The following is a 115,343-nucleotide window of genomic DNA, read 5'->3' on the forward strand; positions in this document are numbered from 1 at the left end:
GCCCGGTTACATTCCGAACCCGGAAGCTAAGCCTTACAGCGCCGATGGTACTGCAGGGGGGACCCTGTGGGAGAGTAGGACGCCGCCGAACAATCATTGAAAGGGTTGGACCTGGAACTTCGGTTCCGGGTCCAACCCTTTTTTGTTGCGCGTCACTTGAAGTTCACGTTGCGCAACGAGCATCCACAGCATGGGTACTGCTGCAATGCTCAGGGCCGCCGGGGTCGGACTCGGTGACGAGGTCGTCGTGCCGGCCTTCGGGAACATCGAGATCGCCGAGGCCGTGACCATGGCCGGGGCTCTGCCCGTGTTCGCGGACATAGACCCCGCCACCTACTGCCTCGACGCCGCTGCTGTGGAAGCAGCGGTCACCTCGCGGACCGCGGCCGTGGTCGTAGTCCACCGCTTCGGCCGGCTCGCCGACATCGCTCGGCTGCACGCCCTCGGGCAGCGGCACGGGCTGCTGGTGCTGGAGCACGGGGAATCTGAGGCGCCGTACGACGAGATAGCCCAGCGCAGGGAGCGTGCGGCCTATCTCGACGCCAAGTTGAGGGGTGTGCGGACGCCGGACGACGGTGACGGGCACACCTATCAGCAGTACGTCGTGCGGGTTCCGGGCAATGGGCGGCCCGATCGGGACGCCTTCGCGCGGGCCGTGCGGGCCAGGGGAGTCGAGTGCCGCGTGCCGGTGAAGACGCCCGTGCACCGACTGCCGGAATTCCGCCGGTGTATTGCGCTGCCGGAGACCGAGCGGGCTTCCGACGAGACTCTCGCGCTGCCCGTCGACGCGTCGCTGACCAAGCGGGACATGCATCGGATCGTGTCGGCCTGCAACGCCCTCGGGGGGCTTCTTCAGCCAGCCTTCTGACGTGGTTGGGAGCACGGGTCTGTTCGGGGTATGATCTATTCCGTTGCCGCGGGGGAGACCTCGCAAAGCAACAGGCCCCTATAGCTCAGTCGGTAGAGCGTCTCCATGGTAAGGAGAAGGTCAGCGGTTCGATTCCGCTTGGGGGCTCCAGCAAGAAAGGCCCCACCCTCACGGGTGGGGCCTTTTGCGTTTCCCTAGTCCTTGTGGAGGCCGGGGACGCGCATGGCGAGGATCGCCATGTCGTCCGAAGGGGCGTCCGACGCGAAGCGTTCCACCGCGCGCATGATGCGGGCCGCCACCGCGCCGGCCGTGAGGCCCGTGCAGGTCGTCAGGACGTCGGCGAGGCCGTCGTCGCCTAGCATGCGGGCGCCCTCTCGGCGTTCGGTGACGCCGTCCGTGACGCACAGGAGGACATCGCCCGGGTCGAGGGTGACGGTCTGCTCGTAGAGCTCCAGGTCCTCGATGACGCCCAGCAGCGGCTGAGGTTCCGCGGCCGGTTCGACCGTGCCGTCCTGGCGCAGGCGCAGCGGGAGCGGGTGGCCGGCGCAGACGACCTTCAGTTCCGCGCTGCCGTCCTCCTGCGGGCGCATCTCGCCGTAGAGGAGCGTGAGGAAGCGGCTGCGGGCGCCTTCGTCGAGGATCGCGGAGTTCAGGCGCTCCAGGACCGTGGGCCCGGTGAGGCCCTCGCGGGCCAGGAGGCGCAGGGCGTGGCGGGCCAGGCCGGTGACCGCTGCCGCGTTCGGGCCCGTGCCGCAGACGTCGCCGATGGCGAAGCCGTAGGCGCCGTCGCGGATGGGGAAGACGTCGTAGAAGTCGCCGCCGACCTCGTTGCCCTCGCCGGCGGCGCGGTAGATGACCTCGACCTCGACGCCCTCGATCTCGGGGAGCTCCGGGGGCAGGAGACTGCGCTGGAGGGACTGGCTGATCGCCGTGCGCTCCGAGTAGAGGCGGGCGTTGTCCAGGGCCAGGGCGGCCCGGCGGGAGAGGTCCTCGGCCAGTTCCAGGATCTCCTGGCGGAAGTGTTCGTCGGTGGGCTTGCCGAGGGTCAGCATGCCGATGACGCGGTTGCGGGCGACCAGCGGCAGGACCACGGTCTCGCCGCCTACGGCGGAGGCGGTCGCGAGGGTGGGGCCGATGCCGGGGGTGACCTGGCGGGTCGGGCTGCCGCTGAGGCCGAGGCTGCGCATGGAGCTGCGCAGGGCCGCCTGGTGGGCCACCTCGGCGGGGGCCGTCCACACGCGGGCGCCGGGGGTGGGGACCGGGTCGGGCGCGGGGACCTTCGACAGCAGGTACTTGATGCCGTCGATGAGTTCCTCGTCCTCGTGCAGGACGTAGGAGAGGTAGGGCTCGGAGGCCTGGTCGGCGATCGTGTAGACGGCGCACCAGGTGGCGAGGGTCGGGACGGTCATCTGGGCCATCAGGGCCAGGGTCTGGTCGCGGTCCAGGGTGCCGGCGAGCAGGTCGGAGGCCTCGACGAGGAAGCTGAGGGAGCCGCGGCGCAGGCGTTCCAGTTCCCCCAGGCGGGCCGATTCGACGGCGAGGGCGATGCGGTCGGCGGCGAACTGGAGGCGCAGGGCCTCCTCGTTGGAGTATCTGGCGGGGGCTTCGGCGGCGACGCCGAGGGAGCCGGTGAGGCGGCCCTCCACCTTCAGCGGGACGGTGACGACCGAGCGCATGCCCGTGCCGTTCAGCAGCGGTACCGCGCCGGGGACCGCGGTCAGGTCGTCGTGGACGGCGGGCATGCGGGCCGAGCCGTAGCGGCCGGGGCCGGCTTCGACGGGGACGCGGGCGAAGCGCTGGCGGGCGGAGGGGAGGCCGGTGGAGGCGCGGACCTCCAGTTCCGTTTCGTCGTCGGTGGCCAGCAGGAGGAATGCCGAGTCGCCGTCGAGCATGTCGCGGGCGCGCTCGACCGTGCGCTGGAGGAGTCCGTCGAGGTCGTCCGGGGCGGGGGAGCCGATGAAGACCTCGAACGGGTCGGTGTTCTGGCCCTCGGAGCCGGAGGAGGAGTCGGAGGCGGGGCCGCGCAGGGGGGTCTGCAGAACTGCCCGTTCGTGGTCCCGTACCAGGAGGCACACGGTTGACGGTTCGCCGCCGGTGTCGCGGACACGCAGGTGGGAGGCGTAGACGGGGGTGACGCGGCCGGTGGCGGCGCGGATGCCGTAGCTGCCTTCCCAGCGGGAGAGACGGAGGGCCTCCGCGATACCGGTGCTGGTGCCGGGGGTGTGCGGCCAGGCCGCGAGGTCCGTCAGGGGCTTGCCGGTGACCTGCTCGGCCGGGTAGCCGAAGAGTTCCTCGGCGTCCTCGTTCCAGGCGGAGATGTGGCCGGTGCGGTCGACCTGGACGACGGCCACGCGGACCCGGCTGTCGGCGAGGGGGAGGAGGTCGGCGGGGAGGGCCGGGCCGGCCGCGCGGGTGCCCACCGCGCGTGCGGGCAGGTCCAGTTGGAACCAGACGGTCTTGTGGGTGGGGATGTACTCGACGCCCCAGCGGCCGGCGAGGGCCGCGCACAGCTGGAGGCCGCGGCCGCCCTCGCGGTCGGGGCTGCCCATGTTGACGGCCGTCGCCTGGAGGGGGATCTCGCGTTCGGGGTAGCGGTCGGCCACTTCGATGCGGACGCCCTCGTCGCTGCGCAGGCAGAGCACGTCGGCGGAGGTGCCGGCGTGGACCACGGCGTTGGTCACCAGTTCGCTCGTGAGAACGACGGCGTCGTCGACGATGTCGGCGAAACCCCAGCCCTGGAGGGTGTCGCGGACGAAGGAGCGGGCGCTCGCGACCGATCGGCCGACGGGCTCGAAACTGGCGGCCGCGCGCGCGGTGATCACAGAACTCCTCGACCGGTTCTCGACGTGCTGGGCTGCATGGCCGGCCGGCTCCCGCCGCTGCTGCGGCAGGGCGCCTGTCGGCCGGGGGTCCGGGGGCTGTCCCCCCGGGATCAGTCCGGTGGTCATGTTGTGTGCGGCCGCCCCTCCGATGCCCGCTCGTCTTCGTGCCACCGCCCAGGCCGGACGGACCGGCGCGGCTGGACAGCCGGATGCAAGGTTACTTACCTTCGCGGTCCCTGCGGATGCCGGTCTGCAGTGTTTCCGTCCGGAGGGTGTGCGGACGATGTGCGAAGCTGCCGAACTGTTATGGCCTGGTTCGGCCAGGGTGAAACACTGGGCAAGCTTCTTGTGAAGGTCAGGGCAGGCTGTGTGCCCGGAGGTGACCTTGGGCAGCAGCCCCCTGGAAACGGCCTGGTATGCAGGGCAGAGAATACGCAGTAGTAACTGGTACGCCGAGCGTGGTACCCGAGCACAGCAGAGACGGTCGACCCCTGCGGGAGGGACACAGTGGAGTCTGGCGCAGCGACGCGTGGCAAGAAGACGCGCGCGAAAGGCGGACAGTCCCCGATCAACCAGGGCAAGGTGCGCGGTGGCACGACCGAGGTGGACACGGCGGCCCTGAACCGCCTGATGGCGGCCCTGGTATCGATGCGGGACGGGAACTTCCGCAAGCGGCTCACGGTGTCGGGCGACGGCGTGATGGCCGAGATCGCGGCGGTCTTCAACGAGGTGGCCGACCGCAACCTGCATCTGACGGGTGAGCTGTCGCGGGTGCGGCGCATGGTCGGTCGTGAGGGCAAGCTCACCGAGCGGCTGGAGACGGGAGCCTGCGAAGGCTCCTGGGCGACGGCGATCGACAACTCGAACGCCCTGGTGGACGACCTGGTGCGGCCGGTCTCCGAGGTCGGCCGGGTGCTGTCGGCGGTGGCGGAGGGTGATCTGTCGCCGCGGATGGAGCTGCGGACGCAGGTGCCGGACGGGAACAGCCAGCCGCTGCGGGGCGAGTTCCTGAAGGTCGGGCGGACCGTCAACAACCTGGTCGACCAGCTGTCGACGTTCACCGACGAGGTCACGCGTGTGGCCAGTGAGGTGGGCACCGAGGGCAAGCTGGGCGGGCAGGCGCGTGTCCGGGGCATGTCTGGTTCGTGGCGGGACCTGACGGACTCCGTCAACACGATGGCGTACCGGCTCACGGCCCAGGTGAGGGACATCGCGCTGGTGACGACGGCGGTCGCCAAGGGCGATCTGTCGCGGAAGGTCACCGTGCAGGTGGCCGGCGAGATGCTGGAGCTGAAGAACACCGTCAACACGATGGTGGACCAGCTGTCGGCGTTCTCCTCCGAGGTGACGCGGGTGGCCCGTGAGGTGGGCACCGAGGGTGCGCTGGGCGGCCAGGCGCAGGTGCCGGGTGTCGCCGGTGTGTGGAAGGAACTGACCGATTCGGTGAACACCATGGCCGGGAACCTCACGGCCCAGGTGCGCGGGATCGCGGAGGTGACGACCGCGGTCGCCAACGGTGACCTGTCGCGCAAGGTGACCGTGCCGGCGCGCGGTGAGGTCGCGCAGCTCGCCGACACGATCAACCAGATGACCGAGACGCTGCGGATCTTCGCCGACGAGGTCACGCGTGTGGCCAACGAGGTCGGGGCCGAGGGGCAGCTCGGCGGTCAGGCGAACGTGCCCGGTGCGGCGGGGACGTGGAAGGACCTCACCGATTCGGTGAACACGGTCTTCCGGAATCTGACCACTCAGGTGCGGGACATCGCCGCGGTGACGACGGCGGTGGCCAATGGTGATCTGTCGCAGAAGGTCACGGTGGACGTGGCCGGCGAGATGCTGGAGCTGAAGAACACCGTCAACACGATGGTCGACCAGCTGTCCGCCTTCGGTGCCGAAGTGACGCGTGTGGCGCGAGAGATCGGTGTCGAGGGTGAGCTGGGCGGTCAGGCGCAGGTGCCGGGCGCGGCCGGTACGTGGAAGGACCTGACGGACTCCGTCAACACGGCGTTCCGGAACCTCACCGGTCAGGTGAGGAACATCGCCCAGGTGACCACGGCGGTGGCCAACGGCGACCTCTCGCAGAAGGTCACCGTCGACGTCTCCGGCGAGATGCTCAAGCTGAAGAACACCGTGAACACGATGGTGGACCAGCTGTCGAGCTTCGCCGACCAGGTGACGCGGATGGCCCGGGACGTGGGCACGGAGGGCCGCCTCGGCGGTCAGGCCCGGGTGGACGGCGTTTCGGGCACGTGGAAGGAGCTCACCGACTCCGTCAACTCGATGGCCGGGAACCTCACTTCCCAGGTGCGCAACATCGCGCAGGTGACGACGGCGGTGGCCCGGGGTGACCTGTCGCAGAAGATCGACGTCGACGCGCGCGGGGAGATCCTGGAGCTGAAGAACACCATCAACACGATGGTCGACCAGCTCTCGGCCTTCGCCGACCAGGTGACCCGGGTCGCGCGCGAGGTGGGTACGGACGGCCGGCTGGGCGGTCAGGCGCAGGTGCCCGGCGTGGCCGGTGTGTGGCGTGACCTGACGGACTCCGTGAACGGTATGGCGTCCAACCTGACCGGCCAGGTGCGCAACATCGCCCAGGTGGCCACGGCGGTGGCCCGGGGTGACCTGTCGCAGAAGATCACCGTGGACGCGCGCGGGGAGATCCTGGAGCTGAAGAACACGCTGAACACGATGGTGGACCAGCTGTCGTCGTTCGCCGAAGAGGTCACGCGTGTGGCCCGTGAGGTGGGTACGGAGGGCATCCTGGGCGGCCAGGCCGAGGTGCAGGGCGTCTCCGGCACCTGGAAGGACCTCACCCAGTCCGTGAACGGCATGGCCAACAACCTGACCATCCAGGTGCGCAACATCGCCGAGGTCACGACCGCGGTGGCGCGGGGTGATCTGTCGAAGAAGATCACGGTCGACGCCAAGGGCGAGATCCTCGAGCTCGTCACGACCGTCAACACGATGGTGGACCAGCTGTCGTCCTTCGCCGAGCAGGTGACCCGGGTGGCCCGTGAGGTGGGCACCGAGGGCATCCTGGGCGGCCAGGCGCACGTGCCGGGTGTCACGGGCATCTGGAAGGACCTGAGCGACAACGTCAACCTGATGGCGAAGAACCTCACCACTCAGGTGCGGAACATCTCCCAGGTCTCGGCGGCGGTCGCCAACGGTGACCTGACGCGGCAGGTCACCATCGAGGCGCGTGGCGAGGTGGCGCAGCTCGCCGACACCATCAACACGATGGTGAAGACGCTGAGTTCGTTCGCCGAACAGGTCACCAAGGTGGCCCGTGAGGTGGGCACGGACGGCATCCTCGGCGGCCAGGCGCACGTACCGGGTGTGGCCGGTACGTGGAAGGACCTCACCGAGTCCGTGAACCAGATGGCGTCCAACCTGACCGGCCAGGTGCGCAACATCGCCATGGTGACCACGGCCATCGCCAAGGGTGACCTGACGAAGAAGATCGACATCGACGCGCGCGGGGAGATCCTGGAGCTGAAGACGACCATCAACACGATGGTCGACCAGCTCTCGTCCTTCGCGGAGGAGGTCACCCGGGTCGCCCGCGAGGTGGGCACGGAAGGGCAGCTCGGCGGCCAGGCACGCGTGCGTGACGTGGACGGCACCTGGCGGGACCTGACCGAGTCGGTGAACGAGATGGCCGGCAACCTGACCCGGCAGGTGCGCGCCATCGCGCGCGTGGCGACCGCGGTGACCCGCGGTGATCTCAACCTGAAGATCGACGTGGACGCGTCCGGGGAGATCCAGGAGCTCCAGGACTACATCAACAAGATGATCGCCAACCTGCGCGACACCACGATCGCCAACAAGGAGCAGGACTGGCTCAAGGGCAACCTGGCCCGGATCTCCGCGCTGATGCAGGGCCGCCGCGACCTGGAGGACGTGGCCTCGCTGATCATGAGCGAGCTGACGCCGGTAGTCTCCGCGCAGCACGGCGCGTTCTTCCTGGCGATGCCGCTCGTCGACGGCGAGGACATGAACGCCGCGGACGACGACCAGTACGAGCTGCGCATGCTCGGCAGCTACGGCTACTCGATGGGCTCGATGCCGACGTCGTTCGAGCCCGGTGAGGCGCTGATCGGGACGGCCGCCACGGAGAAGCGCACGATCCTGGTGGAGAACGCGCCCAGCGGCTACCTGAAGATCTCCTCGGGGCTCGGCGAGGCGCCGCCCGCGCAGGTGATCGTGCTGCCGGTGCTGTTCGAGGGGAAGGTGCTCGGTGTCATCGAGCTGGCGTCCTTCACACCGTTCACGCAGATCCAGAAGGACTTCCTGAACCAGATCGCCGAGATGATCGCGACGAGCGTCAACACCATCTCCGTCAACACCAAGACCGAGCTGCTGCTGGCGCAGTCGCAGGAGCTGACCGAGCAACTGCGGGAGCGGTCGGCAGAGTTGGAGCAGCGGCAGAAGGCCCTCCAGGCGTCCAACGCCGAACTGGAGGAGAAGGCCGAGCTGCTGGCCCAGCAGAACCGCGACATCGAGGTGAAGAACACCGAGATCGAGGAGGCGCGGCAGGTCCTGGAGGAGCGCGCCGAGCAGCTCGCGGTGTCGATGCGCTACAAGAGCGAGTTCCTGGCGAACATGTCGCACGAGCTGCGTACGCCGCTCAACTCGCTGCTGATCCTGGCCAAGCTGCTCGCCGACAACGCCGAGGGGAACCTCTCCCCGAAGCAGGTCGAGTTCGCCGAGACGATCCACGGGGCCGGTTCGGACCTGCTCCAGCTCATCAACGACATCCTCGACCTGTCGAAGGTCGAGGCGGGCAAGATGGACGTCTCCCCGACGCGGATCGCGCTCGTCCAGCTCGTGGACTATGTGGAAGCCACCTTCCGGCCGCTGACCGCGGAGAAGGGCCTGGACCTGTCCGTGCGGGTCTCGCCGGAGCTGCCGGCGACGCTGCACACCGACGAGCAGCGGTTGCTGCAGGTGCTGCGCAACCTGCTGTCGAACGCGGTGAAGTTCACCGACTCCGGGTCGGTGGAGCTGGTCATCAGGCCGGCGCGGGACGACGTGCCGCAGAAGATCCGCGAGCAGCTGCTGGAGACCGGGTCGCTGACCGATCCGGACGCCGGGCTCATCGCGTTCTCCGTGACCGACACGGGCATCGGCATCGCGTCCAGCAAGATGCGGGTGATCTTCGAGGCGTTCAAGCAGGCCGACGGCACCACCAGCCGCAAGTACGGCGGTACGGGCCTCGGGTTGTCCATCTCGCGGGAGATCGCGCAGCTGCTCGGCGGTGAGATTTACGCGCAGAGCGAGCCCGGCCGTGGTTCGACGTTCACGCTGTATCTGCCGCTGCACCCCAGTGAACTGCCGCCACAGGGCTACCAGCAGCAGCTGCCCGCCCTGGAGGCCGGCGACCTGGTGGCGTCGACGTCCGAGCTGTCGGACGTGGAGGTCGAGACGCCGGCCGAGGTGACGTCGTACCGCGAGACGCAGAACGGGCCCGCCGCCCTGTTCCGGCGGCGCCGCAGGATGCCCGAGCTGCCGCCCCGCCCCGCGCAGCTGGAGCAGTGGAGTCCGTCCGAGCAGGAGCCGGCGCCGAGGACGAACCGCGGCATCCGGTTCGGCGGCCAGAAGGTCCTGATCGTCGACGACGACATCCGCAACGTCTTCGCGCTGACCAGCGTCCTGGAGCAGCACGGTCTGTCCGTGCTGTACGCGGAGAACGGCCGTGAGGGCATCGAGGTCCTGGAGCAGCACGACGACGTGGCGGTCGTGCTGATGGACATCATGATGCCCGAGATGGACGGGTACGCGACGACCACGGCGATCCGCAGGATGCCGCAGTTCGCCGGGCTGCCGATCATCGCGCTGACCGCCAAGGCGATGAAGGGCGACCGCGAGAAGGCGATCGAGTCGGGCGCTTCCGACTACGTGACGAAGCCCGTCGACCCCGATCACCTGCTGACGGTGATGGATCAGTGGATGCGAGGGGAATGAGGGGAACGTTGGGCAGTTGCGCGACCATGCCGGGAAGGTTCGGTGTTCACGCGGAGTTGCCGACTCGGTGTGCGCATAGTCGTGTAGAAGTACAAGATCTGGGGAACCTTCTGGTCTCCTGCTGCGTTTCTGCTACGTGCACAGTGACATCACGGTGACAGGGTGTGGCGACGGGCAGGGTGCGGCTACGATGACCGGCACAAGGACGGGCGGCGCAAGGGAGTCGTCCCCTGGGGCGGCACCCACCGGTGCTGCCGCAGGTCCTGCGGACAGGGGAGGCCCCACGCCGGGGCGAGGAGGGCGGGCCATGGTGCAGAAGGCCAAGATCCTCCTGGTCGATGACCGGCCGGAGAATCTGCTGGCGCTGGAGGCGATCCTCTCTGCGCTCGATCAGACGCTGGTGCGGGCATCGTCCGGGGAGGAAGCGCTCAAAGCGCTGCTCACGGACGACTTCGCGGTCATCCTGCTGGATGTCCAGATGCCGGGCATGGACGGCTTCGAGACGGCCGCGCACATCAAGCGCCGTGAGCGGACGCGGGACATCCCGATCATCTTCCTCACGGCGATCAACCACGGCCCGCACCACACCTTCCGGGGCTACGCGGCGGGCGCGGTGGACTACATCTCCAAGCCGTTCGACCCGTGGGTGCTGCGCGCGAAGGTCTCGGTCTTCGTCGAGCTGTACATGAAAAACTGCCAGCCGCGGGAGCAGGCGTCGCTGCTGCGGCTCCAGTTGGAGGGCAACGGCAAGGACGCGGGCGGCGAGGCCAAGGAGTCGGCCGGGCTGCTCGCGGAGCTCTCCGCACGGCTCGCGGCCGTCGAGGAGCAGGCCGAAGCGCTGACCAAGCAGCTCAACGACGAGTCGACGGACGCCGCCGCGGTGGCCACGGCGGCTCATCTGGAGCGCAAGCTCACGGGGTTGCGGCGGGCGCTGGACGCGCTGGAGCCGGGCACCGGGAGCGCCTCCTCGGTGTCCTCGCAGAACTGACGCGTGCGCAGGCGGGATTGCCCGCGCGTGACCGCGCGTCAGTTTCGTGCCTCTCCCGGAGCGACACGAACGGGTGAAGCGGTGGACACGCGTGTCCCTCGTCGTCTCCCCCGGTAACCTCACACCCATGGCCTCACGTCCCTCCGCAGCCAAGAAGCCGCCGCCCGCGAAGAAGGCGGCCGCGAAGGCTCCGGCGAAGAAGGCCGCCGCCAAGAAGGCTCCAGCGAAGAAGGCGCCCGCCCGGAAGGCCGCGGCCAAGAAGGTCGCGCCCAAACCGGCCCCCAGTCCCACCGGTGGCATCTACCGCCTCGTGCGCGCCGTGTGGCTCGGCGTGGCGCATGCCGTCGGGGCCGTGTTCCGCGGCATAGGGCAGGGGGCGAAGAACCTCGACCCGGCTCACCGCAAGGACGGTGTCGCCCTGCTGCTGCTCGGTATCGCGCTGATCGTGGCCGCGGGCACCTGGGCCGATCTCAAGGGCCCTGTGGGCGACCTCGTCGAGATCTTGGTGACCGGCGCCTTCGGCCGGCTCGACCTGCTCGTGCCGATACTCCTCGCCGTCATCGCCGTGCGCTTCATCCGCCACCCGGAGAAGCCCGAGGCCAACGGACGCATCGTCATCGGCCTGTCCGCGCTCGTCATCGGCGTGCTCGGCCAGGTCCACGTCGCGTGCGGCTCACCCGCGCGCGGCGACGGCATGCAGGCCATAAGGGACGCCGGCGGTCTCATCGGCTGGGCCATGGCGACCCCGTTGTCGTACGCCATGGGTGACGTGCTCGCCGTGCCGCTGCTGGTGCTGCTGACCGTCTTCGGGCTGCTGGTCGTCACGGCCACCCCGGTCAACGCCATCCCGCAGCGGCTGCGGCTGCTCGGGGTGCGTCTCGGCATCCTCCGCGATCCGGCCGAGGATGAATTCGCTTTCGCCGAGGACGACGACGAGCGCTACGAGGAGCAGTGGCGCGAGGCGCTGCCCGCGCGCCCGCGCGGCAGGCGCGCGCCGGCGCCGGCCGCGTACGACCCGGACAGCGCCGAGCAGGAGGCGCTCTCCCGGCGCCGTGGCCGCCCCCGCCGCTCGGCGGTGCCGCAGCCCGACATGGACCGGCCCAGGGACGCCGTGGACGTCGCGGCGGCGGCCGCCGCCGCGCTCGACGGGGCCGTGCTGCACGGCATGCCGCCCTCGCCGATCGTCGCCGACCTCACCCAGGGCGTACGGGTGGGGGACCAGGAAGCGACCACGCCGACGCCCGTCCCGGCCGCGCGCCCCCAGCAGGACAAGGCCAAGCAGGACAAGGCCAAGCAGGACAAGGCCAAGCAGGACAAGCCCGAGCCGCAGAAGCCGAAGGCGGGCGTCCGCGACCTCACCAAGGCCCCGCCCGCCGAGCCCCGCGATCTGCCCCCGCGCGCGGAGCAGCTCCAGCTCTCCGGCGACATCACGTATTCCCTGCCGTCCCTCGACCTGCTGGAGCGCGGCGGCCCGGGCAAGGCGCGCAGCGCCGCCAACGACCTCATCGTCGAGTCGCTGACGACGGTCTTCACCGAGTTCAAGGTGGACGCCAGTGTCACCGGCTTCACCCGCGGGCCGACGGTCACGCGCTACGAGGTCGAGCTCGGCCCGGCCGTGAAGGTCGAGCGCATCACCGCGCTGACCAAGAACATCGCCTACGCCGTCGCCAGCCCGGACGTGCGGATCATCAGCCCGATCCCCGGCAAGTCCGCGGTCGGCATCGAGATCCCCAACACCGACCGGGAGATGGTCAACCTCGGCGACGTCCTGCGCCTGGCGGAGTCCGCCGAGGACGACGACCCGATGCTGGTCGCCTTCGGCAAGGACGTCGAGGGCGGCTACGTCATGCACTCGCTGGCGAAGATGCCGCACATGCTGGTCGCCGGCGCCACCGGCTCCGGCAAGTCGTCCTGCATCAACTGCCTGATCACCTCGGTCATGATGCGGGCGACACCCGAGGACGTGCGGATGATCCTGGTCGACCCCAAGCGGGTCGAACTGACCGCGTACGAGGGCATCCCGCACCTGATCACGCCGATCATCACCAACCCCAAGCGGGCCGCCGAGGCGCTGCAGTGGGTCGTGCGCGAGATGGACCTGCGCTACGACGACCTGGCGGCCTACGGCTACCGGCACATCGACGACTTCAACAAGGCCGTGCGCGAGGGCAAGGTCAAACCGCCCGAGGGCAGTGAGCGCGAGCTCCAGCCGTATCCGTATCTGCTGGTCATCGTCGACGAGCTCGCCGACCTGATGATGGTCGCGCCGCGCGACGTCGAGGACGCGATCGTGCGCATCACGCAGCTCGCGCGCGCGGCAGGCATCCACCTGGTGCTCGCCACGCAGCGGCCGTCGGTGGACGTCGTCACCGGCCTGATCAAGGCGAACGTGCCCTCGCGGCTGGCGTTCGCCACCTCCTCGCTGGCCGACTCGCGGGTCATCCTCGACCAGCCGGGCGCCGAGAAGCTCATCGGCAAGGGCGACGGGCTGTTCCTGCCCATGGGGGCCAACAAGCCCACCCGTATGCAGGGCGCCTTCGTCACCGAGGAGGAGATCGCGGGCGTCGTCCGGCACTGCAAGGACCAGATGACGCCGGTCTTCCGGGACGACGTCGTCGTGGGCACCAAGCAGAAGAAGGAGATCGACGAGGACATCGGCGACGACCTCGACCTGCTGTGCCAGGCGGCCGAACTGGTCGTCTCCACGCAGTTCGGGTCGACGTCCATGCTCCAGCGCAAGCTGCGCGTCGGCTTCGCCAAGGCCGGCCGGCTGATGGACCTCATGGAGTCCCGGAACATCGTCGGACCGAGCGAGGGTTCGAAGGCTCGTGACGTTCTTGTGAAGCCTGATGAGCTGGATGGCGTGCTCGCCCTGATCCGGGGGGAGTCTGAAGGGTAGGGAAACGGGGCACGGTGATCGCCTCGTGTGGCGGTACTGCAATCGGGTGTCCGGATCGTGACTCACCCGTAAGGGATCATCGAGCAACCGTTTCCCTTCGGCGTACGTCAAGTTGAGGGAAGCGACAACCAGCGAGCCCACCATCGGAATGTCGGGCCATTCCGATGGCGTACAAAGTGACACCGCCCGGTTGCCCCACCCTTTTGGTACCCCCCTAGACTGAACTTCCAGCACAGGCGGCTACACGCTCGAAAGGCGCCCCCGTGTCCATCGGCAACTCCCCTGAAGACGAGCGTCCGTTCGAAAACGAGCACGTCGAAGCAGACCGCGAGGAAGCCCGCCCCTCCATCGGCCGTGCCCTGCAGCAGGCTCGTATCGCCGCCGGGCTGACCGTCGACGACGTCAGTAGCGCCACCCGGGTCCGCATGAACATCGTGCACGCGATCGAGGAGGACGACTTCTCTGCCTGCGGCGGAGACGTCTACGCCCGTGGGCACATCAGGACCCTGGCCAAGGCCGTCCACCTCGACCCCGAGCCGCTGCTCGCCCAGTACGGCGACGAACACGGCGGGCGTCCGGCACCGACCCCGGCCGCTCCCCTCTTCGAGGCGGAACGCATCCGTCCGGAGCGGCGGGGTCCCAACTGGACCGCGGCCATGGTCGCGGCGATCGTCGCCGTGATCGGGTTCGTCGGCTTCACGATGTTCCAGGGCGATGACGGCAGCAACGGGGCGAACGTGGCCGAGGGCTCCACGCCCGGCGACTCCGCCTCCCCGACCACCAAGACCAAGAAGCCCGCCGACCCCGAGCCCGAGCCGTCCGACAGCGCCATCGCGGCCGCGCCGCAGGACAAGGTGACGGTCCGGGTGGCCGCCGCCGACGGCCGCAGCTGGATCGCCGCCAAGGACCACAACGGCCGGATGATCTTCGACGGCGTTCTCAAGCAGGGCGACACCAAGACCTTCCAGGACAGCTCGAAGGTCCACCTCGTCCTCGGAGACGCCGGCGCGATCGACCTCTTCGTCAACGGCAAGAAGATCGAGGAGAACTTCCAGCCGGGGTCCGTCGAACGCCTGACGTACACGAAGGGCGACCCCGAAGCCGGGTGATCAGACCGAAAGGTCCAGTTGATACGGGGTTGGCCGGGAAACGGCCAACCCCGTCGACGTGGGGTGTCAGCGGGACGAAGTAGTCTTGAGCCCATGCCTGAACGCCGTACCGTCGCACTCGTCACCCTTGGCTGCGCCCGTAACGAGGTGGACTCGGAGGAGCTCGCAGGCCGTTTGGAGGCGGACGGCTGGCAGCTCGTGGAGGACGCCGAGGAAGCGGACGTCGCCGTCGTGAACACCTGCGGCTTCGTCGAAGCCGCCAAGAAGGACTCCGTCGACGCCCTCCTCGAAGCCAACGACCTCAAGGGGCACGGCAGAACCCAGGCCGTCGTGGCGGTGGGCTGCATGGCCGAGCGGTACGGCAAGGAACTCGCCGAAGCCCTCCCCGAGGCCGACGGCGTGCTCGGCTTCGACGACTACTCGGACATCTCCGACCGCCTGCAGACCATCCTCAACGGCGGCATCCACGCCTCGCACACCCCACGCGACCGGCGCAAGCTGCTGCCCATCAGCCCGGCGGAGCGCCAGGAGTCCGCGGCCGAGGTCGCGCTCCCCGGGCACGGCCCGGCCGAGCCCGCCGTCGCGCCGGCCGATCTTCCGGAGGGCCTCGCCCCGGCCTCCGGCCCGCGCGCACCCCTGCGCCGCCGTCTGGACGGCTCCCCGGTCGCCTCCGTCAAGCTCGCCTCCGGCTGCGACCGGCGCTGCTCCTTCTGCGCCATCCCGTCCTTCCGCGGCTCCTTCATCTCCCGCCGCCCCAGCGACGTGCTGAACGAGACGCGGTGGCTGGCCGAGCAGGGCGTGAAGGAGATCATGCTGGTCTCCGAGAACAACACCTCCTACGGCAAGGACCTCGGCGACATCCGCCTGCTGGAGTCGCTGCTGCCCGAACTCGCCGAGGTCGACGGCATCGAGCGGGTGCGCGTCAGCTATCTCCAGCCCGCCGAGATGCGGCCCGGCCTCATCGACGTGCTCACCTCGACCCCGAAGGTCGCGCCCTACTTCGACCTGTCCTTCCAGCACTCCGCGCCCGGCGTGCTGCGCGCGATGCGCCGCTTCGGCGACACCGACCGGTTCCTGGAACTGCTCGACACCATCCGCGGCAAGGCGCCCGAGGCCGGTGTGCGCTCCAACTTCATCGTCGGCTTCCCCGGCGAGAGCGAGGCCGACCTCGCCGAGCTGGAGCGGTTCCTGAACGGCGCGCGGCTGGACGCCATCGGCGTCTTCGGCTACTCCGACGAGGAGGGCACCGAGGCGGCGACCTATGACGACAAGCTCGACGAGGACGTCGTCGCCGAGCGGCTGGCCCACATCTCCCGACTGGCCGAGGAACTCGTCTCGCAGCGGGCCGAGGACCGCGTCGGCCAGACCGTGCGGGTCCTCGTCGAGTCCGTCGACGAGGACGGCGTGTACGGCCGTGCCGAGCACCAGGCACCCGAGACGGACGGCCAGGTGCTTCTCACGAGCGGCGCGGGTCTGCGCATCGGCCGTATGGTCGAGGCGAAGGTGGTCGGCACGGAGGGTGTCGACCTGGTGGCCGAGCCGCTGCAGGGCTCGCTCGCGTCGCCTGCGTGGAGTGAGGAGGCGGGCAGATGACCGGTGTCCCGGCATCCGCGGCAGGAGGCTCCGCCGGCGCGAGGAGGGCAGCGGCCGGTGCGGCCGCCGCGACGCCCGCTGCCCCGGCCACGCGGTCGGCCGAGGGCGGGGCGCCCGGAGGCTCGGCCGGTGTGGGTGACGGCGGGACTGCCAGGGCGGTGCCCGGTGCCGGCGAGGCCGGGCCCGGCGAGGACGGTGGCCTCGACGCCCAGGGCGAAGGGAAGACCCCGCGGGGCGGGAAGATCGCTGCCGCGGCCGTCGACCAGGCCAGTGTCTGGAACATCGCCAACCTCCTGACCATGCTCCGGCTGGTCCTCGTACCGGCCTTCGTGGCGCTGATGCTCGCCGACGGCGGGTACGACCCGGCCTGGCGGGCCCTCGCCTGGGCGGCCTTCGCCATCGCCATGATCACCGACCTGTTCGACGGCCACTTGGCGCGCATGTACAACCTGGTCACGGACTTCGGGAAGATCGCCGACCCCATCGCCGACAAGGCGATCATGGGGGCGGCGCTGATCTGTCTGTCCGCGCTCGGCGATCTGCCCTGGTGGGTGACCGGCGTCATCCTCGGCCGGGAACTCGGGGTCACCCTGCTGCGTTTCCTGGTCATCCGGTACGGCGTCATCCCGGCCAGCCGTGGGGGCAAGCTGAAGACCCTCACCCAGGGCGTGGCCGTCGGCATGTACGTGCTGGCACTGACGGGGTGGCTGGCCACCCTGAGGTGGTGGGTGATGGCCGCGGCGGTCGTGCTGACCGTGGTGACCGGGCTCGACTATGTGAAACAGGCCATTGTGCTGCGCAGGCAGGGAATCGCCGAGCGCAAGGCCGCGTTGGAGGAGAAGGAAGCGTGAGTTCCACGGCCACCGACGTGGTGCGACTACTCACGGTGAAGGGCGAGACGCTCGCCGTCGCGGAGTCGCTGACCGGTGGCCTCGTTGCGGCGGACCTCACATCCGTCCCCGGGGCGTCCAAGGTCTTCCGGGGCTCGGTGACCGCCTACGCCACCGACCTGAAGCGGGATCTGCTCGGTGTCGACGCCGCCCTGCTGGCGGCGCGCGGAGCGGTGGACCCGCAGGTCGCGGCCGAGATGGCTGTCGGCGTACGCAAGGCGCTCGGCACCGACTGGGGCATCGCGACCACCGGTGTCGCGGGGCCCGACCCGCAGGACGGACAGGCCGTCGGCACGGTTTTCGTCGCCGTGGACGGACCGGCCCGAGCCGATTCCGGTTCTGCCGGCGGCGGAAAAGTGGAGGCTCTGCGGTTGAACGGCGACCGCGCGGAAATTCGTAGAGAGAGTGTACGGAGCGTACTCGCACTGCTTCTGAAGGAGCTTGCGAGCGAACAGACTGGGAATGAGCGGGCACAGGATACGGAACGGAACGGGGGGTTTTGATGTTTGCAGCCCTGAGTGAACACGACATCGCTCCCCGCACGGCCGCGGCGCAAGGCGGTACGGTGGGGCGTAATGGATGCGGCTACGCGGTCCGAGGAGGGAGCCACCGATGATTCTGCTCCGTCGCCTGCTGGGTGACGTGCTGCGTCGGCAGCGCCAGCGCCAGGGCCGTACTCTGCGCGAAGTCTCCTCGTCCGCCCGAGTCTCACTCGGCTATCTCTCCGAGGTGGAGCGGGGGCAGAAGGAGGCTTCCTCCGAGCTGCTCTCCGCCATCTGCGACGCGCTGGACGTACGGATGTCCGAGCTCATGCGGGAAGTGAGCGACGAGCTCGCCCTCGCCGAGCTGGCACAGTCTGCAGCGGCCACCCCCAGCGAGCCTGTACCCACGCCGGTTCGCTCGATGCTGGGTTCCGTGTCGGTGACCGGTGTGCCACCGGAACGGGTGACCATCAAGGCGCCTGCCGAAGCGGTGGACGTCGTCGCCGCGTGAGGTTCTGCGCTCGCACGGCATGACCGAGGCCCCGGCCGGGCCTCTCCGGGAGATCCGGAGGGGTGCGCCCGGGGTTTTCGCTTGCCCGGGGCCGGCTGCTGCCGCTCCGTGCCGGCCGTGTCTGATATGTGTGCGTTTGCCGGTAAGGCGTGCGGCGGTCATCGTTGAGGGGATGGCGGGGGCAGTCCTCGGAGGTGCGGATGTACGTCGTGAAGAGCCCGTTGTCGGACGCGAGCCTGAAGACCGTGTCCGAGGCGCTGCAAGGTGCCCTGGTCGACCTGGTGGATCTCGCCCTCGTGGCGAAGCAGATCCACTGGAACGTGGTCGGGCAGCGCTTCCGTTCCGTGCATCTCCAGCTCGACGAGGTCGTCGACATGGCGCGGAAGTACTCCGACACCGTGGCCGAGCGCGCCGCGGCCCTCGGTATCTCCCCTGACGGGCGTGCCGCGACGGTGGCCGTCGGCAGCGGGATCGGAGTGACCCCCGAAGGCTGGGTCGACGACACGACCGCCGTGGGGACGCTTGTCGAAGCGCTGGGTGCGGTGATCGCGCGGATGCGGGAGCGGGTCGAGGCGACCGGCGAGCCGGATCCGGTGAGCCAGGACATCTTCATCGGGATCACGGCGGACCTGGAGAAGCATCACTGGATGTTCCAGGCCGAGAACGGGTGACGGGAGAGGGCGCGGGAGCGGGTGACGCGCCGGGCGTGAGTTCCGCCACCTGGTCGCGGCGTGCTGCATGTCCGGCACGTCCGGCACGCATGCGGTGCGGAGGGCTGCCGGGTGCGGTTCGGGTGCGTGGTGCCCGTCGGGTGCGCGGTGTTGGTCGGGTACGCGCTGCGGGGCGGGTTTGCGGTGCCGGTCGGGTGCGCGCTGCGGGGCGGGTTTGCGGTGCCGGTGGGGTACGCGCTGCGGGGCGGGGGTGCCGGGTGTGCGTGCGCGGCTTGAGCGGCGTGCGCGGCCCGAAGGGTGTGTGCGGCCCGAACGGTGTGTGCGGTGCGCCCGTGTGCCCGTGGTGCGCCCTGTCCGCCGGGCCGGGTGGCTGCATAGCGTCGGGCCGGAGGTGGCCGCCATGGCGGGGATAGCGCGCTGGGGGAGCCGGGACTGGGGGGTCCGCGGGGCCGCGCTGGGGCTGGGGGCGCTGTGGTGGTGGGCGGTGGTGCGGCTGGTGGCCGTGCCCGAGGCGGGGGTGCTGGAGGCGGCGGTCGCGGCCGGGGGATGGGGGTTGAGCGTGCTGCCCGTGCACTGCGTGCCCAAGCGGCGAGCTCGGGGGGTTGTGGGGCCGGGGCGGTGGCGGAGGGTTCTGAGGGGTGAGGTCGGTAGCCGGGCTGGGGGCGGTGGCGCGGCGGGGGTGAAGTCGGGGGGAGCGTAGGGGGGTGCCTCGGCTGCGGAGCGTGCTGCCCGGGGGTGTGGTGGACCGGCGGCATGTCTTGGCCGACGGGCGTGCGTGTGGTGGCGGGCGGGGACTGGGGGCCCTGTCACCATGGCATGGCCACACCCCCGTTCGGGCGGAGGATCTGGCCCGTCGTGAAGGCCGAGGCGTCGGAGGCCAGGTGGAGGACCGCGTGGGCGATGTCCTCGGGTTCGCCCACGCGGCCCAGGGGCGACATCCGGGCCATGACGGACTCCGTGTGCGCCTGGGAGCCGCTGTCGCCGCGGTCCGTCATGGGCGTCCGGATCCAGCCCGGGGCGACCGCGTTGACGCGGATGCCGTGCCGGCCGACCTCCGTCGCGAGGGTCTTCGTCAGCTGGACCACCGCCGCCTTGGCCGCGCCGTAGCAGAGCAGCCCGGGGCCACCCGTGTCGACGGCGCCCGAGGCCATGGTGACGATGCTGCCCCTGGTGCCCTGGGCGATCATCAGGCGGGCGGCCTCCTGGCAGGCGTACAGCACTCCCTTGAAGTTGACGTCGAGAACGCGGTCGAGGTCCTCGTCCCGGGTCTCCAGCACGGGACTGCGGTGCATGATCCCGGCGACCGCGGCCAGGGCGTCCAGCCGTTCGCAGGAGGTGAGGGCCTGCCGCAGCCGGGCCCGGTCGGTGACGTCGAGGGTGTGCGTGCGGGCGGTGCCGCCGCCGTCCTTGATCAGGGCCGCCGTCTCGTGCAGGCCCTCGGTGTCACGGTCCGCGCAGTGCACGGCCGCCCCCGCCTCGGCGAGCAGCAGCGCCGAGGCGCGGCCGATGCCACTCGCGGCGCCGGTGACGAACGCGGTGCGGCCGGTGAGGTCGTACGCCGTGAGGGGCATACAGGGACCGTACGAGCGTTTCTGACGGATCGTCAATTGGTGCGGCCGTGCCGGGCCGGGGCGGGGGCAGGGCCTGGCTGGCAGGCGGGGCACCAGTAGGTGGGGCGTTCGCGGGAGCCGTCGCCCTGGTCGGCGACGCGGATCGAGGTGCGGCAGCGCAGGCAGGGGCGGGGTGCGCGGCCGTAGACAAAAAGGTCCTGCCCGCGGCGGCCCGTCGTGCTGCGGATCGGGCGGTCGCGGTTGGCCTCCAGCAGCTTCTTGGCGAGCGCGGGCAGCTTCGAGGCGCGGTCGGGCGGCAGGTCGCCGGCCGGGAGCCAGGGGGTGACGCCCAGCAGGAAGCAGAGCTCGCTTTTGTAGACATTGCCGATGCCGGCCAGGTTGCGCTGGTCGAGCAGGGCCTCGCCGAGTTCGCGGGCGGGGTCCTGGAGGACGTTGGCGAGGGCCCGGTCGGGGTCCCAGTCCGGGCCCAGGAGGTCGGGGCCGAGGTGGCCGACCGCGCGGTGCTCGTCGGTGGTGCGCAGCAGTTCCAGGACGGGGAGGCGGTACCCGACGGCCGTGCGGTCGGTGTTGCCGAGGATCGCGCGGATCTGGTGGCCGGGGCCTCCGCTCCAGCGCTGGCCGTTCCCGTACACCTTCCAGGAGCCGTCCATCCGCAGGTGGGAGTGGAGGGTCAGGCCGCCCTCGATGCGGGTGAGGAGGTGTTTGCCGCGCGCGGTGACCTCCAGGACCGTGCGGCCCGTGAGGTCGGCCGTGGCGAAGCGCGGCACCCGGAGGTCGCTGCGGGTCAGCACCTTGCCCGCGAGGGCGTCGTGCAACCGCCCCGCGGCCTGCCAGACCGTGTCACCTTCGGGCATGGGTCAAGGGTGGCACGGCGGCAGCGTGCTTCGTCGGAGCGGCTGTGGACGGGGGGCGTCAGGCGCGCAGGCGGAGTCCTCGGGGTGTCGCGATGAAGCCCGCTCCTTCCAGCAGGGTGCCGATGGGGGAGGTCAGGGCCTGGGCGCCGTTGACGCGCTCCACCGTGACCGTGCCGAGCGAACCCGCACGGGCTGCTGCGGCGAGGGCCTCCGCGGCGCCGCCCAGGCGGGGGTCGTCGGCGGGGGCGCCGTCCGGGTCGGCGGGCCAGGCCAGCAGCGTCTTGCCGCCGCGCTCCATGTAGAGCGTCAGTTCACCGTCGACGAGCACCACCAGGGAGCCGGCTTTGCGGCCCGGCTTGTGCCCGGCCCCGGTCGGGGGCTCGGGCCAGGCCAGGGCGGCGCCGTACGCGTTCGCCGGGTCGGCGGCGGCGAGGACGACGGCCCGGGAAGCGCCGTCGGGGCGGGTACGGCGGCCCGCGAAGCCCTGGTCGTACCCGGCGCGACCGCCGTTCTGCCAGGGCGGGGCGGCCTGCGGGGCGTAGCCGCGTGGCGAGACCCACTCACCCGGGGACGGCTTCGGGGGGTCGTACGAGGAGGCCAGATCGGGGAAGCCGTCGGGGCCGGGGGCGTCGCTGTGGCCGAGGGACGGGGCCGAGTCGTCCTGGGCGGCGAAGTCATGCGCGGGGAAGTCATGGGCGGGGAACGGGTCGGGTTCCAGGCCGGGAAGCGGACCGGGCAGGTCCGCGCCGCGGTCGCGGGCGTTGGACACCGCGCGCAGGCGGTCCACCGCGCCGTCCATCGCGAACTGCGCGGCGCCGAGGCCCTCCACCACGTAGCCGCGGCGGGCCTGGCCGCTCTCCTCGAAGACGGACAGGACGCGGTACGTCGCCGAGAAGCCGCCCTCGACGCCCTCCGCCGACACCGCACCCCTGGTGACCACGCCGTGCCGGTCGAGGAGGGTGCGGGCGAGGGCGTGGGCCCGCACGGTGGGGTCGGGTTCATGGGCGGGGAGCAGGGACCAGCGGCCCGCGACGGTCGGCGGGCCGGAGCGGGACGCGGTGCGCGCCGCGGCCGTCAGGGAACCGTAGCGGCCGCGCGGGATCGCGCGCTTGGCGCGGTGGGCCGTGGAACCCGCGGTGCGGCCCGAGCCGAGCAGCGAGCGCATGGGGGTGAGCGTGTCGTTCGTCAGACGCCCGGACCAGGCCAGGTCCCAGAGGGCGTCGGCCAGCTGGGGGTCGCCGGCCTCCGGGTGCGTGGTGGCGCGGACCTGGTCGGCGATCTGGCGGAAGAACAGGCCGTAGCCGCCGGAGAGGGTGTCCAGGACGGACTGGTGCAGGGCGGTCAGCTCCAAGGGGTGCGGGGGCGGCAGGAGCAGGGGGGCCGCGTCCGCGAGGTAGAGGGAGACCCAGCCGTCCTTGCCGGGGAGGGAGCCCGCGCCGGCCCACACCACCTCGCCGGCGGCGGTCAGCTCGTCCAGCATGGCCGGGGTGTAGTTCACGACCCGGGAGGGGAGCACCAGTTTCTCCAGGGCGGAGGCCGGTACGGACGCGCCCTGGAGCTGCTCGATCGCCCGGACCAGCCCGTCGATGCCGCGCAGGGAGTGGCCCTTGCCGATGTGCTGCCACTGGGGGAGGAACTGAGCGAGCGCCGCCGGCGGCACCGGCTCCAGCTCGTGCCGCAGGGCGGCCAGGGAACGGCGGCGCAGCCGGCGCAGCACGGCGGCGTCGCACCACTCCTGGCCGATCCCGGCAGGGTGGAACTCGCCCTGGACGACCCGGCCCGCCGCCGCGAGCCGCTGGAGAGCGCCCTCGGTGACGGCGACGCCCAGGCCGAAGCGGGCCGCTGCCGTGGCCGAGGTGAACGGGCCGTGGGTGCGGGCGTAGCGCGCGAGGAGGTCGCCCAGCGGGTCCTTGACGGGCTCCGTGAAGGCTTCCGGGACACCGACGGGCAGGGCCGTGCCCAGTGCGTCACGCAGCCGGCCCGCGTCCTCGATCGCCGCCCAGTGGTCCTGGCCCGCGATGCGGACCCGGATGGCGCGGCGAGCACCGGCGAGTTCCCGCGCCCACTGCGGTTCGGCGCCCCGCTCGGACAGTTCCGCGTCGGTGAGCGGGCCGAGGAGGCGCAGGAGGTCCGCGACGCCCTCGGCGTCCTTGACGCGGCGGTCCTCGGTGCGCCACTGGAGCTCCCGCTCCAGCTCGGTGAGCACCTCGGCGTCGAGCAGCTCGCGCAGCTCGGCCTGACCCAGCAGCTCGGCCAGCAGCCGGGAGTCCAGCGACAGGGCGGCGGCGCGGCGCTCGGCCAGCGGGGAGTCGCCCTCGTACAGGAACTGGGCGACGTAGCCGAAGAGCAGGGAGCGCGCGAAGGGGGACGGTTCGGCAGTGGTGACCTCGACCAGGCGCACCTTGCGGGACTCCAGGTCGCCCATCAGCTCCACGAGCCCGGGCACGTCGAAGACGTCCTGGAGGCACTCGCGGACCGCCTCCAGCACGATCGGGAACGAGCCGAACTCGCTCGCGACCTGCAGCAGCTGCGAGGCGCGCTGCCGCTGCTGCCACAGCGGGGTGCGCTTGCCCGGGGTGCGCCGCGGCAGCAGCAGCGCCCGGGCGGCGCACTCACGGAAGCGGGAGGCGAACAGCGCGGAACTGCCCACCTGATCGGTGACGACCTGGTCGACCTCGCCCTTGTCGAAGACGACGTCCGCCGCGCCCACGGGGGCCTGCTCGGCGTCGTACTCCCGGCCCATCTTCACCGGCTCCTGGTCCAGCAGGTCCAAGCCCATGAGGTCGGCGTCCGGCAGGCGCAGCACGATGCCGTCGTCGGCGTGCATGACCTGCGCGTCCATGCCGTACCGCTCGGACAGCTTCGCGCCGAGCGCGAGCGCCCACGGGGCGTGCACCTGGGCGCCGAAGGGGGAGTGCACGACGACGCGCCAGTCGCCGAGCTCGTCACGGAAGCGCTCCACGACGATCGTCCGGTCGTCCGGGACGTGGCCGCAGGCCTCGCGCTGCTCCTTCAGGTACGACAGCACGTTGTCCGCCGCCCACGCGTCCAGGCCGGCGGCGAGCAGACGGAGCCGGGCGTCGTCCTCGGGCAGTGACCCGACCTCGCGCAGGAACGCTCCCACCGCCCGGCCCAGTTCCAGCGGGCGGCCCAGCTGGTCGCCCTTCCAGAAGGGCAGCCGGCCCGGCACGCCAGGGGCCGGGGAGACCAGCACGCGGTCGCGGGTGATGTCCTCGATGCGCCAGGAACTGGTCCCGAGCGTGAACACGTCGCCCACGCGGGACTCGTAGACCATCTCCTCGTCGAGCTCGCCGACCCGGCCGCCGCCCTTCTTGGGATCGGCGCCCGCGAGGAAGACGCCGAAGAGTCCGCGGTCGGGGATCGTGCCACCGGAGGTGACGGCCAGGCGCTGGGCGCCGGGGCGGCCGGTGATCTCGCCGGTGACCCGGTCCCACACCACGCGTGGGCGCAGCTCCGCGAACGCGTCGGACGGGTAGCGGCCGGCCAGCATGTCGAGGACCGCCGTGAAGGCCGACTCGGGAAGCGAGGCGAACGGGGCGGCCCGGCGGACGGCGGCGAGGAGGTCGTCGAACTGCCAGGTGTCCAGGGCCGTCATCGCGACCACTTGTTGCGCCAGGACGTCCAGGGGGTTGGCCGGAACCTTGAGGGACTCGATGGAGCCGGTGCGCATGCGCTCGGTGACCACCGCCGCCTGCACCAGGTCGCCGCGGTACTTCGGGAAGACCACCCCTGTGGAGACCGCGCCCACCTGGTGCCCCGCCCGGCCGACGCGCTGCAGTCCGGAGGCGACGGAGGGCGGCGACTCCACCTGCACGACCAGGTCCACCGCGCCCATGTCGATGCCCAGCTCGAGACTGGACGTGGCCACGACCGCGGGCAGGCGGCCCGCCTTGAGGTCCTCCTCGACCAGGGCGCGCTGCTCCTTGGACACCGAGCCGTGGTGGGCACGGGCGATGACCTGGGGAGCGCCCTGGGCCGCTCCCGAGCCGCCCATGAGCTCGGCGGGGGAGTGGTGCTCGCCGAGCGTCTCGCCCGTGGCCCGTTCGTACGCGATCTCGTTCAGCCGGTTGCAGAGGCGCTCCGCGAGGCGGCGGGAGTTCGCGAAGACGATCGTCGAGCGGTGGGACTGGACCAGGTCGGCGATCCGCTCCTCCACATGCGGCCAGATGGACGGCCGCTCGGCGCCTTCCTGGCCGTCCGCCACCGGGGAGCCGCCCAGCTCGCCCAGATCCTCGACCGGGACGACCACGGACAGGTCGAACTCCTTGCCCGACTCCGGCTGGACGATCTCCACCTTGCGGCGGGGCGAGAGGAAACGGGCCACCTCGTCCACCGGGCGGACCGTCGCGGACAGGCCGATGCGGCGGGCGGGCCTCGGGAGGAGGTCGTCCAGCCGCTCCAGGGAGAGAGCGAGATGGGCGCCGCGCTTGGTGCCGGCGACCGCGTGCACCTCGTCGAGGATCACCGTTTCCACGCCCGCCAGCGCGTCGCGCGTGGCCGACGTCAGCATCAGGAACAGTGATTCCGGGGTCGTGATCAGGATGTCCGGAGGACGGGTCGACAGGGCGCGGCGCTCGGCGGCGGGGGTGTCGCCCGAGCGGATGCCCACCCTGACCTCGGGCTCGGGCAGGCCGAGGCGCACGGACTCCTGGCGGATGCCGGTCAGCGGACTGCGCAGGTTGCGCTCGACGTCCACCGCCAGGGCCTTCAGAGGCGAGACGTACAGGACGCGGCAGCGCTTCCTCGGGTCGGCCGGGGGAGGCGCCGACGCCAGCTGGTCCAGAGCGGCCAGGAAGGCCGCCAGGGTCTTGCCGGAGCCGGTGGGGGCGACGACCAGCACGTCCGAACCCTCGTGGATGGCCTGCCACGCACCGGCCTGGGCCGAGGTGGGCGCGGAGAAGGCACCCGTGAACCAGGCGCGGGTCGCGGGTGAGAAGCCGTCCAGGGCTCGGTGCGCATTGCTGGGCATGCGTCCATCGTGCACCTCGGCACTGACAACGGGGCCCGCGCCGCCTCGCGGCCCGCCGTTCCGCCGCCGGGTACGGGAGGTGCGGCACCCCGGCCCCCGCCGCGGACAATGGTCATATGAACGAGCGCGCACGCCACTGGCAGTACGACGAGCTGCCCGGGGTCGACCTGCTGCGGGCCCGGTACGTGCACAAGACGTTCGTGCGCCACACGCACGAGAACTTCGTGATCGCCGCCATCGCCGACGGGGTCGAGGTGTTCCACCACGGCGGGGGTGATCAGTACGCGGGGGCCGGGGCCCTGGCACTGGTGAATCCCGATACGCCGCACACCGGGCGGGCCGGGGTGCCCGAAGGGTGGCGGTACGGGGCCGTGTACCCGCCGCCCGGCGTGGTGGCGGAGATCGCGGCCGAGACGACGGCCCTGCGGGGGACGCCCGGGTTCGTCAGCCCGGTCGTGGACGATCCCTACGCCGCGGGCCTGGTGCACCAGGTGCTGCGGGCAGCCGACGAGGGCAACGCGCTCGCCGCGGACACGCTGCTGCGGGTCGCCGTGACAAGGTTGCTGCGGTTGAACGGCGGGCCCCTGCCACAGCGGGAGGTGCGCACGGCGGGGGCCCGGATCGCGGCACGCGCGCGTGGCGTGCTGGAGGAGCGGATGGCGCAGCCGCCGAGCCTGGAGCGGCTGGCAGCCGGCCTCGGGACCAGCCCGTTCGCCCTGCTGAGGGCCTTCCGCGACGTCTACGGCATGCCCCCGCACGCGTGGCTCACGGACGCGCGGGTACGGCGGGCGCGGCAGCTGCTGGACGCGGGGACGGCGCCCTCCGAGGCCGCCGTGGCCGTCGGGTTCACCGATCAGCCGCACCTCAACCGGCACTTCAGCCGGATGGTCGGCGTACCTCCGGGCGCGTACCAGAGGGAGCGCAAGAACGTACAAGACCTGCCGTAGCCGCCGCCCCTAGCGTGCGGGTGTGGCAGATCGGACAGCTCTCGAAGACGAAGACGTGGACATCGGTGAGAAGGCGGACCGGGCCGTCGTACGCGACGGCCTGGGGGTCGGGGTGGCCGTAGGGCTGTCCGGATTCGCCTTCGGAGTGACCTCGGCCGGCAGCGGACTCACGCTGCTGCAGACGTGCGCGCTCAGCCTGCTGGTGTTCACCGGCGCCTCCCAGTTCGCCCTGGTGGGGGCTCTCGCGGCCGGAGGCGGCCCGTTCACCGCCGCCGCCGGGGCCCTCTTCCTGGGCGTGCGGAACGCCTTTTACGGCTTGCGCCTGTCGCAGCTGCTGGCCCTCCCGCGCGCGGTGCGGCCGTTCGCCGCCCAGTGGGTGATCGACGAGACGGCCGCCGTCGCACTCGCCCAGCCCACACGACGCGCCGCGCGGCTCGGGTTCGTCGTGACCGGACTGACCCTGTACCTCCTGTGGAACCTCACCACACTGCTCGGTGCCCTGGGCGCCGAGGCCATCGGGGACACCGACGCGTGGGGTCTGGACGCCGCCGGGCCCGCGGTGTTCCTGGCGCTGCTCGCGCCGATGCTGAAGACCGGTACCGAGCGGGCCGTCGCCGGGCTCGCCGTGCTGCTGGGGCTCGGGCTGCTGCCCGTCCTGCCCGCCGGGGTACCGGTGCTGCTGGCCGCGCTTGCGGCGCCGGCCGTGCTGTGGGCGGACGGCCGGCGCCGGGGACGGGGGGACGCGCGGTGAACGTCTGGATCGCGATCGGTGTGACCGTCCTCGGGTGCTATGCGGTCAAGCTCGCCGGGCTCCTGGTCCCGGCGGGAGCCCTGGAGCGGCCCCTCGTCAAACGCCTCGCCGCGCTGCTGCCCGTCGCGCTGCTCGCGGCCCTCACCGCCCAGCAGACCTTCGCCGACGGGCAGACGCTGGTGCTGGACGCGCGGGCCGCCGGACTCGGCGCCGCGGCCGTCGCACTGATGCTGCGCGCCCCGTTCCTGCTGGTCGTCGCCGCGGCTGTGCTGATGACCGCCGGGGCGCGGGCCATGGGGGCCGGGTGATCAGTGGATGGCGCGGCCGTAGGCGCTGAGCACGCGCAGGGCCTCGATCGTCACCAGCGGGCGTGCCTCCAGGGCGGGGGCCGGGGCCCAGTGACGCCACCGGACGGGCCAGCCGCCGTCCTCCTGCTGCTGGGCCGCGAGATGGTCCAGGGACCGGGCCATCTCGTCGTCCGTGAACCACGCGCGCGCGAGGGAGCGCGGGGTCCTCGCGTAGTCGTACGGGAAGTGGTGCTCCCCCGGGGCGTAGCCGGGGGACACCGGATACGCGTCGAGGTCGCCGGGATCCAGGGCCGCGAGGCGGTGTGCGCGGACCAGGCGGCCGAGACGGGCGGCGGCCGCCTCCGCGCGCGGGCGGTCGGGGGCCGAGTCCAGGAAGGCCACGGCGGCCTCGATCTCGTACGGGTGCGACTTCTCCAGGGACTCGACCGCCTGCCAGCAGAAGTCCGTGGCCCGGAAGAGCCAGGCGTGCCACACCTCGTTGCGGTGCAGCAGTCCCACCACCGGCCCGGTGGCCAGGAGATCGCTGGGCGGTTCGTCCGCCACCGTCACGAAGGGAGCCGTGGGGTAGTCCCGCTGGCTGGGGTGGACCGCCGGGAGTGCGCCGTCCGGCGTGGACACGGACGTCAGGTAGCGGCACATGCGCTCCACGCGCTGGCCGGCGCAGCGTCCGACCGCGTCCAGCACGCGCAGGGCGTGCGCGGTGTGCAACGGCTGGCTGACCGGGCCGCGCAGATCGGGCTCCAGCGCGTGCCCGTACCCGCCGTCCTCGTTGCGGTAGGCGTCCAGGGCGGTCTCCACCGGGTCGGCGGCGGCGCCCCGGAAGTGGTGGGCGAAGCGGCGCTGCTCGAGCACGCGCGCGGTGAGCCAGACGAAACGCTCCGCGCGCGTGACAAGGCTGTGCGGCGGGGGCGTCGGGGGGACTTCGGTAGCTCCTGTTTCGGCCATGGGTCAGACCGTAGGGCGCGAAGGGGCGCCGGCAAGCGGTCACGGCTCAGGCCCACCCTCAGGGGCGGGATACTGGAGGCATGCGGTTGACGGTCTTCTGGCAGCGAATGGCGGAGCACTTCGGTCCTGGTTACGCCGAAACCTTCGCGCGCGATCACGTGATGTCCGAGCTGGGCGGGCGCACGGTGCACGAGGCACTGGAGGCCGGCTGGGGCGCCAAGGAGGTCTGGCAGGTGGTCTGCTCGGTGATGGACGTGCCCCGGGAGAGGCGCTGACCGCTGCCGTTGAGCGCCGGAGACCACCGGCCGGCAGGGTCGGCCCGACGGTCGGGACCAGCAGCTGTGCCGGCCGGTCTCGGACATCGCGGACCGGTGGTGAAGATCGCAGGGCGGGCAGACGACTGTCGGTGGCGTGGGCGAGACTTGGACCGTGGCACCCACTGACGAGACCGGGCAGGCAGCCCAGCAGCCCTCAGCTTCCGGCACGACGCCGCCCGTCCGGCCCCCCGTCGGCGGGGCCGGGGCGAACGGCCGCATGCCGCGCTGGCTGCCCCGCGCCATGGTGCTCGCGCTCGCCCTCGTCGCCGTGTTCCAGCTGGGCAGCTGGGCCTTCCACCAGCTCACCGGCCTGCTGATCAACATCCTCATCGCGTTCTTCCTGGCCCTCGCCATCGAGCCCGCGGTGAGCTGGATGGCCTCGCGCGGCATGCGCAGAGGGCTCGCCGCGTTCGTCGTCTTCATCGGCGTGATGGTCGTGTCGGCCGGGTTCGTCACCCTGCTCGGTTCCGTCCTCGCGGACCAGATCATCAAGCTGATCGAGGGCTTCCCCGAGTACCTCGACTCCGTCATCCACTGGATCAACACGCACTTCAAGACCGATCTGAAGCGCGTCGACATCCAGGAGGGCCTGCTCCGCTCCGACTGGCTGCGCAACTATGTCCAGAACAGCGCCACAGGCGTCCTGGACGTGTCCGCCCAGGTCATCGGGGGCCTCTTCCAACTGCTCACGATCGCTCTGTTCTCGTTCTACTTCGCCGCGGACGGCCCGCGGCTGCGCCGCACGATCTGCTCCGTCCTGCCGCCCGCCCGCCAGGCCGAGGTGCTGCGCGCGTGGGAGATCGCCGTGAACAAGACCGGCGGCTACATCTACTCCCGCGGCCTGATGGCGCTGATCTCCGGTGTGGCGCACTTCGTCCTGCTGCAGGCCCTGGACGTGCCCTACGCGCCCGTGCTCGCCGTGTGGGTGGGCCTGGTGTCGCAGTTCATCCCCACCATCGGCACCTACCTCGCGGGCGCCCTGCCCATGCTGATCGCCTTCACGGTGGACCCCTGGTACGCGCTGTGGGTGCTGATCTTCGTCGTGATCTACCAGCAGTTCGAGAACTACGTGCTGCAGCCCAAGCTGACCTCCAAGACCGTCGACATCCACCCCGCCGTCGCCTTCGGCTCGGTCATCGCCGGCACCGCCCTCCTCGGCGCCGTCGGCGCGCTGATCGCCATTCCCGCCATCGCCACGCTGCAGGCGTTCCTGGGGGCGTATGTCAGGCGCTACGACGTCACGGACGACCCCCGGGTGCACGGCCACCACCGACGCGGGCAAGGGGCGGGCCTGCTGACACGCGCCAAGGGGTTGTGGGCACGGCGGCCGGGGGCGGAGCGGCCCGGCGACGAGGGCTCGGGGGAGAGCTCTCCCTGAGCGGTCCGAGCCGCCCGGCTCCTACACCGTCGCCTTCAAGAGGCTCGCCCGCTCGTCGGCCGGGATGAGCCCGTCCGGCAGGGTCCGGTCGTCCAGCAGACCGCGCACCAGTGCGGCATGCTCGGAGAACACGGCCCGGCATCGTGCGCGTTCCGGGTGGTCGCGGTCGCTGCCCAGGAACCGGATCGCCCGCTCGCTGCATCCGTCGACGGGGTGCGAGAGCTCCGCGACGACGAACAGGACCTCGATCAGCTCGGTCCGCACCGGCACCGCCGGATCCGCGGCGAGGCGGAGCAGGAACGGAAGGGCCGCCGGCATTGCCGGGCCCAGGTTGAAGGCGCTGTCCATCAGGACGTTGCAGAGCACCCGCTCGGCCTCGGCGGCCGCGGCGGGATCGAGCAGACTGCGCAGGAGGGCGGGGATCCCGGCGGGGCACTCGGGGAAGTCCGCCCAGGTGATGTCGTCGCAGCCGCGCAGTGCGGGGTGATCCCGGCCGGCGCGCGGCGCCTCCGGGAAGTCCCGCAGGAACCGTGCGACGGCGGCTTCCTTGCCCGCCGCGGTGATCCGGCACATCTCATCTCCCCCTTGAGCGCGCGCACCGTCCGTGCGGGCTCACGGTACTCCGGCCTGGGCACACCCCGATGGGGAACATGGGGTGTGGGTGCGGTGGGTGCGGTGGGATGCGGGCCGCGCGGTGCCGTGTGGTGCGCTTGACACAAAAATCGAACATCCATTCTCATGGAGGCACCGGCAAGGCTCAACGAAGGGCATTTCGACGTACTTTGGGTAGGTAAATGCCCGAGTTATCCACAGGCCGGACGTGCGTCGGGGCGCATTGTCAGTGGCAGGCGTTAGCGTCTTTGACGTGAAGCGATCGACTCAAGCAAATCGGGTGGAACCCATGGCAGGAACCGACCGCGAGAAGGCCCTGGATGCCGCTCTCGCACAGATTGAACGGCAATTCGGCAAGGGCGCGGTCATGCGCATGGGCGACCGGACCAAGGAGCCCATCGAGGTCATCTCGACCGGGTCCACCGCCCTGGACGTGGCCCTCGGCGTGGGCGGCCTGCCCCGCGGCCGTGTCGTCGAGATCTACGGACCGGAATCCTCCGGTAAGACCACCCTGACCCTGCACGCGGTGGCGAACGCGCAGAAGGCCGGAGGCCAGGTCGCCTTCGTCGACGCGGAGCACGCCCTCGACCCCGAGTACGCGAAGAAGCTCGGCGTCGACATCGACAACCTCATCCTCTCCCAGCCGGACAACGGCGAGCAGGCCCTGGAGATCGTGGACATGCTGGTCCGCTCCGGCGCCCTCGACCTCATCGTCATCGACTCCGTCGCCGCGCTCGTCCCGCGCGCGGAGATCGAGGGCGAGATGGGCGACAGTCACGTCGGTCTGCAGGCCCGCCTGATGAGCCAGGCCCTGCGGAAGATCACCAGCGCGCTCAACCAGTCCAAGACCACCGCGATCTTCATCAACCAGCTCCGCGAGAAGATCGGCGTGATGTTCGGCTCCCCCGAGACCACGACCGGTGGCCGGGCGCTGAAGTTCTACGCCTCGGTGCGCATCGACATCCGCCGCATCGAGACCCTGAAGGACGGCACGGAGGCGGTCGGTAACCGCACCCGCTGCAAGGTCGTCAAGAACAAGGTCGCGCCGCCCTTCAAGCAGGCCGAGTTCGACATCCTCTATGGCCAGGGCATCAGCCGCGAGGGCGGTCTGATCGACATGGGCGTGGAGCACGGCTTCGTCCGCAAGGCCGGCGCCTGGTACACGTACGAGGGCGACCAGCTCGGCCAGGGCAAGGAGAACGCGCGCAACTTCCTGAAGGACAACCCCGACCTGGCCAACGAGATCGAGAAGAAGATCAAGGAGAAGCTGGGCGTCGGCGTGCGTCCCGAGGAGCCGGCATCCGAGCCGGGCACGGACGCCGCGGTCTCCGCACCGGCCGACGCGGCACCCGCTGTCCCCGCCCCGGCACCGGCCAAGACCGCCAAGTCCAAGGCCGCCGCAGCCAAGAGCTGACCCGTGACACGGCGAACCGACTGGGCGGAGTACGAGTACGACGCCTCCGGTGTCCCACGGGGGAGGGGCACCGGAGGCGGCATGCGCTCAGCCGCGGACGGGGAGGGCGGCCCCGGGGGCACACCACCCGGGGGCGACCGGCAGCACGGGGACGGGGACGACACCGGGCCGTACGGGGGCGGCTCACCCAGAAGCGGCTCGCGTGACGGCGGGCCGCGCGGCAGGCACGGTCGTCGTCGGCGTGGCTTCGGTGAGGCGGCCCCGGATGCCGAGGACGGAGGTGTCCCTTCCTCGTCGAGGGCCGAGCAGGAGGCACCTCCAGGGGACCCGGTCGAGCAGGCTCGGGCGATCTGCCTGCGCCTGCTCACCGGGACCCCGCGGACCCGTAAGCAACTCGCCGACGCCCTGCGCAAGCGGCAGATCCCGGACGACGCGGCCGAGGACGTGCTGTCCCGGTTCGAAGAGGTCGGCCTCATCAACGACGGGGCCTTCGCGGACGCCTGGGTGGAATCCCGTCACCACGGGCGGGGGCTGGCCCGGCGTGCGCTCGCCCGCGAACTGCGAACCAAGGGCGTGGACTCCACAGTGATCGACGAGGCCGTCTCCCAGCTCGACTCCGAGCAGGAGGAGGCGACCGCGCGGGAGCTCGTCGACCGCAAGCTCCGCTCCACGCGCGGCCTCGACCGTGACAAACGCCTCCGCCGTCTCGCGGGGATGCTCGCCCGCAAGGGTTACCCCGAGGGCATGGCGCTGCGTGTGGTGAGGCAGGCGCTGGAGGAAGAGGGCGAGGACACGGACTTTCTGGCGGACGAGGGATTCTGAGCCGGCAACCGGCCGGCTCACCGTTTTCGCCCGGGGCCTCCGGCTCACACCACCGGAAGCCCCGCCCCTCGCCATGCCTGGAAGCCGCCCACGAGATCCGTGGCCCGGCGCAGTCCCAGCTGGTGCAAGGACTGGGCCGCCAGACTGGACGCGTAGCCCTCGTTGCAGATCACGACGATGCGCAGGGCGTGGCTCGTGGCCTCGGGGAGACGGTGGCTGCCCTGGGGGTCGAGGCGCCATTCCAGTTCGTTGCGCTCGACGACCAGGGCTCCGGGGATGAGGCCGTCCCGTTCGCGCAGGGCGGCGTAGCGGATGTCGACCAGGAGCGCGTCGCCGGCTTGGGCGGCCTCGTACGCCTGGTGCGGTTCGATGCGCTCGTAGCCCGCCCGGACCCGCTCCAGCAACGCGTCGATGCCGACGGGTGGTTGGGGGGCGCGGTCCGTCGGCCCGGGTGTGGTGCTCACTGCCAGTCCTCCGGTCGCTCGACCTGCTCCAGGCGCAGGACCGGACCGCTGCGGCTGTAGCGGCGGATCTGCGGCAGGGGCGGGTAGTAGGCGTGGACGGAGATCGCGTGCCGGTCGGGGGACTCGTTGAGCACCTCGTGCACGTGGTGCCGGCCGAAGACGCGGCCCTGGCCGGCCCGCAGCCGGCGTTCCCGGTCCACGTCCTCGGTGAGTTCCAGGGTCCTCCAGCCGTCGGTGGGCAGCCGCGCGGCGAGCGAGTTCTCCTTGAGCTCGCCCGACGCGGTCAGGAAGGCACCGACCGAGTCGGCGTGGTCGTGCCAGCCGGTGCCCGTGCCGGGCGGCCAGCCGATGAGCCAGGCCTCGCTGCCGCCGGGCCCGTCCAGCCGCACCCAGGTGCGGCCCTCCGGGTCGAGCGGCAGGGAGTCGATCAGCTCGGTGTCGGCGGCCGTGCGCCGGACGAAGTCGTAGAGGTCGGCCTGTGTGGGAGCCGAACCGGTGGAGGAGACGGAGGAGGTCGCAGAAGGGGATACAGACACGGGTGCCGTCCTGAGGGTCCTGATGAGGGTTCGCGGGGGAGGCGCGGAAGCCGACGCGGCAAAGGCGCGGCGCGCACAGGGGGAAGTGGAATGCGAAGTCAGCAGGACGGGCGACACACGCAGCCCGCATAACGGAGGAGGTCCATATGGACCCTCCGCCACAGGCGCACACAGGTGTCGGTCACGCACCGGAGTACACCATGGCCGCCCGGACGGGTCAACTCACTGTCACCATGCGGACGCACCGTGACAGCGAGCACATCACCGCGGGGGCGATGTCAGCGCGAGCCGGCCGAAGCACCGGCCTCTGCCTGCGCCTTCACCGGTCCGCCCACCGTGGCCTCCGCCGCCGCGTACAGGTCGGCCGGGCGCACTCCGCCCAGCGCGGTGACGAGGTGACCGTCGGGACGCACCAGAAGCACCGTGTGCGCGGCGGCGCCCGGATACCTCTCGGCGACGAGCAGCTCGGCGGGGTGCGGCAGTGCCGTGACCGCCGCCGCGAGCTGCGGCATGATGCCGGCGCTGACCCAGTGCTTGCGCTCCCAGACGCCCGTGCCCGGCGCGATGAGCACGACGAGCAGAGCGCCGCGGCCGAGCCGGTCCCGTAGCCGTACGAAGGTGCCGTCCTCCGCGGTGACCCGCACGTCGGTGACCGGTGCGCCGAGCGCTGTGTCGACCGGGACCTGTCCTTCGAGGTGCTGGGGCGCGAGCGGCGAGTCGGCGTACGCCCCCGGCGCGCCGAGCTGGCCGTGCCCCAGGTGACCCTCCGTGAGGAGGGCGTCGTGGCCCCGGGACGAACCGGGGACGACGGCGCGCAGCCCTGCGCCGCCGCGCAGCAGTGGCAGCGCCTGGTCGGCGGCGCGGAGCCGGGCGGCGACGACCGCCCGGCGTTCCGTCTGGTAGCTGTCGAGGAGCGCTTCGTGCGGCCCGTGGTGCCAGGCCAGGGCCAGTTTCCAGGCGAGGTTGTCGGCGTCCCGCAGGCCCTCGTCCAGCCCGTGCGTGCCCAGCGCGCCGAGCAGGTGGGCGGCGTCCCCGGCGAGGAACACGCGGTCGGCGCGCCAGCGGCGGGCCAGCCGGTGGTGGACGGTGTGGACACCGGTGTCCAGCAGCTCGTACGGCGGGGTCGTGCCGCCCGCCCAGCCGGCCAGGGTCTCCCGGATACGGGTGAGCAGCAGTTCGGGTGTGACCAGGTCCTTGCCGGGCGGCAGGAGCCAGTCCAGACGCCAGACGCCGTCCGGCAGCGGTCGGGCGGTGACTTCGCCGGCGGAGGGACCGGACATGCGCCACGGCGGCAGACGATGCAGCAACGCCTCGTCCTGCCAGGGCAGTTCCGTGCGGAGCGCGGCGACGGCGTGACGTTCCACCGCCGTACGGCCCGGAAAGCGGATGTCCTGGATCTTGCGCACGGTCGAGCGGGGGCCGTCGCAGCCGACCAGGAAACTGCCGCGCCACCAGGTGCCCTTGGGGCCGCGAGTGTGAGCGGTGACGCCGGACGGCTCCTGCTCGATCCCGTCGAGGCGGCTCTCCACGGCGACTTTGACGAGCCGTTCGCCGGTGAGGGCGGCGCGCAGGGCGCCGGTCAGCACGTGCTGGGCGATGTGCAGGGGAGCGGGCTCGGTGCCGTCGAAGACGACCTCGCGCATCACCTGCTTGCGCCGCATCGACCGCCATCCGGCCCAGTGCGCACCGGCTCGGGCGAGGGGCATGCCGGTGAGCCGTTCCATCAGGGCGGCGGTGTCCTCGCGCAGGACGACGGTGCGCGCCGCGCGGGGTTCGTCCTTGCCCGGGCCCTCGTCGAGGACGACGCAGGGAACTTCCTGACGCGCCAGCGCAAGGGCGAGCGTGAGCCCGACGGGCCCAGCTCCGACGATGATCACCGGGTCCACGGCGTGGCGCCCCCTGCCCGCGGTGGTGTCCTGAGAGACGTGGGTGAACAGGAAGTTTGAGCAGGGTGCACGATCACAGAACGTATGCAACCCATTGCCGGTGCTTGCGTCAAGTGACGAGGGGCTGGTGGCGATCATGGAACCGCATCGAGGGTATCGGGGCGGCGCACTCGTCACTTGAGGAGGTGTCAGGGGTGGGCGTCACCGGCTGGATTCCGCTCGGCACGCCTGTGGCCCGCCGGAAACCCGGCGGGCCACAGGAGAAGGGGGTGAACGAGCGTCAGATGGTGCCGCCGGCACCGGTGCCGTAGGTGCCACCCACCTCGGCCGCGTTGACGTCGTCGACCTTGTCGGCACCGAGAACAGCACCCGTGCTCCGCTTGCTGCGGCGAAGCCTGCGCTCCAGCCAGGAGGCGAAGGACGTGAGGATGAAGTTCAGGATGATGAAGATGACCGCCACCACGATGAAGCTGGGGATGACGTTCGCGTAGTTGGCCGCGAGGGTGCTGCGTGTGTTGAGCAACTCGGTGAACCCGAGCATCACGCCGCCCAGCGCGGTGTCCTTCACGATGACGACCAACTGGCTGACGATGGCCGGAAGCATGGCGGTGACGGCCTGGGGCAGCAGGATGCTGCTCATCGTCTGGCCCTTGCGCAGGCCGATCGCCATGGCGGCTTCCGACTGGCCCTTGGGCAGGGACAGGATGCCGGCGCGTACGATCTCGGCGAGCACCGAGGCGTTGTAGAGCACCAGGCCGGTGACCACCGCGTACAGGGGCCGCTCATCGCTCGGGATGCCCGTGGAGCGGACGTAGAACTCGTTGGCGAACAGCATCAGCAGCAGCACCGGGATCGCCCGGAAGAACTCGACCACCGCGCCGGACGGGATGCGCACCCAACGGTGGTCGGACATGCGTGCGATGCCGAGGACGGCGCCCAGCGGGAGGGCGATGACCATCGAGAGGGCGGCGGCCTTCAGGGTGTCGGCCAGGCCTGGCAGCAGGTACGTCGTCCAGGCCTCGGAGGTGGTGAAGGGCTTCCACAGAGCCCACTCCAGCTGGTTCTTCTCGTCCATGGTCTGCCAGATCCACCACAGAAGCAGGGCCAGCAGGACGAAGAAGACCACCGAGAAGAGCACGTTGCGCCGCTTGGCCCGCGGGCCGGGGGCGTCGTAGAGAATGGACGTCATCGCTTTACCGCCAGTCGCTTGCTCAGCCAGCCGAGGATCAGGCCGGTGGGCAGGGTCAGTACCACGAAACCGAAGGCGAAGACCGCGCCGATGAGCACTGTCTGAGCCTCGTTCTCGATCATGTCCTTCATCAGGAGGGCGGCCTCCGCCACGCCGATCGTGGCCGCCACTGTCGTGTTCTTGGTCAGCGCGATCAGCACGTTCGCCAACGGCCCGATAACCGAGCGGAACGCTTGCGGCAACACAATGAGCCGCAGGACCTGGCTGAAACTCAGCCCGATGGCTCGGGCCGCCTCCGCCTGGCCGACAGGCACTGTGTTGATGCCCGAGCGGATCGCCTCGCAGACGAAGGCGCCGGTGTAGGCGACCAGGCCGAGCACCGCCAGGCGGAATGCCTTGGCCTCGAAGTCGTCGGGGACGCCCATCGTCACGCCGAAGATGTTGGCGAGGCCGAGCGAGGTGAAGACGATGATGACGGTGAGAGGGATGTTCCGGACGATGTTCACATAGGCGGTGCCGAACCCGCGCATCAGCGGAACAGGGCTGACCCGCATGGCCGCCAGCAGGGTGCCCCAGATCAGGGATCCGATGGCCGAGAGGACGGTGAGCTGCACCGTGACCCAGAAGGCACCCAACAGGGTCGGGTCGTCATAGTCAGATAGAAAGTCGAACACGATCTCCCGCGCTTCCGGGTGTGTGGCTTGGGCAGCGGACGTGCCGCGCCGCCGCCGGAGAAGCTAGGGGCGGCGGCGCGCCTGCGGATCCCCGCTGTGATCGCGGGGATCCTGCGTCGGCGGAGTCCCGCGTTACTGGACGATCTGGCCGATCTTCGGGGCAGGCTCGTTCTTGTAGTTCGCCGGGCCGAAGTTGTCCTTGACGGCCTTCTCCCAGGCGCCGTCGCTGACCATCTTCTCCAGTGCGTCGTTGATCTTGTTCACGGTCGCGGTGTCGCCCTTCTTGACACCGATGCCGTAGTTCTCGTTGCTCAGCTTGAGCCCGGTGAGCTTGAACTGACCCTTGTACTGCTCCTGCGCCGCGAAGCCGGCGAGGATCGAGTCGTCCGTGGTCACGGCGTCGAGGGCGCCGCTCTGCAGACCGGCGATGCACTCCGAGTAGCCGCCGAGACGCTGGAGCTGGGCCTTCGGTGCGATCTCGTCCTTGACGTTCTGGGCCGAGGTGGAGCCGGCCACCGAGCACAGCTTCTTGCCGTTGAGGTCCGTGCCCTCCTTGATGTCCGAGTCCGTCTTCACCAGCAGATCCTGGTGGGCCAGCAGGTACGGACCGGCGAAGTCGACCTTCTGCTTGCGCTCGTCGGTGATCGAGTACGTGGCCGCGATCATCTTCACGTCGCCGCGGGACAGCGCGTTCTCACGGTCGGCGCTCTTGGTCTCGACCCACTCGATCTGGTCGGGCTCGTAGCCCAGTTCCTTGGCCACGTACGTCGCCACGTCCACGTCGAAGCCGGAGAAGGAACCGTCGGGCTCCTTCAGGCCCAGACCGGGCTGGTCGTACTTGATGCCGATCTTGATCTTGTCGCCGCCGCCGGAGCCGGAGCCGTTCGAGTCACCGCCGTCGTCGCCACCACAGGCGGTGGCGGTCAGGCCGAGGACGAGAGCGGTGGCGGCCGCAGCGGAGACCTTGCGGAGCTTCATTGTGAACATCCTTTGCCGTGAAGAGAAAACCGTGGTTGCGGGTGACGCGGATCGTCGCGTGGGCGACACGCGCCTTAGTGATGCAGGATCTTCGACAAGAAGTCCTTGGCACGATCGCTGCGCGGATTGCTGAAGAACTGGTCGGGCGCAGCCTCCTCGACGATTCGGCCGTCCGCCATGAACACCACGCGGTTTGCAGCCGATCGTGCGAAACCCATCTCATGGGTGACGACGATCATGGTCATGCCGTCGCGGGCGAGCTGCTGCATGACCTCCAGCACCTCGTTGATCATCTCGGGGTCGAGCGCGGAGGTCGGCTCGTCGAAGAGCATCACCTTCGGCTCCATGGCCAGCGCCCGTGCGATGGCGACGCGCTGCTGCTGGCCGCCGGAGAGCTGAGCCGGGTACTTCTCGGCCTGCGCGCCCACGCCGACCCGGTCGAGCAGGGCCCGGGCCCGCTCCTCGGCCGCCTTCTTGTCCTTCTTGCGGACCTTGATCTGGCCGAGCATCACGTTCTCGAGCACGGTCTTGTGCGCGAAGAGGTTGAAGGACTGGAAGACCATCCCGACGTCGGCGCGCAGCTTCGCCAGTGCCTTGCCCTCGGCGGGCAGCGGGTTGCCGTCGATCGTGATCGAGCCGGAGTCGGTCGTCTCCAGGCGGTTGATGGTGCGGCACAGGGTGGACTTGCCGGACCCGGAGGGTCCGATGACCACGACGACTTCACCGCGGGCGATCGTCAGGTCGATGTCCTGGAGTACGTGCAACGCGCCGAAGTGCTTGTTGACGCTCTTCAGGACGACCAGTTCTCCGGTCGCGGCCACATCTTCCTTGGCCACCGATACTTCGGTCATCGCTCTCAGGCTCCGTCCTCCTCGGTTTCGGAGGACAGTAGTAACCCCGTACGACCTGCGTCATTACATCTGAGGGGAATCTGAGCATCACGATCCGATAGCAATCGGACACGTGTCGTAGCACTTGGGAGCGGCGCTCATACCAGCCGGGTAACGGAAGCGGTCCGCAACCGGAACCCTCTTGACGCCGTCCTCATTCATCAGCGTGACTGCACAAGGTGCACGCGCGCGCGTGCACGCGTTTTTGTACACATCTAGATCGTACGGCCAGTGAACCGAAGGGAGCCCGGGTGAGACTGCTGCTCGTCGAGGACGACAACCACGTCGCCGCCGCCCTGTCGGCGGTTCTGGCGCGGCACGGGTTCGACGTCACGCACGCGCGCAGCGGTGAGGAAGCCCTTCAGGCCCTCGTTCCCGAGGGCGACTGCTTCGGCGTCGTCCTCCTCGACCTCGGCCTGCCCGACCAGGACGGATACGAGGTCTGCGGCAAGATCCGCAAGCGCACCGCCACCCCGGTGATCATGGTCACCGCCCGCTCCGACGTGCGCTCCCGCATCCACGGCCTCAATCTGGGCGCCGACGACTACGTGGTGAAGCCCTACGACACCGGGGAACTGCTCGCCCGCATCCACGCCGTGAGCCGGCGCACCTCCCACGAGGACACCTCCAGCGGCATCGAGACCGAGCTGCGGCTCGGCCCGGTGCACATCGAGCTGCCCACCCGCCGGGTCAGCGTGGACGGGTCGGTGGTCCAGCTGACCCGCAAGGAGTTCGACCTGCTGGCCCTGCTCGCGCAGCGGCCCGGGGTGGTCTTCCGCAGGGAGCAGATCATCAGTGAGGTGTGGCGGACCAGCTGGGAAGGGACCGGGCGCACCCTGGAGGTGCACGTCGCGTCCCTGCGCGCCAAGCTGCGGATGCCGGCCCTCATCGAGACCGTACGCGGAGTCGGCTACCGGCTCGTCGCGCCTGCCGGGTAGCGGGGCCGGGTGCGCACTCGTCTGCTCCCGCTGCTCATCATCCTGATGGCGGCCGTGCTGCTCGCCCTCGGTGTCCCGCTCGCCGTCAGCCTCGCCGGGGCGCAGCAGCAGAAGGTCGTCGTCGACCGGATCGACGACACGGCCCGCTTCGCCGCCCTCGCGCAGTTCGTCACCGACTCGCCCGACGGGACCACCGGCGCGTTCGAGAACGAGCGCCTGGCCACCCTCAGCAGCGAGCTGCGCAGCTACTACGAGGTCTACGGCATCCGCTCCGGTGTCTTCTACCGCACCGGCAGGCCGATGGCCCACGCACCGGCCAAGTGGTCCCTGCCCAAGGAGGGCGAGGTCCGGGACGCCTTCGACGAGGCGAAGCTCAGCCGCCGCAGCCACGACCCGAAGCAGGTGTGGCCCTGGCAGCGCCGCAACCTCGTGGTGGCCTCGCCGGTCATCCGGGACGGTGATGTCGTCGCGGTCGTCGTCACCGACTCGCCCACGGGGCAGATGCGCTCGCGCACGCTGCATGGCTGGCTGGTCATCGGCGCGGGTGAGTTCGCCGCGATGCTGCTGGCCGTCGGCGCCGCCCTGCGGCTGACCGGCTGGGTGCTCAAGCCCGTACGGGTCCTGGACGCCACCACCCACGACATCGCCACCGGCCGGCTCAAGTCCCGGGTCGCGGCCGCCGGCGGGCCGCCGGAGCTCCAGCGCCTGGCCCGGTCGTTCAACGAGATGGCCGACAACGTGGAGGACGTGCTGGAGCAGCAGCGCGCCTTCGTCGCCGACGCCTCGCACCAGCTGCGCAACCCCCTCGCGGCGCTGCTGCTGCGCATCGAACTGCTCTCCTTCGAACTGCCCGAGGGCAACAAGGAGATCGCCTCGGTCCAGGCCGAGGGCAAGCGCCTCGCGCAGGTCCTCGACGACCTGCTCGACCTGGCGCTGGCGGAGCACACCGAGGCCGATCTGATGGTCACCGACATCGGCGAGCTCGCCGCCGAACGTCTCGCCGCCTGGGCCCCGACCGCCGAGGCCAAGGGCGTGCGCCTGGTGGGGGACTGCCCGCCGACGACCGCGTGGGCCGACCCGGTCGCTCTGTCCAGCGCGCTGGACGCGGTCATCGACAACGCGGTGAAGTTCACGCCCGAGGACGAGACCGTCGAGGTGAGCGTCACCTCCCACGGCGACACGTCCACCGTCGTCGTCACCGACCACGGCCCCGGCCTCACCGACGAGGAGCTGGCCCGGGTCGGTGACCGCTTCTGGCGCAGCGGCCGGCACCAGAACATCAAGGGCTCGGGCCTCGGGCTGTCCATCTCGCGGGCGCTGCTCGCGGCGGGCGGCGGTTCGATCGCGTACGACCGTCACGAGCCGCACGGGCTGAAGGTGACGGTGGCGGTGCCGCGGTCCGCGCCCACGGCGTGACGGAGGGCGGGGAGCGGGAGGGTCCGGGGGCTACGGCTTGACCGACTGGTAGTAGCGCTGGGCGCCTACATGCAGTTGCAGCGGGTCGGTGTAGATCGCCGTGCGGACGTCGACCAGCTGGGCGGAGTGGACGGTCGCCCCGATGAGGTCCCGGCTGTCCAGCACCGTGCGGGTCAGCCACTCGGTGAGCCGGGGATCCATGTCGGTGCGGGTGACCAGCAGGTTGGACACCGCGAGGGTCGGAACCGGCTTGCCGCGCTGGATGCGGGGGTAGGCCGACTCCGGCATCTTCGTGGCGCGGTAGTAGCGCGTGGCGCCGCCCTGGTCGTGCAGCTTGGCCACAAGCGTGGCGTCGATCGGCACGAAGCGGAAGGCCGATGCCGACTTCTTGGCCAGGCGGCTGAGACCGTCCGTGGGCAGCCCGCCCGACCAGAAGAACGCGTCGAGGCCGTGCCCCAGGCGCTTGGGCCCGGTGTCGATGCCGTCCGAGGACGGCTCGATGTCCTTCTCCGGGTCGATGCCGGCCGCCCTGAGCACACCGTTGGCTATCAGCCGTACGCCGGAGTCGGGCAGCCCTATGGCCACGCGCTTGCCCCGCAGGTCGGCGACGGAGCGGATGTCCGAGTCGGGCGGCACGACGAGCTGGACGTAGTCGTCGTACAGGCGGGCGAGGCCGCGCAACCGGTCGGCCCCCGGGCTGTTGTCGAGCTTGTACGTGGCGACCGCGTCGGCAGCGGCGATCGCGAAGTCGGCCTTGCCGGTCGCCACATCGGCGACGTTCTCCTGCGAGCCGGCACTGGTCAGCAGCCGCACCTTAAGGTCGGGCATGTCCTTGTCGATCTCGTTGCGCAGGAGTTCCCCGTACTCGTGGTAGACCCCCGCGCGGGTGCCTGTGCTGAACGTGATCGTCCCGCTCGGCGGCTCCTGCGCCCAAGGACGCAGCCACCACAGCAGCAGGCCGAGGACCACGAGGGCGGCGGTGCCGCCCTGCAGGGCCCGGCGCCTGCTGACAGGGGGGAGCGTTCTGGACATGCGGGCGATCCTGCCAGCCGGGGTGCCCCGCTGACCAGGGCAGGGGTCACAAGGCCGGGACGGGGGACTGTCAGTGGGCGCCACTACAGTCGCCCGTATGAGCTCTTCGCCCGCCGACCTGGTCCGTGCCTTCCACCTCGCCTTCGGCCTGGACGCCCGCAGTACGCCCACGGAGGTCTCACCGGAACTGGCGGCCCACCGGGGTGAGCTTCTCGCGGAGGAGGCCGGGGAGGTCGCCGAGGTGTCGGTGCACGGCCCGCTCGACCGGCTCGCGCACGAACTGGCGGACGTGGTCTACGTCGCGTACGGCACCGCCCTCGTCCACGGCATCGACCTGGACGCGGTGCTCGCGGAGATCCACCGCTCCAACATGACGAAGATCGGCCCTGACGGCTCGGTCTCCCGCCGCGAGGACGGCAAGGTCCTCAAGGGGGAGCACTACGAGGCGCCGGACGTACGGGGGGTGCTGCGCAGGCAGGGGTGGGTGCCGGGCGGGGGCGCCTGACCAGGGGGCACGCTCCGGGCCGCCCGGCTCACTCTCTCCTCAGTCGGCGACCGGTGCCTCGGCCTCGGCCGTCCGGGGCGCGGGCTCCGGGCGGCTGGGCTCGCGGCGCCGGGCCCACCAGGTCGCCACCGGCTCGGTGTAGCGCGCGGTGAGCGGTCCCAGGACGACCAGGATCAGTACATAGGCCGTGGCCAGCGGGCCGAGGGACGGTTCGACGCCGGCCGCGACCGCCAGGCCGGCGATGACGATGGAGAACTCGCCGCGGGCCACCAGCGCGCCGCCTGCCCGCCAGCGGCCCTTCACGGAGATCCCGGCCCGCCGGGCCGCCCAGTACCCGGTGGCGATCTTCGTCAGCGCGGTGACGACGGCCAGTCCGAGGGCGGGCAGCAGGACGGGCGGGATGCTCGACGGGTCGGTGTGCAGCCCGAAGAAGACGAAGAAGACCGCCGCGAACAGGTCACGCAGGGGGCTCAGCAGGGTGTGCGCACCCTCCGCGACCTCTCCCGAGAGAGCGATGCCCACCAGGAACGCCCCCACCGCCGCCGACACCTGGAGCTGCTGCGCGACACCCGCGACCAGGATCGTCAGACCCAGTACGACCAGGAGCAGCTTCTCCGGGTCGTCGCTGGAGACGAACCGCGAGATGAGCCTGCCGTAGCGCACGGCCAGGAACAGCACGAGCCCGGCCGCGCCCAGCGCGATCGCCAGGGTCACGCTCCCGGCCATCAGCCCGACGCCCGCCACCAGCGCCGTGACGATGGGCAGGTACACCGCCATCGCCAGATCCTCCAGCACCAGCACGCTGAGGATCACCGGCGTCTCCCGGTTGCCGACCCGGCCCAGGTCGCCCAGCACCTTCGCGATCACGCCGGACGACGAGATCCAGGTGACACCCGCCAGGACGACGGCGGCCACCGGCCCCCAGCCGAGCAGCAGTGCCACGGCGGCGCCGGGCAGCGCGTTGAGGGCGCAGTCGACCAGACCGGAGGGGTAGTGGGTCTTGAGGTTGGAGACCAGGTCGGTCGCCGTGTACTCCAGGCCCAGCATCAGCAGCAGGAGGATGACGCCGATCTCCGCGCCGATGGCGACGAACTCCTCGCTCGCGCCCAGCGGCAGCAGACCGCCCTCACCGAAGGCCAGACCGGCCAGGAGGTAGAGAGGTATCGGCGAGAGCTGGAAGCGGCCGGCGAACCGGCCCAGCAGGCCGAGGCCGAGAATGATGGAACCGAACTCGATGAGCAGAACCGCGGAGTGCAACGGCTCACTCCCGCTCGAGTATGGTCGCGGCCGCGTCGACACCCTCACGGGTCCCGACGACGATCAGAGTGTCACCACCGGCCAGCCGGAAGTCCGGCGCGGGCGACGGGATGGCCTCGGCCCGGCGCAGCACGGCCACCACCGAGGCGCCCGTCTCCGTCCGCATCCGCATGTCGCCCAGCAGCCGTCCGTTCCAGCGCGAGGTGGCGGCCACCTCGATCCGCTCGGCGACCAGCCCCAGATCGGTGGTGTACAGCAGGCTCGGGCTGTGGTGGGACGGCTTCAGCGCGTCGATCAGCGACCCCGCCTCCGAGCCGGTCAGCTTCAGGGACTGGGCGCAGGAGTCCGGATCGTCGGGCCGGTACACGTTCACCGTGCGCGTGCCGTCGCGGTGCGCCACCACCGACAGATGGCGGTGCTCCCGGGTCTCCAGGTCGTACTGGACCCCGATACCCGGCAGAGGCGTCGCCCTCAGGCGCGGAGCTGACACGATGCTTCCCCTTGTTCGTCTCGTTTGTCGTGCTTTGTCGGTCCGCTGAACGTTCTCGATCACCGAACGGGTCAAGTTCGCATGCTCCCATCCGGCCGTACGGTGACGACATGGGTGTCGTGACGGATATACGCAGCGGCCGGCCGCCGGAGAAGGTGGAGGGGGCGCTGCACGGTGCCGAGGCGGGAAGGAGCGGACAGGGAAGCGTGTCGTTGTTCTGGCGGATCTTCTCGCTCAATGCCGCCGGTCTGGTCGTGGCCACGGCGTTGCTGCTCGGCCCGGTCACCGTGTCCACCCCCGTCCTCGCGGGCGAGGCCCTCGTCCTGCTCTGCGGCCTGGTGGTGCTGCTCGCGGGCAATGCCCTCGTGCTCCGGTTCGGCCTGGTGCCCCTCCAGCGCCTGGACAAAGCCATGGCCACCGCGGACCTGCTGCGCCCGGGCTCCCGTCCGGTGGTCGCGGGACCGGCGGAGACGGCCGGACTGATCACGACGTACAACACGATGCTCGACCGGCTGGAGGCCGAACGGGCCGCAGGCGCCGCCCGGGCGCTGTCCGCGCAGGAGAGCGAACGCCACCGGATCGCACGGGAGCTCCACGACGAGGTCGGGCAGACCCTGACCGCCGTCCTCCTCCAGCTCAAGCGCGTCGCCGACCGGGCGCCCGAGGACCTTCGCGAGGAGGTCGGCCAGGCGCAGGAGGCGACCCGGGCCGGCCTGGACGAGATCCGCCGGATCGCCCGGAGGCTGCGCCCCGGCGTCCTGGAGGAACTGGGACTGGCGAGCGCGCTGCGGTCGCTCGCCGGCGAGTTCACGACGCACGGGCTGACCGTGCGCCACCACGTCACCGGCGACCTCCCTGCCCTGACCCCGGAGGCGGAACTCGTCGTCTACCGGGTCGCCCAGGAGGGACTGACCAACACCGCCCGGCACGCCGCCGCCAACCGGGCCGAACTCCGCCTCCAGCCGTTCCCCGGCGGCGTCGAACTCCTCGTACGCGACAACGGCACGGGTATCGGCCACGCCCCCGAGGGCGCCGGCATCACGGGCATGCGCGAACGCGCCCTGCTGATCGGCGCCGCCCTGGCCCTGGAACCGGCCCCGGGCGGGGGCACCGACATACGGCTGCGCATACCGGTGACCGCGGGTGTGCCGGCGACGGAAGGACCCCGCTGATGTCCCCACAGATCCGCGTCCTGCTCGCCGACGACCACACCCTCGTACGCCGGGGCGTGCGCCTCATCCTGGACGGGGAACCGGACCTGACGGTCGTCGCCGAGGCCGGCGACGGGGCCGAGGCCGTCGCCAAGGCCCGGGAAACGCCGGTGGACCTTGCCGTCCTGGACGTTGCCATGCCCCGGATGACCGGCCTCCAGGCAGCCCGGGAACTCTCCCGGCGGCTGCCCGGCCTGCACATCCTCATCCTGACGATGTACGACAACGAGGAGTACTTCTTCGAGGCGCTCAGGGCCGGGGCCGGCGGCTACGTCCTCAAGTCCGTCGCTGACCGTGATCTGGTCGAGGCCTGCCGGGCGGCCGTGCGCGACGAGCCGTTCATCTACCCGGGCGCCGAACGCGCCCTCGTCCGCTCCTACCTGGAGCGGCTGCACCGGGGCGACGGCCTGCCGGAGAGGGCCGTCACCGAACGCGAGGAGGAGATCCTCAAGCTGGTCGCCGAGGGCCACACCTCGAAGGAGATCGGCGAACTGCTCTTCATCAGCGCCAAGACGGTCGAGCGCCACCGGGCCAACCTCCTCCAGAAGCTCGGCATGCGCGACCGCCTGGAGCTGACCCGCTACGCGATCAGGGCCGGGCTCATCGAGCCCTGAGGCCGGTGCCGGGCGGTTGTCCACAGGCGGCCCAGCCACGCTTGCCGACCGCCTACCCTTGTCCCCATGAGCAGCATCGACCGGAGCCAGTCAGTGGGCGGCACGCGCACATACGAGGTACGCACCTACGGGTGCCAGATGAACGTCCACGACTCCGAGCGGTTGTCCGGACTGCTGGAGGACGCGGGCTACGTCCGCGCCCCCGAGGGCGCCGACGAGGCGGACGTCGTCGTCTTCAACACCTGCGCCGTGCGGGAGAACGCCGACAACAAGCTGTACGGCAACCTCGGCCACCTCGCCCCGAAGAAGGCGAGCCGCCCCGGCATGCAGATCGCGGTCGGCGGCTGCCTCGCGCAGAAGGACCGCGACACCATCGTGAAGCGGGCGCCCTGGGTGGACGTCGTCTTCGGCACGCACAACATCGGCAAGCTCCCCGTTCTGCTGGAACGCGCGCGCGTGCAGGACGAGGCGCAGGTCGAGATCGCCGAGTCGCTGGAGGCGTTCCCCTCGACGCTGCCCACCCGCCGCGAGAGCGCCTACGCGGCCTGGGTCTCCATCTCCGTCGGCTGCAACAACACCTGCACCTTCTGCATCGTCCCGGCCCTGCGCGGCAAGGAGAAGGACCGCCGCCCCGGCGACATCCTCGCCGAGATCGAGGCCCTGGTCGCCGAAGGCGTCTCCGAGATCACGCTGCTCGGTCAGAACGTCAACGCGTACGGCTCCGACATCGGCGACCGCGAGGCCTTCAGCAAGCTGCTGCGCGCCTGCGGGAAGATCGAAGGCCTGGAGCGCGTCCGCTTCACCTCCCCGCACCCGCGCGACTTCACCGACGACGTCATCGCCGCCATGGCCGAGACGCCGAACGTGATGCCGCAGCTGCACATGCCGCTCCAGTCCGGCTCCGACCCGGTCCTGAAGGCGATGCGCCGCTCCTACCGCCAGGACCGCTTCCTGGGGATCATCGAGAAGGTCCGCGCCGCCATCCCGCACGCCGCGATCAGCACGGACATCATCGTGGGCTTCCCCGGCGAGACCGAGGAGGACTTCGAGCAGACGCTGCACGTGGTGCGCGAGGCCCGCTTCGCCCAGGCCTTCACCTTCCAGTACTCCAAGCGCCCCGGCACCCCGGCCGCCGAGATGGACGGCCAGATCCCCAAGAAGGTCGTCCAGGAGCGCTACGAGCGGCTCGTCGCCCTCCAGGAAGAGATCTCCTGGGAGGAGAACAAGAAGCAGGTCGGCCGCACCCTGGAACTGATGGTCGCCGAGGGCGAGGGCCGCAAGGACGACAGCACCCACCGCCTGTCCGGCCGCGCCCCCGACAACCGCCTGGTCCACTTCACCAAGCCGGACCAGGAGGTCCGCCCCGGCGACGTGGTCACGGTAGAGATCACCTACGCCGCCCCGCACCACCTCCTTGCCGAGGGGCCCGTGCTGAACGTGCGCCGTACGCGCGCCGGCGACGCCTGGGAGAAGCGGAACGCCGCCGAGAAGGCCAAGCCCGTGGGTGTGATGCTGGGACTGCCGAAGATCGGCGCCCCCGAGCCCCTGCCGGCCGTGGCGAGCGGGTGCGGTTGCGACTGACCCGGACCGCTGCCGCCCTGTGCGGTGGCAGCGGCCCCTGAGAGTTACCCTGCCGATCATGCTTGTCGCCGCCGCTGTCTGCCCCTGCCCGCCCCTGCTGGTGCCCGAGATCGCCACGGGTGCCGCCCCGGAACTGGACGCCGCGCGGGACGCCTGCACGGACGCACTGGGTGTGCTCGCCGCCGCCCAGCCCGGCCGGCTCGTGGTCGTCGGCCCGGTGGACGGCGCCGGTACCGAGTCGTACCCGGAGGGAGCGGCGGGGTCCTTCCGGGGCTTCGGCGTCGACCTCGACGTACGGCTGGGAGTGGCCGGGGGCGCGGACCCGCGTCCGCGGCTGCCGTACGCGCTGGCGGTGGCCGCCTGGCTGCTGGAGCGGACCGAGTGGTCCGGCGCCCCGGTCGAGGGGATCGGGGTGGGGCAGTCGTACCCGTCCGGACTGTGCGCGCGGACCGGGAGGGACATCGGCGCCCTGGACGAGCGAGTGGCCCTGCTGGTGATGGGCGACGCCAGCGCGTGCCGGACACTCAAGGCCCCCGGGTATCTGGACGAACGGGCGGCTCCGTTCGACGCGGAGGTCGCACGGGCGCTCGGCGCAGCGGACGGTGCCGCACTCACCGCGCTCGACACCGGCCTGGCCCACGAGCTGAAGGCGTCCGGCCGGGCCCCCTGGCAGGTCCTGGCGGGCGCGGCCGAGGGCGCTGACCTCGGCGGATCGCTGCTCTACGAGGACGCTCCGTACGGCGTGGGATACATCGTCGCCAGCTGGTCGTGAGGCGGGCGGCAGGCCGGTGGACAGCGAACAGGCAGGAGCGGGAAACGGCGGAGACGGCCGGGAGCCGGGAGCTCCGCGGCCGTCCGCCGATGTGCCCTTCAGAGTGCCGGTGTCCGCGTCAGGAAGCGGGCGGTGGTGCGTCGTCCGGCGGCGTGGTGCCACCCGGGTCCCGCGGTGGTGCTGTGCGGCGCGCTTCCGGCGGCATGGCCCCCTTGCCCGGCGGCGGAGTCGTGCCACCCCCGTGCGGTCCACTCTCGCCCTGGTGCGCGAGGCGGCCCATGGCGCCCTTGGCCCGGCCCGTGCCCGACTGGATCCTGTCGCTGTACTTGCCCTTGGTCCTCTTGTCGACGGCATGGGCAGCCCTGTCGAGACCGTGGTGGATCTTGCCCTCGTGCCGCTGTGCGAGGTCCGAGACCTTGCCCTTGGCCGGGCCCAGCTTGGCTTTGACGTTGTGCAGGAGACCCATGGCTCACCTTCCCTCGGGCGGGGCGGTCATGTACGGGCGCCCTCGCCGGCCTCGTTGTCGGCCGCCTTCTCGGTGGACTGCTGCTTGGGGATGTCGACGCCCTCGGACTCGGTGACCTCGGCGGCGGCCTCGTCGGCCGGCTTCGCCGCTTGCCCGGCTCCGTCGGTGCCCTTCGCCCCGGTGGCCTCGGCCGCCTCCTCCTCGGCCCCGGCCGTCGCCGTGTCGGTCCGAGCCTCGGCTGCAGGCGTCTCCGCCGTGGCCTTCGACCGCCGGAGAAGTCGCGCAAAAACACCCATATCCACTCCATACGTTACTCGTGCGGGCGAAATCCCGCGTTGCCCGGTGCGTCGGTTTGCCCGGCCCGGGCCGCCGCCTCCGCGATCCGGCGGCAGGAACCTCGCAACGGGCAACGACCCCGCGGCCGTGGCGTCACGTAACTCGTTCGAGACCAGGGTTCGAGGTTTGCGAGACTGGGGCGGTGAGCAGTGCACCCCCCGCCCCCCGCGTCATCGCCGTCGTCGGACCTACTGCGGCCGGAAAGTCCGATCTGGGCGTCTTTCTCGCCCAGCGTCTCGGCGGTGAGGTCGTCAACGCCGACTCCATGCAGCTCTACCGAGGGATGGACATCGGCACCGCCAAGCTGACGCCCGAAGAGCGTGACGGCGTCCCCCACCACCTGCTGGACATCTGGGACGTGACCGTCACGGCATCCGTCGCCGAGTACCAGCGCCTCGCGCGGGAGCGGATCGACGCCCTGCTCGCCCAGGGCCGGTGGCCGATCCTGGTCGGCGGCTCCGGACTCTATGTGCGCGGGGCCGTCGACAACCTGGAGTTCCCCGGCACCGACCCCGAGGTCCGCGCCCGCCTGGAGGAGGAACTCACGCTGCGCGGCCCCGGCGCGCTGCACGCCCGCCTGGCCGCCGCCGACCCCGAGGCCGCACGCGCGATCCTGCCGAGCAACGGCCGCCGGGTCGTCCGCGCCCTGGAGGTGATCGAGATCACCGGCAAACCCTTCACGGCCAACCTCCCTGGGCACGACTCGGTGTACGACACGCTTCAGATCGGCGTCGACGTGGCCCGCCCCGAGCTCGACGAGCGCATCGCGCGGCGGGTCGACCGGATGTGGGACGCGGGCCTTGTGGACGAGGTGAGCGCACTTCAGGCGCAGGGGTTGCGTGAAGGGCGTACGGCCTCGCGCGCGCTCGGTTACCAGCAGGTGCTCGCGGCGCTCGCCGGGGAGTGCACCCTGGAGGAAGCGCGGACCGAGACCGTCCGTGCCACCAAGCGCTTCGCGCGCCGCCAGGATTCATGGTTCAGGCGCGACCCGCGGGTGCACTGGTTGAGTGGGGCGGCAGCCGATCTCACGGAACTTCCGCAGCTCGCGCTGTCCTTGGTCGAACGACCGGTTACAGCCTGATCACGTCATGGCATCGGGACGCCCAGGCCGTCATCCGGTCCTTCGGCGGCGTGCCATCATCGAGCTTCGATCGACCGAGTTGAGTCCTAGTTGGGAGGGCGCGTGGCGATGGAGGCCGGCCCTCGCGACACCGCACGAAGCACCGATCACATCACCGCCGAGCGGGATGAGATGGAGGCCGGGGCCGCCCCTGAGCAGGAGGCGGACCACCTCAGCTCCGACGGGCCCGACGAGACGCAGGGTGTGACGGACGACGGTCCCGAGCCCGGCGAGATGTTCGCCGACGAGGTCGAGGTCGAGCTGCGCCCGCAGCGCCGGCTCCGCATCTGGCAGCTGGCCCCCATCGTGGGTCTCGCGGCACTCGGCTCCCTGATGTTCGCGTTCCCGCTCGCCTTCGACTTCGGCGACAGCGGGGCGGTCATCGCCATGCTGGGCCTGCTGATCTGCTCCTGCGCGGCCGGCTGGGGCATGATGGCCGCCCGCCGCGTCGGCTACACCTGGCCGGGCCTGCCGGCCCGCGGCTCCGGCCGCAGACCCGACTGGCGGGTCGTCCTCGCGTACGCCCTGGTCGTGGCCGTCGTGGTGGTCCTCGCCGTGTGGCGCGTGGCGCGGCTGCGCTGATCGCGCGGTACCGGCGCCGAGGGGCGCTGTCGTAGGCGCGGTGGGGTGCCGTCGCAGGCATCGAGGGGCACCGTCGTAGGCGCCGAGGGGCACTGTCGCAGGCAGCCCTTACGATCGAGGCATGAGCACGCGGATCGCCTTCCTCAAGGGTCATGGCACCGAGAACGACTTCGTGATCGTCCCGGACCCCGAGAACACCATCGACCTGCCCCCGGCCGCCGTCGCCGCCCTGTGCGACCGGCGCGCGGGCATCGGCGGTGACGGGCTGCTGCACGTCGTCCGCTCCGCCGCCCACCCGGAGGCCGAGGAGATGGCGGCCGAGGCGGAGTGGTTCATGGACTACCGCAACGGCGACGGCTCGATCGCGGAGATGTGCGGCAACGGCGTGCGGGTGTTCGCGCGCTACCTCCAGCGCGCCGGTCACGTCACCGAGGGAGACCTCGCGGTCGCCACGCGCGGGGGCGTGAAGACCGTGCACCTCGCCAAGAACGGCGACGTGACCGTCGGCATGGGCCGGGCGGTGCTCCCCGGGGGCGACGTCACGGTGAGCGTCGGCGAGCGCAGCTGGCCCGCGCGGAACGTCAACATGGGCAACCCGCACGCGGTCGCCTTCGTGGACGACCTGGCGCACGCGGGCGACCTGTTCTCCGCACCCCCCTTCAGCCCGGCCGCCGCCTACCCGGACGGTGTGAACGTCGAGTTCGTGGTCGACCGCGGCCCCAGGCACGTCGCGCTGCGCGTGCACGAGCGCGGCTCCGGTGAGACCCGCTCGTGCGGCACGGGCGCGTGCGCGGTCGCCGTGGCCACCGCCCGCCGCGACGGCGCCGACCCGGCGGCCACCGGCACCCCCGTGACCTACACCGTGGACGTCCCCGGCGGCACCCTGGTGATCACGGAGCGGCCCGACGGCGAGATCGAGATGACCGGCCCGGCCGTGATCGTGGCCGAGGGCGAGATCGACGCGGACTGGCTGGCAGCTGCCACGTCCGCGTGAGCCGGAACGGGCGTCCTGAAACACCCGCGCACCGTCGGCCGCCCGACCCGAAACCACCGCTTCTTATCGGCCAGTTGGCGGGAATCGCACTGTGAAGCTCATGACCGGCGGGGGTACAAACCTCACATTCATCCCTCGAATGGGTGATCAGTTTCACGCTCGGCGAGAGGCGGCCAGTCGGGCGTGGTGGGCTCGGTAGCATCAAGCACCGGCCCGGACGGGGGACCGAAGCCGCCCCCTGAGCCGTGTCCGCTCTGGGGCACCCCGTCCGCCGGTTGACGCAGCCGGAGGTGCCCATGAGTGCGGAGGCCACGAATTCCGTGACCCCAGGCCCGATGCCGGGCGCGGTGTCAGGACCGGTGACGCCGACAGCCCCCCGCAGAAAGGCCCGCCCCCGGATCGACCTGCGCCGCCTGGGCCGCGCGGCCCTGCTCGGCCCCGCCGCCCGCGGCCGGCTGCCCGACGCCATCAGCCATGTCGTCGAGGCCCACCGCGCCCACCACCCCGACGCGGACCTCGAACCCCTGCGCCACGCCTACGTCCTGGCCGAGTCCTCGCACCGCGGCCAGATGCGCAAGAGCGGCGAGCCGTACATCACCCACCCGCTCGCCGTGACCCTGATCCTGGCCGAACTGGGCGCCGAGACGACGACGTTGACCGCGTCCCTGCTGCACGACACCGTCGAGGACACGGACGTGACACTCGACCAGGTCCGCGACCAGTTCGGCGAGGAGGTCCGCTACCTCGTCGACGGCGTCACCAAACTGGAGAAGGTCGACTACGGCGCCGCGGCCGAGCCCGAGACCTTCCGCAAGATGCTCGTCGCCACCGGCAACGACGTGCGCGTCATGTCGATCAAACTCGCCGACCGGCTGCACAACATGCGCACCCTCGGCGTCATGCGCCCCGAGAAACAGGAGCGCATCGCGAAGGTGACACGTGACGTGCTCATCCCGCTCGCCGAACGGCTCGGCGTCCAGGCGCTCAAGACCGAACTGGAAGACCTGGTCTTCGCGATCCTGCATCCCGAGGAGTACGCGCACACCCGGGAGCTGATCGTCCGCAACGCCGCCCGCGCCGACGACCCGCTCGCCGAAGTCGCCGACGAGGTGCGCGGCGTGCTCCGCGAGGCGGACATCACGGCCGAAGTCCTCATCCGGCCACGCCACTTCGTCTCGGTGCACCGCGTCTCCCGCAAACGCGGCCGGCTCCGCGGCTCCGACTTCGGCCGCGTCCTGGTCCTGGTGAACGAGGACGCCGACTGCTACGGCGTCCTGGGCGAACTGCACACGTGTATGAAGCCCGTGGTCTCCGAGTTCAAGGACTTCATCGCCGTACCGAAGTTCAATCTCTACCAGTCGCTGCACACGGCCGTGGCGCGCGAGGACGGCCAGGTCGTCGAGGTCCTCATCCGCACGCACCAGATGCACAAGGTCGCCGAGGCCGGCGTCGTCGCCCTCGGCAACCCGTACGCACCGGCCCCCGACGATCCGGCCGACGGCGAGCGCGTCGACCCCACCCGCCCCGGCTGGCTCTCCCGGCTCCTCGACTGGCAGGAGGCGGCGCCCGACCCCGACCACTTCTGGTCGACCCTGCGTGAGGACCTCGCCCAGGACCGTGAGATCACCGTCTTCCGGCCCGACGGCGGCGCCCTCGGCCTGCCCGAGGGCGCGACCTGCGTGGACGCCGCCTACGCGCAGTACGGCGAGGACGCGCACGCCTGTATCGGCGCCCGGGTGAACGGCCGCCTGGCGACGCTGAGCACCGTCCTGAAGGACGGCGACACCGTCCAGCTCCTCATGGGCCAGGACCCGGCGTCCGAGCCCTCCCGGGAGTGGCTGGAGCACGCCCACACACCCGCGGCCCGGATCGCCATCCAGCGGTGGCTGACCGCACATCCGGCGCAGGCGGAGTCCCAGCAGAGCGAGGCCCGGATCCCCGAGGACCGGACAGCGCTCCGGCCCGCCGACGTGCCCGACCCCGGCGGAGCACCCGAGCAGCCCGCCGACCGCCCCGCCACCGGGCACGTCCTCGCCGACCTGCCCGCAGCGACCGTCCGGCTCGCCCGCTGCTGCACGCCCGTACCGCCCGACGAGATCACCGGCTTCGCGGTACGCGGGGGAGCGGTCACCGTGCACCGCGTGGAGTGCCCCGCCGTAGCGCGCATGAAGGACGGGGGGCGTGCGGCGGTCGGCGTGCGCTGGGGAGAGGCCGCCGAGTGCCGGGTCACGCTGGTCGCCGAATCGTTCGTCCGTCCCCATCTGCTGGCCGACCTCACCGAGGCCATGGCCTCCGAGGGCGCCGAGATCGTCTCGGCGACCGTCGAGCCCCCGACCCAGCAGCAGGTGCGCCACACCTACACCGTGCAGCTCCCGGACGCCGGCCACCTGCCCGCCCTCATGCGCGCGATGCGCAACGTGGCCGGGGTGTACGACGTCAGCCGGGCACAGCCGCAACCGCAGGGCGGCTGACGGGCCCGGGCGGGCGAGCGGCCTCCTTGCGGTCATGCAGGACGGCTTCCCGCGGTGGCCCGTGGAGGCCTGCGGGACATCTTCCAGGAGCGCCTCCCGGGCGGCCGCGGCGGCACCCGGCGCAGGCCCCGGTCCCCGGTTCGGGTGGGACGAAAGCGCGCCGTCCGCGCCGCTCACCCGCGCGTTGATAGCGGTGGGGCATGCTCCTGACCCCCCACAGCCAGGCCACCACCCCCATCCGTCGCCGGACCGCCGCCGCCCTGCTCACCTCGGCCGTCTCCGTCTGTCTCGTCGCCGCGAGCGCCCCCGTCGTCCCGCTCGGCGTCGGCGACCGCCTCTTCCCCTACCTCGGCAACCCGGGCTACGACGTGGTGTCGTACGACCTCGCCTTCACCTACCCCGGCAACAACAGCGAGCCGATGGCGGCCGTCACCACCCTTGACGCCTGGACGACCGCCGACCTGGACCGCGTCAACCTGGACTTCGCCCACGGCAAGGTCGAGTCGGTCGAGGTCGACGGCGACCCCGCAGAGTTCCGCTCCGCGGGCGAGGACCTGGTGATCACACCCGAGGACTCGGTGCCGGACGGCACCTGGATGCGGATCACCGTGCGGCACACCAGTGACCCCGTGCCCGCCAAGGGCCGGGAGGGCGGCTGGGTGCGCACGGCGGACGGCCTCGCCATGGCCAACCAGGCCGACGCGGCGCACCTGGTGTTCCCCTGCAACGACCACCCCTCCGACAAGGCGATGTTCACCTTCCGGGTCACCGCGCCCGACGGTCACACGGCCGTCGCGGGCGGCCTGCCCGCCGGAGTGGAGAAGTCCGGCGGGTCCACGACCTGGACCTACCGCACCCAGCACCCCATGGCCACCGAGCTCGCCCAGGTCTCCATCGGCCGCTCCACGGTCTTGCACCGCACCGGCCCGCACGGCCTGCCCCTACGGGACGTCGTCCCGACCCGTGACCGCGAAGCACTCGAACCCTGGCTGGAGAAGACCCCCGGCCAGATCGCCTGGATGGAGAGCAAGGTCGGCCGCTACCCGTTCGAGACGTACGGCCTGCTCGTGGCCGACGTCTCCACCGGCTTCGAACTGGAGACCCAGACGCTCTCGCTCTTCGAACGGGAACTCTTCACCGACCCGGTCTACCCCCCGTGGTACGTCGAGTCGATCATGGTCCACGAGGTGGCCCACCAGTGGTTCGGCAACAGCGTCACCCCCCGCACCTGGTCCGATCTGTGGCTCAACGAGGGGCACGCCACCTGGTACGAGGCGCTGTACGCCGAGGAGCAGGCCGGCAAGCCGATGCGGGACCGGATGAAGGCCGCCTACGGCGCCTCCGACCGCTGGCGCGCCGCCGGCGGGCCCCCCGCCGCCCCCAAGGCTCCCGATCCCGCCCGCAAGACCGGCATTTTCCGGCCCAACGTCTACGACGGGGCCGCACTCGTCCTGTACGCCCTGCGCCAGGAGATCGGCCGCCCGGCCTTCGAACGCCTGCAACGCGCCTGGGTCGTCCGTCACCAGGACGACACGGCCACCACGGAGGACTTCGTCCGGCTCGCCACCGAGATCTCCGGGCGTGACCTCGACGGCTTCTTCCAGGACTGGCTGTACGGCGAGAAGACTCCGCCGATGCCGGGCCACCCGGACTGGAAGCCGGAGACGCCCGCGAAGCCGCAGGCGCCGGCAGAGAAGTCGCAGGCCCCGGCGAAGCAGGCCCCAGCGGCGAGGACGCCCGCCCGATAACCCGGTGACGAGACGCCCCGTGCCGTGCGAACATCTTCAGGTCGGCGCGGTACGGGGTGCCGGGAATCTCCCGGACCGCCCGCGCGTTGCAGACAGTGAACGGCTTCCCATCTACGTAAGGATCCAATGACCTCCTCTTCTTCCTTTTCCCAGGACTCCAAGCGCTTCGCGCACAGCCACCCCGATGGTTTTCGGGCCGATGCCCTGATGGAAGAGGACGTCGCCTGGAGCCACGAGATCGACGGAGAGCGGGACGGCGACCAGTTCGACCGCTCCGACCGCGCGGCCCTGCGCCGTGTGGCGGGCCTCTCCACCGAACTCGAGGACGTCACCGAGGTCGAGTACCGCCAGCTCCGTCTGGAGCGGGTCGTCCTCGTCGGCGTCTGGACCTCGGGAACCGTGCAGGACGCGGAGAACTCCCTCGCGGAGCTCGCCGCCCTCGCGGAGACGGCCGGTGCGCTGGTGCTCGACGGCGTCACCCAGCGCCGTGACAAGCCCGACGCGGCCACATACATCGGCTCCGGCAAGGCCGAGGAACTGCGCGACATCGTCGTCGAGACGGGCGCGGACACCGTCATCTGCGACGGTGAGCTCAGCCCCGGCCAGCTGATCCACCTCGAGGACGTCGTCAAGGTCAAGGTCATCGACCGTACGGCCCTGATCCTCGACATCTTCGCCCAGCACGCCAAGTCCCGAGAGGGCAAGGCGCAGGTCGCCCTCGCGCAGATGCAGTACATGCTGCCGCGACTGCGCGGCTGGGGCCAGTCGCTGTCCCGGCAGATGGGCGGCGGCAAGGGCGGCGGCCTCGCCACCCGTGGTCCCGGTGAGACCAAGATCGAGACGGACCGGCGCCGGATCCGCGAGAAGATGGCGAAGATGCGCCGGGAGATCGCGGAGATGAAGACCGGCCGCGAGATCAAGCGCCAGGAGCGCAAGCGCCACAAGGTGCCGTCCGTCGCCATCGCGGGCTACACCAACGCCGGCAAGTCCTCGCTGCTCAACCGCCTCACGGGCGCAGGCGTGCTGGTCGAGAACGCCCTGTTCGCCACCCTCGACCCGACCGTGCGCCGGGCCGAGACCCCGAGCGGACGGCTGTACACGCTGGCCGACACGGTCGGGTTCGTGCGCCACCTGCCCCACCACCTGGTCGAGGCGTTCCGCTCCACGATGGAGGAGGTCGGCGAGTCCGACCTGATCCTGCACGTGGTGGACGGTTCGCACCCGTTCCCGGAGGAGCAGCTGGCCGCCGTACGCGAGGTGGTCCGGGACGTCGGCGCCACCGACGTGCCCGAGATCGTCGTGATCAACAAGGCGGACGCGGCCGACCCGCTGACGCTCCAGCGGCTGCTGCGCGTCGAGAAGCGGTCCATCGCCGTCTCGGCCCGCACCGGCCAGGGCATCGAGGAGCTGCTCGCGCTCATCGACAACGAGCTGCCCCGCCCGTCGGTCGAGATCGAGGCGCTCGTGCCGTACACGCACGGCAAGCTGGTCGCCCGTGCCCACGACGAGGGCGAGGTGATCTCCGAGGAGCACACCCCGGAGGGCACCCTGCTCAAGGTGCGGGTGCACGAGGAACTGGCGGCGGAACTCACGCCGTACGTTCCGGCGCCGGCGCTCTGAGCATGCCCCGGGCGGGCGCTCTGAGCTCGACCTGAGCGCGTCCCGCCCGAACGCGAGAAGGCCCGCTCCCTGTTGCCGGGGAGCGGGCCTTCAGCATGCACGGGTCACTGACCGCCGTACGTCTTGCTCATGTTCTGGTACAGCGCCTCGGCGTCGCGGCCCAGCCGCGGACCGGCCAGCCAGGTGTTGTCGGCCGGGCCGATCGAGGTGTTGGAGACCAGCACCGACTTGCCGTTCAGGACCCGGAACCAGCCGCCGCCGGACGAACCGCCGGTCATGTCACAGCCGATGCGGTACATCGTCGGCAGGGACGGGCTGAGCGAGAACCGGCCGGGGATGTCGACGCACTTGAACATCTTCTCGCCGTTGTAGGGCGGCGCGGCCGGGTAGCCCCAGGCGCCCATCTTGGCGGCCTCGGCCGCGGACGGGGCGGAGAAGTCCACGTCCAGCGCGGCGCCGACCGTCTCCTCCAGGGACTTGGCGCCCTGCTCCGGCTTCACGTGCAGCACGGCGTAGTCGTACGCGGCGCCGTCACCGCCGCTCTCCGAACCGCCCTGGATCCACTGGTTCGAGGTCGAGGCCCAGTTCGCCCACCAGTTGCCGTAGGGGGCGACTTCGGCCGGGTTCGCGTTGCTGATCTCCGCCTCGGACTTGCCGAGGTCGTTGTAAGCCGGGACGAACATGATGTTGCGGTACCAGCCGCCGTTGCCGCCCGCGTGCACGCAGTGGCCCGCCGTCCACACCAGGTTGGACTTGCCCGGGTGGTTGACGTCCTTGACGACCGTGCCGGAGCAGACGGCCGGGCCGTCGGGGGAGTCGAAGAAGACCTTGCCGACCGGCGCCGCGTTGCGGTGGTACGGCGTCTTCTCGGCCTGCGCCCGGACAGGTGCCGGATCGGGGTCGCTGACGCCCTGGCCGGCCGACGCGTCCTTTGTCGTGACCGTCTTGTCGGCCTCCTCGGCGGACTGCATCCGCTCCGGCTTCCAGAGGCCCTCGATCACCGGGTTGACGAAGTCCTTGGCGTCAGTGAGCCACTTGTCCTTGTCCCAGTCCTTCCAGCCGCCGTCCTTCCAGCGGTCGACGTCGATCCCGTGCTCCTTGAGCTTGCCCGCGAGATCGGCCGGGATCTCGACCTTGCCGCCGCCGCTGCCGTCCGCGGCGGCCTGCGAGGAGGTGGCGTCGGGCTTGTCGCTCGCCGAGTCCGCCGAACCGCCGCAGGCGGTCGCGGTGAGCGCCAGGGCGGTGACGAGCCCGGCGGCGGCGAGGACCGTGCGCCGCCCGCGCCTTGGTGCGGGCGTACGTGTGGAACGCATGGTGCGGTGACCCCCGTTGTGCGTACGAATTTGGTGCTGGTGCTGGTGCTGGTGCTGGTGCTGGTGCTGGTGCTGGTGCGGGCGGTACGTGCGCATGTCATGGACGTGAGCGTCGGCGTCCCGCGCGACACCCCACTATGCCCGTGGAGTTGAGGGTGTGCCGGGGTGGGGCGGTGAAGGTTCCGCGGGGTGTGCCGCCCCACCGGCGGCGCCGTTCAGCCGGCTGTCACCGGCCGGCGAACTTCTTGCTGACCGAGTCGTACACGCCCTTGGCCACACCGCCCAGGCGCGGTCCGGCCAGCCAGCCCGACGTCACCGGGCCGATCGAGGTGTTGGACACCAGCGCCGGCTTGCCGTCCGAGCCCGTCGCGACCCAGCCGCCGCCCGACGAACCGCCGGTCATGGTGCAGCCGATGCGGTACATCGTCGGATCCGACGCGGTGACCGACAGCCGCCCGGGCCGGTCCTCGCACCGGTACAGCTGCTGCCCGTCGTAGGGCGGCGCGGCCGGGTAGCCGATCGCCGTGATGCTCTTCACCTGCGGCACCGCGGGCGCCTTGAAGTCGACCGGCAGCGCCGAACCGACCATCTCCTCCAGCGACTTGCCGCCGCTGCCCTTCTCCGGCGTCACATGGATGACCGCGAAGTCGTACGCTGCGCCGTCGCCGCCCGTGGAACCGCCCTGCTCGATCCACTGGTCCGAGGTCTGCGCCCAGTCGCCCCACCAGACACCGTAGGGAGCGACGTCCTCACGGGTGGCGTTCTCCAGCTCCTCCACCGGCCTGCCGTCGTCGTTGTACGACGGCACGAACGCGATGTTGCGGTACCAGCCGCCCTTCTTGCCCGCGTGCACGCAGTGGCCCGCCGTCCACACCAGGTTGGACTTGCCCGGGTGCGCCGGGTCCTTCACGACGGTCGCCGAGCAGACCGCCGAGCCCTTGGGGGAGTCGAAGAACACCTTCCCGGCCGTCGGGGCGTTGGCGTGGTACGACGGCGGCACGGCCTGCGCCTCGACCGGCTCGGGCGTCGGGTCGGTCACACCCTGGTCACCGGAGAGGTCGCTGTCGTCGACGCCCTGGTCGGGTTCCTCGGCCTCCCGCATGCGGTCCGGGTTCCAGAGGCCCTCGATGATCGGGTTGATGTACTCGTTGGCCTCGCGCAGCCAGTCGTCCCGGTCCCAGTTCTTCCAGGCGCCGTTCTTCCACTTGTCCACATCGATCCCGTGCTCGCGGAGCCGGTCCCTGATGTCGTCCGGGATCCTGAGCTTGCCGTCGTCGGAGGCGGTGGCGGACGCGGAGGCCTCACCGCCCGCCGCGGCGTCGCCCGACTCGCAGGCGGTGGCGGTCAGCGCGAGCGCCGAGGCGAGGGCCACGGCGGCCAGCACGGGGGAGTTCCTGCGGCCGGCCCTCCCCCCTCGGACGGCATGGGACGACGGCCGTGTGGATCGCATGATCTGACTCCCCCTGATACGGAACGAACGTGGACGAGCCGGCGCTTCGGCCCCGATTCCCGCTGTCGCGCGGGACGTTCGGGACGACCGCACGGTGTCCGGGAACGGCACCACACACTATGCGGTGGCTGTGGGAGTGACCCGACGGGTCCGCAACAGTTCCGTTACGGAAAGGATCTTGAGGCAACCCGTAACCAGGTGAGTGATCCGGGGTTGGTAGCGGAGGGGGGCCTGCTGTCTGTGCGCGGTCCTTTGTGCCCGTGCCCAGTGGGAGGTCAGGGAAGTCGTGGCGGAAAGCACCCATGGGGGTTGTTCGTCAGAGGAGGCCGCTGTGGGGCGTACGCAGGTGAAACCCCCTCCCGGCGAGGCCGTTGGCACCACCGCCCCCACTCCGCGCACCGGGCACGAGTCGATCCTGCGCCGCCAGGCCGCGCGTGAACCTGCCGCCCGGACCTACGCCCGAGCCCTGCCGATCGTTCCGGTGCGGGCCCGGGGACTGACCATCGAGGGTGCGGACGGCCGCCGTTACCTGGACTGCCTCTCCGGCGCCGGCACCCTCGCCCTCGGCCACAACCACCCGGTCGTCCTGGAGGCCGTCCGCAAGGCCCTCGACTCCGGCGCGCCCCTGAACGCCCTCGATCTGGCGACACCCGCGAAGGACGCCTTCCTCACCGAGCTGTATCGCACCCTGCCGTCGGGCCTCGCCGAGCGGGCACGCGTGCGGTTCTGCGGACCGGCCGGGAGCGAAGCCGTCGGGACCGCCTATGCGCTGGTACGCGCGGCGACCGGCCGGAGCGGCCTCCTGGCGTTCACCGGCTCCGGCCTCGGGACTACTGGCAGAACCCTCGACGGAACCTCCGCGGACACCCCGGACACGCGGGTCGCCCGTCTGCCCTACCCGCAGGACTACCGCTGTCCCTTCGGTGTCGGGGGCGAGCACGGCGCCGACCTCGCCGCCCGCTGGACCGAGTCCCTCCTCGACGACCCCGGGCCCCGGGTGCCGCTGCCCGCCGGGATGATCGTCGAGCCCGTGCAGAGTGAGGGCGGTGTGATCCCCGCACCGCACACCTGGCTGCGGCGCATGCGACAGCTCACCGCCGACCGGTCCATCCCGCTGATCGTCGACGAGATCCAGACCGGCGTGGGCCGTACCGGCGCTTTCTGGGCGGTGGAGCACAGCGGCGTGGCCCCCGACGTGATGGTGCTCTCCAAGGCCATCGGCGGCAGCCTGCCCCTGGCCGTCGTGGTCTATCGCGACGACCTCGACATCGGAGAAGCCGGCGCCCCCGTCGGCACCTTCCCCGGCAACCAGCTCGCCATGGCCGCCGGCACGGCGACCCTCGCCCACGTCCGCGAGCACGCCCTCGCCGACCGGGCGGCGACACTGGGGGAGCGCATGCTGGGTCAATTGCGGACTCTCGCCTCGGAGTTCGCGTGCGTGGGGGATGTGCGGGGGAGGGGGCTGATGATCGGGGTCGAGCTGGTGGACCCGGAAGCGGAGGGGGACGCCGGTCTTTCGGGCGCCCCTGTAGCTGCGGAAGGCGGTGTGGAGGCATCGATGATGCCGCGCAGCGGACGCCACCCCCTGCCCGCCGCCCCCGAACTGGCCGCCGCGGTCCAGCAGGAGTGCCTGCGGCGCGGACTCATCGTCGGACTCGGCGGCCGTCACGCCAGCGTCGTGCAACTGCTGCCGCCCCTGATCCTCACCGATGAACAAGCCTCCGCCGTACTGGACCGCCTGGCCGACGCGGTCCTGGCAGCGGCCCGATGCCGTGGGGGTGGCCCGGCAGCCGCACCCTGAGCCGTGGTGAGCTGCTGTGGCACCGGAGTCCGCGCGGTGCCCTCCTGCGGGGTGTCTTCCCTCAGGCGCCTGCCCGCCCTGCGTCCGCCTGCCAGCCCCCTGCCCGCCGGCCTGCTGTACGCGAGCCGGCCGTTTGCCAGGGGTCTGTCTGCCAGTCGCTCAGCGCGTCATGGGCCCATGCGGCCGCAGCCCGCACGATCACAGCCCTCGTACCGCGCAGTACGCCGAGTGAAGCTCCTCGGCCCCCACAGTCCTCACCCGCATGATCCGGACCACCCCATGAGGTACCCGCCGTGAACACCACCCCCCACCCCGACGCACACACCCCGAACGCACACACCCCGACGCCTGGACACGACTCCGTCGGCGCCCGGCCATCGGGGATGTCACCGAACCAGCGGGTCCCTCATCAGCGGCCGATGGCGAAACCTGCCCAGGGGATGAGCGAGGGCCACGGCCCTGACCCCCTGACGCATCCCGACCCGCACACCGTCGCCCAAGCCGCCGCCGTGGAGAACCTGCTCCGCTGCTGGGTACGCGAGACCAACCAATCCGCCCCGGCCGACGGCCTCCTGCGCATCCCCCTGCCCGCCAGCGGCACGGCCCTGTCCGCCCCGGTCCGCTACTGGTCCCCGACGGGCTGGCACCGCTTCGGCCCTCCTCGTCTGGCCGGCGCTCCCGACTGCGCCCCACCGGCCACGCCCTCACGATCGCCGTCCTGCTCACCAGGGAGATGTCCGCAGCCGCCTCCGGCGACGACCGCGTACACGACTCCTTCCCCACGACCGCCCCCAGCTCCGGCACCGCCGGCTTGAGCGGCAGCTCCGAGCTCGTCGCGGGCGTTGCCGACTCCCTCCGACGTGTCGCCGGCTTCATCGCCGCCCGCCGGGAACGGCCGGCCGACGGCCCCGACCTCTTCCTCTCCGCGGAGCAGGCACTCGTCCTCGGACACCCCCTGCACCCGACTCCGAAGAGCCGCGAGGGTCTCTCCGAGCTCCAAGCACCGCTGTACTCGCCCGAGTCGCGCGGCTCCTTCCCTCTGCACTGGATGGCTGTCGCTCCCTCCGTCCTCGCCACCGACTCCTCCTGGACCGAACGCGGCCGCCCCGTCGCGGCCCCCCGGCTCACCGCCCGCCTCGCCGGCCCCGCACCGGCGCTGCCTGACGGATACGCCCTGCTGCCCCTGCACCCCTGGCAGGCACACGAGATCCGGCACCGCCCGGAGACCGCTGCGCTGCTGGACGGCGGACTCCTCCGTGACCTCGGCACCAGCGGCCCTCACTGGCACCCCACCTCCTCCGTACGAACCGTCTACCGCACCCATGCCCCCGCGATGCTCAAGCTCTCCCTGGGCCTGCGCATCACCAACTCCCGCCGCGAGAACCTCCGCAAGGAACTCCATCGAGGCGTCGAGGTTCACCGCCTGCTCCGCAGCGGCCTCGCACAGCAGTGGCGGGCCGTGTACCCGGACTTCGACATCGTCCGGGACCCGGCCTGGCTCGCCGTCGACACACCCGACGGTGCCCCGGTGCCCGGACTGGATGTGGTGATCCGCCACAACCCGTTCGGCCCCTCGGACGATGTCTCCTGTGTCGCCGGCCTCGTCTCGCCGCGTCCGTACTCGTCGACCGCGCCGGAGGACCCGCCAGGGCACCCGGCCGAGCACGACCCGGCTCTGCGGTCCCGGCTGGCCGAGGTAGTCACGCGTCTTGCCCGGCGCACCGGCCGTCCCCGCGGAGCCGTCGCCGCCGAGTGGTTCCTGCGTTACCTCGCGCATGTGGTGCGCCCAGTCCTCTGGCTGGACGGCGAGGCCGGTATCGCCCTGGAGGCACACCAGCAGAACACCCTGCTTCTGCTGGACGCAGACGGCTGGCCCACGGGAGGCCGCTACCGTGACAACCAGGGCTACTACTTCCGCGAGTCCCGGCGCGCGGAGCTCGACACCCGGCTGCCCGGGATCGGAGAGCGGAGCGACACGTTCGTAGGCGACGAGGTCACCGACGAGCGACTCGTGTACTACCTCGCGGTCAACAACGTGTTCGGCCTCATCGGCGCGTTCGGCTCCCAGGGCCTGGCCGACGAGCGGCTGCTGCTCGCCGCCTTCCGCCGCTTCCTCGGACACGCGGCCTCGGGACCGGCCCGACTGCGCACCTCGCTGCCCGCCCGGCTGCTCGACTCACCCGTCCTGCGCTGCAAAGCGAACCTGCTGACCCGGCTGCACGGTCTCGACGAACTCGTCGGGCCGGTAGACAGCCAGTCCGTCTACGTCACCATCGCCAACCCCCTGCACTGCTGACCACCGCCATCGACGCCGACCAGGACTGACCTTCTTTCTCTCATCCCTGAGGACATGCCCCACCCCCTTCCGAGAGGAGCGTTTGGTGCCTTCCTCCGACCCGATCTCGGCGACCGGTATCACCGGTCCCCGTCATGTCCGATGCGGGCTCCGGTACCCGGTCCCGTGCCGTCTCCGGTGCCGGCATCGGATCGGGATCGGCTCCCGGCGCGGTGTCCGGTGAGCATCCGCCCCGGGCGGGCGGGCACAGCGATGACACCACGGACCTGCGGCTCCCGGACGAACTCGTCGCGGTTGACCCGGTTACGGCGGTTGAGGCAGGCGACGGTTTGCGAGGAGTCCGCAGGCGAGACCAGGTCGCGGCGCAACCTTCCGTCCCCGTCGCCACGCCGGGCGCCGCGCCCCGATCCTCTGCCGCCCCCTGCCACGATGATCTCCCCGACGACCTCCTCGACCGCGTCGCCGAATGGGGCCCGGCAGATACGCCCTCAGGGGTGTTCCACCTCGTCCCCGCGCGGATCGAGCGAGATCTTCCGCTCATCAGCCGTTGGATGAACGACCCCGCAGCCGCGGCGTTCTGGGAGCTGTCAGGAGCGCAGGAGGTGACCGAGGACCACCTGCGGACCCAGCTCGCCGGCGACGGGCGCAGCGTTCCGTGCGTCGGCGTACTGGACGGAACACCGATGAGCTACTGGGAGATCTACCGCGCGGATCTCGACCCGCTGGCCCGCCATTACCCGGCCAGGCCCCACGACACGGGGATCCATCTCCTCATCGGTGCGGTAGCAGACCGGAGACGTGGCCTCGGCGGTCTGCTGCTCCGGGCCGTGGCCGATCTCGTTCTTACCGAGCGACCCTCCTGCGCACGCGTCATCGCGGAACCCGACATTCGCAACACCCCCTCCATCGCCGCTTTCCTGACCGCCGGCTTCCGGTTCTCCGCAGAGGTCGACCTGCCCGAGAAGCGGGCCGCCCTCATGGTCCGAGACCGGTCCCTCCGGCTCCGTATGTAGCGCTGTGTCATCGCACCATCACTCATTGAACGCGGCCCGCGCCATGCCAGTTCCCGTCTGCCGCGCAAATCTTCGAGAACCTTTGCCACGACCCCGCCCCGCATCCGGCCACCCACCTACCCCCTCATCCCCAGGAGTCCACGGTCTTGATCCCGTCCCCCGCCCACGCCTTGATCACCCGTTTGTCAGTGCAGGGTCGTAGGGTGGTCGCGCTATGACGAAGCCCTCACTCCCCGAACTCCTGCATGCTGCCGTCACTGCCGTCGGCGGTACGGAGCGCCCCGGTCAGGTGGCCATGGCCGAAGCCGTCGCGGAAGCGATCGACGACGGCTCCCACCTGCTGGTCCAGGCCGGCACCGGTACCGGCAAGTCGCTGGGTTATCTGGTGCCCGCGCTGGCGCACGGGGAGCGGGTCGTCGTCGCGACCGCCACCCTGGCCCTGCAGCGTCAGCTGGTGGAGCGCGACCTGCCGAGAACGGTCGAGTCGCTGCATCCCCTGCTGCGCCGCCGTCCGGAATTCGCGATGCTCAAGGGCCGGTCGAACTACCTCTGCCTGCACCGGCTGCATGAAGGGGTCCCTCAGGACGAGGAGGAGGGTCTCTTCGACCAGTTCGAAGCCGCCGCGCCCACCAGCAAGCTGGGCCAGGACCTGCTGCGGGTGCGCGACTGGGCCGACGAGACCGAGACCGGCGACCGTGACGACCTCACGCCCGGCATCTCGGACCGGGCCTGGGCGCAGGTGTCGGTGTCGTCCAGGGAGTGCCTGGGCGCCTCGAAGTGCGCGTACGGCGCCGAGTGCTTCGCCGAGATGGCCCGCGAGCGTGCCAAGCTCGCCGAGGTCGTCGTCACCAACCACGCGCTGCTCGCGATCGACGCCATCGAAGGCGCCCCGGTCCTCCCGCAGCACGAGGTGCTGATCGTCGACGAGGCTCACGAGCTGGTCTCCCGGGTCACCGGAGTCGCCACCGGCGAGCTCACCCCCGGCCAGGTCAACCGAGCGGTGCGCCGTGCCGCGAAACTCGTCAACGAGAAGGCCGCCGACCAGCTGCAGACCGCCGCCGAGGGTTTCGAGCGGCTGATGGAGCTGGCGCTCCCGGGCCGTCTGGAGGAGATTCCCGAGGACCTCGGCTACGCCCTCATGGCGCTGCGCGACGCGTGCCGCACGGTCATCTCCGGAATCGGCGCGACCCGCGACAAGTCCGTCCAGGACGAGGACGCCGTCCGCAAGCAGGCCCTCGCCTCCGTGGAGAACGTGCACGACGTGGCGGAGCGCATCACGAACGGCTCCGAGTGGGACGTGGTCTGGTACGAGCGCCACGACCGTTTCGGTGCCTCCCTGCGCGTCGCCCCCATGTCCGTCTCCGGACTGCTGCGGGAGAAGCTCTTCGCGGATCGCTCCGTGATCCTGACGTCGGCGACGCTGAAGCTGGGCGGCGACTTCAACGGCGTGGGCGCCTCCCTGGGCCTCGCCCCCGAGGGCACCGAGGGCGACGACGTTCCGCAGTGGAAGGGCATCGACGTCGGCTCGCCCTTCGACTACCGCAAGCAGGGCATCCTGTACGTCGCCAAGCACCTGGCCCGTCCTGCGCGGGACGGCGATCGCGCGGACATGCTCGACGAGCTCACGGAGCTGATCCAGGCGGCAGGCGGCCGCACCCTGGGCCTGTTCTCCTCGATGCGGGGCGCCCAGCTGGCTGCCGAGGAGCTGCGTTCCAGGATCCCCGAGTTTCCGATCCTCCTGCAGGGTGAGGAGACACTCGGGGAGCTGATCAAGAACTTCGCGGCCGACCCCAAGACCTGCCTCTTCGGCACGCTGTCGCTCTGGCAGGGCGTGGATGTTCCGGGGCCCAGCTGCCAGCTGGTCGTCATGGACAAGATTCCGTTCCCGCGCCCTGACGACCCTTTGATGAGTGCCCGCCAGAAGGCCGTGGAGGACGCGGGCGGTAACGGCTTCATGGCGGTCGCCGCCACCCATGCGGCACTCCTCATGGCCCAGGGCGCCGGCCGTCTCGTGCGGGCTTCTGGTGACCGCGGGGTGGTCGCCGTCCTGGACCAGCGTCTGGCGACGGCACGGTACGGGAGTTACCTGAAGGCGTCACTGCCCGATTTCTGGTTCACGACGGACCGTAACCAGGTTCGGAAGTCGCTGGCGGCGATCGACGCGGCTGCCCAGCAGACCTAAGACGCGTGAGTTGTGGGGGTGGACCGACGGTCCACCCGCACAACTCACGCGTGTCCCGACAACCGGTCTTGGACAGCGCAGGGCCCCGGAACCGGCGCAGAGGTCCCGGGGCCCGGTCAGAGGGCGGGCCTGCTGGGCCCACCCGACGCGGTGCGCTGTGTCAGACGCGCCGCAGTACGGCCACCACCTTGCCGAGGATGGTCGCGTCGTCGCCAGGGATCGGCTCGTAGGCCGCGTTGTGCGGCAGGAGCCAGACATGGCCGTCCTCGCGCTTGAAGCGCTTGACGGTGGCTTCGCCGTCGAGCATCGCGGCGACGATGTCGCCGTTCTCCGCGACCGGCTGACGGCGCACCGTGACCCAGTCGCCGTCGCAGATCGCGGCCTCGATCATCGAGTCACCCACGACCTTCAGGACGAACAGCTCACCGTCGCCGACGAGCTGGCGGGGGAGGGGGAAGACGTCCTCGACGGACTCCTCGGCCAGGATCGGGCCACCTGCGGCGATCCGGCCGACCAGCGGGACGTACGACGCGGCCGGCTTGCCCGCTGTGTCCGTGGGCTGGACCGAGGCGGCCTGGTCGGAACCGCGCACCTCGTAGGCGCGCGGGCGGTGCGGGTCACGGCGCAGGAAGCCCTTGCGTTCCAGGGCCATCAGCTGGTGTGCCACGGAGGAGGTGCTGGAGAGGCCGACGGCCTGACCGATCTCGCGCATCGACGGCGGGTAGCCCCGTCGCTGCACGGAGTCCCTGATGACCTCGATCACGCGGCGCTGGCGGTCGGTGAGTCCGGAGCTGTCCGCCCGGATGCCCGGAGGTCGGCCCGGCAGGGAGCGCTTGTGCCCCTCAGGGTTCGTGGCTTCGTTCATCGCATGCACCGGCTCCAGTCGGCCCTGGGAGCGGTCCTGGGCAGCGATGGCGGCACTGTCTGCGGTGGTGGTCACGTCGGCCCCTCTCGATGGTCTCCCTGCAGGACAACGGTAGTTGCTTTCGAAAGGTTGCGCCAAACACACGTTCGAGTGAAAAATCGCGAATCGCCGGACGCGATCATGTGACCGGGTGTATTAGCGGCCGTGCCACCTGGCGGGCAAAAGGGCCCATTGCTGTACTCTTCACCGCCGGGGTGATCACTCGTGGACTGGTGCCCCAGTCTGCCATCCGGCATTCCCCTGCCCCGGGACCAGCCCTCATCTGTGCGGGAGTCCCACGTCCCCTCCTCGCGGCGCCCACGGTATCTCCGCATGTGCCGTGGCGATACGGCTGTGCGGGAACGGATGCGGCCGCGTCCCGGACGGAGCCGTCGGTGGCGGTCCTCCGGAGGTGCGCGGGGTGGTGCGGCTCGGGCCGCCGCAGGTCACCTGCACCTATGCGCGCGACACGCGGGAAACGGCCTGGATGTATGAGCCAATCCCCACATCTAGTGGTTGGATTGCGGCAGCAGCCCAGAAGTTGTGGTCCCCCGGGTCTCGAGGCTCATGGTCATCGCCTATGCTTGGGACTGCTTCGTGGGGCGCAAGAGGTCCGGCGAGGCTATTGAGTCTGCTGTGAGGAGGGTTGGGAGTTCATGCACTGCCCCTTCTGCAGGCACCCCGACAGTCGTGTCGTCGACAGCCGTACGACCGACGACGGCACGTCGATCCGCAGGCGCCGCCAGTGCCCTGACTGCTCCCGTCGTTTCACGACCGTGGAGACGTGTTCGCTCATGGTGGTGAAGCGGTCCGGAGTAACCGAGCCCTTCAGCCGTACGAAGATCATCAATGGTGTGCGCAAGGCGTGCCAAGGACGGCCCGTCACCGAGGACGCGCTGGCCCAGCTCGGCCAGCGGGTCGAGGAGGCGGTGCGAGCGACCGGAAGCGCCGAGCTGACCACCCACGACGTGGGGCTGGCCATACTCGGCCCGTTGCAGGAGCTCGACCTCGTCGCCTACCTGCGCTTCGCCTCCGTCTACCGGGCCTTCGACTCGCTGGACGACTTCGAGGCGGCCATCGAGGAACTCAGGGCGCGGCCGGGAGATCCCGGCACGGACGACGGAGACCGCGAGGACGCGGCTGCGGGGAGCCAGGAAGACAACCGCGGGCACGGAGGGGCGGAACAGGTCCCCGAGCCCGCAGGCGCCGCCGACTGACCGGTGGGCCGGACCCGGAAGGCAGCTCCGGGCCCGGCCGGGCGGCGGCGATGAAAGACCAGTTGCGGGCGATGTGAGTGGGTGCCCGCAGCACCAGACAGAACACCGTGCCACGGGAACAACGGGGCACTTCAGGGCGTTTTCGCCCGTACAGGGAGGCGGCATGACAGAGACGGCGAGCGGTCCGGCACGGAGTTCCCGCGCCAAGAGCCCCAAGGCGAGCAAGGGCCTGCGTGTCGAGCGCATCCACACCACCCCCGGGGTCCACCCCTATGACGAGGTGGCCTGGGAGCGTCGTGACGTCGTCATGACCAACTGGCGCGACGGCTCGGTCAACTTCGAGCAGCGCGGCGTCGAGTTCCCCGACTTCTGGTCGTTGAACGCGGTCAACATCGTCACCAGCAAGTACTTCCGCGGTGCCGTGGGCACCCCGCAGCGCGAGACCAGCCTCAAGCAGCTGATCGACCGCATCGTGAAGACGTACCGGAAGGCCGGCGAGGACCACAAGTACTTCGCCTCGCCCGCCGACGCCGAGATCTTCGAGCACGAGCTGGCCTACGCCCTCCTGCACCAGATCTTCAGCTTCAACAGCCCCGTGTGGTTCAACGTGGGTACGCCGCAGCCCCAGCAGGTCTCCGCCTGCTTCATCCTGTCCGTCGACGACTCCATGGAGTCGATCCTCGACTGGTACAAGGAAGAGGGCATGATCTTCAAGGGCGGCTCCGGCGCCGGCCTGAACCTCTCCCGGATCCGCTCCTCCAAGGAACTGCTGTCCTCCGGCGGCAACGCCTCCGGCCCGGTCTCCTTCATGCGCGGTGCCGACGCCTCCGCAGGAACGATCAAGTCCGGTGGCGCCACCCGCCGCGCCGCCAAGATGGTCGTCCTCGATGTGGACCACCCGGACATCGAGGACTTCATCGAGACCAAGGTCAAGGAAGAAGAGAAGATCCGCGTCCTGCGCGACGCCGGCTACGACATGGACCTGGGCGGCGACGACATCACGTCCGTCCAGTACCAGAACGCCAACAACTCGGTCCGGGTGAACGACGAGTTCATGCAGGCCGTCGAGCAGGGCGGCAAGTTCGGCCTGCGCGGGCGGATGACGGGCGAGGTGATCGAGGAGGTCGACGCCAAGGCGCTCTTCCGCCGGATCGCCGAGGCCGCATGGGCCTGCGCCGACCCCGGCATCCAGTACGACGGCGTCATCAACAACTGGCACACCTGCCCCGAGTCCGGCCGGATCACCGCGTCGAACCCGTGCAGCGAGTACATGCACCTGGACAACACGTCCTGCAACCTGGCCTCGCTGAACCTGATGAAGTTCCTGAAGGACGACGGCAAGGGCAACCAGTCCTTCGAGGCCGAGCGCTTCCAGAAGGTCGTCGAGCTGGTCATCACCGCGATGGACATCTCCATCTGCTTCGCGGACTTCCCGACGCAGAAGATCGGCGAGAACACGCGCGCGTTCCGCCAGCTCGGCATCGGCTACGCCAACCTCGGCGCCCTGCTGATGGCCACCGGCCACGCCTACGACTCCGACGGCGGCCGCGCCCTCGCCGGCGCCATCACCTCCCTGATGACGGGCACGGCGTACCGGCGCTCCGCCGAACTCGCCTCGGTCGTCGGCCCGTACGACGGCTACGCCCGCAACGCCGACGCCCACAAGCGCGTCATGAAGCAGCACTCGGACGCCAACGACAAGGCCGTCCGCATGGACGACCTGGACACCCCGGTGTGGGCCGCCGCCAGCGAGGCCTGGGGCGACGTGCTCCGCATCGGCGAGAAGAACGGTTTCCGTAACTCCCAGGCATCCGTGCTCGCCCCGACCGGCACCATCGGCCTGGCGATGTCCTGCGACACCACCGGTGTCGAGCCCGACCTCGCGCTGGTCAAGTTCAAGAAGCTGGTCGGCGGCGGCTCGATGCAGATCGTCAACGGCACCGTCCCGCAGGCCCTGCGCCGCCTGGGCTACCTGGAAGAGCAGATCGAGGCGATCGTCGCCCACATCGCCGAGAACGGCAACGTGATCGACGCCCCGGGCCTCAAGCCCGAGCACTACGAGGTGTTCGACTGCGCCATGGGCGAGCGGGCCATCTCCCCGATGGGCCACGTCCGCATGATGGCCGCGATCCAGCCGTGGATCTCCGGTGCCATCTCCAAGACGGTCAACATGCCGGAGTCGGCGACCGTCGAGGAGGTCGAGGAGATCTACTTCGAGGCCTGGAAGCTCGGCGTCAAGGCGCTCGCGATCTACCGCGACAACTGCAAGGTCGGCCAGCCCCTCTCCGCAAAGACCAAGGAGAAGGAGAAGACGGAGATCACCGAGAAGGCCGAGGAGACGATCCGAACCGCGGTCGAGAAGGTCGTCGAGTACCGCCCGGTCCGCAAGCGCCTGCCGAAGGGACGTCCCGGCATCACCACGTCCTTCACCGTCGGCGGTGCCGAGGGCTACATGACGGCCAACTCCTACCCGGACGACGGTCTCGGTGAGGTCTTCCTCAAGATGTCCAAGCAGGGCTCGACCCTCGCGGGCATGATGGACGCCTTCTCCATCGCGGTCTCCGTCGGCCTCCAGTACGGCGTGCCGCTGGAGACGTACGTCTCGAAGTTCACCAACATGCGCTTCGAGCCGGCCGGTATGACGGACGACCCGGACGTGCGGATGGCGCAGTCGATCGTCGACTACATCTTCCGCCGCCTGGCGCTGGACTTCCTGCCCTTCGAGACGCGCTCCGCGCTCGGCATCCACTCCGCCGAGGAGCGTCAGCGTCACCTGGAGACCGGGTCGTACGAGCCGTCCGAGGACGAGGTCGACGTCGAGGGCCTGGCCCAGTCGGCGCCGCGCGCCCAGGAGCTGAAGGCCGTCACCGCTCCGAGGACCGAGGAAGCGGCCAAGCCCGCCCCGCAGCAGGCCCATACCAGTGCCGAACTGGTGGAGATGCAGCTGGGTATCCAGGCCGACGCCCCGCTGTGCTTCTCCTGCGGGACGAAGATGCAGCGCGCCGGTTCCTGCTACATCTGCGAGGGCTGCGGCTCGACCAGCGGCTGCAGCTGACGACGAACACCTGAGCCGATGACGACAGGGGCACCGCCCGCGGGCGGTGCCCCTGTCGTTTGCTGCCTGCCTCGTCGGTGGCGAGCTCAGGGTCGCTGGGCCGCACCCATCGTGCTGATGAAGTCCACGGGATCGCCCTCGAAACCACGCAGGCCGGAGCGGAAGTCCCACGGGCCGGAACCTTCCCGGGTGAACTCCGCGACCGTCGCCGCCGTCGCCCCGAGGACACCCCCGAAGTCGTCCTCCGTGAGGACGGTGTACCCCTCGCGGATACGCAATCCGGGGTTGCTCACACTGACGAAGGTGCGCTCCGCCGGGCGCTGCTGGATGACGACACCGACCACCACGCGCGCGTACCGGACGTCGAGCCGGTCGAGTTCCAGTGTCATGACTTCGTCGTAGCCGAAGCCCTGGCCGTCCTTGCTGTCCCGGTTGAGCGTGATGGTGCCGTCGGGCGAGCGGCTGTCGAAGTGCACCACGTACGCGGGGGCGCCGTGCGGATCGTCCGCCAGGTAGGTCGCCGCGACCAGGTCCAGGTCGGTGGACGGCTGTCCCGCCGGGCTGGGATCCCACCGCACCGCGATCTCGACCTTGCGAAGCCCCTTGCTGAGCCCGTCCACCAGAGTCCCCTTCCCCGTACCGACCGTCCGTCGGACCCAACTGCCGGGCCCTCATGAGCGTTTGTCCATCCTGCCACGCGTGTGGGTGCGCGCGTGGGGGAGTGGTCCACCCGAGAGTGACCGACGCCACGCTCTGTGGCCTTACCATGGCGCGGTGCTGGTCAAGTGGATTCGCTGCACCGTGGTGGACCGCCGCGGTTTCGAGCGGGGGCAGCGGAAGTGGGCGGGGCTTCTGGGGGAGCCGGGGTTTCGCGGGCAGGGGGGTGGCTGGAGCCGGGGACGGCCGGACGTGGCGCACATCTTCGCGTTCTGGGAGACCCGCGCCTTCTACGACTCCTTCATGGCGCGGTCCCACGACCGGCTCGCGTCGGCCCAGGCGGGCACGTTCAAGGACGCCCAGGTGAGGCTCTTCGACTATCGCTTCGACGTGAAGACCGGTTTCGAACCGCGCTTCACCGACGCCGACCTGCTCCGGGTGGCGCTCTGCCGCATCCACGAGGAGCGGGCCGAGCACTTCGTGCTGATGCAGGAGAAGGTCTGGAACCCGGCGATGGCGGGCTCGCCCGGCATGGTGCGAGGGCTGTTCGGTGAGGCACCGGGGAACGAGTTCCTGGTGCTGTCGATGTGGCGCTCGGCCGCCGAGCACGGCAAGTACCGCACCGAACGCGTGGAGCGGCTCGCCCTGAGGGCCCAGACGGAGGCGGACGTGGCTGCGCTCACCGGGGACGTCGTCGACATGGAGTCGAGCTGGACGGTCTGAGTCCGCGCCGCGGGGTGGTGCGCTCCGGATGGTGCGGGCTGGTGGCCGGTTGGACGCGGCACACGGTGCGATGGTGTGCCGCCGAGGGGTGCGGACGGAGCCGTTCCGGTCGGACGGACGTACGACCGGTGTGACCTGTGGTGCATGAATCGTGTGACCTACGCTGTATGGGTGCGGCAGGAGTGCTCCGTCGGCCCTCACCCGATCTAGGGTCTTGGCATGGCACGACCACGGCGCATCGTCCTTGTCCGGCACGGCGAGTCAACGGGCAATGTTGATGACTCCGTCTACGAGCGTGAGCCCGACCACGCCCTGGCCCTGACCCAGCGCGGTAGGCGGCAGGCCGAGGCGACGGGTGAGCAGCTGCGCGAGCTCTTCGGTGACGAGCGCGTCAGCGTGTACGTCTCCCCCTACCGGCGTACGCACGAGACCTTGCGCGCGTTCCACCTCGACCCCGGACACATACGGGTGCGCGAGGAACCCCGGCTGCGCGAGCAGGACTGGGGCAACTGGCAGGACCGGGACGAGGTCCGCCTGCAGAAGGCCTACCGGGACGCGTACGGCCACTTCTTCTACCGCTTCGCCCAGGGCGAGTCCGGCGCCGACGTCTACGACCGGGTCGGTGGCTTCCTGGAGAGTCTCTTCCGCAGCTTCGAGGACCCCGACCACCCGCCGAACGTCCTCATCGTCACCCACGGCCTGGCCATGCGGCTCTTCTGCATGCGGTGGTTCCACTGGACGGTGTCGGAGTTCGAGTCGCTGTCGAACCCTGGGAACGGCGAGGTGCGGATGCTCGTTCTGGGGGACGACGGCAAGTACACCCTCGACCGGCCGTTCGATCGTTGGCGAGATCCCGAGCCGTACGGGATCACCGGATAGAGTGGCAGGGCGATGACCGCTGATTCCTCCCCCGACGTGCGCCTGGACCGCGCCCTGGCCTGCCTGCGCGGACTGTCCGTCGGGGACGCCCTGGGCTCCCAGTACTTCGTGCCGGTGAACTACCCGCTGCTGAAGCGCCGCGAGGTGCCGTCCGGGACCTGGCAGTGGACGGACGACACGGAGATGGCCGGCTCGGTCGTCGCCGTCCTGGCCGCCCACCACCGCATCGACCAGGACGCCCTGGCCCGCTCCTTCGCCGAGCACCACGACTTCGACCGGGGTTACGGCCCTGCGGTCAACCGCCTGCTGCGTCTCGTCCGGGAGGGTGGCGACTGGCGGGAACTCGCCGCGGCACTCTTCAAGGGGCAGGGCTCCTGGGGCAACGGCGCGGCGATGCGGATCGCCCCGCTGGGCGCCTGGTACGCGGACGACCCGGAACAGGCGACGCACCAGGCGGAGATCTCGGCGTACACCACCCATCAGCACCGTGAGGGCGTAGTCGGGGCCATGGCCGTCGCCGCGGCAGCCGCGTTCGCCGCCGCCCCCGACGGACCGCCCGGCCCTGTTGCCCTCCTCGACGGGGTCATCGACCTGGTGCCCAAGAGCGCCGTGGGAGCGGGACTTCGCCGGGCCCGGGACATGCTCGACTACGGCGACCCCGGGACGGTCGCCGCCGTGCTGGGCTGTGGGCGGCGCACGACCGCCCACGACACCGTGCCCTTCGCCCTCTGGTCGGCCGCGAGGAGTCTCGGCGACTATGAGCAGGCGTTCTGGACGACCGCGCAGGCGGGCGGGGATGTCGACACCACGTGTGCCATCGTCGGCGGCGTGATCGCCGCGGGTAAGGCGGGGGCACCGCCCACCGAGTGGGTCGAGCGGACGGAACCGCTTCCGTCCTGGGTGCCCACGTCGGTCTGACGACCGGGGCTCTCCACCTTTTCAGAAACTCTATGTGCCCCTCGGGAACTCTCCGTGACCGGCCGCCCGTTCTCCTGACAACCGCTGACAACCGCTGACAACCGCTGACAACCGCTGACAACCGCTGACAACCGCTGACATCCGCTGCGCGAGCTGTCGGAGCCCGTGCAGGCAGCGAGCGTGAAGGGGGTGGCAGGTGGTCACGGAGGTTCTGCTCGCCGTTCTGGTCCGCTGGTGGAGCGATGTCGTCCGCTGTGCGGGACGGGCACGGGTGGCCGTGCTGCCGCCCTCACTGCTGGTCCCCTTGATGCAGCCCGGCCGGCCGCCGTCGGCCGCGAACCGGCCCGGTACCCGTCGGCGGATCTGCTTCGTGCCCGCCGATAAGACGCCGGCGCCGGTACGCGGCACTGTTGCGTCAGCCGAGCCCCGGTCCGGCCGAGCCGGAGAGTGCTTCCAGGTCGCTCTTGCGGACCCGGATCACCAGCCAGGCCGTGGCCAGGGCGAGTACGGCCATCGCTGCGGCGGGGATGAAGGCCGCAGAGATGCCCTGGGCCAGCACCTCGTGCCCCCACGGCGCGGGCAGCTGCTGCGTCCTGGCGAACTCCGCCTTCTGCTCCGTGGACGCGTCGGCCATGAACCGCGGAAGCTGCTTCTCCGCCTCGTCCTTGGTGGCCGTGCCGAAGACCGTCGTCAGGATGGACAGACCCAGCGCTCCGCCCACCTGCTGTGTCGTGTTGAGCAGCCCGGACGCGGCGCCCGCCTCGTGCGGAGCGACACCGGAGACGGCGGTGAGCGTGAGCGTGACGAAGTTCAGACCCATGCCGAAGCCGAACACCAGCATCGGACCGAGGACCCCGCCGACGTACGTGCTGTCGGGGCTGATGAGCGCCTGCCAGGCCAGTCCGATCATCGCGAGCGCGGAGCCCACGACCATGAAGGGTTTGGGGCCCAGCACCGGCAGGAATCGCTGCGACAGACCCGCGCCGAGGGCGATCACGACCGTCACGGGCAGGAAGGCCAGCCCGGCCTCGATCGGGCTGTACCCGAGCACGTTCTGCACGAACAGCACGATGTAGAAGAACATGCCGAACATCGCCGCGGCCAGGCTCAGCATGATCACGTACGTGCCCGAGCGGTTGCGGTCGGCGAACATCCGCAGCGGGGTGATCGGCTCCTTGGCCCGGGACTCGATGATCCCGAAGGCCAGCAGCAGCACCACAGCGGCTGCGAAGGACCCGATGGTGAGGCTGTCCCGCCAACCCTCGTCCGCAGAGCGGATGAAGCCGTAGACGAGGGACGCCATGCCCGCGGTCGAGGTCACCGCACCCGCGATGTCGAAGCGGCCGGTGTGACGTTCGGACTCGCTGATGTAGAGCGGAGTGAGCACGGCTATCAGTACGCCGATGGGCACGTTCACGAAGAGCACCCAGCGCCAGTCGAGCCACTCGGTGAGCATGCCGCCCGCGAGCAGGCCGATGGCTCCACCGCCCGCCGAGACCGCGGCGAAGACACCGAAGGCCCGGTTGCGTTCCGGGCCCTCGGGGAACGTGGTGGTGATGAGCGCCAGCGAGGTGGGCGAGGCGATCGCGCCTCCCACGCCCTGAAGGACCCGGGCGGCCAGCAACTGCCAGGGCTCCTGGGCCAGCCCGCCCAGCAGCGAGGCGAAGGTGAACAGCAGGATGCCGGTCATGAAGACCCGGCGCCGTCCGAGGATGTCACCGGCGCGGCCGCCGAGGAGCAGCAGGCCGCCGAAGGTGAGGGTGTAGGAGCTGACCACCCAGGTGAGGTCGGTGGTGCTGAACTTGAGCGCGTCTTGAATATGCGGGAGTGCGATGTTCACAATCGTCGCGTCGAGTACCACCATGAGCTGGCAGGCCGCGATGACGGTGAGTGCGATGCCGGGATGTCCCTCCCGGCGTGCCGCACCTGGCTTCTGATCTTGGAGCAACGGAGAGGTTGTCACCATGGGTCCCCCACGAGTGCGTTAGTGAACGCTGGCGTTCACTGCCGCGTCAACGGTAGTGAGTCCCCGACAGTGAACGCAAGCGTTCACTTACGACGGCGTCGTGCGGCACGTCCCCCTTGCGTGGCCGTCCGACGCATCCCCATCCCCGGAATGCCCGCTTCCTCTGCTCGTTGGAGAGAGTCAGATGGTTACCCCCAGCTGGGCGGACGCCCCCGCTCAGACGGCCGCCCGCCGCCGCGGCGCGGTACTCGAACGCGCCATCCTCGACGCCGCGCTCGACCAGCTCAGCACAGTCGGCTGGAACGGTCTGACGATGGAGGGCGTCGCCGCCGGCGCCCAGACCGGCAAGGCCGCGGTCTACCGGCGCTGGCCGTCCAAGGAGGACCTTGTCGCCGACGCCCTGCGTGCCGGGCTGCCGCAGTTCGACGCCACCCCGGACGAAGGAGGCGTACGCGAGGACCTCTTGGCGCTGTGCTTGCGAGCCCGGGACGCCATGTTCTCCCGCCCTGGTTTCGCACTTCGCTCGGTGATTCACGAGTGCGATACGGCGCAGGCCGAACGCTTCCATGGCGTGATCTTCGAGGGGGTTGTGGAGCCCACCATGAGGATGGTGCGGGAGGTCGTCGAGCGGGGGATCGGGCGAGGTGAGGTGCGTCCCGAGGCCGCGAACGGCTATGTCTTCGACGCCATACCGGCGATGATGATGTATCGCTCGAAAATGTGCGGCTGTGAATGGCAGGATCGTGAAGTCGAGGAGATGATCGACCAGTTGATGGTTCCGCTACTGCGGCCGCACGGTTCCTGAGGCAGCCGCCACCGGGTCCGCCGCCGGGGCCGGACGGTGCCCGGCGCTCCGGTCGGCCGATGCCTGACCGGGTTGCTCACGTGCCGCGGCGGACCGGGGTGTCGCGGGCGGTTCCATGCGGCGTAATGTAGGGGCGCCATGCCGTACGAACCGCCTACTCACACCGTCGAGCGCTCCCTTCGAGCCACGACCGGAGCGAAGATCGTTGCAGGTGTCGACGAGGTGGGGCGCGGCGCGTGGGCCGGTCCCGTCACCGTCTGCGCGGCGATCACCGGACTGCGCCGTCCCCCCGAGGGGCTCACGGACTCGAAGCTGCTCACCATCAAGCGACGTACCGTCCTGGCCAAGGAACTGCGGACCTGGGTGACGTCGTACGCGCTGGGGCATGCCTCCCCGGAGGAGATAGACGCCCTGGGGATGACGGCCGCGCTGCGGCTCGCGGCGGGGCGTGCGCTGGACGCACTGCCCGTCCGCCCCGACGCCGTCATCCTCGACGGCAAGCACGACTACCTCGGTGCGCCCTGGCGGGTCCGTACGGTGATCAAGGGTGACCAGTCCTGCGTGGCGGTCGCAGCGGCCTCGGTGATCGCCAAGGTCCAGCGCGACAAAATGATGGCCGAACTGGGTATCGACCATGCAGACTTCGGTTTTGCGGACAACGCCGGGTATCCATCGCCCGTGCACAAGGCCGCACTGGCGGAGCGGGGCCCCACCCCCTACCACCGGTTGTCGTGGGCGTATCTTGATGCGCTGCCCCAGTGGCGGCACCTCAAGAAGGTCCGCACCTGGGTGGACGGAAGTGTTCCGGAGATCGAGGGTCAGCTCGGCTTCGATTTCTGACGGTTTCGTTCGCACACATGCGCCACCCGCCGACGCGGGTCGTACCAACGTTTGATAAAAATCAACTCATGCCTCTCATTCCCGAGGAGCCTCAGATTCACGAGAGTGCCCAGGGTCCCCGCGCCACGCCGGCCAGCGGCCGCACCGCGCCGACCCCCCGTCCCGTACCAGGCCCCCGTCCTGCGGCTCCGTCGCGTCCCGGTCGCCCCGGCCCTCTCCGGCCGGCGCCGCCGGTACAACGTACGCCGCGCGACGTGGCCGCCAAGCCCGCTCCGTCGGGTCCCACCGCCGGTGCCGCCGCTCCGGTCACCCCGCAGATCCAGCTGATTCCGGCTTCCGTGGAGGGGGCGCTCGACGCCGCCGAGGAAGCAGTGGACCTGCTGCTGGACTCCGGTCGTGCCCCCGGCGACGTGCTGGTGATCACGACCGGGGAGCAGCACCCGTGGGCCGCCCACGAGCTGTCCTTCGGTGAGACTTCCTACTGGGCCCAGCACGACGCCGGTGATGACGTCTTCTACACGGATGTCACCATCGCGGCCCGTGCGGCGTCGCGTCCGGTGGTCGTGGTCGCCGTCAACGGCGGTCCCGAGGACGCAGCCGCGAGTGCCCTGTCCGCGGCCCACTCCCGAGCCGGCGCCCTGCTGATCGTCTGCGGCGACCCGCAGCGGATCAACTCGGTGCTGGGCGCGGGTGTTTGAGCCGATGCCGCGGCGCCCGGTAGGGCGCTGGGGGTGACTTCAGGCGCCGCTGCGGCGGCGCCGCACGGCGGGCGGTTCACCGTGCCAGGAGGGCGGGAGACCGTGCCTTGGTGAGGCTTGACGGTCGGGGGAGTGCTTTCCGCTGCTGTGGGAGACCGCCGTGCTGTTCGGTCAGGGCGGGGCTCAGGAGCCGGTTCCGGCTGCCCTCCCGGCAATCGTCGTGTGCCGCGCGAGGGGCAGGGTCGGCCGGACGACAGCCCGGATCGGGGCGGAGTGGTCCGCCCGGCGATCAGCGTGCCGCCGCTGCGCGGCGCAGTACCTCGGAGGCGCCGCCGGTGCGCGGTATGGGTGGCGGTGCCTCCGATGTGGCGAACGGCTCCGGTGCCGAGGCCGAATGGGGGCGGCGTCCGCCGCGTCCCTCGCCGAGGACCTGCCAGCCGTCACGGGTCAGCGTGATGTACGCCCCGCAGCGCAGCCCGTGCAGGGTGCACGCGTCGCGCAGCCCCCACATCCACGCGCCGTCCTCCTCCGTCCAACGCGCGTCGCCCTCACGGCAGTAGAGCAGTACCGCGGTGCGTACCGGCGTGCGGCGGCGCAGGTCGTGCGGGATGACCCGGCGCAACTGCGCGAGGAGCGCGTTGCGGAACATCCAGCCGTCGGCCGGGGCCGGACGGCGCACGAACGAGGCGCTCGCCCGCAGCCGCTCGTCCGGGTCGAGCACGGCGACGACAGCGGTCGCGGGCTGCGGGTGGTGACGAGCGTGCAGTCCGCTGACGATCTCACGAGGGTTGCGCAGGAGTGGGATCCCGGCGGCGGCCCATTCCGCGGGTTCGAGCAAGCGGTTGGCGGAAGCGGCGGACGTCGACGCCGCTGCCGAGGCCGGAGCGAATCCGAAGGTCACGGTCCTCCCTTCGGCTACGCGCCCACACTGCGGGCGGGGTCGGATTCCTGGGAGCGCGCACCGCAGCGGAGCCCTACCGGAGCGGCCGGCGAGCCGTGCGGGAGCAGACCTCAATTCTTCCTGTCGAACTTGAATGCGGCAACGAGCAATTGAGGCAGCCGACCCTTATCAGATGATGCGCGGCTAATATCCCCACCGTCTGTGTCGCCGGACCACCCATGGGGCGTTCGAGCACGACACGTTCGTACGTCATGGGGGTGTGCGGCGTCCAGAGGCGTGCGCCGGGGCAGTCGCCCCGACCCGGGGTTCGCCGTCAGCCCTGCACGGCCAGCACCAGCGGCAACACCCCTTGCGCGCCGGAGCGTCGGAGCATGCGCGCCGCGACCGCGAGGGTCCAGCCGGTCTCCGTGTAGTCGTCCACGAGGAGGACCGGGCCCTGGGCTCCGGCGAGGGCGGAGGCGAGGGCGGGCGGCACGGTCAGAGCCCCGTCGAGTGCCTTCAGCCGCTGGGCGCTGTTACTTCGGGAGCCCGAGTGCGCGTCGCCCGTGTACTCGACGCTGCCGAGCAGCGGCAACCGTCCGATTTCGGCGATGCGGGCCCCGAGGGAGCCGATCAGCTGCGGTCGCGTGCGCGAGGCGACGGTGACGACGCCGGCCGGGCGAGGCCCGGCCTCCGGTGCGCCTGGGGCCCAGCCGCCGGGGCCCCTGGCCCAGTCGGCCAGGACGTCCACCACGGCCTTCGCCACGTCGTCGGGCACGGGCCCGTCCGGGGCCTGGGGCGCGAACATGGGCCGCAGCCGGTTGCCCCACCCGATGTCCGACAGCCGTCCCAGCGCGCGTCCCGACGCGGCCTGTTCGCCGGCCGGGATGCGTCCCTTGAGATCCACCCCGATCGCCGGCAGCCCGGTGGGCCACATGCGGCGGGGCTCCACTTCGACGCCTGCCCGGCCGAGGTCCACACGCGCGGCGTCGAGCGCCTCGTCGGAGGTGTCGGCGGTGAAGCGCGGACCGGCGCAGTTGTCGCAGCGACCGCAGGGTTTGGCGGCCTCGTCGTCCAGCTGGCGCTGCAGGAACTCCATACGGCATTCGACTGTCGACGCGTACGCGCGCATGGCCTGCTGCTCGGCGTCGCGCTGGCGTGCCACCCACGCGTACCGCTCGGCGTCATAGGTCCATGGCTGCCCGGTCGCGATCCAGCCGCCCTTGACGCGCTTGACCGCCCCGTCCACGTCGAGGACCTTGAGCATGGTCTCCAGGCGTGAGCGGCGCAGCTCCACCAGGGGCTCCAGGGCGGGCAGCGACAGGGGCCTCCCGGCGTGCGCGAGGATGTCGAGTGTGCGGCGCACCAGGTCTTCCGAGGGGAAGGCGAGCGACGCGAAGTACTTCCAGATCGCCTCGTCCTCCTTGCCCGGGAGTAGGAGCACCTCGGCATGCTTCACGCCTCGTCCCGCGCGGCCCACCTGCTGGTAGTAGGCGATCGGGGAGGAGGGGGAACCCAGGTGCACCACGAATCCCAGGTCGGGCTTGTCGAAGCCCATACCGAGCGCTGATGTGGCGACCAGCGCCTTCACCTTGTTGCCGAGCAGATCCTCCTCGGCCTGCTGACGGTCGGCGTTCTCCGTCTTGCCCGTGTACGACGCGACCGTGTGCCCCCGCTGTCGCAGGAAGGCGGTGACCTCCTCGGCGGCGGCCACGGTGAGGGTGTAGATGATTCCGGACCCCGGCAGTTCGTCCAGGTGCTCGGCGAGCCAGGCCATGCGGTGCGCCGCGTCCGGCAGTCGCAGGACGCTCAGGCTCAGGCTGTCCCGGTCCAGCGGACCCCGGAGCACGAGGGCGTCCGAGCCGCCGCCGGTGCCGAGCTGTTCCGCGACGTCGGCAGTCACGCGCGCGTTGGCCGTGGCGGTGGTCGCGAGCACCGGAACACCGGCTGGGAGATCGGCGAGCATGGTGCGCAGCCGGCGGTAGTCCGGCCGGAAATCGTGGCCCCAGTCGGAGATGCAGTGGGCCTCGTCCACCACCAGGAGCCCGGTGGCGGCCGCGAGGCGGGGCAGCACCTGGTCCCGGAAGTCCGGGTTGTTGAGCCGTTCGGGGCTCACCAGCAGGACGTCCACCTCGCCCGTGGCGATCTCGTCCTGAACGGCGTCCCACTCCTCGGTGTTGGAGGAGTTGATGGTGCGGGCGTGGATGCCGGCCCGAGCCGCCGCCTCGACCTGGTTCCGCATGAGCGCGAGCAGCGGGGACACGATCACGGTCGGGCCGCTGCCCCGGGCCCGTAGCAGCGAGGTCGCCACGAAGTAGACAGCGGACTTGCCCCAGCCCGTGCGCTGGACGACCAGGGCACGGCGTCTGTCGGCGACCAGCGCCTCGATCGCCCGCCACTGGTCCTCGCGCAGCCGGGCCTCTCCCGAGACGTCCCCGACGAGACGGGCGAGGACCGTGTCGGCCGCCGCCCGGAGTTCCGCGTTGCTCGTGTGCTCCATGCGTTCCATACAACAGGACTGCACTGACATCCGGAGCGGCGCACCGAGACCTGTGGACGCACCGGCCTCGGCTGACGTGTTCCTGATCGGACTTATCCACAGGGTCAAGCGGAGGTTTGGGTTCCGCGAGATCGTCTTCGCATGACGAATCACAGCGAAACGACCGGATCCCCCGAGAACGGCGACATCACCGGGCCCGAAGCGCAGGGCGGGCGGAAGAAAGGTGAACAGGAGAAGAAAGCGAGCGACGCGTCCCCGATGCACGCCTCCAGCCTCGCCTACGACAGTCACGGCGGCGAGCACCAGGTCACCCTGCGCACTCCGGCCGAACTGGCCGACGCCCTGCCGTACCTGCTCGGATACCGCCCCGAGGACAGCATCGTCCTGGTCGCTCTGCACGACAGCGACGGGCGCGGGCGGTTCGGAGGCCGTGCCCGTCTCGGTATCCCTGCGAACGCGGAGGACTGGCCATCCGCGGCCCGGCAGCTGTCCCACGGTCTCGTGACGGGCAGCGAGCGCCGAGGCGCGCGGCCCGAGTCGATGGTCGCCTTCCTGTGCCAGGAACCGGAGAAGGGTCAGACCGGCCGGCAGGTGATGGAGCGGCTGAGGCCCCTGGCCCAGAGGCTTCGCGTCGAGTGCGGGTCCCTTGACGTGGTGGTCGTCGAGGCCCTGTGCATCTCGGAGGGCCGTTACTGGTCGTACTGCTGTGACAACGCGACATGCTGCTCCCCCGAAGGAGCAGCCATGGGCCTGCCCGGCACCTCCGTGCTGGCCGCTGCGGCCACCTACGCCGGTATCCAGGTGCGCGGCACACTGCGGGAGCTCCGAGCCAGGCTGCTGCCCTGGGAGAACTCCGCGGCCCTTGAGCAGGAGGCCGCCCTGGACACCGCCAGCATGGCGCTGGTGCCGAAGATCCTGGACGACACGGGCCGTGCCGCAGTGGCCGACGAGACGCTGGAACTGGCCGGGCGGATCCTGGACCGCTTCGCCGAGGCACAGCCCGTGACCGGCATGCTCCTGTCGGACCTCCGCGACGACGAACTGCTCGGGCACGACGAGGCAGCCCGGCTGATCCTCGGCCTCCAGGACCGGGCGACCCGCGACCGCGCGGCCGAGTGGATGGAGGGCGACGAAGCCGGACGCGCCCTTCGCCTCTGGCGGACACTGGCTCGGCGCTGCGTCGGGCCCTACGGAGAGCATGCCGCTGCGCCGCTCACCCTCGCCGGCTGGGTCGCCTGGTCCACCGGTGACGAACTGGAGGCTCGCGAAGCCCTCGCCATGGCCCTGGGCGCCGATCCCGACTACCTCTTCGCCCGACTGCTGCACCAGGCCTGCAACGAAGGTCTCGACCCGGAGTCGATCCGCAGCTGCCTGCGAGCGGAGCGGAAAGGCCGTGGGTCCGTGATGGCCGAGCTTCTGGAAACACGGACGGACGGTGACGAGTCCGACGGACGCGAGACGACCGCGGCGCGCGAGGCCGAGCCACACGACAGGCCCTCACCGGCAGCGATGCCCTCACGCCGTCGCCGCTCCCTTCCTGTCGGCACCACCGGCTCAGCCTCCGGCCGTACCGGCGCGGAAGACCGTGACACGGGCGCCCGGACTCCCCGGCGGCGTCCACACACGGGCACCACACACCCTGCCGGGTTCACCGAGACCGGCCCTCGCCCGGGCCGTGCGGCAAGGGCGAGTGCCGCGCGACCCGGCAGCGTGCGATCGGGCGGCAGGCGTGCGCGCACGTCGAAGAAGACAGCGATGCCCTGCCGGAACACGGGCCAGGAAGGTCTGCAGCCCGGCCAAGGCGAGGACGGCGAGGAGTGAGCCTTCGCCGGGAGGCTTGGAGGTTCATGGGGGCGGGCTCACGGCGTGACCCGGAGGACGGTCCCGCCGTTCACCTGAGTGGCGGAACGGCCGGACGGGCCATGACGCCGCACCGCCCCTGCCCCGTCGGATCCCTTCGGCACCGGCGCCGATCCCGATCGAGGCGCACCGAGCGCAGAGGAAGCCATCCGATGCAACAGCCGACTCCGCCCTCCGCCGCCGACGACCGCCGACCCCAAGGTGGCCCACCTGCACCTCTCGGATCGGGTCTCGGCCCGCCGGGGGCGGGGGCGGGGGCGCCGGCGGCAGGGGACCAGGTCGTCTCTCCGCGGTCGGCGGATCGTCTGGACGGATACGGGCCGAGGTTCCCCGGCGGCATGTCATACCCCTCTGCACCCACCGGACCCGATTCGCGCCCGCCCTCGTCGCCCGGACAGGGCCGATCCTCTCCCCGATGGACGGGCCAGCACCGTCGGCCTGGTGCGGGGCCGGGGTATGTCTCAGGCGCACCGCCTTTTGCCCAGGGACGCACTCCCTCACCCGGGGGGCCACCGTCTGCGCCCCCGCCACGGGGCGCCACGATCCCCGGACTGCGCTGGTCCGCCGACCTGCCCCCCGCCCACGCCGCGATGATCTGCGTCGCCCTTCCCGGCCTCGCCATCTCGACCCAGGAGGGGCAGCTGACCGGCCGAGGACTGGAGGGGTTCTACCGGGCCGGCCGGCGCGTGCTCTCCCGGTGCGAGATCCGCGTCGCCGGGCGGGAACCCCTCGCGGTACAGGCCCGGATGGCCTCGGCCGACCGCGCCAGGTTCGTGGGCACCCTCCGCGCATCACCCCAGGCAGGCCCGGACCCGGACGTGATCGTGGAACGCAACCGCTTCGCGGACGGCACGGAGCGGATCACCTTGCACAGCGCGGCTTCCCGCCCCCTGCGGCTGCCGGTCGAGATCGTCCTGGGCACGGACCTCGCCGATCTCGGAGCGATCGCCTCCGGGAGCGCAGGGCCCGAACTCCCCGCCAGTGTGCACGGCTCCGGCCTGCGCTGGTCCTGCGCCACCGGCAACGCGTCCGTCACTGCCGAACCGCCTCCCTCGGACGCTCTTGCCTCGACCGGGCTGCTGCGGTGGGAGCTCGACCTGCCACCCGGCGGCAGCAGAACCGTCGAACTGCGGGTTCGGCCGGACGGCGCAGGGCCCCTCCGAGCCGTGGGACGGGCGGCGACCAGCCCACTGGCCGCCGCGCATGCCGAGGGCGACGACCTGAGGGTCCCCGCCCTCCTGCGGACGAGCATCCAGGACCTCCAAGCCCTGCTCCTGCGTGACTCCGCGAACCCCGCCGACACCCACCTCGCGGCCGGAGCGCCCTGGCGCTGCGGCCTGGCCCCCGCCGACGCGCTGGTCGCCGCCCGGATGGCCCTGCCGCTCGGCACCGGCCTCGCCGCGGGAACATTGAGGGTCCTCGCGCGGACCCAACTTCCCGGCCCCGGAGCGCAGTCCGGAATGATCCCGGGCCCCAGACGGGACGCCGGGCCGCACCTTCCGCCGCAGTGCACTGGAACAGAGGCCACCCTGCTCTTCCCCGCCCTGCTCGCCGAGGCCCGCCGCTGGGGTCTCCCCGACCAGGAGACGGAAGAACTGCTGCCTGCCGCCGAGCGCTGTCTGGCCTGGCTGCGGACCACCGTGGGCGACGGCCCGTACCTGCGGGATGCGAACCGGGGCGGGCCCGTCCGCTGCGAGACACAGGCCCACGCCCACCGTGCCGCGCTGCTCGGCGCCGACCTCCTCGACGCTTGCGGCCGGGAGGGGGGAGCGGCACTCCGGCAGTGGGCGCAAACCCTGCGGACCGCATTCCGAGGGGACTTCTGGATCGAGGACCGCGGGGGCGGGCGGCCCGCGGCAGCCCTAAGGCCGGACGGCAGCCTGGTGCCCCACCTGGGCGCGGCCGCCGTGCATCTCCTCGACACGGGACTGCTGGGTGGAGGCGAGTCGGCACCCGGCCTGCTCGACAAAGTCCGGACCGAGCACCTCGCCCGGCTGCTCGGCAGCCCCGTCATGGACTCCGGGTGGGGCTTGCGCGGACTGCGCTCGAAGGAACCGGGATTCAACCCGTTCGGCCACCGCGCAGGAGCCGTACGCATCCAGGAGACGGCACTCGCCGTAGCCGGGCTGGCCGCCGCCGGCTATGAGAAGGAAGCGAGCTCTCTTCTGCGTGGCGTACTCGCGGCTGCCGAGACCTTCTCCTACCGGCTGCCCGAGATGTACGCGGGGGAGCAGCGTACGGAAGGGGGCGCTCCGCTCCCGCACCCGGCCGCCTGCCGCCCCGCAGCCACAGCGGCGGCGGCTGGAGTCCTGCTGCTGACCACCCTTGCCGGCATCCGCCCCGACGCTCCGGCCGGGACGGTCACCCTGCGTCCCGTGCGCAGTTCTCCCCTCGGGGAGATCGGCTTCACGGGGCTGCGCGTGGCGGGCGCTCCGTTCTCCGTACGGGTCAGCCGGCTGGGACTCGCCATGGTGGAGGAGGCGGCCGATGAGCTGCAACTGGGGGTGTGACGTGCGACGACGTGCCATTTCGGGACCGGAGGGCAGACGGTGCGGTCCCTGCCGGACCGAAGTGGATCAGTAAGCGACGGGACTGGCGAAGGGAGTGTTTATCGTCAGGCAGACGACTATGATCGCCGCATGCCCTACGACCCGTCAGCGTTTCCTCCCTTCGCCGTCACCGTGGACCTGGTCGTGCTGACCGTGCGCCGCCATGCCCTGTGTGCGCTGGCGGTACGCAGGGGTGAGCCGCCGTTCCAGGGGCGTTGGGCGCTGCCCGGCGGTTTCGTACGGGCCGATGAAGACCTGGCGCAGGCCGCGGCACGCGAGCTGGCCGAGGAGACCGGCCTGCGCGTCCACGACCCGTCCGTCCCGGCGCAGGACAACGGAGCGCATCTGGAGCAGCTCGCCACCTACGGAGATCCCAAGCGGGACCCCAGGATGCGGGTCGTCAGCGTCGCGCACCTAGCTCTCGCCCCAGATCTGCCCGCGCCGAGAGCAGGCGGGGACGCCAGCAACGCGCGGTGGGCCCCGGTCGAGGAACTGCTGCAGCAGGGCGGCTACGGGCGTGACGCCGAGCCGGTCGCGCCCCTCGCCTTCGACCACGCGCAGATCCTCGCGGACGGAGTGGAGCGGGCCCGCTCCAAGATCGAGTACTCGTCGCTGGCCACCGCCTTCTGCCCGCCCGAGTTCACCGTCGGGGAACTGCGCCGCGTCTACGAGGCGGTGTGGGGCGTGGCGCTCGACCCGCGCAACTTCCACCGCAAGGTCACGGGCACACCCGGGTTCCTCGTTCCCACCGGTGGGACGACCACCCGCCAGGGCGGACGCCCGGCCCAGCTCTTCCGCGCCGGTGGCGCGACGCTGCTCAACCCTCCGATGCTGCGCCCCGAGGTGTGAGCGGAGGGCCGGGGGCGTGCAGTGCCGGGCCCGGAACCCGACCCGCCCACAGCGCGGTCACGGTGGGGGGGTGTGCCTGAGGAAGGCCTTGCGGTGCCCGAAAAAACGGACATAGCGCGCTATCTTGCTGCGGGTGATCCAGGCCTTCGGACTGACCAGCAACCCCCGCAAAGAGCTTCCGCCCGCAGCCGACGACGTCTCCTTCGAGGCACGGGCGGGCCGCGTCACCGCGCTGCTCGGAGCGCCGGGCGCCGGCAAGACGACGGTTCTCAGACTCATGCTCGAACTGCAACAGGGTCGAGGCATCACCCACTTCCGGGGTCGCCCCCTGCACCGCATCGCCCATCCCTCACGTGAGGTCGGCGTCCTGCTGGGTGACGTGCCGGGGCACCCCGCCCGCACGGTCCGCGGTCACCTGCGCATGTTGTGCGCTGCCGCCGGGGTCCCGGTCAGGCGTGCCGATGAAGTCCTCGAAGCGGTCGGGCTCGTGAGCCTGCGCGACGAACGCCTCGGCACCCTCTCCCGCGGCATGGACCGCCGCCTGGGCCTGGCCTGCGTCCTCCTGGCCGATCCGCACACTCTCGTCCTCGACGATCCGGCCGGCGGGCTGTCCACTCGCGAGAGCACCTGGCTGCACGGCATGTTGCGCGCCCACGCAGTGCAGGGCGGCACGGTTCTGTTCACCACGGCCGACCCCAAGGAGGCCGCACGCACCGCCGATCGCGTGGTCACCCTGGAAAAGGGCAGGCTCGTGGCCGATCAGGAGGTCGCGGAGTTCTCGCGCACCCGCCTCCGCCCCCGTGTCGCCGTACGCAGTCCGCATGCGGCCCGTCTGGCGGCTCTTCTGGCCAAGCAGGCCCGAACCTCGCAGCGCTCCGTCGAGGTCGTCCGAGAGGGCGGCAACCGCCTTTCGGTGTACGGCGGTACCTGCGCGGACATCGGCGAGATCGCCTTCCGCCACGGCATCGTGGTTCACCAACTCGCGGACGAGATCGGCGACATGGGGCCCGGTGCGGGCTTCCCTGCGGCAAGTGGGACGCGTGACCCAAGCCTCGCCGCATCAGGGCATGTCACCGGCACGCACCGGACGGGCCGTGCATCCCGGCCCGCGGAAGCGGCATCGTCTCTCGACCCGTCGAGACCGTTCGTGACCGATCCCACGGCCCTCACGGCCGAGTCGCGGCCCACGCTTGAGCCGGGATCTTTGTCGGGCGCCCCAGAGGAAGGCGCACCAGAACAAAGCGTGGACACCTCCTCGACCAGCCAGTCGAACGACGGCCCTCTGGCGGAGGCCGCCGTCCCTCTCCCGCCCCGAACGCTGCTCTCTACCAGCACCCGCACCGTTCGCACGCTCAACGCGCTGCCCCCTCTGCCACCCCCCATCTCCGTCCGCCCCGCGCCGAGCCCCCTCCGACCCCTCCGCTACGAAATCCGCCGTGCCGCCGGGATCGGCACGGGGTTCCTGACCGGGGCCGTCGTACTCGCCGTGTCCGCGGTGACCGCCGTCGTGCTCGCACGCATCGGCCACACCCCTCAGCCGCGCCTGCTGGCCGCATGGCCGCGGGAACTGCCCCTGCCGCCCGCCGCGCTCGGCGCGGGACTGCTCGGTGCGCTGGCCTTCGGCGACGAGTTCCGCCATCCCGCCCTGGCGGCGGACCGCGGCACCGTGCCCCGCCGGCTGGGGCTGCTGGCCGCCAAACTGCTCGTCTCCTCGGCCACCGCGGTATTGCTGGCCGTCCTGACCATCGGCTGCGACGCCGAAGTGCTCTATCTCGTGTACGGACGGGAGCTCGCCGAGGTTCCCGCCGACTGGCTGCCCATGAGTGCGAGTTGGATCGGACTCGTGGTCGGCTGCGCCTGGGCCGGCGTGCTCGCCGCAGGTGTCTTCCGGTCCACCACCGCCGGACTGGCCGCCGTGGCCGCCGTCCCCATCCTCGTCGTACCCCTCGTGCATCAGCTCGTGAACGGACCGTCCGTGCGAACCGCGGCCGGACTGCCCATGCGACTGCGAGAGGCTCTCCTGCCGCGATGGCCCTTCGGGGGAGAGCGCTACCTGGAGGCCGCGCTCAAGGTGATCTCCCAACCCGTGGGCGGGGCCCTGACGTTGTCGCTGACCGCGCTGCTCTGCGCGTATCTGCTCACCGGCCTGCGCAGCCGCTTCCGGTGACGACTGTCCGTAACGCTTGATCCGGCCATGCCCACAACTCCCCGCAGAACGCCCATTTCTTTCCGATAAGGCGTCAATTGCGACGGGGTGAGCGATCACCCTTTCGTGTGCTTTTCACCAAAGACCTCAAGGGAGTTGGAGGCGGGGCCGACAAAGGATGCGTGAGTACCCTTGCGCACACCATGATGACCGCCGCCCGCTCCGCTGATTCCGGCCTCGCGAGCCCGGGCGAACTCGACCGCTACCCGTACGCCGAGGCGCCCGCCGTCGACCGCGTCGGGGTCCCTGCCTGGGACGGCGGGGACCCCGAGCTGGGCCGTGTCGGCCGGCGCGCCGCGGGCAGCCGCGGACGCGGGCTGCACGGCCAACTCGTCCAGCAGCTCGGTCAGATGATCGTCTCCGGCGACCTGGGTGCCGACCGCCCGCTGGTGCCCGAGGAGATCGGCCAGCGCTTCGAGGTCTCCCGCACCGTCGTCCGCGAGTCGCTCCGCGTCCTGGAGGCCAAGGGCCTGGTGAGCGCCCGTCCGAACGTCGGCACGCGCGTGCGCCCCGTCAGCGACTGGAACCTCCTCGACCCGGACATCATCGAGTGGCGGGCCTTCGGGCCGCAGCGCGACGACCAGCGCCGCGAGCTGAGCGAGCTGCGGTGGACGATGGAGCCGCTCGCCGCCCGCCTCGCGGCCGGGCACGGGCGCGAGGACGTCCAGCAGCGCCTTGCGGACATGGTCGAGATCATGGGGCACGCGATGGCCCAGGGTGATGCGCTCACCTTCTCCCGCGCCGACTCGGAGTTCCACTCGCTGCTCATCCAGGTCGCGGGCAACCGCATGCTGGAGCACCTCTCCGGCATCGTGTCCGCGGCCCTTCAGGTCTCGGGCGGCCCGGTCACGGGCTGTGACCGGCCGAACGAGGCGTCCCTGGCGCACCACGGCCGTATCTGTGACGCCCTCGCCACCGGCGACGGGGCGGCGGCCGAGGCGGCCATGCGCCAACTCCTCACGGTCCATCCCGAGGTGGAACGGGTCGTGCCCGCCCCGCGCGAGCACTGACCGAGTTCCGCGGGCGGCGCGGCCGGGTGTGCCACCCCCCTCCTGTGGCAGTGCCTGATCGGTGATCCGCCTCCCGTCGGACCTCGTGGGATCCCAGTGATCCTGCGGGGTCCGACGGCGCGAAGGGGTCGTGGTTCGATGCGGCGGTGGAGTCGGCACCGCATGTGACCTCTTCTGTCATCATTTGACCGTTTTCGTTCGCTTACGGGGTGTGACTCGGGCCACGCGGATTGGGCGTAACGCTCGTGGGAAGAACGCGATGACCTAAGAGGTGACAGCCGCGGAGGGAATACGGACGCCGTTCACGGCGCTGTGAATCTTCCCGGCCCCCGCCCGCGCCGTCGGCCCATCCCCAAGCCGGTGGTCGGCTCCTGTCCACTGTGGACGGGGCCGGAAGCCGTTTTCCAACGTTCCGAGAGGTTGTTCGTGTCGGCCAGCACATCCCGTACGCTCCCGCCGGAGATCGCCGAGTCCGTCTCTGTCATGGCGCTCATTGAGCGGGGAAAGGCTGAGGGGCAGATCGCCGGCGACGACGTGCGTCGGGCCTTCGAAGCTGACCAGATTCCGGCCACTCAGTGGAAGAACGTACTGCGCAGCCTCAACCAGATCCTCGAGGAAGAGGGTGTGACGCTGATGGTCAGTGCCGCAGAGCCCAAGCGCACCCGAAAGAGCGTCGCAGCGAAGAGTCCCGCCAAGCGCACCGCCACCAAGACGGTCGCGGCCAAGGCGGTGACCACCCGGAAGGCCACCGCCACCGCCACGCCGGCGGCGCCCGCCGCCGAGTCCGCCGTCGAGGAGGAGGCACCCGCCAAGAAGGCGGCTGCCAAGAAGACGACCGCCAAGAAGGCGGCCACGAAGAAGACCGTCGCCAAGAAGACGGCGGCCAAGAAGACCAGCGCCAAGAAGGACGACGCCGAGATTCTCGAGGAGGAGGTGCTCGAGGAGGCAGCCCCCGGCAAGGCCGGTGAGGAGCCCGAGGGCACCACCGAGAACGCGGGCTTCGTGCTCTCCGACGAGGACGAGGACGACGCGCCTGCCCAGCAGGTCGCCGCCGCCGGTGCCACAGCCGACCCGGTCAAGGACTACCTCAAGCAGATCGGCAAGGTTCCCCTGCTCAACGCCGAGCAGGAGGTCGAGCTCGCCAAGCGCATCGAGGCCGGGCTGTTCGCCGAGGACAAGCTGGCGAACGCCGACAAGCTGGCCCCGAAGCTCAAGCGCGAGCTGGAGATCATCGCCGAGGACGGCCGCCGCGCCAAGAACCACCTCCTGGAGGCCAACCTCCGTCTGGTGGTCTCTCTGGCCAAGCGCTACACCGGCCGCGGCATGCTGTTCCTGGACCTCATCCAGGAGGGCAACCTCGGTCTGATCCGCGCGGTCGAGAAGTTCGACTACACCAAGGGCTACAAGTTCTCCACGTACGCCACCTGGTGGATCCGTCAGGCGATCACCCGCGCGATGGCCGACCAGGCCCGCACCATCCGTATCCCGGTGCACATGGTCGAGGTCATCAACAAGCTCGCGCGTGTGCAGCGCCAGATGCTCCAGGACCTGGGCCGCGAGCCCACCCCGGAGGAGCTGGCCAAGGAGCTCGACATGACCCCCGAGAAGGTCATCGAGGTCCAGAAGTACGGCCGTGAGCCCATTTCGCTGCACACCCCGCTGGGCGAGGACGGCGACAGCGAGTTCGGTGACCTCATCGAGGACTCCGAGGCGGTCGTCCCGGCCGACGCGGTCAGCTTCACGCTCCTGCAGGAGCAGCTGCACTCCGTCCTGGACACCCTGTCCGAGCGTGAGGCGGGCGTCGTCTCGATGCGCTTCGGCCTCACCGACGGTCAGCCGAAGACCCTCGACGAGATCGGCAAGGTCTACGGCGTCACGCGTGAGCGGATCCGCCAGATCGAGTCCAAGACCATGTCGAAGCTGCGCCACCCGTCGCGTTCGCAGGTGCTGCGCGACTACCTCGACTGAGCGAGGGCGCACGACACGCAAGGCCCGGTTCCCCGAGGGGGGCCGGGCCTTCGCGGTGCCGCTTCTCCGCGGGTGCGGGGATTCACGGCGTGGATCACTCTGGGTGTCCCACGGACACCACTGAGTGAGGAGTGTGTATGCGTCGTCGACTGGCTCGAGCTCTGGTCCTGCCGCTGGTCCTGGCGGCCGCGGTGCCTGCCCTGTCGCTGGGCTCCAGCACCCCTGTGGCGGCTGACAGTGTGGTCATAGGCGGCTTTCCCGTCGAGGCGTCCCAGAGCCCGTGGACGGTGGCCCTGTCCAGTCGTGACCGGTTCGGGGGTACGCGTGCGGGGCAGTTCTGCGGGGGAGCGGTGGTCGGCCGCACCACCGTGCTCACCGCGGCCCACTGCCTGGACGAGGACGTCCTGGGCGGGCCGCCGGAGCGCGTACGGGACCTCAAGGTCATAGCCGGACGCACAGACCTGCTCGCGGGCCGCGACGGCGAGGAGATCGCCGTGCGTAATACATGGGTGAACCCGGCTTACGACGGTGTCAGCAACGCCGGGGACTTCGCCGTGCTCACCCTGGCCGAACCACTCCAGGACGGCTCGGTCATCAGCATGGCGGCAGACGGCGACCCCGCGTACGCGGCCGGTGGGACCGCGACGGTGTACGGATGGGGCGACACCTCGGGCGCCGGCGCATATCCGGACGGTCTGAGGGGGGCGCGCGTGCGGGTGCTTCCCGATGCGCTGTGCGAGAAGGCGTATCCGGGCGGCGTGGACGGCACCTACGACGCCGCGAGCATGCTGTGCGCCGGGGAGGCCGAGGGGGGCCGGGACGCCTGCCAGGGCGACAGCGGAGGGCCGCTGGTGGCCGAGGGGAGGTTGATCGGCCTCGTGTCCTGGGGGATCGGCTGTGGCCAGGCCGGCAACCCCGGCGTGTACACGCGGGTGTCCGACATCATGCGGACGCTCGGCTGGACACGGGCTGCGGCAGGTGTGTGAGGCGCCCGGCGGCGTCTGCACCGGCTGGGGGGACGTGAACGGGCGGCTGCCTCTGGTGACCAGGGGCAGCCGCCCGTCCACCGGCCTGTGCCGGGCTGGCTCGTCGTCGGACGCGAGGTCTCAGCGCTCTTCTTCGGAGGCGTTCGCGGGAGCGGACGTGAGTCGCTCCGTCTCGTCCTGTATCTCAGCGGCGATCTTCTTGAGTTCCGGCTCGAACTTGCGACCGTGGTGGGCGCAGAAGAGCAGTTCTCCGCCGCTGAGCAGGACCACGCGCAGGTACGCCTGGGCGCCGCAGCGGTCGCAGCGATCAGCGGCCGTCAGCGGGCTCGCGGGGGTCAGAACAGTAGTCACGTCGCCTCTTCTCTAGCTCGACGAGCTGTCGTACCAGGGTCAACATCCAACCAGCCCCAAAACGTTCCCGCTCGTGGCTTTTCCTCGAAAGAATCTTTGCGAGGCGGCTGTCTGCTGCCGGTTGGCGGCGAATGTGCCGTATTGCGTGTCTATGTGTCTTACGGGGCTTCGCGTCGTATCGGTGGTCGGTCCTCCCGGCTGGGTTGCCGGTTGTTCATGAGGACGTGCCCGGAGCCTAAATGGTTCATGCCTGGAAGGGAACGTGATGTGTACTTCACTCCATCGAGGGATCGAACATGCATGCGAGCGTGGACTAGTGTGAGTTTCCGACGAGGGTGGCGTTACAACGGCTCTACCAGGCCTCGGTACCCTCTCACCGGTGACCGAAGCCGCGCCCTTACCCACGAGGGCCCCATCTGAAATTCAGCGAGGAGCGAACCGCGTGACCGCCGAGACGTCCGTGCCGTCCACAGCTCTGCTGGCAGGAGCCGACCGGGACGGTTCCAACTACACCGCGCGGCACCTGCTCGTCCTCGAGGGGCTCGAGGCCGTGCGCAAGCGCCCGGGTATGTACATCGGGTCGACCGACAGCCGTGGCTTGATGCACTGCGTCTGGGAGATCATCGACAACTCCGTCGACGAGGCCCTGGGCGGGTACTGCGACCACATCGAGGTGATCCTCCAGGACGACGGCTCGGTCGAGGTCCGGGACAACGGCCGGGGCATCCCGATCGACGTCGAGCCCAAGACCGGCCTCTCCGGTGTCGAGGTCGTCATGACCAAACTGCACGCCGGCGGCAAGTTCGGCGGCGGCTCCTACGCCGCCTCCGGCGGTCTGCACGGCGTCGGCGCCTCGGTGGTGAACGCCCTGTCCGCCCGCCTCGACGTCGAGGTGGACCGAGGTGGGCACACCCACGCGATCAGCTTCCGGCGCGGTGTCCCCGGCGCCTTCGCGGGGAACGGCTCCGAGGCCAAGTTCGAGGCCAAGAGCGGCCTGCGCAAGGCAAAGAAGATCCCGAAGTCCCGCACCGGCACCCGCGTGCGGTACTGGGCCGATCGCCAGATCTTCCTCAAGGACGCCAAGCTCAACCTGGAGACGCTGCACCAGCGCGCCCGCCAGACCGCGTTCCTGGTGCCCGGCCTGACCATCGTCGTACGCGACGAGTACGGGCTCGGCGAGGGCGGAAGCAAGGGTGAGGAGTCCTTCCGCTTCGACGGCGGCATCAGCGAGTTCTGCGAGTACCTGGCGAACGACAAGCCGGTCTGCGACGTCCTCCGCTTCTCCGGGCAGGGCACCTTCAAGGAGACCGTCCCCGTCCTGGACGACCACGGCCAGATGACGCCCACCGAGGTCACCCGTGAGCTCGGTGTCGACGTCGCGCTGCGCTGGGGGACGGGTTACGACACGACCCTCCGGTCGTTCGTCAACATCATCGCCACGCCCAAGGGCGGCACCCACGTCGCGGGCTTCGAGCAGGCCGTGGCCAAGACGATGAACGAGGTGCTGCGCGCCAAGAAGCTCCTGCGCGTCGCCGAGGACGACATCGTCAAGGACGACGCCCTGGAGGGCCTGACCGCGGTCGTCACCGTGCGTCTCGCCGAGCCGCAGTTCGAGGGCCAGACCAAGGAGGTCCTCGGAACCTCGGCGGCCCGCCGCATCGTGAACAACGTCGTCACCAAGGAACTCAAGGCGTTCCTGACGTCCACCAAGCGGGATGCCGCCCAGCAGGCCCGGGTCGTGCTGGAGAAGGCCGTCGCCGCGGCGCGCACGCGTATCGCCGCCCGGCAGCACAAGGACGCCCAGCGCCGCAAGACGGCCCTGGAGTCCTCCTCGCTGCCCGCCAAGCTGGCCGACTGCCGCAGCGACGACGTGGACCGCAGCGAGCTGTTCATCGTTGAGGGCGACTCCGCGCTCGGTACCGCGAAGCTCGCCCGGAACTCCGAGTTCCAAGCGCTGCTGCCGATCCGCGGCAAGATCCTCAACGTCCAGAAGTCGTCCGTCACGGACATGCTCAAGAACGCGGAGTGCGGCGCGATCATCCAGGTCATAGGAGCCGGCTCGGGCCGGACCTTCGACATCGACACCGCCCGCTACGGCAAGATCATCATGATGACCGACGCCGACGTCGACGGCTCGCACATCCGCACCCTGCTGCTCACGCTGTTCCACCGCTACATGCGGCCCATGGTCGAGGCCGGCCGGGTCTTCGCGGCGGTGCCGCCGCTGCACCGCATCGAGATCGTCCAGCCGAAGAAGGGGCAGGACAAGTACGTCTACACGTACTCGGACCGTGAACTGCGTGACACGCTCATGGAGTTCCAGAGCAAGGGCATCCGCTACAAGGACTCGATCCAGCGCTACAAGGGCCTCGGTGAGATGGACGCCGACCAGCTGGCCGAGACGACGATGGACCCGCGCCACCGCACCCTGCGCCGGATCAATCTCTCCGACCTGGAGGCCGCCGAGCAGGTCTTCGATCTGCTCATGGGCAACGATGTGGCGCCGCGCAAGGAGTTCATCTCCAACTCGGCGGCGACGCTGGACCGGTCGCGGATCGACGCGTAGCCGACGCGCCGGGTTGTTGCCGGGTACGGCCGGGCTTCGCGCCCGGCCGGCAGCGGTCCGGCCTGCATGAGGTGGGGCGCCTTCGCCGACAGCCACGGGCACGGCTGGAAGACGGCTGCCGGCCTCGCGGGTGTGGCTCTCGCCGCGCTGCTCGCCGGGGAGTTCCTCCGGACCACGCTCCAGCACCGGCTGTGGCCGTCGCTGGCGTCGTTCGCGTCGCTTCAGGGCATCGCGGTCGCGGCACACGCGTCGGGGTTCTCGGTGGCGGCCCTCGTCCTGTGGTGCGGGTGCGCCGTCGCGGCACTGGAGCGGCTGCCACCGGCGGCTGCCTTCATCGCGGCGGGTGTGGCCCTGGACTCCTACGGGTCCGTCATCGACGCCGATCTGCTGACGACCATCGTCAACGGGGTAGGCATCGGCCTCGCCGGATACACCCTGTGCCTCGACGCCGAGGCCCGTGGCAGTGCTCAGAGGCTGCTCGCCCAGGAGCGGGCAGCGCGAGCGGCCGAGGCGGAGACGGCGGCACTCGCGGAGCGGGCCCGCATAGCGCGGGAGATCCACGACGTGCTGGCCCACTGCCTCTCGGCCCAGCTCGTGCACCTGGAGGCGGCCAGGCTGCTGATCGAGCGGGGCGGGGAACGGGACCAGATCCATGAACGCGTGGTGGCGGCGCGGGAGATGGCGCGCGACGGTCTCGCCGAGACCCGGCAGGCGCTCTCCGCCCTGCGTGGGGAGCTGACCCCGCTGGAGGACTTCCTGAGCGGGCTGGTGGGCACGGTCGGGTGCGCCGAGATCACCATCACGGGTGAACGCAGGGCGCTGCCCGCGGAGGCTGCCCAGGCCGTCCGCAGAGCGGCTCAGGAGACTCTGACGAACGTCCGCAAGCACGCACCGGGCGCCAAGGTGCGCCTCAGGCTCGACTACCGTCCGCGGGAAGTGACCCTGGACGTCCGGGACTCGGGCGGGTCGCCGGGGGATCTGACCGGGACGGGTGCCGCGTACGGTCTGCTGGGCATGCGGGAGCGTGCCGAGCTGCTGGGCGGTTCCCTCGAGGCCGGGCCGGGCGAGGAGGGGTTCGTGGTGACGTTGAAGGTGCCGGTATGACGCAGGAGGCCGAGGGGAAGCCCGCCCGGGTGGTGGTCGCGGACGACCAGACCGTGGTGCGGGAGGGCATCGTGATGCTGCTCGGACTGCTGCCCGGGATCGAGGTCGTCGGCGCCGCGGGAGACGGGGAGGAGGCCGTGGCGCTGGTCGCCGGGCTCGCCCCGGACGTGGTGCTGATGGATCTGCGCATGCCCCGCTGCGACGGAGTGGAGGCGACCCGCAGGATCCGCGCGGAGCACCCCGGGACGCAGGTCGTGGTGCTGACGACGTTCGCGGACGACGAGTTGCTGTTCCCTGCGCTGGCCGCGGGGGCGCGCGGCTGTCTGACCAAGGACGCCGGCGGGGACGAGATCGTGCGGGCGGTGCACAGCGTGCTGTCGGGTGACGCGGGCCTGTCACCGGGTGTTCAGAGGCGACTGCTTGAACGCCTGGCGGAGGCCGGGCCCGCACCGGCCGCACCTCCCGCGCCACCGGACGGGCTCACCGCCCGGGAGACGGAGGTGCTGCTCCTCATCGCCGAAGGGCTCAGCAACCCGGAGATCGCCCGGAGGCTGCACGTCTCCACGGCGACCGTGAAGACCCACATCAACAACCTCTTCACCAAGACCGGGCTCAAGGACCGTGCGCAGGCGGTGCGTTACGCCTACGGGAAGGGACTCGTGCGGCCACCAGCGGGTTAGTCACCTGATGGGGTGAAGTGGGAAGGGAAGAAGAGTCGGGGATCTTCCCGTTCTGTCCATCCTTGGGCATGCAGCCAAGCAAGGGCCGTCCCCGTGGCGGCGGGACCGGCCAGGAGAGCCGGGTCGAGCCTCTCGATGATCATGACCCGGTCCCGGCCGAGGAGGCCGGACGCCTCAGGTACGACGATCCCTGGTACGACGCCCTCGCCTCCGGCTGGGGCGAGTCGTCCGTCGACGGGGCGCAAGCCCAACCGATGGTTCCGTCGGCACGGACGGAGGGCGAGATGGGGGCCGCGGCGGCCGACGTGTACCTGGAAGTGCAGCGCAGTGCGGCCTTTCAGGAGGTGCGGCGGCGCTACCGCAAGTTCGTGGTGCCGGCGTCGGTGGCGTTCTTCGCCTGGTACGTGGGCTACGTCGTGACTGCCACGACGGTGCCGGAGCTGATGGCGCGGCCCGTGGCGGGAGCGGTGAACGTCGCGATGGTGGCGGGGCTAGGGCAGTTCCTGTCCACGTTCCTTCTCACCTGGGCCTACGCGCGGCACGCGCGGTTGCGCAGGGACCGAGCCGCCCTCGAAGTGCGGTGGGACACACAGGAACTGACACGTGGAATGAGCGGGAGTGGGTCGTGACGGGGGAACATCAGACGCTCGCACTGCTGCTCTTCAGCGTGTTCGTCGCGATCACGCTGGGGATCACCACCTGGGTCAGCCGCAACCGGCGTGGCTCGGCGGAGGAGTTCTACGCGGGCGGGCGGCTCTTCTCACCCATGGAGAATGGTTTTGCCATCGCGGGTGACTACATGTCGGCCGCCTCCTTCCTGGGGGTCACCGGGCTCATCGCGCTGTTCGGCTATGACGGGCTGCTGTACGTCGTGGGTTTCCTCGTGGCGTGGCTGGTGGTGCTGTTCCTGGTCGCCGAACTGGTCCGCAACTGCGGCCGCTTCACCCTCGCCGACGTCGTGGCGGCCCGGATGAGGGAGCGGCCGGTACGGATCGCGGCGGGAACCTCCTCGGTCACGGTGTCCGTTCTGTACCTGGTGGCGCAGATGGTCGGCGCCGGCAGCCTGGTGGCGCTGCTGCTCGGGGGCACGAGCGACGCGGCCCGTGCCTGGACCGTCATCGGTGTGGGCGCGCTCATGGTGATCTATGTGTCGCTGGGCGGGATGCGCGCCACCACATGGATCCAGATCGTCAAGGCCGTTCTGCTGCTCGGCGGCACCATCGCACTGACGGCGCTCGTCCTGATGCGCTTCCACGGCGACCTGAACCGGCTGCTGCTCACGGCAGCCGAGCGCAGTGGGCACGGCGCGGCGTTCCTGGCGCCGGGGCTGAAGTACGGCGGGGACTGGACCGCCCGCTTCGACTTCATCAGTCTGGGGCTGGCTCTGGTGCTGGGCACGGCAGGGCTGCCGCACATCCTGTCGCGCTTCTACACCGTGCCCACCGCGCGCGCCGCGCGCCGCTCGGTGGTCTGGGCCGTCGGGCTCATCGGCGGCTTCTATCTGATGACGATCGTGCTCGGGTTCGGTGCGGCCGCCATCCTGGGGCCGGACGCTGTGCGCGGTTCGAACGCGGCCGGGAACACGGCGGTTCCGCTGCTGGCGCTCGACCTGGGCGGTGGTGCGGGATCCACCGGGGGGACGGTCCTCTTCGCGATCGTCGCCGCGGTGGCCTTCGCCACGATTCTCGCCGTGGTCGCCGGTATCACGCTCGCGTCCTCGGCGTCCGTGGCCCACGACCTGTACGCGTCGCTGCGGCGCCGGGGCGGGAAACCGCGCAGCGAGGTGGCGGTGGCCCGTATCGCGGCCGTCGGCGTGGGTGCGGTGGCGATCGCGCTCGGTCTGCTGGCGCGGGACCTCAACGTGGCGTTCCTGGTGGGCCTGGCGTTCGCCGTCGCCGCCTCGGCGAACCTGCCGGTGCTGCTCTACTCGCTGTTCTGGCGCGGCTTCACCACACGGGGTGCCGTGTGGGCCGTCTACGGCGGTCTGGTCCCGGCCGTGGTGCTCGTGGTGCTCTCACCGGTGGTCTCGGGCAGCCCCGACTCGCTGTTCCCGGGCCTCGACCTCCAGTACTTCCCGCTGCAGAACCCGGGTCTGGTCTCGATCCCCCTCGGCTTCCTCGCGGGCTGGCTGGGCACGGTCACCTCGGCGGAGGTCCCGGACGAGGTCAAGCACGCGGAGACAGAGGTGCGGTCGCTGACGGGTGCGGGAGCGGCGTAGAGGCGGTCTGTCGATGCCGTGTTCGGGACGGCACCCATCACCGCGTCCTTGAGAACGCCGGCGGGGTGCCGCCTCAGCCGCGGGTCGCCCACACATAGCGGTGTTCAGGGCGGCCCGCGTCGCCGTACTTGAGGGTCAGCCTGGCCCGTCCCGTGCGTTCCAGGAGCTTCAGGTAGCGCTGGGCGGTCTGGCGGCTCACTCCGGTCCGCTCGGCGATCTCCTGGGCGGACAAGGGCCCGTCCGCGTGCATAAGGGACTGGCGGACCAGCTCCGCGGTGGTGGGGGAGTGCCCCTTGGGCAGGTCGGGTTCCGACGACGCCGACAGGGCCCCGAAGATGCGGTCCACCTCGGCCTGTTCGGCCTCTCCACCGCCGTCCAGGGTGCGGCGCAGCTCCGCGTAGGCCTCCAGCTTGGCGCGCAGGCCGGCGAAGGCGAACGGCTTGACCAGGTACTGCAGTGCGCCGTGCCGCATCGCCGCCTGCACGGTGGAGACGTCCCGGGCGGCCGTCACCATGATCACGTCGGTCTGGTCGCCGCGCCGCCGCATCTCCTGGACGACCTCGAGCCCCGTCGCGTCCGGCAGGTAGTGGTCCAGGAGCACCAGGTCCAGCCGGGGCAGCGTCTCCAGCCGGTGCAGTGCCTCCGCGGCGCTGTGGGCCTCTCCGGCGACATGGAAGCCCGGTACCTTCTCGACGTAGGCGGCGTTGACCCGCGCGACTCTCATGTCGTCGTCCACGACCAGGACCTCGATCATCACGACCCCTCCTCGGCGGTCCGCGGTGCGGACGGCACGGTCGATACGGCCGGTTCGGGACCCAGCCCGGCCAGCGCCTCGGGCAGGACGACGGTGAACTCCGCGCCTCCGCCGTGCGCCTCACCGACCGTAGCGCTGCCCCCCTGCCGCTCCGCCAGCCTGCGCACCAGGGAGAGTCCGATGCCCCGCTCGCGGTGAGCCGGCGGCTTCTTCGTGGACCATCCCGTGGTGAAGATCAACTCCCGGTGCTCCGGGGGGATTCCCGGCCCGGTGTCGCGCACCCTGAGGATCGCCGTACGGCCCTCGGCGCGCAGTTCGACCTCCACGCGCGCGTGTGGCTTGCCGGCGACGGCGTCGAGGGCGTTGTCCACCAGGTTCCCCACGACAGTGACGAGCCCCTGCGGGTCGACCAGCCGGTCGGGCAGCCGGGTCCGGTCCGACACTCCCAGGGCGACGCCCCGCTCGGCCGCGACGGTCGCCTTGCCGACCAGCAGGGCGGCGAGCAGCGGGTCCTCGATCCGCTCGGTGACCTGCTCAGCGGTGGCCCGGTGGTCACCGACCACCTCACCGACGAAATCGACGGCGTCGTCGTACATCTCCAGTTCGAGCAGCCCCAGAAGCGTGTGCATACGGTTGGCGTGCTCGTGGTCCTGGGCGCGCAGGGCGTCGATCAGACCGCGGGTGGAGTCCAGTTCGCGGCCCAGCTGCTCCAGCTCGGTGCGGTCGCGCAGGGTGGCCACGGCGCCGCCGTCATCGGTGGGCATGCGGTTGGCGACCAGCACCCGCTGGCCGCGCACGGTGAGCAGATCCGTTCCGGTGACACGTCCGGCCAGCACATCGGCCGTACGGCCCGTGCCGAGCGCTTCGTCGGGGGACCGGCCCACCACCGCTTCCCCGATGCCCAGCAGCCGCTGGGCCTCGTCGTTCACGAGACGGATGCGGCCGGTGCGGTCCAGGGCGACGACACCCTCGCGGATGCCGTGCAGCATCGCCTCGCGTTCCGACAGGAGCGCCGCGATGTCCGAGAAGGCCAGGTCCCTGGTCTGCCGGTGGACCCGCCGGGAGATGAGCCACGCCGCCAGCGCGCCCACGGCCAGGGCACCGCCGGCGTACGCGAACAGCCCAGGGATCGCGTGGATCAGCCGGGCCCGGACGCTGTCGTAGGCGATGCCGACCGAGACCGCGCCGACCACGGTGCCGTCGCTGTCGCGCAGCGGTACCTTGCCCCGGGCGGAGCGGCCCAGGGTGCCGCTGTCGATCTCCATGACCTCCTTCCCGGCCAGGGCCTGGCCGGGGTCGGTCGAGACGATGCCGCCGATCTGCTTCGGGTCCGTGTGCGACCAGCGCACGCCCCGCCAGTCCATCACCACGATGTACTCGGCCTTGGTGGCCTTCCGGATCCGCTCCGCCTCCCGCTGCACCGGGCCGTCCGGCGAGGGCGGCGTGTCACGCAGGTCGTCCGCGAGATCCGGCAGCTGCGCAGTCGTCTGCGCGATCGCGAGCGCGCGGCGCATGGCCTGGTCGTCGAGCTGGTTGCTGAGGGGTGCGAGGAACAGTCCGGTCGCGAGCACCGCGACTCCCGCGGCGATCGCCACCTGCATCAGCAGCACCTGCGAGAACACCCGCCGGGGCAGGCCGAGGCGCAGGCGGCGCGCGGGGGGAGTGGGGCTCATACCCAAGACCGTACGTGCGGCCTGCCGCCTTCCCTAGACGGGTGTGGCGTGGATCTCCAGATCAATGTGTACGGAGGCGGGAGCACTATGTGCACGTGGCGAGCCGGAGGGTCAGCTGGCCAGTGCCGTCGCCACCCTCACCTCGCGCACCTCCACCACGTCCATGCGTGCGGGGGAACCGAGGACGGACGCCCCGCAGCTCTCGGGGCGGGGCGGCAGGGCCGCGCCCTGGGCCACGTCGACCTGCCAGCGGCGTCCGTCGGCGTGGGCGACGGTCACCTCCCAGCGCGGGGCCGCCCCGGAGGTCCGGACGACACTCAGAGCCTGGGCATCGTATTCGCCGGTCCTGGTGCGCACGGCGAGCTCGGCGGCCTGACCGGGCCGTTCCCAGGCCGAGCTGCCCCGGCATCCCTCCACGACGATCCGCCCCTCACGGGCGCCCTGCAGGACCTCCTTGAGGGAATGTGCCTCCGCCCGGCCGTACGCGTATCCGTACGGCAGCACGAGCACCGTGGGGGAGAAGCGGTGGCCACCCAGATGGGTGACCTCCCAGACGCCCTCGACCCCCGACGTCGCCAGCTCGGCCGCGAGGGGCCGGCCCAGGAGGGCGCAGCAGCGGTCGCGCTTGCCGTTGGTGCAGACGAGGGCGAGCGGGTCACCGTCGTGCGGCCGGCCACCGAGCAGCGCGCCGAACGAGCGGTGGTCGCCCCGGCCCAGTGCGGCGAAGTCGAGATCGAGCAGCCTCCCAGGGTCCGCGGTCGAGGCGCTGTGCAGCCACACGTTTCCCGGGACGACGTGCGCGGCGTACACCCGGCGCGCGGCGGGCACGCGGCGGTCCGCGTGGCGCCCGGGGCGGCGGATGAGCGCGATCCGTACGCCCGTGTCCTTGGCGGCAGCCTCCAGGGCACGCCCCAGTGCGGGGTCCAGGTGGCTCGAGGTGAGCGCCTTGGCACCCCACGGACCGGGCTGTTCCAGCAACAGCCAGGTCCTCGCGGTGGCCGCGGTTCCCGAAACAGGCTCGGCGAAGTCCCGGGAGACGCTTGAGCACGTACTCACAGAGGTGAGCCTAACCTGACTTCGGTCCCGGCGGCTTTCGGGCCCCGCCTGCGCTACTCCGGCAGTGGCTGCGGCGGTTTCGGACCTGCGTAGAGACCACTCGGGCGCATCCGCAGCGGGCGCTCGCCGTACTCCTCCAGGGCGTGGGCGATCCAGCCCGCCGTCCGGGCCACGGAGAAGATCGTCTCGCCCGCGTTCGGGGCCATGCCGCAGGAGGCGGTGAGCACGGCCAGGGCCAGGTCCACGTTGGCGTGCAGGGGGGCGTGACGGGCGGTCGTCTCGACGATGTCGCGGGCCGCCAGGAGAGCGGGCTCCGCGCGCGGGATCTGCTCCAGGAGGGCGAACAGGGCACGCGCGCGTGGGTCCTCGCCAGGGTAGAGCCGGTGTCCGAGGCCCGGGATGCGGCGGCCGGCGCGCAGTTCGTCCGCGATCACGGGTGCCGCGTCGCCCTGGTCGAGCACGTCCTGCAGCAGCCGGTGGGCGAGCCCGCTGGCCGCGCCGTGCAGCGGGCCCTCGATCACGCCCAGCCCGGCGGAGACCGCCGCGTAGGCGTGGGCACGGGCGGACGCGGCGACGCGCACCGCGAGGGTGGATGCGGCCAGGTCGTGGTCGACGAGGAGGGCGAGGGCGGCGTCCAGCGCGCGCAGGGAGGCCTCGTCGGGGTCCTTGTGCACCGACAGCCGGGACCACAGGCGGTGGGCCAGGGGGCCCTCGTCGAGGCGTCGCCGGCCCGCCGGGGGCAGAGCGGCCACGAGCGTGGGGATGAGGGTGCGCGCGGTGCCGAGCACGGCGCCCTCGGAGAGGTCGAACCGCAGCGGATCGGCGGTCGCGGCGGCGATCGTCGCGACCCTCAACAGGTCGGCGGGGGCGGCGTGTTCGGGCAGTGCCTCGACGGCCCGGCGGGCGACGGCGACGGACGCCGGAGGTGCGGTGAACGTGGTGCCCCGGAGCATCCGGCCCGTCCACAGCCACTCGGCGACCTCCTCGTAGGTGTGCCGGGCGGCCAGGTCGACCGCGTCGACACCGCGGAAGAAGTAGCGGTCGCTCTCGATGAGCGTGATGCGGGTGCGGACGGACAGCTCGCCGCCGGAGCCGGAACCGCCGGGGCTCTCGCGCCTGTTGCGCCGCGCGAGGGCCTCGACCTCCCCGGCGTCGAAGGTGCTGCCCCGGCCGCCGCTCACCCGGCGGCTGCTGAGCTGGCCGCGGCTCACGTACGCGTACACGGTCTCCGGCTTCACGCCGAGCAGCTCGGCGGCCTCCTTGGTGCTGAGCCGCCGTTCGGTGTCCTGGGAGGCGGCTTCTCGATCGCGCATGGGGGTCACCGTATCCGTCTAGCGGATCATTGACTGTTATGTTGATTCAATCAATATTGACACGACTTCAGTCAATCATGGACAGTCGAATCAAGTCCAGGGAGGAAGTCATGTCCGTCAACAGGTCAGCAGCCACTCTTGTCGAAGCGCCTCGGGGGCTTGCCGGTGTCGTCGTCACCGACACCCGGATCGGCGATGTCCGCGGGATGGAGGGCTTCTACCACTACCGCCAGTACTCCGCCGTCGACCTGGCGCGGACCCGCGGCTTCGAGGACGTCTGGCACCTGCTCGTCCACGGCGAACTGCCGGACGCCGAGCGGAGGGCGGCCTTCGCGGCCGAGACCGCCGCGCTGCGGCGCCTGCCCGACGAGGTGCGAGCGGCGCTGCCGGCCATCGCCGCGGCCGGCGGGCGCTCCGGGCCGCTGGCCGGGATGCGGACCGCGCTGTCGCTGCTGGGTGCGGCGAAAGGGTTCCGCCCCGTCTACGACATCGACGCCGACCGGCGCCGGCAGGACACGATCGAGGCGGCCGCGGCCGTACCGACGCTGCTCACCGCGCTGCACCGGCTGGGGGAGGGGATGGAACCGGTGGAGCCGCGCGAGGACCTGTCCTACGCGGCGAATTACCTGTACATGCTGACCGGTTCGGTGCCGACCGAGCGGCATGCGCGGGCGATCGAGCAGTACCTGATCTCAACCATTGATCACGGATTCAATGCATCAACCTTCACGGCCCGGGTCATCGCGTCGACGGGCGCGGACGTGGCGGCATGTCTCGCCGGGGCGGTGGCGGCGCTGTCGGGTCCGCTGCACGGGGGCGCGCCCAGCCGGGCCCTGGACACCCTGGACGCGATCGGCACCCCGGACCGTATCGATCCCTGGGTGCGCCGGCGAGTGCTCGCCGGTGAGCGCATCATGGGGTTCGGGCACGCGATCTACCGCACGGAGGACCCGCGGTCCCGGATGCTGCGCGAGGTCGCCCAGGGGTTCGGCGGGCCGCGGGTGGACTTCGCCGTCGAGGTCGAGCATCACGTCGAGGCGATTCTGGCGGAGCTGAAGCCCGGCCGTGAGCTGCACACCAACGTGGAGTACTACGCGGGCGTGGTCATGGAACTCTGCGGCCTGCCTCGCGAGATGTTCACCCCCACCTTCGCCGCCGGCCGGGCGGTGGGCTGGAGCGCGAACATCCTGGAGCAGGCGGAGGACACGAAGATCATCAGGCCGGTGGCGCGGTATGTGGGGCCGGAGGCGCCGGCGCCTGTCCCCGTCTGAAGGCCCGCACCCGGCTACGAGGGGCTTGGCATGCCGCGCCCCTGAGTGTCGCGGATGGCCTGCTCGAAGATGCGGAAAAGGCGTCCCTCATGGCTGTCCGGTGAGAGGCCTTCCTTGGCGCCGCGGGAGGCCTCCCAGTAGCGCTGGAAGGAAGGACTTCTGAGAAGCGTGCGGGCGTACTCGAGCAACTCCCCTTCCGTCACGTCTCCCCATTCGTAGAAGAGGAGGTAATGGCCAAATGTGAGATTGGCAAACAGGTTCTGGCGCACTACTTCAGCCGTCTCGTCCGGGTAGTCATTCCACACGCTTGCCAAGGAGGGGTCCTCCATGGCCATCTGAGTCAGCTGAACGTGCAGAGCTCGGAGATCGGCTCGTGCACTGCGTCGCAGTTCCTCGCGGGAGGAGATGAGTTCCTGTCGCTGCAATGTCAATTCCTGACGCTGCAAGCGCAGTTCCCGCTGTTGGAACAGCAAGGTGATCACGAGAAGGAGAAGAGCAAGTCCCGAAAAGACGGCACTGATGCCCCCGAAGTAGTCACCGACAGCGCTGCGCTCAACCGCCTGGCGCCGCCCGCCGTTCACGTCCTCGACACCACTCAGTAGCCAGCCACTGATCACTATGGAACCGGCGCCGACGAGCGCTGCGCCCAGGAGACCTGCTGCACCCCACAGACCCATCCGCAACAGTGACCGGCTGAAGCGTCGGTGATCCATCCGCCCCCCAACATCTGCGTGATGCTTCCCCGTCGGAGGGATGGGAAACCGGTTCTTCTTCGGGTGACCGCCTGCGAACACGACCGGTGCACGCAGGCGGTCCGTTCCTCTGCGATGGCGAGCAGGCCGACTGTCCCTGCGAGCGAGATCAGGCGTCCGGGATGTCCGCCTTGGCGCGGACGAGTGTCTCCCGGGTAATGGACACGATCCGCTCGTGGTCGGCCCGCGAGGCATCGTTCGGAAGTTTGCTGTCGAGCGTGTCGGTGACGTCTGTCCCGATGACGGCGAAGTTTCCGTCTGCCAGTTCAAAGATGTCAGGGCAATTAGCGCCGGAGATGCTTCCTCGTTCACGGGGTGAAGCGCCGATCCGACGGATAATGTGCGTCACTGATTGTCCTTTAGAGCATGGGTGCATGGCGGAGTGCACAATTGTCGAAAGCTACGAGCGTTGCACGGTAGGGGGCTCGTCCTCGACGGAGCGAACGACGCTTGTGGCGTCGCCCGGGTGTCTGGCAGTAAAGCGCATTCAGTCACGGCCGGCGATGCGTCGGCACATTTTCCTCGGCCGATCATGCCGTGAAGGGTGATAACGAGGGGGACATGGGGTCGGCAACGTTTCATGCCCCAGCTCTCCTGTAGACCCACAACCCACCACTCGTCGATGTCCGCCTCCTCCAGTTGCACGAGGATCGGCCCGGCCTCGTCGGAGGCTCAGCAACTCCCGGTCCAGGAGGCGCCGTTGCAGGAGGTTGGTCTGCCCGGCCTCCTTCAGGTGCTGCTGACCATCGTTCACTTCGGTGTGGATCTCCCGGCTCGTATCCTGGGGCGGCATCCCCATTTCCCACGTGTGCCGGGAACGCGAGCCGGTGCACGCGTCGGCGCGAGAGAGGTCGCACGGTGAGTCAGCCGAGCCCGAAGACGCAGCAGATCCCGGTCGTCGTCCTGGCCGGATTCCTCGGCTCGGGGAAGACCACCCTGCTCAACCACCTCCTGCACCGCAGCGGCGGCAGCCGTATCGGCGCCATCGTCAACGACTTCGGGGCGATCGAGATCGACGCGATGGCCGTGGCGGGAGCCCTCGGCGACTCGACGGTCTCCCTCGGCAACGGCTGTCTGTGCTGTGCCGTCGACGCAAGCGAACTGGACCAGTACCTGGAGCGGCTCGCGGAGCCCTCCCTCGGCATCGACGTCATCGTCATCGAGGCCAGCGGTCTCGCCGAGCCGCAGGAACTCGTGCGGATGCTGCTGGCCAGCGAGCATCCCGGAGTCGTGTACGGAGGGCTCGTCGAGGTCGTCGACGCCGTCGAGTTCGACGACACCCGTGCCAGGCATCCCGAGATCGACCGGCATCTCGCACTGGCCGACCTCGTCGTCGTCAACAAGCTCGACCGGGCGGCGGACGGAGAACGCGTCCTCGGGCTGGTCCGGTCACTCGTCGACCGCGCAGCCGTCGTGCCGGCCACCTACGGCCGGATCGACCCCGAGTTCCTCTTCGACTGCCGTCCGGGCGAGGAGCGCATCGGGCAGCTCTCCTTCGACGACCTGCACGAGCACGGCGGGGACGACGACGGCCACGCCGGCCACCTGCACGCCGCCTACGACAGCCTGTCGTTCGCCTCCCGGGAGCCCCTCGACCCGCGCCGGCTGATGACGTTCCTCGACAGCAGGCCCGAGGGGCTGTACCGGATCAAGGGCTACGTCGACTTCGGGCCGTACGACGTCCGCAACCGCTACGCCGTCCACGCCGTCGGGCGGTTCCTGCGCTTCTACCCGGAGCCCTGGCCGGGCGGCGGCGAACGCCTCACCCAGCTGGTCCTCATCGGCTCCGGGATCGACGCCCCCGCCCTCGGCAAGGAGCTGGAGGCGTGCGGGAGCGAGGCCCCACACGCCGACGAGCACGGCATGTGGGGCGTCCTGCGGTACGTGCGCGATCCCGAGGCGGATCTCGCGGACCCGGCCTAGACCGGCCCGGCCACCACGGCCACCGTCTTCGCCAGGGACACTCCCGAGCCGTCGCGGCGCGGGTCGATGTCCGGGAGGTCGGCCGGGGTGCCGTTCTTCTGCGCCGCGAGGGCGGGGACGGGACCCGCCCAGGCCAGGGACAGGCAGTCCTCGCCCTTCAGGAACCGCTGGCAGCGGACGCCGCCGGTGGCGCGGCCCTTGCGCGGGTACTGGTCGAACGGGGTCAGCTTGGCCGTCGTCTGGACGGAGTCGTCCAGCGTGCCCCGCGAGCCCGCGACGGTGAAGACCACGGCGTCCACCGCCGGGTCCACCGCGGTGAAGGAGATGACCTTCGCGCCCTCGGCGAGCTTGATGCCGGCCACACCGCCGGCCGGGCGGCCCTGCGCTCGGACCTGGGACGCCTGGAAGCGCAGCAGCTGCGCGTCGTCGGTGACGAAGACCAGGTCCTCCTCGCCGGTGCGCAGCTCGACCGCGCCGACGATCCGGTCGCCCTCCTTGAGGGTGATCACCTCGAGCTCGTCCTTGTTGGCCGGGTAGTCCGGCACCACGCGCTTGACGACACCCTGTGCCGTGCCGAGCGCCAGTCCCGGCGACGACTCGTCGAGCGTGGTCAGGCAGACCACCGTCTCGTCGTCCTCCAGGGAGACGAACTCCGCCAGCGGCGCGCCCCCCGCGAGGTTCGGTGCCGTCAGCGACTCCGGAAGCTGGGGCAGGTCGATCACGTTCAGCCGCAGCAGCCTGCCCGCCGAGGTGACCACGCCCACCTCGCCGCGGGCGGTGGCCGGCACCGCCGAGACGATCACGTCGTGCTTCACGCGCTGGGCACCGGCGTCCTCCGCGAACGGCTCGCCGTTCGCGGTACGGGCCAGCAGACCCGTCGAGGACAGCAGCACCCGGCAGGGGTCGTCGGCCACCTGCAGCGGCACCGCGGAGACCGGGGCACCGCCCGACTCCAGCAGGACCGTACGCCGGTCGGTGCCGAACTTCTTGGCGACCGTGGCCAGTTCGGAGGAGACCAGCTTGCGCAGCTCCGCGTCCGAGTCGAGGATCCGGGTCAGCTCCTCGATCTCCGCGTTGAGCCGGTCCTTCTCCGACTCCAGCTCGATCCGGTCGTACTTGGTCAGACGGCGCAGCGGCGTGTCGAGGATGTACTGCGTCTGCACCTCGCTCAGCGAGAACTGCTCCATCAGGCGCTGCTTGGCCTGCGCGGAGTTCTCGCTGGAGCGGATCAGGCGGATGACCTCGTCGATGTCCAGCAGAGCCGTCAGCAGGCCCTCGACCAGGTGCAGCCGGTCGCGCTTCTTGCCGCGGCGGAACTCCGAGCGCCGCCGGACGACGTTGAAGCGGTGGTCGAGGTAGACCTCCAGGAGCTCCTTGAGACCCAGGGTGAGCGGCTGGCCGTCGACCAGGGCCACGTTGTTGATGCCGAAGGACTCCTCCATAGGCGTCAGCTTGTAGAGCTGCTCCAGGACGGCCTCCGGCACGAAGCCGTTCTTGATCTCGATGACCAGGCGCAGGCCGTGCTCGCGGTCGGTCAGGTCCTTGACGTCGGCGATGCCCTGGAGCTTCTTCGAACCGACCAGGTCCTTGATCTTGGCGATGACCTTCTCGGGGCCGACGGTGAAGGGCAGCTCCGTGACCACGAGTCCCTTGCGGCGGGCCGTCACGGGTTCCACCGAGACCGTCGCCCGGATCTTGAACGTGCCGCGGCCGGACTCGTAGGCGTCCCGGATGCCGGACAGGCCGACGATGCGGCCGCCGGTGGGCAGGTCGGGGCCCGGGACGTGCTTCATGAGGGCGTCGAGATCGGCGTTCGGGTACCTGATCAGGTGGCGGGCGGCGGCGATGACCTCGCGCAGGTTGTGCGGCGCCATGTTCGTCGCCATGCCGACCGCGATCCCCGAGGCGCCGTTGACCAGGAGGTTCGGGAAGGCGGCGGGCAAGGCCACCGGTTCCTGCTCCTGACCGTCGTAGTTGGGGTTGAAGTCGACGGTGTCCTCGTCGATCGACTCCGTCATCAGGCTCGTCGCCTCGGCCATCCGGCACTCGGTGTACCGCATGGCCGCCGGCGGGTCGTCGTTGCCCAGCGAGCCGAAGTTGCCGTGGCCGTCGACCAGGGGGACCCGCATCGAGAACGGCTGGGCCATGCGCACGAGGGCGTCGTAGATCGACGCGTCGCCGTGCGGGTGCAGCTTGCCCATCACCTCGCCGACGACACGGGCGCACTTGACGTACCCGCGCTCGGGGCGCAGGCCCATCTCGCTCATCTGGTACACGATGCGGCGGTGCACGGGCTTGAGACCGTCGCGCGCGTCAGGCAGAGCCCGGGAGTAGATGACCGAGTACGCGTACTCGAGGAAGGAGCCCTGCATCTCGTCGACGACGTCGATGTCGAGGATCCGCTCCTCGTACGAGTCGTCGGGCGGCGTCTTCGTGCTGCGGCGGGCCATCGCTGCCGGCTCCTCCTGTTACTGGTCGCTCGCCTACGGGGCTTTCCTGCCGGTGAGGAGACGTCGACCGTGCCCAGCCCTTCGGGCCCTGCGCGCGCTCGCCCACTCGTCACCGGCCGCCCCTGCGGCTCGCTCATGCTGCTGCGATCCGGATCTGACGCCGACCATTGTGGACCGCCGCACTGACAAGCGGGACCAGGGCCCGGTCTCCGACGCCCGCCGGAC

89 protein-coding genes, 1 tRNA gene, 1 rRNA gene and 2 pseudogenes are annotated in these 115,343 nt (G+C 70.9%); 59 read left to right on the forward strand and 34 right to left on the reverse strand.

The window, feature by feature from the left end; all coding sequences use genetic code 11:
• From rrf to HNR57_RS31480, 3 genes are all read left to right on the forward strand, one after another.
• A 5S ribosomal RNA gene (gene rrf / locus HNR57_RS31470) occupies nt 1–91 on the forward strand; the annotation flags it as partial.
• Between the two features lie 114 nt (nt 92–205).
• Complete coding sequence (locus HNR57_RS31475; RefSeq protein WP_184565667.1) at nt 206–868, forward strand: DegT/DnrJ/EryC1/StrS family aminotransferase; 663 nt, start codon at nt 206–208, stop codon at nt 866–868.
• Nucleotides 869–942: 74 nt separating this feature from the next.
• A tRNA-Thr gene (locus HNR57_RS31480) sits at nt 943–1,018 on the forward strand.
• A gap of 44 nt (nt 1,019–1,062) precedes the next feature.
• Here HNR57_RS31480 and HNR57_RS31485 read toward each other — a convergent pair.
• The gene (locus tag HNR57_RS31485) at nt 1,063–3,816 is read right to left on the reverse strand and encodes a SpoIIE family protein phosphatase (protein WP_184565409.1); all 2,754 of its coding nucleotides are present in this window, start codon (nt 3,814–3,816) and stop codon (nt 1,063–1,065) included.
• Nucleotides 3,817–4,197: 381 nt separating this feature from the next.
• Here HNR57_RS31485 and HNR57_RS31490 point away from each other — a divergent pair, with 381 nt between their 5' ends.
• The 9 genes from HNR57_RS31490 (at nt 4,198) to HNR57_RS31530 (ending at nt 18,803) form a co-directional block, all read left to right on the forward strand.
• Nucleotides 4,198–9,660 (forward strand): HAMP domain-containing protein, encoded by a 5,463-nt coding sequence (locus HNR57_RS31490; RefSeq protein ID WP_184565411.1) that lies wholly within the window; start codon nt 4,198–4,200, stop codon nt 9,658–9,660.
• 307 nt (nt 9,661–9,967) lie between these two features.
• Nucleotides 9,968–10,648: a response regulator gene (locus HNR57_RS31495; RefSeq protein WP_184565413.1), complete on the forward strand. Its 681-nt coding sequence runs from the start codon at nt 9,968–9,970 to the stop codon at nt 10,646–10,648.
• A 127-nt stretch (nt 10,649–10,775) separates the two neighbouring features.
• Nucleotides 10,776–13,547: a DNA translocase FtsK gene (locus HNR57_RS31500; RefSeq protein WP_184565415.1), complete on the forward strand. Its 2,772-nt coding sequence runs from the start codon at nt 10,776–10,778 to the stop codon at nt 13,545–13,547.
• 263 nt (nt 13,548–13,810) lie between these two features.
• Entirely contained in the window at nt 13,811–14,656 is an 846-nt protein-coding gene (locus tag HNR57_RS31505) for a helix-turn-helix domain-containing protein (protein ID WP_184565417.1), read from the forward strand.
• Between the two features lie 93 nt (nt 14,657–14,749).
• Nucleotides 14,750–16,249: a 30S ribosomal protein S12 methylthiotransferase RimO gene (rimO, locus tag HNR57_RS31510; protein ID WP_184565419.1), complete on the forward strand. Its 1,500-nt coding sequence runs from the start codon at nt 14,750–14,752 to the stop codon at nt 16,247–16,249.
• The gene (gene pgsA / locus HNR57_RS31515; protein ID WP_184565421.1) at nt 16,246–17,100 is read left to right on the forward strand and encodes a CDP-diacylglycerol--glycerol-3-phosphate 3-phosphatidyltransferase; all 855 of its coding nucleotides are present in this window, start codon (nt 16,246–16,248) and stop codon (nt 17,098–17,100) included. Before rimO ends, pgsA begins: the two co-directional genes overlap by 4 nt.
• Nucleotides 17,097–17,642, forward strand: a complete 546-nt coding sequence (locus tag HNR57_RS31520; RefSeq protein ID WP_184565423.1) for a CinA family protein — start codon at nt 17,097–17,099, stop codon at nt 17,640–17,642. The genes pgsA and HNR57_RS31520 overlap by 4 nt, the downstream gene beginning before the upstream one ends.
• A 109-nt stretch (nt 17,643–17,751) precedes the next feature.
• Entirely contained in the window at nt 17,752–18,132 is a 381-nt protein-coding gene (locus HNR57_RS31525; RefSeq protein WP_033314530.1) for a helix-turn-helix domain-containing protein, read from the forward strand.
• A gap of 200 nt (nt 18,133–18,332) precedes the next feature.
• Nucleotides 18,333–18,803, forward strand: coding sequence for a Dps family protein (locus HNR57_RS31530; RefSeq protein WP_184565425.1), 471 nt, complete (start codon nt 18,333–18,335; stop codon nt 18,801–18,803).
• 806 nt (nt 18,804–19,609) lie between these two features.
• Here the strand turns inward: HNR57_RS31530 and HNR57_RS31535 are convergent.
• From HNR57_RS31535 to HNR57_RS31545, 3 genes are read right to left on the reverse strand one after another with little or no spacing between them, the layout of a single operon-like run.
• The gene (locus HNR57_RS31535; protein ID WP_184565427.1) at nt 19,610–20,374 is read right to left on the reverse strand and encodes an SDR family NAD(P)-dependent oxidoreductase; all 765 of its coding nucleotides are present in this window, start codon (nt 20,372–20,374) and stop codon (nt 19,610–19,612) included.
• Between the two features lie 32 nt (nt 20,375–20,406).
• Entirely contained in the window at nt 20,407–21,228 is an 822-nt protein-coding gene (locus HNR57_RS31540; RefSeq protein ID WP_184565429.1) for an Fpg/Nei family DNA glycosylase, read from the reverse strand.
• 58 nt (nt 21,229–21,286) lie between these two features.
• Nucleotides 21,287–26,218: an ATP-dependent helicase gene (locus tag HNR57_RS31545; RefSeq protein ID WP_184565431.1), complete on the reverse strand. Its 4,932-nt coding sequence runs from the start codon at nt 26,216–26,218 to the stop codon at nt 21,287–21,289.
• Between the two features lie 116 nt (nt 26,219–26,334).
• Between HNR57_RS31545 and HNR57_RS31550 the strand changes: the two are divergent.
• The 3 genes and pseudogenes from HNR57_RS31550 to HNR57_RS31560 all read left to right on the forward strand — a co-directional run bounded on the left by HNR57_RS31550 (nt 26,335) and on the right by HNR57_RS31560 (nt 28,224).
• Nucleotides 26,335–27,287, forward strand: a pseudogene (locus tag HNR57_RS31550) (AraC family transcriptional regulator).
• The gene (locus HNR57_RS31555) at nt 27,188–27,916 is read left to right on the forward strand and encodes an AzlC family ABC transporter permease (protein ID WP_184565434.1); all 729 of its coding nucleotides are present in this window, start codon (nt 27,188–27,190) and stop codon (nt 27,914–27,916) included. The pseudogene HNR57_RS31550 and the gene HNR57_RS31555 overlap by 100 nt, the downstream one beginning before the upstream one ends.
• On the forward strand, nt 27,913–28,224 hold the full coding sequence (locus HNR57_RS31560; protein WP_184565436.1) for an AzlD domain-containing protein: 312 nt from the start codon (nt 27,913–27,915) through the stop codon (nt 28,222–28,224). Before HNR57_RS31555 ends, HNR57_RS31560 begins: the two co-directional genes overlap by 4 nt.
• Here HNR57_RS31560 and HNR57_RS31565 read toward each other — a convergent pair whose 3' ends face one another.
• Nucleotides 28,225–29,169, reverse strand: coding sequence for a hypothetical protein (locus HNR57_RS31565; RefSeq protein ID WP_184565438.1), 945 nt, complete (start codon nt 29,167–29,169; stop codon nt 28,225–28,227).
• Nucleotides 29,170–29,249: 80 nt separating this feature from the next.
• Here HNR57_RS31565 and HNR57_RS31570 point away from each other — a divergent pair, with 80 nt between their 5' ends.
• Both HNR57_RS31570 and HNR57_RS31575 read left to right on the forward strand, forming a co-directional pair.
• Nucleotides 29,250–29,444: a DUF3046 domain-containing protein gene (locus HNR57_RS31570; RefSeq protein WP_184565440.1), complete on the forward strand. Its 195-nt coding sequence runs from the start codon at nt 29,250–29,252 to the stop codon at nt 29,442–29,444.
• Between the two features lie 154 nt (nt 29,445–29,598).
• Nucleotides 29,599–30,864 carry an AI-2E family transporter gene (locus tag HNR57_RS31575; protein WP_184565442.1) on the forward strand — a complete coding sequence of 422 codons (1,266 nt, stop codon included), beginning with the start codon at nt 29,599–29,601 and terminating at the stop codon, nt 30,862–30,864.
• A gap of 21 nt (nt 30,865–30,885) precedes the next feature.
• Here HNR57_RS31575 and HNR57_RS31580 read toward each other — a convergent pair whose 3' ends face one another.
• Entirely contained in the window at nt 30,886–31,437 is a 552-nt protein-coding gene (locus tag HNR57_RS31580) for a hypothetical protein (RefSeq protein WP_184565444.1), read from the reverse strand.
• A gap of 328 nt (nt 31,438–31,765) precedes the next feature.
• Between HNR57_RS31580 and recA the strand changes: the two genes are divergently transcribed.
• Entirely contained in the window at nt 31,766–32,890 is a 1,125-nt protein-coding gene (gene recA, locus HNR57_RS31585) for a recombinase RecA (RefSeq protein ID WP_184565445.1), read from the forward strand.
• Between the two features lie 3 nt (nt 32,891–32,893).
• Nucleotides 32,894–33,712, forward strand: coding sequence for a recombination regulator RecX (recX, locus tag HNR57_RS31590; protein ID WP_184565447.1), 819 nt, complete (start codon nt 32,894–32,896; stop codon nt 33,710–33,712).
• A gap of 44 nt (nt 33,713–33,756) precedes the next feature.
• Here recX and HNR57_RS31595 read toward each other — a convergent pair whose 3' ends face one another.
• From HNR57_RS31595 to HNR57_RS31625, 8 genes are all read right to left on the reverse strand, one after another.
• On the reverse strand, nt 33,757–34,176 hold the full coding sequence (locus tag HNR57_RS31595) for a rhodanese-like domain-containing protein (RefSeq protein WP_184565449.1): 420 nt from the start codon (nt 34,174–34,176) through the stop codon (nt 33,757–33,759).
• Nucleotides 34,173–34,712 carry a cupin domain-containing protein gene (locus tag HNR57_RS31600; protein WP_184565451.1) on the reverse strand — a complete coding sequence of 180 codons (540 nt, stop codon included), beginning with the start codon at nt 34,710–34,712 and terminating at the stop codon, nt 34,173–34,175. Before HNR57_RS31600 ends, HNR57_RS31595 begins: the two co-directional genes overlap by 4 nt.
• Nucleotides 34,713–34,810: 98 nt before the next feature.
• A complete protein-coding gene (locus HNR57_RS40965; RefSeq protein WP_376772311.1) occupies nt 34,811–34,972 on the reverse strand; it encodes a putative leader peptide in 162 nt (53 codons plus the stop codon).
• Between the two features lie 18 nt (nt 34,973–34,990).
• A complete protein-coding gene (locus tag HNR57_RS31605; protein ID WP_184565453.1) occupies nt 34,991–36,598 on the reverse strand; it encodes an FAD-dependent monooxygenase in 1,608 nt (535 codons plus the stop codon).
• A gap of 280 nt (nt 36,599–36,878) precedes the next feature.
• Entirely contained in the window at nt 36,879–37,787 is a 909-nt protein-coding gene (locus HNR57_RS31610; RefSeq protein WP_184565455.1) for an amino acid ABC transporter permease, read from the reverse strand.
• A complete protein-coding gene (locus HNR57_RS31615; protein ID WP_184565457.1) occupies nt 37,784–38,461 on the reverse strand; it encodes an amino acid ABC transporter permease in 678 nt (225 codons plus the stop codon). The genes HNR57_RS31610 and HNR57_RS31615 overlap by 4 nt, the downstream gene beginning before the upstream one ends.
• A 132-nt stretch (nt 38,462–38,593) precedes the next feature.
• Nucleotides 38,594–39,439, reverse strand: coding sequence for a glutamate ABC transporter substrate-binding protein (locus tag HNR57_RS31620; RefSeq protein ID WP_184565459.1), 846 nt, complete (start codon nt 39,437–39,439; stop codon nt 38,594–38,596).
• 74 nt (nt 39,440–39,513) lie between these two features.
• On the reverse strand, nt 39,514–40,290 hold the full coding sequence (locus tag HNR57_RS31625) for an amino acid ABC transporter ATP-binding protein (RefSeq protein WP_184565460.1): 777 nt from the start codon (nt 40,288–40,290) through the stop codon (nt 39,514–39,516).
• Nucleotides 40,291–40,580: 290 nt separating this feature from the next.
• Between HNR57_RS31625 and HNR57_RS31630 the strand changes: the two genes are divergently transcribed.
• Both HNR57_RS31630 and HNR57_RS31635 read left to right on the forward strand, forming a co-directional pair.
• The gene (locus tag HNR57_RS31630) at nt 40,581–41,267 is read left to right on the forward strand and encodes a response regulator transcription factor (RefSeq protein WP_184565462.1); all 687 of its coding nucleotides are present in this window, start codon (nt 40,581–40,583) and stop codon (nt 41,265–41,267) included.
• 9 nt (nt 41,268–41,276) lie between these two features.
• On the forward strand, nt 41,277–42,683 hold the full coding sequence (locus HNR57_RS31635; protein WP_184565464.1) for a sensor histidine kinase: 1,407 nt from the start codon (nt 41,277–41,279) through the stop codon (nt 42,681–42,683).
• A 30-nt stretch (nt 42,684–42,713) separates the two neighbouring features.
• Here HNR57_RS31635 and HNR57_RS31640 read toward each other — a convergent pair whose 3' ends face one another.
• Nucleotides 42,714–43,715: a TAXI family TRAP transporter solute-binding subunit gene (locus HNR57_RS31640; RefSeq protein ID WP_184565466.1), complete on the reverse strand. Its 1,002-nt coding sequence runs from the start codon at nt 43,713–43,715 to the stop codon at nt 42,714–42,716.
• A 97-nt stretch (nt 43,716–43,812) separates the two neighbouring features.
• Here HNR57_RS31640 and HNR57_RS31645 point away from each other — a divergent pair, with 97 nt between their 5' ends.
• Entirely contained in the window at nt 43,813–44,220 is a 408-nt protein-coding gene (locus tag HNR57_RS31645; RefSeq protein WP_184565468.1) for a pyrophosphohydrolase domain-containing protein, read from the forward strand.
• A gap of 39 nt (nt 44,221–44,259) precedes the next feature.
• Here HNR57_RS31645 and HNR57_RS31650 read toward each other — a convergent pair whose 3' ends face one another.
• Together HNR57_RS31650 and HNR57_RS31655 are read right to left on the reverse strand one after the other, a co-directional pair.
• Nucleotides 44,260–45,477, reverse strand: coding sequence for a cation:proton antiporter (locus HNR57_RS31650; protein WP_184565470.1), 1,218 nt, complete (start codon nt 45,475–45,477; stop codon nt 44,260–44,262).
• Between the two features lie 4 nt (nt 45,478–45,481).
• Nucleotides 45,482–45,967: a cation:proton antiporter regulatory subunit gene (locus HNR57_RS31655; RefSeq protein WP_184565472.1), complete on the reverse strand. Its 486-nt coding sequence runs from the start codon at nt 45,965–45,967 to the stop codon at nt 45,482–45,484.
• Between the two features lie 110 nt (nt 45,968–46,077).
• Here HNR57_RS31655 and HNR57_RS31660 point away from each other — a divergent pair, with 110 nt between their 5' ends.
• From HNR57_RS31660 to HNR57_RS31675, 4 genes are all read left to right on the forward strand, one after another.
• Nucleotides 46,078–47,139, forward strand: a complete 1,062-nt coding sequence (locus tag HNR57_RS31660; RefSeq protein ID WP_221343289.1) for a sensor histidine kinase — start codon at nt 46,078–46,080, stop codon at nt 47,137–47,139.
• Nucleotides 47,139–47,792, forward strand: coding sequence for a response regulator (locus HNR57_RS31665; protein WP_184565474.1), 654 nt, complete (start codon nt 47,139–47,141; stop codon nt 47,790–47,792). The genes HNR57_RS31660 and HNR57_RS31665 overlap by 1 nt, the downstream gene beginning before the upstream one ends.
• A 66-nt stretch (nt 47,793–47,858) precedes the next feature.
• Nucleotides 47,859–49,373 carry a tRNA (N6-isopentenyl adenosine(37)-C2)-methylthiotransferase MiaB gene (gene miaB, locus HNR57_RS31670; protein ID WP_184565476.1) on the forward strand — a complete coding sequence of 505 codons (1,515 nt, stop codon included), beginning with the start codon at nt 47,859–47,861 and terminating at the stop codon, nt 49,371–49,373.
• Between the two features lie 58 nt (nt 49,374–49,431).
• Complete coding sequence (locus tag HNR57_RS31675) at nt 49,432–50,145, forward strand: class III extradiol dioxygenase subunit B-like domain-containing protein (RefSeq protein ID WP_184565478.1); 714 nt, start codon at nt 49,432–49,434, stop codon at nt 50,143–50,145.
• 118 nt (nt 50,146–50,263) lie between these two features.
• On the opposite strand, the gene HNR57_RS31680 is transcribed toward HNR57_RS31675, so the two are convergent.
• Nucleotides 50,264–50,611 (reverse strand): antitoxin, encoded by a 348-nt coding sequence (locus HNR57_RS31680; RefSeq protein WP_184565480.1) that lies wholly within the window; start codon nt 50,609–50,611, stop codon nt 50,264–50,266.
• A 26-nt stretch (nt 50,612–50,637) separates the two neighbouring features.
• Nucleotides 50,638–50,907, reverse strand: coding sequence for a hypothetical protein (locus HNR57_RS31685; protein WP_184565482.1), 270 nt, complete (start codon nt 50,905–50,907; stop codon nt 50,638–50,640).
• Between the two features lie 182 nt (nt 50,908–51,089).
• Between HNR57_RS31685 and miaA the strand changes: the two genes are divergently transcribed.
• The 6 genes from miaA (at nt 51,090) to hflX (ending at nt 59,482) form a co-directional block, all read left to right on the forward strand.
• Nucleotides 51,090–52,028, forward strand: a complete 939-nt coding sequence (gene miaA / locus HNR57_RS31690; protein ID WP_184565484.1) for a tRNA (adenosine(37)-N6)-dimethylallyltransferase MiaA — start codon at nt 51,090–51,092, stop codon at nt 52,026–52,028.
• A 108-nt stretch (nt 52,029–52,136) separates the two neighbouring features.
• Nucleotides 52,137–52,649, forward strand: coding sequence for a hypothetical protein (locus HNR57_RS31695; RefSeq protein WP_184565671.1), 513 nt, complete (start codon nt 52,137–52,139; stop codon nt 52,647–52,649).
• Between the two features lie 121 nt (nt 52,650–52,770).
• Nucleotides 52,771–53,643: a diaminopimelate epimerase gene (gene dapF, locus HNR57_RS31700; RefSeq protein ID WP_184565486.1), complete on the forward strand. Its 873-nt coding sequence runs from the start codon at nt 52,771–52,773 to the stop codon at nt 53,641–53,643.
• A gap of 296 nt (nt 53,644–53,939) precedes the next feature.
• Nucleotides 53,940–56,114, forward strand: a complete 2,175-nt coding sequence (locus tag HNR57_RS31705) for a RelA/SpoT family protein (RefSeq protein WP_184565488.1) — start codon at nt 53,940–53,942, stop codon at nt 56,112–56,114.
• Nucleotides 56,115–56,314: 200 nt separating this feature from the next.
• The gene (locus tag HNR57_RS31710; RefSeq protein ID WP_184565490.1) at nt 56,315–57,862 is read left to right on the forward strand and encodes a M1 family metallopeptidase; all 1,548 of its coding nucleotides are present in this window, start codon (nt 56,315–56,317) and stop codon (nt 57,860–57,862) included.
• Between the two features lie 126 nt (nt 57,863–57,988).
• A complete protein-coding gene (hflX, locus tag HNR57_RS31715; protein WP_184565492.1) occupies nt 57,989–59,482 on the forward strand; it encodes a GTPase HflX in 1,494 nt (497 codons plus the stop codon).
• A 104-nt stretch (nt 59,483–59,586) separates the two neighbouring features.
• Here hflX and HNR57_RS31720 read toward each other — a convergent pair whose 3' ends face one another.
• Nucleotides 59,587–60,795, reverse strand: coding sequence for a trypsin-like serine peptidase (locus tag HNR57_RS31720; protein ID WP_184565494.1), 1,209 nt, complete (start codon nt 60,793–60,795; stop codon nt 59,587–59,589).
• Between the two features lie 6 nt (nt 60,796–60,801).
• Between HNR57_RS31720 and HNR57_RS31725 the strand changes: the two genes are divergently transcribed.
• The gene (locus tag HNR57_RS31725) at nt 60,802–60,948 is read left to right on the forward strand and encodes a hypothetical protein (RefSeq protein WP_184565496.1); all 147 of its coding nucleotides are present in this window, start codon (nt 60,802–60,804) and stop codon (nt 60,946–60,948) included.
• Between the two features lie 73 nt (nt 60,949–61,021).
• Here the strand turns inward: HNR57_RS31725 and HNR57_RS31730 are convergent, their stop codons facing one another.
• Entirely contained in the window at nt 61,022–62,245 is a 1,224-nt protein-coding gene (locus HNR57_RS31730) for a trypsin-like serine peptidase (protein WP_184565498.1), read from the reverse strand.
• 346 nt (nt 62,246–62,591) lie between these two features.
• Between HNR57_RS31730 and HNR57_RS31735 the strand changes: the two genes are divergently transcribed.
• The 4 genes and pseudogenes from HNR57_RS31735 to HNR57_RS31750 all read left to right on the forward strand — a co-directional run bounded on the left by HNR57_RS31735 (nt 62,592) and on the right by HNR57_RS31750 (nt 69,537).
• A complete protein-coding gene (locus HNR57_RS31735) occupies nt 62,592–64,046 on the forward strand; it encodes an aminotransferase class III-fold pyridoxal phosphate-dependent enzyme (RefSeq protein WP_184565673.1) in 1,455 nt (484 codons plus the stop codon).
• Between the two features lie 293 nt (nt 64,047–64,339).
• A pseudogene (locus HNR57_RS31740) lies at nt 64,340–66,342 on the forward strand (IucA/IucC family protein).
• A gap of 134 nt (nt 66,343–66,476) precedes the next feature.
• Nucleotides 66,477–67,355 (forward strand): GNAT family N-acetyltransferase, encoded by an 879-nt coding sequence (locus HNR57_RS31745; RefSeq protein ID WP_184565500.1) that lies wholly within the window; start codon nt 66,477–66,479, stop codon nt 67,353–67,355.
• Nucleotides 67,356–67,569: 214 nt separating this feature from the next.
• The gene (locus HNR57_RS31750; RefSeq protein ID WP_184565502.1) at nt 67,570–69,537 is read left to right on the forward strand and encodes an ATP-dependent DNA helicase; all 1,968 of its coding nucleotides are present in this window, start codon (nt 67,570–67,572) and stop codon (nt 69,535–69,537) included.
• 160 nt (nt 69,538–69,697) lie between these two features.
• Here HNR57_RS31750 and lexA read toward each other — a convergent pair whose 3' ends face one another.
• Nucleotides 69,698–70,477 carry a transcriptional repressor LexA gene (gene lexA / locus HNR57_RS31755; protein WP_031108030.1) on the reverse strand — a complete coding sequence of 260 codons (780 nt, stop codon included), beginning with the start codon at nt 70,475–70,477 and terminating at the stop codon, nt 69,698–69,700.
• A gap of 620 nt (nt 70,478–71,097) precedes the next feature.
• Here lexA and nrdR point away from each other — a divergent pair.
• Nucleotides 71,098–71,658 (forward strand): transcriptional regulator NrdR, encoded by a 561-nt coding sequence (nrdR, locus tag HNR57_RS31760; RefSeq protein WP_184565503.1) that lies wholly within the window; start codon nt 71,098–71,100, stop codon nt 71,656–71,658.
• 163 nt (nt 71,659–71,821) lie between these two features.
• A complete protein-coding gene (locus HNR57_RS31765; RefSeq protein ID WP_184565505.1) occupies nt 71,822–74,713 on the forward strand; it encodes a vitamin B12-dependent ribonucleotide reductase in 2,892 nt (963 codons plus the stop codon).
• A gap of 86 nt (nt 74,714–74,799) precedes the next feature.
• Here HNR57_RS31765 and HNR57_RS31770 read toward each other — a convergent pair whose 3' ends face one another.
• Nucleotides 74,800–75,333: a TerD family protein gene (locus HNR57_RS31770; RefSeq protein WP_184565507.1), complete on the reverse strand. Its 534-nt coding sequence runs from the start codon at nt 75,331–75,333 to the stop codon at nt 74,800–74,802.
• A 154-nt stretch (nt 75,334–75,487) separates the two neighbouring features.
• Here HNR57_RS31770 and HNR57_RS31775 point away from each other — a divergent pair, with 154 nt between their 5' ends.
• The 3 genes from HNR57_RS31775 (at nt 75,488) to HNR57_RS31785 (ending at nt 77,890) form a co-directional block, all read left to right on the forward strand.
• Nucleotides 75,488–76,093 (forward strand): YdbC family protein, encoded by a 606-nt coding sequence (locus tag HNR57_RS31775; RefSeq protein ID WP_184565509.1) that lies wholly within the window; start codon nt 75,488–75,490, stop codon nt 76,091–76,093.
• Nucleotides 76,094–76,312: 219 nt separating this feature from the next.
• Entirely contained in the window at nt 76,313–76,972 is a 660-nt protein-coding gene (locus HNR57_RS31780; RefSeq protein ID WP_184565511.1) for a histidine phosphatase family protein, read from the forward strand.
• A 12-nt stretch (nt 76,973–76,984) separates the two neighbouring features.
• Nucleotides 76,985–77,890: an ADP-ribosylglycohydrolase family protein gene (locus HNR57_RS31785; protein WP_184565513.1), complete on the forward strand. Its 906-nt coding sequence runs from the start codon at nt 76,985–76,987 to the stop codon at nt 77,888–77,890.
• A gap of 415 nt (nt 77,891–78,305) precedes the next feature.
• Here HNR57_RS31785 and HNR57_RS31790 read toward each other — a convergent pair whose 3' ends face one another.
• A complete protein-coding gene (locus tag HNR57_RS31790; RefSeq protein WP_184565675.1) occupies nt 78,306–79,853 on the reverse strand; it encodes an MFS transporter in 1,548 nt (515 codons plus the stop codon).
• Nucleotides 79,854–80,040: 187 nt separating this feature from the next.
• On the opposite strand from HNR57_RS31790, the gene HNR57_RS31795 reads away from it, so the two are divergent.
• From HNR57_RS31795 to HNR57_RS31805, 3 genes are all read left to right on the forward strand, one after another.
• Nucleotides 80,041–80,661, forward strand: coding sequence for a TetR/AcrR family transcriptional regulator (locus tag HNR57_RS31795; protein ID WP_184565515.1), 621 nt, complete (start codon nt 80,041–80,043; stop codon nt 80,659–80,661).
• 138 nt (nt 80,662–80,799) lie between these two features.
• Nucleotides 80,800–81,501 (forward strand): ribonuclease HII, encoded by a 702-nt coding sequence (rnhB, locus tag HNR57_RS31800; protein ID WP_184565517.1) that lies wholly within the window; start codon nt 80,800–80,802, stop codon nt 81,499–81,501.
• 68 nt (nt 81,502–81,569) lie between these two features.
• Nucleotides 81,570–82,199: a hypothetical protein gene (locus HNR57_RS31805; protein ID WP_184565519.1), complete on the forward strand. Its 630-nt coding sequence runs from the start codon at nt 81,570–81,572 to the stop codon at nt 82,197–82,199.
• A 289-nt stretch (nt 82,200–82,488) separates the two neighbouring features.
• Here the strand turns inward: HNR57_RS31805 and HNR57_RS31810 are convergent, their stop codons facing one another.
• Nucleotides 82,489–83,100 carry a hypothetical protein gene (locus tag HNR57_RS31810; protein WP_107459927.1) on the reverse strand — a complete coding sequence of 204 codons (612 nt, stop codon included), beginning with the start codon at nt 83,098–83,100 and terminating at the stop codon, nt 82,489–82,491.
• A gap of 313 nt (nt 83,101–83,413) precedes the next feature.
• Nucleotides 83,414–85,579: a RecQ family ATP-dependent DNA helicase gene (locus tag HNR57_RS31815; protein ID WP_184565521.1), complete on the reverse strand. Its 2,166-nt coding sequence runs from the start codon at nt 85,577–85,579 to the stop codon at nt 83,414–83,416.
• A gap of 141 nt (nt 85,580–85,720) precedes the next feature.
• Between HNR57_RS31815 and HNR57_RS31820 the strand changes: the two genes are divergently transcribed.
• The 7 genes from HNR57_RS31820 (at nt 85,721) to HNR57_RS31850 (ending at nt 97,007) form a co-directional block, all read left to right on the forward strand.
• Nucleotides 85,721–87,400, forward strand: coding sequence for a DUF4192 domain-containing protein (locus tag HNR57_RS31820; protein ID WP_184565523.1), 1,680 nt, complete (start codon nt 85,721–85,723; stop codon nt 87,398–87,400).
• A gap of 629 nt (nt 87,401–88,029) precedes the next feature.
• Nucleotides 88,030–89,949 carry a glycogen debranching N-terminal domain-containing protein gene (locus HNR57_RS31825; RefSeq protein ID WP_184565525.1) on the forward strand — a complete coding sequence of 640 codons (1,920 nt, stop codon included), beginning with the start codon at nt 88,030–88,032 and terminating at the stop codon, nt 89,947–89,949.
• Between the two features lie 129 nt (nt 89,950–90,078).
• Nucleotides 90,079–90,837: an NUDIX hydrolase gene (locus tag HNR57_RS31830; RefSeq protein ID WP_031116901.1), complete on the forward strand. Its 759-nt coding sequence runs from the start codon at nt 90,079–90,081 to the stop codon at nt 90,835–90,837.
• Nucleotides 90,838–90,970: 133 nt separating this feature from the next.
• A complete protein-coding gene (locus HNR57_RS31835; RefSeq protein WP_184565527.1) occupies nt 90,971–93,004 on the forward strand; it encodes an ABC transporter ATP-binding protein in 2,034 nt (677 codons plus the stop codon).
• Between the two features lie 161 nt (nt 93,005–93,165).
• On the forward strand, nt 93,166–94,053 hold the full coding sequence (locus HNR57_RS31840) for a FadR/GntR family transcriptional regulator (protein ID WP_184565529.1): 888 nt from the start codon (nt 93,166–93,168) through the stop codon (nt 94,051–94,053).
• 426 nt (nt 94,054–94,479) lie between these two features.
• Nucleotides 94,480–96,021: an RNA polymerase sigma factor gene (locus HNR57_RS31845; protein ID WP_184565531.1), complete on the forward strand. Its 1,542-nt coding sequence runs from the start codon at nt 94,480–94,482 to the stop codon at nt 96,019–96,021.
• Between the two features lie 137 nt (nt 96,022–96,158).
• Nucleotides 96,159–97,007 (forward strand): S1 family serine peptidase, encoded by an 849-nt coding sequence (locus HNR57_RS31850; protein ID WP_184565534.1) that lies wholly within the window; start codon nt 96,159–96,161, stop codon nt 97,005–97,007.
• 120 nt (nt 97,008–97,127) lie between these two features.
• On the opposite strand, the gene HNR57_RS31855 is transcribed toward HNR57_RS31850, so the two are convergent.
• Nucleotides 97,128–97,358 carry a DUF7455 domain-containing protein gene (locus HNR57_RS31855; protein WP_031103326.1) on the reverse strand — a complete coding sequence of 77 codons (231 nt, stop codon included), beginning with the start codon at nt 97,356–97,358 and terminating at the stop codon, nt 97,128–97,130.
• Nucleotides 97,359–97,800: 442 nt separating this feature from the next.
• Here HNR57_RS31855 and HNR57_RS31860 point away from each other — a divergent pair, with 442 nt between their 5' ends.
• The 5 genes from HNR57_RS31860 to HNR57_RS31880 all read left to right on the forward strand — a co-directional run bounded on the left by HNR57_RS31860 (nt 97,801) and on the right by HNR57_RS31880 (nt 103,926).
• A complete protein-coding gene (locus HNR57_RS31860; protein WP_184565536.1) occupies nt 97,801–99,924 on the forward strand; it encodes a DNA gyrase/topoisomerase IV subunit B in 2,124 nt (707 codons plus the stop codon).
• A 66-nt stretch (nt 99,925–99,990) separates the two neighbouring features.
• Nucleotides 99,991–101,028: a sensor histidine kinase gene (locus HNR57_RS31865; RefSeq protein WP_184565538.1), complete on the forward strand. Its 1,038-nt coding sequence runs from the start codon at nt 99,991–99,993 to the stop codon at nt 101,026–101,028.
• Nucleotides 101,025–101,708, forward strand: coding sequence for a response regulator transcription factor (locus tag HNR57_RS31870; protein WP_184565540.1), 684 nt, complete (start codon nt 101,025–101,027; stop codon nt 101,706–101,708). The genes HNR57_RS31865 and HNR57_RS31870 overlap by 4 nt, the downstream gene beginning before the upstream one ends.
• A 68-nt stretch (nt 101,709–101,776) precedes the next feature.
• Nucleotides 101,777–102,337 (forward strand): DUF485 domain-containing protein, encoded by a 561-nt coding sequence (locus HNR57_RS31875; RefSeq protein ID WP_184565542.1) that lies wholly within the window; start codon nt 101,777–101,779, stop codon nt 102,335–102,337.
• The gene (locus HNR57_RS31880) at nt 102,334–103,926 is read left to right on the forward strand and encodes a monocarboxylic acid transporter (RefSeq protein WP_184565544.1); all 1,593 of its coding nucleotides are present in this window, start codon (nt 102,334–102,336) and stop codon (nt 103,924–103,926) included. The genes HNR57_RS31875 and HNR57_RS31880 overlap by 4 nt, the downstream gene beginning before the upstream one ends.
• A gap of 73 nt (nt 103,927–103,999) precedes the next feature.
• Here HNR57_RS31880 and HNR57_RS31885 read toward each other — a convergent pair whose 3' ends face one another.
• The 4 genes from HNR57_RS31885 to HNR57_RS31900 all read right to left on the reverse strand — a co-directional run bounded on the left by HNR57_RS31885 (nt 104,000) and on the right by HNR57_RS31900 (nt 108,722).
• Nucleotides 104,000–104,680: a response regulator gene (locus HNR57_RS31885; protein WP_184565677.1), complete on the reverse strand. Its 681-nt coding sequence runs from the start codon at nt 104,678–104,680 to the stop codon at nt 104,000–104,002.
• On the reverse strand, nt 104,680–106,353 hold the full coding sequence (locus HNR57_RS31890; RefSeq protein WP_184565546.1) for an ATP-binding protein: 1,674 nt from the start codon (nt 106,351–106,353) through the stop codon (nt 104,680–104,682). Before HNR57_RS31890 ends, HNR57_RS31885 begins: the two co-directional genes overlap by 1 nt.
• A 111-nt stretch (nt 106,354–106,464) precedes the next feature.
• The gene (locus HNR57_RS31895) at nt 106,465–107,409 is read right to left on the reverse strand and encodes a ferredoxin family protein (protein WP_184565548.1); all 945 of its coding nucleotides are present in this window, start codon (nt 107,407–107,409) and stop codon (nt 106,465–106,467) included.
• Nucleotides 107,410–107,462: 53 nt separating this feature from the next.
• The gene (locus tag HNR57_RS31900) at nt 107,463–108,722 is read right to left on the reverse strand and encodes a citrate synthase (RefSeq protein ID WP_184565550.1); all 1,260 of its coding nucleotides are present in this window, start codon (nt 108,720–108,722) and stop codon (nt 107,463–107,465) included.
• A gap of 110 nt (nt 108,723–108,832) precedes the next feature.
• Here HNR57_RS31900 and HNR57_RS31905 point away from each other — a divergent pair, with 110 nt between their 5' ends.
• Nucleotides 108,833–109,993 (forward strand): citrate synthase, encoded by a 1,161-nt coding sequence (locus HNR57_RS31905; RefSeq protein WP_184565552.1) that lies wholly within the window; start codon nt 108,833–108,835, stop codon nt 109,991–109,993.
• A 14-nt stretch (nt 109,994–110,007) separates the two neighbouring features.
• Here the strand turns inward: HNR57_RS31905 and HNR57_RS31910 are convergent, their stop codons facing one another.
• Together HNR57_RS31910 and HNR57_RS31915 are read right to left on the reverse strand one after the other, a co-directional pair.
• Nucleotides 110,008–110,706: a DUF6082 family protein gene (locus HNR57_RS31910; protein WP_246555141.1), complete on the reverse strand. Its 699-nt coding sequence runs from the start codon at nt 110,704–110,706 to the stop codon at nt 110,008–110,010.
• Between the two features lie 148 nt (nt 110,707–110,854).
• Complete coding sequence (locus HNR57_RS31915) at nt 110,855–111,094, reverse strand: hypothetical protein (protein ID WP_313675331.1); 240 nt, start codon at nt 111,092–111,094, stop codon at nt 110,855–110,857.
• 509 nt (nt 111,095–111,603) lie between these two features.
• Between HNR57_RS31915 and HNR57_RS31920 the strand changes: the two genes are divergently transcribed.
• Nucleotides 111,604–112,668 (forward strand): CobW family GTP-binding protein, encoded by a 1,065-nt coding sequence (locus HNR57_RS31920; RefSeq protein ID WP_184565554.1) that lies wholly within the window; start codon nt 111,604–111,606, stop codon nt 112,666–112,668.
• Here HNR57_RS31920 and HNR57_RS31925 read toward each other — a convergent pair.
• Complete coding sequence (locus tag HNR57_RS31925; protein WP_184565556.1) at nt 112,665–115,118, reverse strand: DNA gyrase/topoisomerase IV subunit A; 2,454 nt, start codon at nt 115,116–115,118, stop codon at nt 112,665–112,667. The two genes, HNR57_RS31920 and HNR57_RS31925, sit on opposite strands and share 4 nt — an antisense overlap.
• Between the last annotated feature and the right edge of the window lie 225 nt (nt 115,119–115,343).

The organism is Streptomyces paradoxus, assembly GCF_014202475.1.
In the GTDB taxonomy this organism is placed as follows: Bacteria; Actinomycetota; Actinomycetes; order Streptomycetales; family Streptomycetaceae; genus Streptomyces; species Streptomyces paradoxus.

Excerpts from the sequence above, each read along its gene's own strand:
- HNR57_RS31665 (WP_184565474.1), top strand. The coding sequence starts at position 47,139 with ATGTCCCCACAGATCCGCGTCCTGCTCGCCGACGACCACACCCTCGTA.
- HNR57_RS31850 (WP_184565534.1), top strand. The coding sequence starts at position 96,159 with ATGCGTCGTCGACTGGCTCGAGCTCTGGTCCTGCCGCTGGTCCTGGCG.
- HNR57_RS31825 (WP_184565525.1), top strand. The coding sequence starts at position 88,030 with ATGATCTGCGTCGCCCTTCCCGGCCTCGCCATCTCGACCCAGGAGGGG.
- HNR57_RS31905 (WP_184565552.1), top strand. The coding sequence starts at position 108,833 with ATGTCCGTCAACAGGTCAGCAGCCACTCTTGTCGAAGCGCCTCGGGGG.
- HNR57_RS31565 (WP_184565438.1), bottom strand. The coding sequence starts at position 29,169 with ATGGCCGAAACAGGAGCTACCGAAGTCCCCCCGACGCCCCCGCCGCAC.
- HNR57_RS31830 (WP_031116901.1), top strand. The coding sequence starts at position 90,079 with ATGCCCTACGACCCGTCAGCGTTTCCTCCCTTCGCCGTCACCGTGGAC.
- HNR57_RS31620 (WP_184565459.1), bottom strand. The coding sequence starts at position 39,439 with ATGAAGCTCCGCAAGGTCTCCGCTGCGGCCGCCACCGCTCTCGTCCTC.
- HNR57_RS31645 (WP_184565468.1), top strand. The coding sequence starts at position 43,813 with ATGAGCTCTTCGCCCGCCGACCTGGTCCGTGCCTTCCACCTCGCCTTC.
- HNR57_RS31705 (WP_184565488.1), top strand. The coding sequence starts at position 53,940 with ATGAGTGCGGAGGCCACGAATTCCGTGACCCCAGGCCCGATGCCGGGC.
- miaB (WP_184565476.1), top strand. The coding sequence starts at position 47,859 with ATGAGCAGCATCGACCGGAGCCAGTCAGTGGGCGGCACGCGCACATAC.
- HNR57_RS31900 (WP_184565550.1), bottom strand. The coding sequence starts at position 108,722 with ATGCGCGATCGAGAAGCCGCCTCCCAGGACACCGAACGGCGGCTCAGC.
- nrdR (WP_184565503.1), top strand. The coding sequence starts at position 71,098 with ATGCACTGCCCCTTCTGCAGGCACCCCGACAGTCGTGTCGTCGACAGC.
- HNR57_RS31875 (WP_184565542.1), top strand. The coding sequence starts at position 101,777 with ATGCAGCCAAGCAAGGGCCGTCCCCGTGGCGGCGGGACCGGCCAGGAG.
- HNR57_RS31815 (WP_184565521.1), bottom strand. The coding sequence starts at position 85,579 with ATGGAGCACACGAGCAACGCGGAACTCCGGGCGGCGGCCGACACGGTC.
- HNR57_RS31720 (WP_184565494.1), bottom strand. The coding sequence starts at position 60,795 with ATGCGTTCCACACGTACGCCCGCACCAAGGCGCGGGCGGCGCACGGTC.
- HNR57_RS31795 (WP_184565515.1), top strand. The coding sequence starts at position 80,041 with ATGGTTACCCCCAGCTGGGCGGACGCCCCCGCTCAGACGGCCGCCCGC.
- HNR57_RS31580 (WP_184565444.1), bottom strand. The coding sequence starts at position 31,437 with ATGTGCCGGATCACCGCGGCGGGCAAGGAAGCCGCCGTCGCACGGTTC.
- HNR57_RS31750 (WP_184565502.1), top strand. The coding sequence starts at position 67,570 with ATGACGAAGCCCTCACTCCCCGAACTCCTGCATGCTGCCGTCACTGCC.
- dapF (WP_184565486.1), top strand. The coding sequence starts at position 52,771 with ATGAGCACGCGGATCGCCTTCCTCAAGGGTCATGGCACCGAGAACGAC.
- HNR57_RS31925 (WP_184565556.1), bottom strand. The coding sequence starts at position 115,118 with ATGGCCCGCCGCAGCACGAAGACGCCGCCCGACGACTCGTACGAGGAG.
- HNR57_RS31540 (WP_184565429.1), bottom strand. The coding sequence starts at position 21,228 with ATGCCCGAAGGTGACACGGTCTGGCAGGCCGCGGGGCGGTTGCACGAC.
- HNR57_RS31780 (WP_184565511.1), top strand. The coding sequence starts at position 76,313 with ATGGCACGACCACGGCGCATCGTCCTTGTCCGGCACGGCGAGTCAACG.
- HNR57_RS31475 (WP_184565667.1), top strand. The coding sequence starts at position 206 with ATGCTCAGGGCCGCCGGGGTCGGACTCGGTGACGAGGTCGTCGTGCCG.
- HNR57_RS31545 (WP_184565431.1), bottom strand. The coding sequence starts at position 26,218 with ATGCCCAGCAATGCGCACCGAGCCCTGGACGGCTTCTCACCCGCGACC.
- HNR57_RS31640 (WP_184565466.1), bottom strand. The coding sequence starts at position 43,715 with ATGTCCAGAACGCTCCCCCCTGTCAGCAGGCGCCGGGCCCTGCAGGGC.
- HNR57_RS31680 (WP_184565480.1), bottom strand. The coding sequence starts at position 50,611 with ATGGGTCTCCTGCACAACGTCAAAGCCAAGCTGGGCCCGGCCAAGGGC.
- HNR57_RS31730 (WP_184565498.1), bottom strand. The coding sequence starts at position 62,245 with ATGCGATCCACACGGCCGTCGTCCCATGCCGTCCGAGGGGGGAGGGCC.
- HNR57_RS31610 (WP_184565455.1), bottom strand. The coding sequence starts at position 37,787 with ATGACGTCCATTCTCTACGACGCCCCCGGCCCGCGGGCCAAGCGGCGC.
- HNR57_RS31865 (WP_184565538.1), top strand. The coding sequence starts at position 99,991 with ATGAGGTGGGGCGCCTTCGCCGACAGCCACGGGCACGGCTGGAAGACG.
- HNR57_RS31785 (WP_184565513.1), top strand. The coding sequence starts at position 76,985 with ATGACCGCTGATTCCTCCCCCGACGTGCGCCTGGACCGCGCCCTGGCC.
- HNR57_RS31685 (WP_184565482.1), bottom strand. The coding sequence starts at position 50,907 with ATGGGTGTTTTTGCGCGACTTCTCCGGCGGTCGAAGGCCACGGCGGAG.
- HNR57_RS31675 (WP_184565478.1), top strand. The coding sequence starts at position 49,432 with ATGCTTGTCGCCGCCGCTGTCTGCCCCTGCCCGCCCCTGCTGGTGCCC.
- hflX (WP_184565492.1), top strand. The coding sequence starts at position 57,989 with ATGACCTCCTCTTCTTCCTTTTCCCAGGACTCCAAGCGCTTCGCGCAC.
- pgsA (WP_184565421.1), top strand. The coding sequence starts at position 16,246 with ATGACCGGTGTCCCGGCATCCGCGGCAGGAGGCTCCGCCGGCGCGAGG.
- recA (WP_184565445.1), top strand. The coding sequence starts at position 31,766 with ATGGCAGGAACCGACCGCGAGAAGGCCCTGGATGCCGCTCTCGCACAG.
- HNR57_RS31495 (WP_184565413.1), top strand. The coding sequence starts at position 9,968 with ATGGTGCAGAAGGCCAAGATCCTCCTGGTCGATGACCGGCCGGAGAAT.
- HNR57_RS31710 (WP_184565490.1), top strand. The coding sequence starts at position 56,315 with ATGCTCCTGACCCCCCACAGCCAGGCCACCACCCCCATCCGTCGCCGG.
- HNR57_RS31765 (WP_184565505.1), top strand. The coding sequence starts at position 71,822 with ATGACAGAGACGGCGAGCGGTCCGGCACGGAGTTCCCGCGCCAAGAGC.
- HNR57_RS31870 (WP_184565540.1), top strand. The coding sequence starts at position 101,025 with ATGACGCAGGAGGCCGAGGGGAAGCCCGCCCGGGTGGTGGTCGCGGAC.
- HNR57_RS31820 (WP_184565523.1), top strand. The coding sequence starts at position 85,721 with ATGACGAATCACAGCGAAACGACCGGATCCCCCGAGAACGGCGACATC.
- rnhB (WP_184565517.1), top strand. The coding sequence starts at position 80,800 with ATGCCGTACGAACCGCCTACTCACACCGTCGAGCGCTCCCTTCGAGCC.
- HNR57_RS31500 (WP_184565415.1), top strand. The coding sequence starts at position 10,776 with ATGGCCTCACGTCCCTCCGCAGCCAAGAAGCCGCCGCCCGCGAAGAAG.
- HNR57_RS31885 (WP_184565677.1), bottom strand. The coding sequence starts at position 104,680 with ATGATCGAGGTCCTGGTCGTGGACGACGACATGAGAGTCGCGCGGGTC.
- HNR57_RS31745 (WP_184565500.1), top strand. The coding sequence starts at position 66,477 with ATGTCCGATGCGGGCTCCGGTACCCGGTCCCGTGCCGTCTCCGGTGCC.
- HNR57_RS31805 (WP_184565519.1), top strand. The coding sequence starts at position 81,570 with ATGCCTCTCATTCCCGAGGAGCCTCAGATTCACGAGAGTGCCCAGGGT.
- HNR57_RS31535 (WP_184565427.1), bottom strand. The coding sequence starts at position 20,374 with ATGCCCCTCACGGCGTACGACCTCACCGGCCGCACCGCGTTCGTCACC.
- HNR57_RS31625 (WP_184565460.1), bottom strand. The coding sequence starts at position 40,290 with ATGACCGAAGTATCGGTGGCCAAGGAAGATGTGGCCGCGACCGGAGAA.
- HNR57_RS31570 (WP_184565440.1), top strand. The coding sequence starts at position 29,250 with ATGCGGTTGACGGTCTTCTGGCAGCGAATGGCGGAGCACTTCGGTCCT.
- HNR57_RS31485 (WP_184565409.1), bottom strand. The coding sequence starts at position 3,816 with ATGACCACCGGACTGATCCCGGGGGGACAGCCCCCGGACCCCCGGCCG.
- rimO (WP_184565419.1), top strand. The coding sequence starts at position 14,750 with ATGCCTGAACGCCGTACCGTCGCACTCGTCACCCTTGGCTGCGCCCGT.
- HNR57_RS31525 (WP_033314530.1), top strand. The coding sequence starts at position 17,752 with ATGATTCTGCTCCGTCGCCTGCTGGGTGACGTGCTGCGTCGGCAGCGC.
- HNR57_RS31695 (WP_184565671.1), top strand. The coding sequence starts at position 52,137 with ATGGAGGCCGGCCCTCGCGACACCGCACGAAGCACCGATCACATCACC.
- HNR57_RS31910 (WP_246555141.1), bottom strand. The coding sequence starts at position 110,706 with ATGGATCACCGACGCTTCAGCCGGTCACTGTTGCGGATGGGTCTGTGG.
- HNR57_RS31660 (WP_221343289.1), top strand. The coding sequence starts at position 46,078 with ATGGGTGTCGTGACGGATATACGCAGCGGCCGGCCGCCGGAGAAGGTG.
- HNR57_RS31530 (WP_184565425.1), top strand. The coding sequence starts at position 18,333 with ATGTACGTCGTGAAGAGCCCGTTGTCGGACGCGAGCCTGAAGACCGTG.
- HNR57_RS31890 (WP_184565546.1), bottom strand. The coding sequence starts at position 106,353 with ATGAGCCCCACTCCCCCCGCGCGCCGCCTGCGCCTCGGCCTGCCCCGG.